General features: G+C 40.0%; 108 protein-coding genes, 1 tRNA gene and 3 pseudogenes (1 of these 112 running past the window's edge). 13 read left to right on the forward strand and 99 right to left on the reverse strand.

Annotated features, from left to right (window positions below):
* Positions 1-306: 306 nt before the first annotated feature.
* Positions 307-975 carry a thioredoxin family protein gene (locus tag ACTQXY_RS00640; RefSeq protein WP_441657850.1) on the reverse strand — a complete coding sequence of 223 codons (669 nt, stop codon included), beginning with the start codon at positions 973-975 and terminating at the stop codon, positions 307-309.
* 11 nt (positions 976-986) lie between these two features.
* The gene (ahpC, locus tag ACTQXY_RS00645; protein WP_441657947.1) at positions 987-1,553 is read right to left on the reverse strand and encodes an alkyl hydroperoxide reductase subunit C; all 567 of its coding nucleotides are present in this window, start codon (positions 1,551-1,553) and stop codon (positions 987-989) included.
* Positions 1,554-1,779: 226 nt separating this feature from the next.
* Between ahpC and ACTQXY_RS00650 the strand changes: the two genes are divergently transcribed.
* On the forward strand, positions 1,780-1,971 hold the full coding sequence (locus ACTQXY_RS00650; protein ID WP_022250407.1) for a hypothetical protein: 192 nt from the start codon (positions 1,780-1,782) through the stop codon (positions 1,969-1,971).
* A gap of 57 nt (positions 1,972-2,028) precedes the next feature.
* Here ACTQXY_RS00650 and ACTQXY_RS00655 read toward each other — a convergent pair whose 3' ends face one another.
* The 5 genes from ACTQXY_RS00655 to ACTQXY_RS00675 are packed head-to-tail and all read right to left on the reverse strand — an operon-like array spanning position 2,029 to position 7,252.
* The gene (locus ACTQXY_RS00655; protein WP_022250408.1) at positions 2,029-3,438 is read right to left on the reverse strand and encodes an oxaloacetate decarboxylase subunit alpha; all 1,410 of its coding nucleotides are present in this window, start codon (positions 3,436-3,438) and stop codon (positions 2,029-2,031) included.
* Positions 3,439-3,455: 17 nt separating this feature from the next.
* On the reverse strand, positions 3,456-4,607 hold the full coding sequence (locus ACTQXY_RS00660; protein WP_441657851.1) for a sodium ion-translocating decarboxylase subunit beta: 1,152 nt from the start codon (positions 4,605-4,607) through the stop codon (positions 3,456-3,458).
* Between the two features lie 15 nt (positions 4,608-4,622).
* Complete coding sequence (locus tag ACTQXY_RS00665) at positions 4,623-5,009, reverse strand: biotin/lipoyl-containing protein (protein ID WP_441657852.1); 387 nt, start codon at positions 5,007-5,009, stop codon at positions 4,623-4,625.
* Positions 5,010-5,036: 27 nt separating this feature from the next.
* Entirely contained in the window at positions 5,037-5,789 is a 753-nt protein-coding gene (locus ACTQXY_RS00670) for an OadG family transporter subunit (protein ID WP_441657853.1), read from the reverse strand.
* Between the two features lie 26 nt (positions 5,790-5,815).
* Entirely contained in the window at positions 5,816-7,252 is a 1,437-nt protein-coding gene (locus ACTQXY_RS00675; protein WP_441657854.1) for a carboxyl transferase domain-containing protein, read from the reverse strand.
* 227 nt (positions 7,253-7,479) lie between these two features.
* On the opposite strand from ACTQXY_RS00675, the gene ACTQXY_RS00680 reads away from it, so the two are divergent.
* Together ACTQXY_RS00680 and ACTQXY_RS00685 are read left to right on the forward strand one after the other, a co-directional pair.
* The gene (locus tag ACTQXY_RS00680) at positions 7,480-9,267 is read left to right on the forward strand and encodes an aminopeptidase P family N-terminal domain-containing protein (protein WP_441657855.1); all 1,788 of its coding nucleotides are present in this window, start codon (positions 7,480-7,482) and stop codon (positions 9,265-9,267) included.
* Between the two features lie 28 nt (positions 9,268-9,295).
* Positions 9,296-10,669 (forward strand): POT-type proton-dependent oligopeptide transporter, encoded by a 1,374-nt coding sequence (locus ACTQXY_RS00685; protein WP_441657856.1) that lies wholly within the window; start codon positions 9,296-9,298, stop codon positions 10,667-10,669.
* A 62-nt stretch (positions 10,670-10,731) separates the two neighbouring features.
* Here the strand turns inward: ACTQXY_RS00685 and ACTQXY_RS00690 are convergent, their stop codons facing one another.
* The 11 genes and pseudogenes from ACTQXY_RS00690 to ACTQXY_RS00740 all read right to left on the reverse strand — a co-directional run bounded on the left by ACTQXY_RS00690 (position 10,732) and on the right by ACTQXY_RS00740 (position 22,372).
* Positions 10,732-12,723, reverse strand: a complete 1,992-nt coding sequence (locus ACTQXY_RS00690) for a 2-isopropylmalate synthase (RefSeq protein WP_441657857.1) — start codon at positions 12,721-12,723, stop codon at positions 10,732-10,734.
* A 103-nt stretch (positions 12,724-12,826) separates the two neighbouring features.
* Complete coding sequence (locus tag ACTQXY_RS00695; RefSeq protein WP_441657858.1) at positions 12,827-14,068, reverse strand: serine hydrolase; 1,242 nt, start codon at positions 14,066-14,068, stop codon at positions 12,827-12,829.
* 10 nt (positions 14,069-14,078) lie between these two features.
* Entirely contained in the window at positions 14,079-14,648 is a 570-nt protein-coding gene (gene scpB / locus ACTQXY_RS00700; RefSeq protein WP_441657859.1) for an SMC-Scp complex subunit ScpB, read from the reverse strand.
* Positions 14,638-15,423: a segregation/condensation protein A gene (locus tag ACTQXY_RS00705; protein WP_441657860.1), complete on the reverse strand. Its 786-nt coding sequence runs from the start codon at positions 15,421-15,423 to the stop codon at positions 14,638-14,640. The genes scpB and ACTQXY_RS00705 overlap by 11 nt, the downstream gene beginning before the upstream one ends.
* A 91-nt stretch (positions 15,424-15,514) precedes the next feature.
* Entirely contained in the window at positions 15,515-16,546 is a 1,032-nt protein-coding gene (locus tag ACTQXY_RS00710) for an ATP-binding cassette domain-containing protein (RefSeq protein ID WP_441657861.1), read from the reverse strand.
* A 1-nt stretch (position 16,547) separates the two neighbouring features.
* Positions 16,548-17,219: a molybdate ABC transporter permease subunit gene (modB, locus tag ACTQXY_RS00715; protein WP_441657862.1), complete on the reverse strand. Its 672-nt coding sequence runs from the start codon at positions 17,217-17,219 to the stop codon at positions 16,548-16,550.
* A gap of 3 nt (positions 17,220-17,222) precedes the next feature.
* On the reverse strand, positions 17,223-18,020 hold the full coding sequence (gene modA, locus ACTQXY_RS00720; RefSeq protein WP_441657863.1) for a molybdate ABC transporter substrate-binding protein: 798 nt from the start codon (positions 18,018-18,020) through the stop codon (positions 17,223-17,225).
* A 17-nt stretch (positions 18,021-18,037) separates the two neighbouring features.
* Entirely contained in the window at positions 18,038-19,003 is a 966-nt protein-coding gene (gene moaA, locus ACTQXY_RS00725) for a GTP 3',8-cyclase MoaA (protein WP_441657864.1), read from the reverse strand.
* The gene (locus ACTQXY_RS00730; protein WP_441657865.1) at positions 19,000-19,872 is read right to left on the reverse strand and encodes a metallophosphoesterase; all 873 of its coding nucleotides are present in this window, start codon (positions 19,870-19,872) and stop codon (positions 19,000-19,002) included. The genes moaA and ACTQXY_RS00730 overlap by 4 nt, the downstream gene beginning before the upstream one ends.
* Before the next feature lie 107 nt (positions 19,873-19,979).
* Positions 19,980-20,774, reverse strand: a pseudogene (locus ACTQXY_RS00735) (D-alanyl-D-alanine carboxypeptidase family protein); the annotation flags it as partial.
* A gap of 20 nt (positions 20,775-20,794) precedes the next feature.
* Complete coding sequence (locus ACTQXY_RS00740) at positions 20,795-22,372, reverse strand: recombinase family protein (RefSeq protein WP_441657866.1); 1,578 nt, start codon at positions 22,370-22,372, stop codon at positions 20,795-20,797.
* Positions 22,373-22,673: 301 nt separating this feature from the next.
* Between ACTQXY_RS00740 and ACTQXY_RS00745 the strand changes: the two are divergent.
* Positions 22,674-22,982 (forward strand): annotated as a pseudogene (locus tag ACTQXY_RS00745) (IS5/IS1182 family transposase); the annotation flags it as partial.
* A 153-nt stretch (positions 22,983-23,135) separates the two neighbouring features.
* Here ACTQXY_RS00745 and ACTQXY_RS00750 read toward each other — a convergent pair.
* The 15 genes and pseudogenes from ACTQXY_RS00750 to alaS form a co-directional block, all read right to left on the reverse strand.
* Positions 23,136-23,399, reverse strand: coding sequence for a Txe/YoeB family addiction module toxin (locus ACTQXY_RS00750; RefSeq protein WP_441657867.1), 264 nt, complete (start codon positions 23,397-23,399; stop codon positions 23,136-23,138).
* Positions 23,392-23,658 carry a type II toxin-antitoxin system Phd/YefM family antitoxin gene (locus tag ACTQXY_RS00755; RefSeq protein ID WP_156555407.1) on the reverse strand — a complete coding sequence of 89 codons (267 nt, stop codon included), beginning with the start codon at positions 23,656-23,658 and terminating at the stop codon, positions 23,392-23,394. Before ACTQXY_RS00755 ends, ACTQXY_RS00750 begins: the two co-directional genes overlap by 8 nt.
* Before the next feature lie 962 nt (positions 23,659-24,620).
* On the reverse strand, positions 24,621-25,064 hold the full coding sequence (locus ACTQXY_RS00760) for a HEPN domain-containing protein (RefSeq protein WP_441657868.1): 444 nt from the start codon (positions 25,062-25,064) through the stop codon (positions 24,621-24,623).
* On the reverse strand, positions 25,057-25,392 hold the full coding sequence (locus ACTQXY_RS00765) for a nucleotidyltransferase domain-containing protein (RefSeq protein WP_441657869.1): 336 nt from the start codon (positions 25,390-25,392) through the stop codon (positions 25,057-25,059). The genes ACTQXY_RS00760 and ACTQXY_RS00765 overlap by 8 nt, the downstream gene beginning before the upstream one ends.
* Positions 25,393-25,422: 30 nt before the next feature.
* On the reverse strand, positions 25,423-25,629 hold the full coding sequence (locus ACTQXY_RS00770) for a helix-turn-helix domain-containing protein (RefSeq protein WP_441657870.1): 207 nt from the start codon (positions 25,627-25,629) through the stop codon (positions 25,423-25,425).
* 753 nt (positions 25,630-26,382) lie between these two features.
* The gene (locus tag ACTQXY_RS00775; protein WP_441657871.1) at positions 26,383-26,547 is read right to left on the reverse strand and encodes a hypothetical protein; all 165 of its coding nucleotides are present in this window, start codon (positions 26,545-26,547) and stop codon (positions 26,383-26,385) included.
* 349 nt (positions 26,548-26,896) lie between these two features.
* Positions 26,897-27,322, reverse strand: a pseudogene (locus ACTQXY_RS00780) (D-alanyl-D-alanine carboxypeptidase family protein); the annotation flags it as partial.
* A gap of 120 nt (positions 27,323-27,442) precedes the next feature.
* Complete coding sequence (locus tag ACTQXY_RS00785; RefSeq protein ID WP_441657872.1) at positions 27,443-28,072, reverse strand: NAD(P)H-dependent oxidoreductase; 630 nt, start codon at positions 28,070-28,072, stop codon at positions 27,443-27,445.
* 28 nt (positions 28,073-28,100) lie between these two features.
* Positions 28,101-29,447, reverse strand: a complete 1,347-nt coding sequence (locus ACTQXY_RS00790; RefSeq protein ID WP_441657873.1) for a glycoside hydrolase family 30 beta sandwich domain-containing protein — start codon at positions 29,445-29,447, stop codon at positions 28,101-28,103.
* 34 nt (positions 29,448-29,481) lie between these two features.
* Complete coding sequence (locus ACTQXY_RS00795) at positions 29,482-30,858, reverse strand: glycoside-pentoside-hexuronide (GPH):cation symporter (protein WP_441657874.1); 1,377 nt, start codon at positions 30,856-30,858, stop codon at positions 29,482-29,484.
* A gap of 33 nt (positions 30,859-30,891) precedes the next feature.
* On the reverse strand, positions 30,892-32,055 hold the full coding sequence (locus ACTQXY_RS00800) for a cellulase family glycosylhydrolase (protein ID WP_441657875.1): 1,164 nt from the start codon (positions 32,053-32,055) through the stop codon (positions 30,892-30,894).
* Positions 32,056-32,213: 158 nt separating this feature from the next.
* Entirely contained in the window at positions 32,214-33,485 is a 1,272-nt protein-coding gene (locus ACTQXY_RS00805; protein WP_441657876.1) for a helix-turn-helix domain-containing protein, read from the reverse strand.
* Positions 33,486-33,519: 34 nt separating this feature from the next.
* A complete protein-coding gene (locus ACTQXY_RS00810) occupies positions 33,520-34,113 on the reverse strand; it encodes a putative ABC transporter permease (protein WP_441657877.1) in 594 nt (197 codons plus the stop codon).
* A gap of 188 nt (positions 34,114-34,301) precedes the next feature.
* Complete coding sequence (rpsU, locus tag ACTQXY_RS00815; RefSeq protein WP_004613829.1) at positions 34,302-34,478, reverse strand: 30S ribosomal protein S21; 177 nt, start codon at positions 34,476-34,478, stop codon at positions 34,302-34,304.
* Positions 34,479-34,636: 158 nt separating this feature from the next.
* A complete protein-coding gene (gene alaS / locus ACTQXY_RS00820) occupies positions 34,637-37,276 on the reverse strand; it encodes an alanine--tRNA ligase (protein WP_441657878.1) in 2,640 nt (879 codons plus the stop codon).
* A gap of 153 nt (positions 37,277-37,429) precedes the next feature.
* On the opposite strand from alaS, the gene ACTQXY_RS00825 reads away from it, so the two are divergent.
* Entirely contained in the window at positions 37,430-38,299 is an 870-nt protein-coding gene (locus tag ACTQXY_RS00825) for a shikimate dehydrogenase (RefSeq protein WP_441657879.1), read from the forward strand.
* 51 nt (positions 38,300-38,350) lie between these two features.
* Here ACTQXY_RS00825 and ACTQXY_RS00830 read toward each other — a convergent pair whose 3' ends face one another.
* Positions 38,351-39,127, reverse strand: a complete 777-nt coding sequence (locus ACTQXY_RS00830) for a shikimate kinase (RefSeq protein ID WP_441657880.1) — start codon at positions 39,125-39,127, stop codon at positions 38,351-38,353.
* A gap of 190 nt (positions 39,128-39,317) precedes the next feature.
* Here ACTQXY_RS00830 and aroB point away from each other — a divergent pair, with 190 nt between their 5' ends.
* From aroB to aroA, 4 genes are read left to right on the forward strand one after another with little or no spacing between them, the layout of a single operon-like run.
* Entirely contained in the window at positions 39,318-40,307 is a 990-nt protein-coding gene (aroB, locus tag ACTQXY_RS00835) for a 3-dehydroquinate synthase (RefSeq protein WP_441657881.1), read from the forward strand.
* A gap of 15 nt (positions 40,308-40,322) precedes the next feature.
* Positions 40,323-41,444 carry a chorismate synthase gene (gene aroC, locus ACTQXY_RS00840; protein WP_441657882.1) on the forward strand — a complete coding sequence of 374 codons (1,122 nt, stop codon included), beginning with the start codon at positions 40,323-40,325 and terminating at the stop codon, positions 41,442-41,444.
* Between the two features lie 19 nt (positions 41,445-41,463).
* A complete protein-coding gene (gene aroF / locus ACTQXY_RS00845; RefSeq protein WP_441657883.1) occupies positions 41,464-42,489 on the forward strand; it encodes a 3-deoxy-7-phosphoheptulonate synthase in 1,026 nt (341 codons plus the stop codon).
* A complete protein-coding gene (aroA, locus tag ACTQXY_RS00850; protein ID WP_441657884.1) occupies positions 42,479-43,762 on the forward strand; it encodes a 3-phosphoshikimate 1-carboxyvinyltransferase in 1,284 nt (427 codons plus the stop codon). The genes aroF and aroA overlap by 11 nt, the downstream gene beginning before the upstream one ends.
* 42 nt (positions 43,763-43,804) lie before the next feature.
* On the opposite strand, the gene ACTQXY_RS00855 is transcribed toward aroA, so the two are convergent.
* The 31 genes from ACTQXY_RS00855 to ACTQXY_RS01005 all read right to left on the reverse strand — a co-directional run bounded on the left by ACTQXY_RS00855 (position 43,805) and on the right by ACTQXY_RS01005 (position 76,952).
* Positions 43,805-47,230, reverse strand: a complete 3,426-nt coding sequence (locus tag ACTQXY_RS00855) for an alpha-L-arabinofuranosidase family protein (RefSeq protein WP_441657885.1) — start codon at positions 47,228-47,230, stop codon at positions 43,805-43,807.
* A gap of 181 nt (positions 47,231-47,411) precedes the next feature.
* Positions 47,412-47,540: a hypothetical protein gene (locus ACTQXY_RS00860; protein ID WP_264465970.1), complete on the reverse strand. Its 129-nt coding sequence runs from the start codon at positions 47,538-47,540 to the stop codon at positions 47,412-47,414.
* A gap of 82 nt (positions 47,541-47,622) precedes the next feature.
* Positions 47,623-49,131, reverse strand: coding sequence for a monomeric [FeFe] hydrogenase (locus ACTQXY_RS00865; RefSeq protein ID WP_441657886.1), 1,509 nt, complete (start codon positions 49,129-49,131; stop codon positions 47,623-47,625).
* A 53-nt stretch (positions 49,132-49,184) separates the two neighbouring features.
* The gene (locus ACTQXY_RS00870; RefSeq protein ID WP_441657887.1) at positions 49,185-51,578 is read right to left on the reverse strand and encodes a homocysteine S-methyltransferase family protein; all 2,394 of its coding nucleotides are present in this window, start codon (positions 51,576-51,578) and stop codon (positions 49,185-49,187) included.
* Position 51,579: 1 nt separating this feature from the next.
* The gene (locus ACTQXY_RS00875) at positions 51,580-52,224 is read right to left on the reverse strand and encodes a vitamin B12 dependent-methionine synthase activation domain-containing protein (RefSeq protein ID WP_441657888.1); all 645 of its coding nucleotides are present in this window, start codon (positions 52,222-52,224) and stop codon (positions 51,580-51,582) included.
* Positions 52,225-52,242: 18 nt separating this feature from the next.
* The gene (metF, locus tag ACTQXY_RS00880) at positions 52,243-53,109 is read right to left on the reverse strand and encodes a methylenetetrahydrofolate reductase [NAD(P)H] (protein ID WP_441657889.1); all 867 of its coding nucleotides are present in this window, start codon (positions 53,107-53,109) and stop codon (positions 52,243-52,245) included.
* A gap of 29 nt (positions 53,110-53,138) precedes the next feature.
* A complete protein-coding gene (glgA, locus tag ACTQXY_RS00885) occupies positions 53,139-54,575 on the reverse strand; it encodes a glycogen synthase GlgA (protein ID WP_441657890.1) in 1,437 nt (478 codons plus the stop codon).
* A gap of 84 nt (positions 54,576-54,659) precedes the next feature.
* Positions 54,660-55,451 carry a sporulation transcription factor Spo0A gene (spo0A, locus tag ACTQXY_RS00890; protein ID WP_441657891.1) on the reverse strand — a complete coding sequence of 264 codons (792 nt, stop codon included), beginning with the start codon at positions 55,449-55,451 and terminating at the stop codon, positions 54,660-54,662.
* A gap of 112 nt (positions 55,452-55,563) precedes the next feature.
* Positions 55,564-56,628 carry a SpoIVB peptidase gene (spoIVB, locus tag ACTQXY_RS00895; RefSeq protein ID WP_441657892.1) on the reverse strand — a complete coding sequence of 355 codons (1,065 nt, stop codon included), beginning with the start codon at positions 56,626-56,628 and terminating at the stop codon, positions 55,564-55,566.
* Between the two features lie 81 nt (positions 56,629-56,709).
* Positions 56,710-58,386, reverse strand: coding sequence for a DNA repair protein RecN (recN, locus tag ACTQXY_RS00900; protein ID WP_441657893.1), 1,677 nt, complete (start codon positions 58,384-58,386; stop codon positions 56,710-56,712).
* Positions 58,387-58,423: 37 nt separating this feature from the next.
* A complete protein-coding gene (gene argR / locus ACTQXY_RS00905) occupies positions 58,424-58,873 on the reverse strand; it encodes an arginine repressor (protein ID WP_441657894.1) in 450 nt (149 codons plus the stop codon).
* A gap of 5 nt (positions 58,874-58,878) precedes the next feature.
* Entirely contained in the window at positions 58,879-59,691 is an 813-nt protein-coding gene (locus ACTQXY_RS00910) for an NAD(+)/NADH kinase (protein WP_441657895.1), read from the reverse strand.
* A 16-nt stretch (positions 59,692-59,707) separates the two neighbouring features.
* Positions 59,708-60,517: a TlyA family rRNA (cytidine-2'-O)-methyltransferase gene (locus ACTQXY_RS00915; RefSeq protein WP_441657896.1), complete on the reverse strand. Its 810-nt coding sequence runs from the start codon at positions 60,515-60,517 to the stop codon at positions 59,708-59,710.
* A 13-nt stretch (positions 60,518-60,530) separates the two neighbouring features.
* Entirely contained in the window at positions 60,531-62,405 is a 1,875-nt protein-coding gene (gene dxs, locus ACTQXY_RS00920) for a 1-deoxy-D-xylulose-5-phosphate synthase (protein ID WP_441657897.1), read from the reverse strand.
* A gap of 13 nt (positions 62,406-62,418) precedes the next feature.
* The gene (locus ACTQXY_RS00925; protein ID WP_441657898.1) at positions 62,419-63,309 is read right to left on the reverse strand and encodes a farnesyl diphosphate synthase; all 891 of its coding nucleotides are present in this window, start codon (positions 63,307-63,309) and stop codon (positions 62,419-62,421) included.
* Positions 63,299-63,517, reverse strand: a complete 219-nt coding sequence (gene xseB, locus ACTQXY_RS00930; RefSeq protein WP_004613852.1) for an exodeoxyribonuclease VII small subunit — start codon at positions 63,515-63,517, stop codon at positions 63,299-63,301. Before xseB ends, ACTQXY_RS00925 begins: the two co-directional genes overlap by 11 nt.
* Positions 63,501-64,721 carry an exodeoxyribonuclease VII large subunit gene (gene xseA, locus ACTQXY_RS00935; RefSeq protein ID WP_441657948.1) on the reverse strand — a complete coding sequence of 407 codons (1,221 nt, stop codon included), beginning with the start codon at positions 64,719-64,721 and terminating at the stop codon, positions 63,501-63,503. The genes xseB and xseA overlap by 17 nt, the downstream gene beginning before the upstream one ends.
* A gap of 9 nt (positions 64,722-64,730) precedes the next feature.
* Positions 64,731-65,129 (reverse strand): transcription antitermination factor NusB, encoded by a 399-nt coding sequence (gene nusB / locus ACTQXY_RS00940; RefSeq protein WP_441657899.1) that lies wholly within the window; start codon positions 65,127-65,129, stop codon positions 64,731-64,733.
* Positions 65,130-65,264: 135 nt separating this feature from the next.
* Positions 65,265-65,642, reverse strand: coding sequence for an Asp23/Gls24 family envelope stress response protein (locus ACTQXY_RS00945; RefSeq protein WP_441657900.1), 378 nt, complete (start codon positions 65,640-65,642; stop codon positions 65,265-65,267).
* A 106-nt stretch (positions 65,643-65,748) separates the two neighbouring features.
* The gene (locus ACTQXY_RS00950; protein ID WP_441657901.1) at positions 65,749-67,338 is read right to left on the reverse strand and encodes a peptide chain release factor 3; all 1,590 of its coding nucleotides are present in this window, start codon (positions 67,336-67,338) and stop codon (positions 65,749-65,751) included.
* A gap of 77 nt (positions 67,339-67,415) precedes the next feature.
* Positions 67,416-68,087 carry a SpoIIIAH-like family protein gene (locus ACTQXY_RS00955; protein WP_441657902.1) on the reverse strand — a complete coding sequence of 224 codons (672 nt, stop codon included), beginning with the start codon at positions 68,085-68,087 and terminating at the stop codon, positions 67,416-67,418.
* A gap of 13 nt (positions 68,088-68,100) precedes the next feature.
* A complete protein-coding gene (locus ACTQXY_RS00960) occupies positions 68,101-68,658 on the reverse strand; it encodes a SpoIIIAG-related protein (RefSeq protein WP_441657903.1) in 558 nt (185 codons plus the stop codon).
* Positions 68,648-68,977: a stage III sporulation protein AF gene (locus ACTQXY_RS00965; protein ID WP_004613859.1), complete on the reverse strand. Its 330-nt coding sequence runs from the start codon at positions 68,975-68,977 to the stop codon at positions 68,648-68,650. Before ACTQXY_RS00965 ends, ACTQXY_RS00960 begins: the two co-directional genes overlap by 11 nt.
* A gap of 10 nt (positions 68,978-68,987) precedes the next feature.
* Positions 68,988-70,163: a stage III sporulation protein AE gene (locus tag ACTQXY_RS00970; RefSeq protein WP_441657904.1), complete on the reverse strand. Its 1,176-nt coding sequence runs from the start codon at positions 70,161-70,163 to the stop codon at positions 68,988-68,990.
* Positions 70,160-70,546, reverse strand: coding sequence for a stage III sporulation protein AD (gene spoIIIAD, locus ACTQXY_RS00975; RefSeq protein ID WP_441657905.1), 387 nt, complete (start codon positions 70,544-70,546; stop codon positions 70,160-70,162). Before spoIIIAD ends, ACTQXY_RS00970 begins: the two co-directional genes overlap by 4 nt.
* Positions 70,547-70,557: 11 nt before the next feature.
* The gene (spoIIIAC, locus tag ACTQXY_RS00980; protein WP_022250933.1) at positions 70,558-70,752 is read right to left on the reverse strand and encodes a stage III sporulation protein AC; all 195 of its coding nucleotides are present in this window, start codon (positions 70,750-70,752) and stop codon (positions 70,558-70,560) included.
* Between the two features lie 12 nt (positions 70,753-70,764).
* Complete coding sequence (locus ACTQXY_RS00985; RefSeq protein ID WP_441657906.1) at positions 70,765-71,283, reverse strand: stage III sporulation protein SpoIIIAB; 519 nt, start codon at positions 71,281-71,283, stop codon at positions 70,765-70,767.
* A gap of 20 nt (positions 71,284-71,303) precedes the next feature.
* Positions 71,304-72,233, reverse strand: a complete 930-nt coding sequence (gene spoIIIAA, locus ACTQXY_RS00990) for a stage III sporulation protein AA (RefSeq protein WP_441657907.1) — start codon at positions 72,231-72,233, stop codon at positions 71,304-71,306.
* 97 nt (positions 72,234-72,330) lie between these two features.
* Entirely contained in the window at positions 72,331-74,421 is a 2,091-nt protein-coding gene (locus ACTQXY_RS00995; RefSeq protein ID WP_441657908.1) for a polyribonucleotide nucleotidyltransferase, read from the reverse strand.
* Positions 74,422-74,622: 201 nt separating this feature from the next.
* Positions 74,623-76,059 carry a pyruvate kinase gene (pyk, locus tag ACTQXY_RS01000; protein WP_441657909.1) on the reverse strand — a complete coding sequence of 479 codons (1,437 nt, stop codon included), beginning with the start codon at positions 76,057-76,059 and terminating at the stop codon, positions 74,623-74,625.
* A gap of 26 nt (positions 76,060-76,085) precedes the next feature.
* Entirely contained in the window at positions 76,086-76,952 is an 867-nt protein-coding gene (locus ACTQXY_RS01005) for a DUF1751 domain-containing protein (RefSeq protein WP_441657910.1), read from the reverse strand.
* A gap of 256 nt (positions 76,953-77,208) precedes the next feature.
* Here ACTQXY_RS01005 and ACTQXY_RS01010 point away from each other — a divergent pair, with 256 nt between their 5' ends.
* The gene (locus ACTQXY_RS01010) at positions 77,209-81,456 is read left to right on the forward strand and encodes an acyl-CoA dehydratase activase-related protein (RefSeq protein ID WP_441657911.1); all 4,248 of its coding nucleotides are present in this window, start codon (positions 77,209-77,211) and stop codon (positions 81,454-81,456) included.
* Positions 81,457-81,524: 68 nt separating this feature from the next.
* Here ACTQXY_RS01010 and gpmI read toward each other — a convergent pair whose 3' ends face one another.
* The 10 genes from gpmI to ACTQXY_RS01060 all read right to left on the reverse strand — a co-directional run bounded on the left by gpmI (position 81,525) and on the right by ACTQXY_RS01060 (position 91,309).
* Positions 81,525-83,063, reverse strand: a complete 1,539-nt coding sequence (gpmI, locus tag ACTQXY_RS01015) for a 2,3-bisphosphoglycerate-independent phosphoglycerate mutase (RefSeq protein ID WP_441657912.1) — start codon at positions 83,061-83,063, stop codon at positions 81,525-81,527.
* 103 nt (positions 83,064-83,166) lie between these two features.
* Positions 83,167-83,796: an NUDIX domain-containing protein gene (locus tag ACTQXY_RS01020; protein ID WP_441657913.1), complete on the reverse strand. Its 630-nt coding sequence runs from the start codon at positions 83,794-83,796 to the stop codon at positions 83,167-83,169.
* Between the two features lie 109 nt (positions 83,797-83,905).
* Entirely contained in the window at positions 83,906-84,655 is a 750-nt protein-coding gene (tpiA, locus tag ACTQXY_RS01025; protein WP_441657914.1) for a triose-phosphate isomerase, read from the reverse strand.
* Positions 84,656-84,775: 120 nt separating this feature from the next.
* Entirely contained in the window at positions 84,776-85,969 is a 1,194-nt protein-coding gene (locus tag ACTQXY_RS01030) for a phosphoglycerate kinase (RefSeq protein ID WP_441657915.1), read from the reverse strand.
* Between the two features lie 145 nt (positions 85,970-86,114).
* Entirely contained in the window at positions 86,115-87,128 is a 1,014-nt protein-coding gene (gap, locus tag ACTQXY_RS01035; RefSeq protein WP_004613873.1) for a type I glyceraldehyde-3-phosphate dehydrogenase, read from the reverse strand.
* Positions 87,129-87,271: 143 nt separating this feature from the next.
* Positions 87,272-88,078, reverse strand: a complete 807-nt coding sequence (locus tag ACTQXY_RS01040; RefSeq protein ID WP_441657916.1) for a histidinol-phosphatase HisJ family protein — start codon at positions 88,076-88,078, stop codon at positions 87,272-87,274.
* Positions 88,079-88,081: 3 nt separating this feature from the next.
* On the reverse strand, positions 88,082-89,170 hold the full coding sequence (mnmA, locus tag ACTQXY_RS01045) for a tRNA 2-thiouridine(34) synthase MnmA (protein WP_412362528.1): 1,089 nt from the start codon (positions 89,168-89,170) through the stop codon (positions 88,082-88,084).
* Between the two features lie 22 nt (positions 89,171-89,192).
* Complete coding sequence (gene nifU / locus ACTQXY_RS01050; RefSeq protein ID WP_004613876.1) at positions 89,193-89,633, reverse strand: Fe-S cluster assembly scaffold protein NifU; 441 nt, start codon at positions 89,631-89,633, stop codon at positions 89,193-89,195.
* Between the two features lie 27 nt (positions 89,634-89,660).
* On the reverse strand, positions 89,661-90,842 hold the full coding sequence (nifS, locus tag ACTQXY_RS01055; protein ID WP_441657917.1) for a cysteine desulfurase NifS: 1,182 nt from the start codon (positions 90,840-90,842) through the stop codon (positions 89,661-89,663).
* Positions 90,843-90,853: 11 nt separating this feature from the next.
* On the reverse strand, positions 90,854-91,309 hold the full coding sequence (locus ACTQXY_RS01060) for an RrF2 family transcriptional regulator (protein ID WP_412362527.1): 456 nt from the start codon (positions 91,307-91,309) through the stop codon (positions 90,854-90,856).
* A gap of 136 nt (positions 91,310-91,445) precedes the next feature.
* Between ACTQXY_RS01060 and ACTQXY_RS01065 the strand changes: the two genes are divergently transcribed.
* The gene (locus ACTQXY_RS01065; protein ID WP_412362526.1) at positions 91,446-92,777 is read left to right on the forward strand and encodes a putative polysaccharide biosynthesis protein; all 1,332 of its coding nucleotides are present in this window, start codon (positions 91,446-91,448) and stop codon (positions 92,775-92,777) included.
* Between the two features lie 14 nt (positions 92,778-92,791).
* Here ACTQXY_RS01065 and ACTQXY_RS01070 read toward each other — a convergent pair whose 3' ends face one another.
* The 13 genes from ACTQXY_RS01070 to ACTQXY_RS01130 all read right to left on the reverse strand — a co-directional run bounded on the left by ACTQXY_RS01070 (position 92,792) and on the right by ACTQXY_RS01130 (position 106,417).
* The gene (locus ACTQXY_RS01070) at positions 92,792-93,334 is read right to left on the reverse strand and encodes a stage II sporulation protein M (RefSeq protein WP_441657918.1); all 543 of its coding nucleotides are present in this window, start codon (positions 93,332-93,334) and stop codon (positions 92,792-92,794) included.
* 64 nt (positions 93,335-93,398) lie between these two features.
* Entirely contained in the window at positions 93,399-93,935 is a 537-nt protein-coding gene (locus tag ACTQXY_RS01075; RefSeq protein WP_441657919.1) for an NUDIX hydrolase, read from the reverse strand.
* A gap of 73 nt (positions 93,936-94,008) precedes the next feature.
* Positions 94,009-95,562 carry a ribonuclease Y gene (gene rny / locus ACTQXY_RS01080; RefSeq protein ID WP_441657920.1) on the reverse strand — a complete coding sequence of 518 codons (1,554 nt, stop codon included), beginning with the start codon at positions 95,560-95,562 and terminating at the stop codon, positions 94,009-94,011.
* Positions 95,563-95,634: 72 nt separating this feature from the next.
* Positions 95,635-96,249: a regulatory protein RecX gene (locus ACTQXY_RS01085; protein WP_412362523.1), complete on the reverse strand. Its 615-nt coding sequence runs from the start codon at positions 96,247-96,249 to the stop codon at positions 95,635-95,637.
* A gap of 1 nt (position 96,250) precedes the next feature.
* Entirely contained in the window at positions 96,251-97,273 is a 1,023-nt protein-coding gene (gene recA / locus ACTQXY_RS01090; RefSeq protein WP_441657921.1) for a recombinase RecA, read from the reverse strand.
* 305 nt (positions 97,274-97,578) lie between these two features.
* Positions 97,579-98,058 carry a methylglyoxal synthase gene (locus ACTQXY_RS01095; RefSeq protein ID WP_004613886.1) on the reverse strand — a complete coding sequence of 160 codons (480 nt, stop codon included), beginning with the start codon at positions 98,056-98,058 and terminating at the stop codon, positions 97,579-97,581.
* 18 nt (positions 98,059-98,076) lie between these two features.
* The gene (locus tag ACTQXY_RS01100) at positions 98,077-99,645 is read right to left on the reverse strand and encodes a putative ABC exporter domain-containing protein (protein WP_441657922.1); all 1,569 of its coding nucleotides are present in this window, start codon (positions 99,643-99,645) and stop codon (positions 98,077-98,079) included.
* Positions 99,645-100,340 carry an ABC transporter ATP-binding protein gene (locus ACTQXY_RS01105; RefSeq protein WP_412362520.1) on the reverse strand — a complete coding sequence of 232 codons (696 nt, stop codon included), beginning with the start codon at positions 100,338-100,340 and terminating at the stop codon, positions 99,645-99,647. Before ACTQXY_RS01105 ends, ACTQXY_RS01100 begins: the two co-directional genes overlap by 1 nt.
* 88 nt (positions 100,341-100,428) lie before the next feature.
* A complete protein-coding gene (locus ACTQXY_RS01110) occupies positions 100,429-101,100 on the reverse strand; it encodes an acyltransferase (RefSeq protein ID WP_004613889.1) in 672 nt (223 codons plus the stop codon).
* A 6-nt stretch (positions 101,101-101,106) separates the two neighbouring features.
* Positions 101,107-103,107: a DNA topoisomerase III gene (gene topB / locus ACTQXY_RS01115; protein WP_441657923.1), complete on the reverse strand. Its 2,001-nt coding sequence runs from the start codon at positions 103,105-103,107 to the stop codon at positions 101,107-101,109.
* 96 nt (positions 103,108-103,203) lie between these two features.
* Positions 103,204-104,289, reverse strand: coding sequence for an aspartate-semialdehyde dehydrogenase (asd, locus tag ACTQXY_RS01120; RefSeq protein WP_441657924.1), 1,086 nt, complete (start codon positions 104,287-104,289; stop codon positions 103,204-103,206).
* Between the two features lie 79 nt (positions 104,290-104,368).
* Positions 104,369-105,763, reverse strand: a complete 1,395-nt coding sequence (argH, locus tag ACTQXY_RS01125; RefSeq protein ID WP_441657925.1) for an argininosuccinate lyase — start codon at positions 105,761-105,763, stop codon at positions 104,369-104,371.
* 18 nt (positions 105,764-105,781) lie between these two features.
* The gene (locus ACTQXY_RS01130; protein WP_412362563.1) at positions 105,782-106,417 is read right to left on the reverse strand and encodes an epoxyqueuosine reductase QueH; all 636 of its coding nucleotides are present in this window, start codon (positions 106,415-106,417) and stop codon (positions 105,782-105,784) included.
* Between the two features lie 118 nt (positions 106,418-106,535).
* On the opposite strand from ACTQXY_RS01130, the gene ACTQXY_RS01135 reads away from it, so the two are divergent.
* Positions 106,536-107,303 carry an ATP-binding cassette domain-containing protein gene (locus ACTQXY_RS01135; RefSeq protein ID WP_441657926.1) on the forward strand — a complete coding sequence of 256 codons (768 nt, stop codon included), beginning with the start codon at positions 106,536-106,538 and terminating at the stop codon, positions 107,301-107,303.
* Positions 107,296-108,093 (forward strand): ABC transporter permease, encoded by a 798-nt coding sequence (locus tag ACTQXY_RS01140; RefSeq protein WP_441657927.1) that lies wholly within the window; start codon positions 107,296-107,298, stop codon positions 108,091-108,093. The genes ACTQXY_RS01135 and ACTQXY_RS01140 overlap by 8 nt, the downstream gene beginning before the upstream one ends.
* A 65-nt stretch (positions 108,094-108,158) precedes the next feature.
* Here ACTQXY_RS01140 and ACTQXY_RS01145 read toward each other — a convergent pair whose 3' ends face one another.
* The 11 genes from ACTQXY_RS01145 to trmD form a co-directional block, all read right to left on the reverse strand.
* Positions 108,159-108,974, reverse strand: a complete 816-nt coding sequence (locus ACTQXY_RS01145) for a Cof-type HAD-IIB family hydrolase (RefSeq protein WP_441657928.1) — start codon at positions 108,972-108,974, stop codon at positions 108,159-108,161.
* A gap of 80 nt (positions 108,975-109,054) precedes the next feature.
* Positions 109,055-109,127: transfer RNA gene (locus ACTQXY_RS01150), tRNA-Thr, on the reverse strand.
* A gap of 72 nt (positions 109,128-109,199) precedes the next feature.
* Positions 109,200-110,114 (reverse strand): mechanosensitive ion channel domain-containing protein, encoded by a 915-nt coding sequence (locus ACTQXY_RS01155; protein WP_441657929.1) that lies wholly within the window; start codon positions 110,112-110,114, stop codon positions 109,200-109,202.
* Positions 110,115-110,123: 9 nt separating this feature from the next.
* Positions 110,124-110,975 (reverse strand): peptidoglycan editing factor PgeF, encoded by an 852-nt coding sequence (pgeF, locus tag ACTQXY_RS01160; protein WP_441657930.1) that lies wholly within the window; start codon positions 110,973-110,975, stop codon positions 110,124-110,126.
* A gap of 10 nt (positions 110,976-110,985) precedes the next feature.
* A complete protein-coding gene (locus tag ACTQXY_RS01165; protein WP_441657931.1) occupies positions 110,986-111,339 on the reverse strand; it encodes a YraN family protein in 354 nt (117 codons plus the stop codon).
* 30 nt (positions 111,340-111,369) lie between these two features.
* Positions 111,370-112,134 (reverse strand): ribonuclease HII, encoded by a 765-nt coding sequence (locus ACTQXY_RS01170; RefSeq protein WP_441657932.1) that lies wholly within the window; start codon positions 112,132-112,134, stop codon positions 111,370-111,372.
* Positions 112,127-112,672 (reverse strand): signal peptidase I, encoded by a 546-nt coding sequence (gene lepB, locus ACTQXY_RS01175; RefSeq protein WP_441657933.1) that lies wholly within the window; start codon positions 112,670-112,672, stop codon positions 112,127-112,129. The genes ACTQXY_RS01170 and lepB (ACTQXY_RS01175) overlap by 8 nt, the downstream gene beginning before the upstream one ends.
* 24 nt (positions 112,673-112,696) lie before the next feature.
* Positions 112,697-113,548, reverse strand: a complete 852-nt coding sequence (gene ylqF / locus ACTQXY_RS01180) for a ribosome biogenesis GTPase YlqF (protein WP_441657934.1) — start codon at positions 113,546-113,548, stop codon at positions 112,697-112,699.
* Positions 113,549-113,559: 11 nt separating this feature from the next.
* Positions 113,560-114,132, reverse strand: a complete 573-nt coding sequence (gene lepB, locus ACTQXY_RS01185; RefSeq protein WP_441657935.1) for a signal peptidase I — start codon at positions 114,130-114,132, stop codon at positions 113,560-113,562.
* 64 nt (positions 114,133-114,196) lie between these two features.
* Entirely contained in the window at positions 114,197-114,544 is a 348-nt protein-coding gene (rplS, locus tag ACTQXY_RS01190; protein ID WP_441657936.1) for a 50S ribosomal protein L19, read from the reverse strand.
* A gap of 96 nt (positions 114,545-114,640) precedes the next feature.
* Positions 114,641-115,343 carry the 3' portion of a tRNA (guanosine(37)-N1)-methyltransferase TrmD gene (gene trmD, locus ACTQXY_RS01195; protein ID WP_441657937.1) on the reverse strand. The gene runs 32 nt beyond the window's last position, so only the last 703 of its 735 coding nucleotides appear in the window; the start codon falls outside the window, past its right edge; it ends in the stop codon at positions 114,641-114,643.

The following is a 115,343-nucleotide window of genomic DNA, read 5'->3' on the forward strand; positions in this document are numbered from 1 at the left end:
ATCTCAGTCTTTCTGGGATGAAGGGTATATTTTATTTCTTCATAATAGTCGGTAAAGATTCTTTGTAAGATATTCATAAGTCTATTATGCAGGAAAAAGGAAGAAAAAGAAACCCCCTAACCCCTCAAGATTGAGGGGAAGGGGAGCTGAATAGGCGAAGCCTATTTTTTACCTCGCTCTTCTCTCATGGTCGTTCTTAAGTTAGTAAAATCATATCACACAAAAATTCTCATTTCAATCTCTTTTCCCACAAAACAATTAATTTTGTAGAAAACTCATAATATTTAGCTATCAGTTTTATACACTTTACATAGTTGTCAAACTTTTCACAATTTCATCAATTGTTTTCTGCCCCATCACGACAATTTCATCATTGATAACGGTCATTGGAACACGCTCAATCTTATACTTTTCAATGAGATCCGAATACAATTTTGCATCATACATGTCCGCTGTGACATAGTCGCTTTCCATCGCAATCTTTTGGCATGCAGCCACTACATGTGGGCAGTGATGGCAGGATAAGGATACAAAAATTTTGATTGCAACCGAAAAATCAATTTTCTCAATTTCTTTTTTTGTTTTTCGTTCTAGTTTCTGTCCGGCGCCTCCTGCATTACAAATTGACGCCAAAAAAGAGTTGATCTCTTTTCCTCCCGGCACTCCATGAAAACACGCTCCCGAATATACTCCCGATTCATCATAAATTCCAACAACCGGCAAATGTTCTCCATGAAGTTCTTGGAAAATAACTTCATTCTCATTCTTTCTCCAAAAATGCACCTGTACTTGTTCATTCACAGAGGCAATTGCTTTTAAAAAGGAACCAAGTTCCAGACTCTTTTCATCTTCGAAGTCTAAAACTGCATGCAAAACGACAGTTCGTCTCATCTTTTGAAACAAAGGAGCAATCTGTTGTTTTAATTCTTCTGATACCAATCTACTCTGTCCCGAAATTTTTTTCATCTGATCCATAAAGACTCCTTTTACAGCATTCCAACCAAATCCAAACTTGGCATTAAAGTTTCTTCTCCCGGTTTCCAGTTTGCAGGGCACACCTGTTCTCCGTGCTCTTCTACATATTGAGCTGCTTGAACTTTTCTGAGAAGTTCTTCTGCATTTCTTCCAATTCCAAGATCATGTACTTCATATGCTTTGATTTTTCCATCCGGATTTATAATAAAAGTTCCTCTCAGTGCCTGACCTTTTTCCTTGAGTCTGACGCCAAAAAATTTTGCAAGCTCTCCTGTCGGATCAGCCAACATCGGATATGCAATTTTTTTGATCGTGTCCGATGCGTCTGCCCATGCCTTATGCACAAAATGTGTATCCATGGATACGGAATAAATCTCACAGCCACACTCTTGAAATGCTTCATAAAAATCTTGTAAATCGCCAAGCTCCGTAGGGCATACAAATGTAAAATCTGCCGGATAAAAGAAAAATACAGACCAATGCCCCAGTATATCTTCCTTGGTAATTTCTTCAAATGCCCCGTTGTGATAAGCTTGTACTTTGAACGCTTTTACTTCTTCATTAATCAAACTTCGCATCATTTCACACACCTTTCTTTAATACTGTTACATTTATTATAGATATTTCTTATCTCCTGTTCAAGCTGTTTTCTCAATCCTTCACTTATTTTGTACAATTTTTGCGTATTGTATAGTTTTTCAATAAAATCTGTAAAAAGAAGATTTCTTATGCTTGTCATTTCAACAAGCTTTGCTATAATGAAATCAGATAACTGTTCGACCATGCGAAAGGAGGAAATATATTATGGCAGACAATTTGAGTATCACAAATTTGAACGGTGTTACAGAAGATGAGGATACAACTTGCGGCATCAACGACATGAACTGCTTGTCAGAAGATGAAGATACGACTTGCGGTATCAATGATATGAACTGTGTCGCTGAGGATGAGGATACAACCTGCGGCATCAACGACATGAACTGCTTAGGTGAATAATCCATGCAAAAAAGAGGAACTGCTTTTTATCTGCAGTTCCTCTTTTTGCCTTTTATCTTAGACCGGATAACTTCCGTTTTCTGTATCAGCAACAGTCTGATCAACGCCTGTCTGCTGCGCTTCTCTGTATTTAAAGAAGTCTGTTGCAACCTGTGGGAATAACGCATATGATAATACGTCTTCATCCTGCTGTGACCACTGTGCCATTTCTCCTTTTAATGTATCCAATTCATCCGGAATCAAATCTGCCGGACGGCATGTGATCACTTCTGTATCACCGATACATTTCTTTTGAACTTCTTTGTTAAACGGTTTTACAGTTGCTCCGTATTTTCCGCTCAAGATATCTTTCGTCTCTTTTGTAGCCATCTTGTAGCGTTCACCCATCAATACGTTAAATACAGCCTGTGTACCAACGATCTGCGAAGACGGTGTTACAAGTGGTGGCTCGCCAAGATCCTTACGAACTCTTGGCACTTCTTCAAGCACATCGTAGAATTTGTCTTCTGCCCCTTGTTCCTTTAACTGAGATGTCAGGTTCGATAACATACCACCTGGTACCTGATAAAGCAATGTCTTGATATTTACACCAAGGTTCTTTGGATTTAACAATCCGGAATCCAACGCTTCATCACGAATTGGTCTAAAGTAATCTGCAATCTCTGCCAACAGATTCTGATCAAGTCCTGTGTCATACGGTGTTCCCTTGAATGTCTCTACCATAACTTCTGTAGCCGGCTGAGATGTTCCCATTGCAAATGGCGAAATTGCTGTATCAATTACATCTACTCCCGCTTCAACTGCTTTCAAATATGTCATAGAAGCCACACCTGAAGTATAGTGTGTGTGAAGCTGAATTGGAAGATCTGTTGCATCTTTCATCGCTTCAATCAATTCTGTTGCTTTATAAGGAACCAAAAGTCCCGCCATATCTTTGATACAGATCGATGTCGCACCCATATCTTCGATTTTCTTTGCGATATCCATCCAGTAATCTAATGTATAGGCATCCCCCAATGTGTAAGAAAGTGCTACCTGTGCATCTGCCTTTTCTGCAACTGCAGCTTTTACAGCAGTCTGAAGATTACGGATATCATTCAAGCAGTCAAAAATACGGATGATATCAATTCCGTTTGCTACAGATTTTTTAACGAAGTATTCTACTACGTCATCTGCATATGGACGGTATCCCAAGATATTCTGTCCACGGAATAACATCTGTAATTTTGTATTTTTAAATCCATCACGGAACTTACGAAGTCTCTCCCATGGATCTTCTTTTAAGAAGCGAAGTGATGCATCAAATGTAGCTCCCCCCCAACATTCTACTGAGTGGTAACCTACCTGATCCATTTTATCTACGATTGGAAGCATCTGCTCTGTTGTCATTCTTGTCGCAATCAGAGACTGATGAGCATCACGTAAAATAGTTTCTGTAATTTTAATTGGTTTTTTTGTGATTTCCATTCTATTGTCCTCCATATTTATTTCACTCCAAAGATTGCCATAAATGTTCCGGCTGCTACCGCAGTACCGATTACACCGGCAACGTTAGGTCCCATCGCATGCATCAGCAAGAAGTTGGTAGGATCCGCCTCTGCACCGACTTTCTGAGAAACTCTGGCTGCCATAGGAACCGCAGACACACCTGCTGAACCAATCAGAGGGTTTACTTTTCCGCCCGACAACTTACACATCAATTTACCGAACAGTACACCTGCCGCCGTACCGAACGCGAACGCTACAAGACCTAACACAACGATTTTGATTGTATCCCAGTTCAAGAATGCTTCTGCACTTGTTGTAGCACCAACCGAAGTACCAAGTAAGATAACTACGATGTACATCAACGCATTAGACGCTGTCTCTGTCAGCTGTCTTACAACACCTGATTCTTTGAATAGGTTACCTAACATCAGCATACCAACAAGCGGAGCTGTTGTAGGAAGGATTAAAGAAACAACGATTGTGATAATAATCGGGAACAGAATCTTTTCCAGTTTGGAAACAGGTCTTAACTGCTCCATTTTGATTTTACGTTCTTTTTCTGTTGTCAATAGCTTCATGATCGGAGGCTGAATGATAGGAACGAGTGACATATAAGAGTATGCCGCCACTGCGATTGGTCCTAAAATTGCAGTCTGCTGTAATTTTCCAGCAAGGAAAATAGATGTCGGTCCATCCGCTCCACCGATGATTGAAATTGCCGCTGCTGCTTTGCCAGAGAATCCCATTGCCATTGCTCCAAGGTATGCCGCAAAGATACCAAACTGTGCTGCGGCACCGAGAAGGAAACTCTTCGGGTTGGCGATCAACGGTCCAAAGTCTGTCATCGCTCCAACACCCATAAAGATCAGAGATGGTAAAATTGCCCACTCATCTAATAAATAGAAATAATGTAATAATCCGCCGACCCCGTTTGAAGATTCTTCAATCGACATCATAATGTCCGGATAAATGTTAACTAACAGCATACCAAAGGCGATCGGAACCAATAAAAGTGGCTCAAATCCTTTTGCGATTGCCAAATATAGAAACACACATGCTACCAGAATCATGACATAATTTCCTACTGTAAGGTTAAAAAATGCCGTCTGCTCCATGAGGTTTCCTAATGTACTTGTAATGTATTCCATTTTTTGACCCCCTAGTTAGTTCAATGTAGCCATTACTGCTCCTGCTTCTACTGCATCACCTACTGCCACATCAATACTTGCAACTGTTCCATCTTCCGGAGCTACAACCGGAATTTCCATCTTCATTGCTTCCAGAATGATTACTGTATCTCCTCTGGAAACTTTTTGTCCAACGCTTGCCTCTACTTTAAATACTTTACCTGCTGCTCCTGCTTCTACTTTGATTCCGCCTGCTGCTCCCGCTGCTTTTGGTGCTGCCGCCGGTGCCTTCGGTGCAGGCGCTGCCTTTCTTGGTGCCGCCGGTGCCTTCGGTGCAGGCACTGCCTTTCTTGGTTCTGCTCCGTTTTCTTCTACTGTTACATCATATACATTGCCATTTACTGTGATTGTATAGCTTTTCATTTTTATTTTCCTCCTAAATTCTTCTACTTAATTCCAATTATTTGACGGGCGACGTCTGATAGAGCGCACTACAAAACCATCTGTCGATGTGCCTGTCTGTGCTGCAATCGCAGCTGTAATCACTGCCACTAATTCCAAATCGTCTACATATTCAGTATCTTCTTGTGCCGTCTCTGCAACTACAGGTGTCGCTGTCTGAACCGGCTGCGGACTCTTCTTTGTGAGTTTCTCCACAAATGGTGGAATATATTTGATCAACGAAATCAAAAATGCCAAGAAAATCAAGACAACAAATACGGTTCCCATACCTAATACTGTATTCAATCCTGCTTTTTCCAAAATCTCTGCTGTTGTATATTTTGCTGAAACATCCATAGACTCTAAGTTTAGGTCCTCATCAAACTTAAATTCTATCGTTGCCTCTCTGTCTTCATATTCTGCCAATGTAGAAACAGAAAGTTCTTTATCGGATGCTTCAAACTCATATTCACCATGTTTTACATAAGAGCCACACTCTTTTTCAGCTCCCTCCCACGCATCAAGCATAGACAGGAAATTATCCCCCTCAATCGGAAGTCCTGACTGCATCATCGTGTAATCCAGCTGGTAGTCTGAAAGAGATCTGAATTGCTCAAACCCTTCTTTTCCCATCTGGGAAAAACTAGTGATAAGTGTCTCTGTTATCTGTTGTGCTGCCGATTCATCATATTCGGTGTCTGCTTTCTGGGAACACCCTGCAAAACTAAGCGATGCCGCCAAAACACATACTATTAAGCTCATTCTTTTCTTCACTTTGCCTCACCTCACTAAACCGTTCCGTGTTTTTTTGCCGGGCGGTCTTCTCTCTTTGTGAACAGCATCTCAAATGCACCTATCAAATATTTTCTTGTATCTGCAGGTTCAACGATCGTGTCTACATAGCCACGTCTTGCCGCAGACATCGGACTTGACTGAATCTCTCTGTATTCTGAAGCCTTTGCATTGATTGTCTCTGCATCCGAATCCGCATACATAATTTTTGCTGCCAATGTCGAATCCATCATTCCAATCTCTGCTGTTGGCCATGCATATACCATATCAGCCCCGATAGATTTGCTGTTCATTGTCACATAAGCACTTCCATATGCTTTTCCAATAATTACATTTACTTTTGGTACTGTTGCATTTGCAAATGCATAAGTTAATTTTGCTGCTTCCCTTGCAAGTGATTTTTCAGAACATTTGCTCGCCTCAAATCCTGTCACATTTGTAAGGGTTACAACCGGGATATTGAATGCATCACAGAAGTTCACAAAATCAGCCGCTTTCTTACATCCGCGCACAGACAATGTTCCGCCAAATTCCTGCACGGCGCTACCTTCTTCATCATATATCTTTGCGCGGTTTGCAACAGCTCCGATTGTCATTCCATTCAAGCGGATAAAACCGGTCACCATATCTTTTCCGTATTCTTTCTTTGTCTCAAAGAATACATTGTCATCAGATACTAAAGTAAGAATGATAGAGGTATCCTCCACTGCATTCTCAATACCTTCACAAACACGGTTTAAATCGTCAAGACACTCATCATAAGACGCATCATCTTCATTGTTTGTTGGGAGCATGCATACTAAAGAACGAATTTGTCCAAGGATCTCATCTTCTGTTCCAACTCCATCAACTAAACCGGATTCTTCGCTCTGGAATTTTGCAGATGAAGTGTCACATTTTGAAACCTCATTTCCTGCAATTGCATTTGGAGCATTTAAGAATAATTTTCCTTTTCCTTCCATAAACGTAAAATCAGTCATCGCAGATGCAACTGCAAGTCCACCACCACATTTTCCAAAAACTGCTGTAATCTGTGGAATCACCCCCGATGCCATAGCCTGCTTCATATAAAGGCTGCCAAATCCATTCAATGCATCCGTTGCCTCTTGAAGTCTTAATCCTGCGCAGTCTACAAGACCAATAACCGGCGCTCCCATCTTCATTGCCATATCATAAATATTGGCAATCTTCTTTGCGTGCATCTCTCCGATCGCTCCTTTTAAAACAGAAGCATCCTGGCTGTATACATACACCAAATTGCCGTCAATCACTCCATAACCTGTGATGACACCATCAGCCGGAGTCTCTTTCTCCTGCATGTTAAAGTCGGTTGTTCTTGCTGTAACTGCACCACCGATTTCAACAAAGCTTCCTTCGTCAAGTAAAGTGGCAATTCTTGTACTTGCGAGGTTTTTAGATGTTGTGTTGCTCATAAATCTAGTCCTCCATTTTTATATATTTTTTTAAAGTTAAACCAATTTTCTGCCAATTATAAGTATATCTTATATTTTTAGAAATAGCAATTCTTTTTCCACAATATTTGATATTTTTTTCACACACCCTACTTTCTTAAAAAAACATTTGTACCTGTCTTTCGTTTATGCTACAATTCAACTTACGGGATAATAATTTACTAAATTACTTTAAGGAGGTATTCGGATTGAACATATCAGACAGAATAGTGAAGCTTCGTTCTTTTATGGAAGAAAAACACATCGATGCTTATGTTGTGCCATCTGCAGATAATCATCAAAGTGAATATGTCGGTGAGCATTTTAAATCCAGAGAATTTATCACTGGTTTTACAGGTTCAGCGGGAACCGCTGTAATCACAAAAGATGCTGCAGGTCTTTGGACAGACGGACGTTATTTTATTCAGGCGGAAGCGCAGCTGGCCGGGAGTGGTATAACACTCTATCGCATGGGTAACGCAGGAGTTCCAACTGTCTCAGAGTATCTTGACTCTGTACTCCCTGAAAATGGGACTTTAGGATTTGACGGACGTGTCATCGCTATGCAGGAGGGAAAAGATTTCGCAGAACAATTTTCTTATAAGAATATCCGTATTGAATACTCTTACGACCTTGTGGATGCCGTTTGGGAAGAACGGCCAAGCCTTGCAGCCGAACCTGTATTTTTGCTGGATGAAAAATTTTCCGGTGAATCCACGACTTCTAAGCTCTCCCGTTTGAGAGACTCAATGAGGGAAAATGGTACTGACGTACATGTTTTGACTACATTGGACGATATTGCATGGCTTCTTAATATCAGAGGAAACGATGTAATGTATTCTCCTCTTGTTCTGAGTTATGCTGTAGTCACGATGAATGAAGTACATTTATTTATAGATGAAAGCAGACTAGATGAACATGTAAAATCAGAACTTAAAAAGGATAATGTTGTTTTCCATCCATATAATGACATTTATACTTTTGTAAAAGACTTTGATTCTAATAACACAGTCCTGATTGACCCTGCAAGAATCAATTACGCTTTGTATAATAATATCCCGGATAGTACGAAAAAAGTTGAAAAGACTAATCCTACTATTTTATATAAAGCAATGAAGAATGATGTAGAGATTGAAAACATCAAAAAAGCACACGTAAAAGACGGCGTTGCCCATACCAAATTTATGTATTGGTTAAAGACAAGTCTTGGCAAAGAAAAGATAACTGAGATGAGCGCATCAGACAAACTAGAAAGTCTACGCGCCAAACAGGACGGTTTCTTGTGGCCTAGTTTCGAGCCAATCTGTGCATTTAAGGCAAATGCTGCAATGTGTCACTACACTTCTTCCGCAGAGACAGACTGTGAGTTGACAGCCGGAAATCTGTTCTTAACAGATACTGGCGGAAATTACTATGAAGGTTCCACAGATATCACAAGAACTGTTGCTTTAGGAGAGATCAATGATGAGTTGAAACTTCATTTCACAACAGTTTTAAGAAGTATGATGAGCCTGTCAAGAGCCAAATTTTTGTATGGCTGCTGCGGTTATAATCTTGATGTATTAGCCCGCCAGCCAATGTGGGAGTTAGGTCTTGATTACAATCACGGTACCGGACACGGCGTTGGTTATCTTCTAAATATCCACGAAGGACCTACTGGTTTCAGATGGCGCATTCGCGGACATGAAGCACATCCGTTGGAAGCCGGCATGGTGATTACAGATGAACCTGGTATTTATATCGAGGGTTCTCATGGTATTCGTACCGAAAATGAATTAGTAGTACGAAAAGGTGAAGAGACTGAGTATGGACAGTTTATGTACTTTGAACCAATCACCTATGTACCTATTGATTTGGATGCAATCAATCCAGATCTTCTGAGGGAAGATGAAAAAGCCTGGCTGAATGCATATCATAAGCAAGTTTATGATATCATTGCTCCTCATCTGACAAAAGAGGAGGAAGAATGGCTTCGCATCTACACGAGAGAAATTTAAAATAACTTTATTGGGAGGACTTTTATTTATGGGAACAGCAAAAAAAGCAAAATATCCGATTGGATTTTACATTTGTTGTATCACTTACACATTTGAACGTTTTGCGTTCTATGGTACAAAACCGCTTTTAGCATTATTCCTTGCTGCATCTGTAGCAGAAGGCGGTATTGGAGTAACTAAAGCACAGGCTGGTGAAATCGCAGTTTGGCTTACTTCACTTACATACATCACACCAATTGTCGGCGGATGGTTAAGCGACCGTTTCTTAGGTGCCAGATATGCCGTTACACTTGGATGTATCATTATGGGTCTTGGCTATTTCTGCGGATGGCAGGCACACAGCGTACCTATGGTATGGATAATGATTTTAGTCGTATCTATCGGTACTGCATTCTTCAAGGGAAACCTTGCTGCTATTATCGGACGTCTGTTTGATGATCAGGCTTTACTGGATTCAGCATTTTCTATCCAATATTCATTCGTTAACATTGGTTCTTTCTTTGGATCTATGATTTGTGCAACATTATACATGTACACATTTAAACAAGGACAAGTGTTAGGTTTCCGTCAAGTATTCTTGCTTAGCGGTATTCTTGTAATCATCGGTGGTATTTTCTTTACACTCTGCTATGGAAAATTACAGGGACAGGGTATCAAGCCATTTAAATATCTTACAGATACAAGCGGAAATGTAATCGGTGAAGTAAAGAAAGAAAAGAAAGAGAAATCAACAGCTCCACTTACATCAAAAGAGAAGAAAAACGTATGGGCTATCGTTTTGGTATCTGCCATCTCAATTATTTTCTGGCTGGCTTACTATCAGCAGGACGTTGTTCTTACATTCTACTTACAGGATTATGTAAACAGAGACCTTGGTTTCTTCGAACTTTCACCAGCTCACTTAACAACAACATGGAATGGTCTGTTATGTATCGTTCTCAGTTTGGCAGCTGCTAAATTGTGGGCAAAATTAGCAAAAAGACCTCAAGGTGACTTGTCCATGTTCAGTAAAATCACTCTTGCATTTGTATTTTTGGGACTCTCTTACATTATGCTTGTAATGACAGAGTTAACAAGAGGGGTTGGTGCTCCATCTTCTGTAAAAGGTAATGTAATGTGGATCTTCTTATTCGGAATCTTCCTTACAATCGGTGAGATTTGCTTCTCCCCACTCGGAAACTCTTTCGTAAGTAAGTATGCTCCAAAGAAATACTTATCTGTATTGATGGGGGTTTGGACTTTAGCAACATTCTTTGCAAACTTAATCAACGGTCAGTTCCAGAAAATCGTTGAAAAAATGGGTATTATGCCAGTATTCGTAACATTTGCAATCGTTGCATTCATCTGTGCGGTTGTTATGTTCTTACTGACAAAACCATTAAACAAGTTGACAGAAGAATAAAATTTCTATATAAAAAAACTGGTTTGAAGCTTATTTTCAAATCAGTTTTTTATATTCTTTATTTATTCCTTTTGATTCCGATACTGCACAGGTGTCATATCACATGTCTTTTTAAATAATCTGTTAAAATGCTCTACATTCTGATAGCCAACTGCCAATGCTACTTTTTCTACAGTCATATTTCCTGTCTTTAACAAATTCTTTGCTTTTTTCATTCTTGCTTTTTTGACGATTTCTCCAAATGTCATGCCTGATTTTTCCTTAATATATTTTGACAAATACGGCTTTGATAAAAAGAATTTTTCAGAAAGATCATCTAATGTCACATGCAAATAATTCGTCTGGATATAATTTAAAATTTCTATCATTCTCTCCTCTTTTTCATCGTTGGCATGCTGTATCTCTTCAATTTTATTTACCGCAACAGTCAACGCCTGTATAGATGCCTTGATGATATCTGCATCGATTCCGACTCCCCAGTGTACCTTTCCTTTACAGTTCACCCCTACATATGCCACTGCCTTTGATGACGATCCTTTTGTCAGAGAATGTTCTTCATAAAAAGATAACTCGTAACCGATATTAAAATATTGTTTGATTGCATTGCTGACAGCATCCAAACGTCCATTTCCAACACCTGTCATCACATATTTTTTGCCACCATAGCAAATGGTCACATCTGCTTTCATGCCATCTTTCTGTTCAAAATGACACTCATCAATTGTAAACGTATTTTGGATATGAATATAATGCTCTTCAAAAATATGATATATCCATTCCGGAGTAAGTTCTTTATGTGCCTTGTCTGACACATCTTTTACAAGATACCCAACTTCCTCCCGCATTTTCTCCGGAAGACTAATGCCAAAACTTTGTTTTAATATGTAGTTTACGCCGCCTTTTCCTGACTGACTGTTAATACGAATCACATCTGAATCGTATTCTCTTCCAACATCTTTTGGGTCAATCGGAAGATATGGAACCGTCCAATGGGCGCGATCTTTTTCTTCTCTATATGCCATTCCTTTCGCAATTGCATCTTGATGTGATCCCGAAAATGCAGTAAATACCAATTCCCCAGCATATGGCTGTCTCTCGTACACATGCATTCTTGTCAGTCTCTCGTATTTTTCACAAATCTCTCTCATATTTGAAAAATCAAGTTTGGGATCCACACCATGAGAAAACATATTCATCGCCAGTGTGATGATATCCACATTTCCTGTTCGCTCTCCATTTCCAAATAAGGTTCCCTCGATTCTGTCAGCTCCTGCAAGCACACCAAGTTCTGCATCACAGACTCCGCATCCTCTGTCGTTGTGTGGATGCAGACATAAGATCACATTTTCTCTGTACAGCAGATTTTTGCTCATATACTCTACCTGTGTTGCAAACACATGCGGCATTGCATTTTCAACAGTTGTCGGAAGATTGATGATGACTTTATTGTCCTTCGTCGGTCTCCACTCTTCCAACACTGCATTACACACTTCCAATGCATAATCAACCTCGGTCCCAGGAAAACTCTCTGGGCTGTATTGAAATGTAAAGTTTCCTTCTGTCTCATCCGCAAGTTTTTTTAACAGTTTTGCACCGTCAATTGCAATCTGCTTTACTTCTTCTTTTGATTTTTTGAACACCTGCTCTCGTTGCGCTACCGATGTCGAATTATATAAATGAATTACTGCATGCGGTGCTCCTTTGACTGCCTCAAATGTCTTCTTGATGATATGTTCACGCGCCTGTGTCAGCACTTGAATCGTCACATCATCCGGAATCATATTCTGCTCAATCAAGGTTCGCAGAAACTGATACTCTGTCTCTGAAGCTGCCGGAAACCCGACTTCAATCTCTTTGAATCCAATTGCTAAAAGCATCTGAAAAAATTCTATCTTTTCTTCCAAACTCATCGGCTCAATCAGTGCCTGATTTCCATCTCGCAAATCCACACTGCACCAAATCGGCGCTTTGTCAATATAATCTTTTTTTACCCAATCATAGCTGATTTCAGGCGGCATAAAATAACTTCTCTCATATTTTTCAAAATTCTTCATCTTTCTTACCCCTTCGTTAAAATAAATCAATTTTGTTATCTTTATTTATCCTACCATATTTATCCATCACGTAACAGTGACAAATTTAATCATTTTTATTGATTTATTTTAACATATACATAGCGAAGAGCTTTTGTAAGTACCACATAAATGTTTTTTGCGGCACTGACTTTGTAATTACAAGCGGATATTCTTTTATTTTAAAATCTTTCAGATAATATGTAACACTCCCTACAGTCTCCCCTGCCTGAACGGGTGCTTTCAATGTCTTTTTGATATCAGTCTTGATATCTACTGTTTCCCCCTCCTTCAATAAAAATGGCAGTTCCTGCGTATCTGTTTTGATTTTTGTCTCTGCCATCGCCACATCAAAAATATCATCACTTTTGGGAATCCCATTTTCAACGATGATACAAGAACTGTCCTGTTTTTGGAATACATTCTCGTATTCATATTTTTGAAGTCCATACTCCATCAATGCTTTCGTATCTTTCCATTTATAACCTTTATTGTTCGGCCACCCACACCCTAAAAGTGCCACGATAAATGTCCGTTCTCCTTGCTTTAAAGCCCCAACATAGCAATACCCTGCATCACCTGTAAAACCAGTTTTCCCAGACAGCGCTCCATCCATCATCCCTAAAAATGCATTATGATTATTACAGGAAAATTGTCTCTTTCCTTCTACATCTGTAAATGTGTGGTTCTGCGCCTGGGTTATCTCCAAAAACAGCTCTTTTTGAGGCGAAACCTTAATACAATACCGCATGATTTTGGCCAGTTCTTCCGCTGTTGTAGAATGTTTCCCATTTTCATCAGAAGCATCCAGACCGTTTGGTGTTATAAAATATGTATCCTTACATCCGATTTCTTCTGCCTTCTCATTCATCATTCGAGCAAATCCCTCTACTGTTCCTCCCACCTGTTCTGCAATTGCAACTGCTGAATCATTGTGAGACTCCAGCATCAAAGAGTATAAAAGATCACGCAAATAGAATTGTTCTCCATTTGCCATTCCCAAATGTACTCTCGGCTGTCTTGCCGCATTCTCTGACACAGTGACAATTTGATCTGGTTCTCCTTTTTCCAATGCTAAAATACAGGTCATAATCTTTGTGGTACTTGCCATTGCTTTTTGTTCATATCCATTCTTTTCAAACAAAACACGCCCACTATCCGCATCCATAAGGACTGCTGACTGGGCGTATAATTGTTTTGGCTCCTCCTCTTTTGCATATGAGGTTATCCCAAAAAGGAGTACACATGTCAATATAAATACTAATATCCGTTTCACGATGTCCCGCCTATTGATTCTTTTGTTCAATATATGCAGTGCATGAAACATCCATTCCTGTTTAGAGATTCAGACGCAACTGTACCTCATCTTCTGCCTCCGATTTGAAATCCTCCATTTTTTCCGGGTTGATACTCGGGAGTTCATCAACAGACTGCACGCTGAATCTTCTAAGAAATTCCTCCGTGGTGCCGAATAAAAGCGGTCTTCCAGGTGCATCTAGTCTTCCGACCTCCGCAACCAGATCATATTCAATCAGCTTATTAACTGCATGGTCTGATTTCACCCCGCGAATCTTTTCAATCTCAAGCTTTGTAATCGGCTGTTTATACGCAATAATCGAGAGCGTCTCCAGTGCAACATCCGTCAGAACATGACGTTTAGGCTGTTTGGCAATTCGGATCAAATACTCATACGTATCCTTTTTGGTACACATTTGAAATGCATTTTCCATTTCAATAATATGAATTCCCCTATCTTCTTTTTCATATCGATCCATCATATTGTGTATTACTTTTCGTGTTGTCTCCACATCCTGCTCTAATGTTCTTGCAATCTTATCAAGTTCAACCGATTCTCCCATTGTAAAGAGGATCGCTTCTATAATCCCTTCCATCTTTTTAATCTTCATTCTCTGTATTCCACCTTTCACCGGATTGCGAATCTTGTCGAGAAGTAATCATAATCTCTCCAAATGTATGCTCCTGTTCAATCGTGATTGCTCCGACTTTCATCATCTCCAAAACAGCAAGAAATGTAACTACAATGTGCAGTTTTGACTTCTGGTGCATCAAAAGATTACGAAAACTGAATTTGTGATGTGTTCTGATATACTCATTCAGATATTCCATCTTATCATCCACGGTCACTTCTTCTTTCTCAATTTTACCAAATGTACTTCTTACAGGATCTATCTTATCATTTTGACGTCTCATGACATCTTTAAATATCCGATTCAGTCTTGCCAAAGTAAGTCCATCCAAAAGCTCATCCAAATCAAATGGCTGTTGGTAGGTTTTGACTTCCTCCGGTATGTCCGGGCCTTTGAACATCATACGCTCACCATCAATCTGACGATCTCGAAGCTCATATGACATATATTTATACATCTTATATTGCAGAAGCTGCTCTACAAGCTCTTGTCTTGGGTCTTCCTCCTCCCCCTCTTCGTTGACTTCTTTCGGAAGAAGCATCTTGCATTTAATGTCCAACAGTGTTGCTGCCATCAGAAGAAATTCGCTCATAATATTCAAGTCCTTCTTCTGCATCTCACGGATATAATCCATATACTGATTGGTAATCTCCACAATCGGAATGTCGTAGATATCAATCTTATTTTTTTCAATCAAGTGCAAAAGCAGATCAAGCGGTCCCTCAAACACTTGCAATTTCACCGGTATTCCCATTTATCTGTCTTCCTTTTCCCTTACTCACTGCTATTTATTATACGGGATAGTACACTTTTCGACAAGTTCTTTCTCAAGGATTCCGCTATTACTACCGCAAAAATAAAAGTGCCTCTTCCCAAAAAGAAATATACGCTTCTTCCTTTTCATGATAAATCGGAACTTGGCTTTTTGGAAGTTCCATGCGCAAAGCTTTTTTCGCTCCATCCGGTCTCAGAAGATAAATCATATCAAAGGTCGACTCAATCACATGCTCCACAACACATTTTGCATCCGCATATTCTCTTTCCCTGATTACTTTTATATCATGCGCCCGGATTCCAAGTGATTTTCCAATCACTTTTTCTGAACATACAATTCTTTTTCTGATGTTCCAGTCCTTACAATATATATATTGCCCCTCTGTTACAATCTCTGTTATGTTTTTACACCCCGTCAGGATTGCTGCTGAAACCGTCTTTGGATTTTTGAAAATTTCCTTTTTTTCACCTGTCACTTCTACTTTTCCGTTATGAATCACCGCCATTTTATCACAGAGCCGATAAACCTCATCTCTGTTGTGAGAAACAAAGAGAATTGTGCTGTTATATAGTTTTGCAAGCTCCATGATCTGCTGTTCTAATTTCCATTTTAAATAGCTGTCAACTGCTGAAAACGGTTCATCCAAAAGTATCATCTCAGGATTGAGAATGAGAATTCTCGCAAGTGCCACTCGCTGTTTTTGTCCACCCGAAAGCATATACGGATATTTCTTTTCAAGCCCTTCCAGAAAGAACATCTTCACAAAACGCGCGACCTCTTCTTTTCTTCGCTTTTTCTCAATACCGATTCCGATGTTTTCTTCAACAGTCATGTTTGGAAACAATGCATAATCTTGAAATAAATAACCGATTTTTCTCTTCTGCGGCGGCAGATTAATATGTTTTTCCGAATCAAACAGCACTTTACCGTTCAACACAATCTTTCCCGTATCCGGTCTCTCAATCCCTGCGATACATCGAAGTGTCAGACTTTTCCCACAGCCGCTTTCCCCAAGAACTGCAAAAAATTCATTCTCTGCCTCAAAAGCCACATCCAAGGTAAATCCTTCTATTTTTTTCTTAATATTTACCGAAAGAGACATCTTATTTCCTCCTAATTGCATATTTCATCTGCTGTCTGTTTACAAGATTCATAAGCAAGATTGATAAAAAAGAAATCAGCATGATAACCCCAACCCATTGGTATGCCTGTGTGCGGTTTCCGTTTTGCATAGCAGAATATACCGCTATCGCCACTGTCTGTGTTTTTCCCGGAATGTTTCCGGCAAGCATGATTGTTGCGCCAAATTCTCCGAGAGCTCTTGCAAATGCCAAAATCGTTCCTCCTGCAATTCCCGGAAAGCAGTTCGGGAAAATAACTTTCCAAAAGATCGTGTAATTAGAAAGACCTAACGTTTGTCCCGCATACACTAGATTCTGATCCATCTGTTCAAATGCACTGCGTGCAGTTCGGTACATCAATGGAAAAGATACAACCACAGATGCGATCACCGTACCTGCAAATGAAAACACAATCGGCATTCCATGTTCGGAAAGCCACGCTCCCAACGGACTGCTTTTTCCAAAGAAAAGCAATAGAAAAAAGCCGACGACTGTCGGCGGCAGTATCATCGGCAATGTCAATATTGTATCCAATACCGCTTTTCCATGCTTTATTTTTATGACTTTATAGGCAGTCCAAAGTCCGGCAAAAAATGTAATGACTGTTGCCAGACACGCTGTTTTTAACGATAAAAGAAGTGGTGAGATATCCATTGATTACTCCTCATAATTCGTAAATCCATACGCTGTAAATACAGATTTTGCTTCATCCGTTTTCAAGTATTCCATAAATTGTTCTGCCGCTTTGGCATTCTCACTGGATTTGACAACTCCCGCCGGATAGATTACCGGATCACATGTCCCTTGCGGTGCTTCACAAATTACTTTCACATTCTCTTCTATCATCGCATCTGTAGCATAAACGATTCCGCAGTCTACATTGTTTGTGGCAACCCAATCCAGTACCTGTCTGACATTAGTCGCCAAATTCGCCTTCGCTGCGACCTGATCCCATAATCCCAAATTTTTATAAATTTGTTCTGTGTACTGTCCTACCGGAACATCGGCATTTCCAATTGCAACCATGGATACTTTATCTGTTGCCACGTCTTCAAAAGAGCTGATCTCTGTTTTCGCATCTTTTGGCTGAATCAAGACAACCTTATTTTCCAAAAGTTTCACAATACTGTCCTTTTTAATAAATCCACCTTCATCCAATTCATCCATCTGTTTCATCGCCGCAGAAATAAAAATATCTGCCGGAGCGCCCTCTTCAATCTGCGTTTTCAATGTACCGGAAGAATCAAAATTAAACACAAACTTTACATTTTCGTGTTCTTTTTTATATGTCTTAGAAATCTCCGTCAATGCATCTGTCATGCTAGCTGCCGCCAATATGTGCAATTCAACTTCTTGTTTCCTCTTTTCTGCTTTCTTTTCTTCTTTTATACATCCCGCCATACCAATCATAACCGCAAACGCAGTTAATAAACACACTAACTTTTTTCTTTTCATTTTGTCTATCCTTTCTTTTATCCTCCGATTCTGGACATTGCCTCTCCCTCTATGCAATCACATCCAAATCGATGTTCTCTTGGTTTTTCAAGTAAGCCCTTTTCCAATAATTGCTTCAATTCCTCTTCGCAGGCACCTTGACGCAAGGCGCTCTTTAGGTCTACCGCATTTTCTGATTGCAGGCACAACCGCAGTTTTCCATCACAAGTGAGACGTATACGGTTGCACTGATTACAGAATTTGTGACTGACTGCACTGATAAAGCCAATCTTTCCACAAAACTCAGGCAATTCATAATAGACACTCGGACCAAATCCGATTCGCTCCTCGCACCTTCTCATAGAACCATAAACATCTTCTAGCAATGCCTTTATTTCTTCTTCCAGACTTCCATTTTCTTTTCGATTCTGAATCGGCATCAGTTCAATAAATCTCACATGAATTCTATATTTCTTTGCAATTTCTGCCATACATACGGCATCTTTTTGCCAATCTTTTCCAGCTAGAACACAATTTATCTTCACGTTAATCTGCTCATAGGGAAGAACCGAAAAAATTCCCTTCCACACATCTTTTACCTCACCATTTCGTGTCAGTTTTCGAAATTTTTTCTCTTCCAATGTGTCCAGACTGATATTGATTCCATCAATACCCGTTTCTGACAACTTTTCAATATAGTTTGGAAGCAGAATACCGTTCGTAGTAAGCGTTACCGTCTCAATTCCTTTGGTCTTTTTTAATCTGCCAATAAATTCCGTCACATTCTTTCGAAGCAGAGGCTCTCCTCCAGTTATCTTTATGTGTTTGATTCCCAGTGCTACCGCTGCCTTACCCACTGTTAACAATTCCTCATAAGTCAACACTTCGCTGTGAGAAATCCACGTCACACCTTTTTCCGGCATACAATACACACAACGCAGATTGCATCGGTCTGTGACAGATATTCGAAGATAATCAATCAATCTTCCATACTGGTCTTTCATGATTTTTCTCCTCCTATCTGAAGAACAATCATCTCCGCCGGATTAAAAAGACGGAACCGAAACGTATGCGTTCCAAGTCCTTTACTTACTACAACAGCCTTTTCTCCTTCCATAGTCAATTCGCCTGAATATTTCGGAAATAACCTTGCCTGAGGCGTAATGACACCGCCAAGTTTCGGAACTCTTACAATCCCTCCATGTAAATGTCCGGACAAAATTAAATCTGCTCCCCATTTCAGATAGGTCTTTGCAAACACCGGGTTATGCGCAAGCAAAATCTCATAATGTCCTTCAAAAGCTTCACCGATACAGTTTTCTACTTCTTCCACCGGAAGTTCTATGTTTTCAAATTTTTTATAATATCGATGCGGAATTTCCAACCCATATACATCAACAGCCTGTCCATCCCAGCTTAATCTGACTCCTTCATTTTCCAAAAAGTGAATTCCTGCACGCTTTAACTGTTCTTGATATACCGCATAAGTCTCACCATATTTTTCTGTATTTTCCTTCATCCGCTGTTCGTGATTCCCATTGGCATAATATACATCACAAATAGCAGGAAGTGCAGAGACAAATTCTTTTGCTGGCTTTGGTGAAACTCCTTCTTTCCCAATCAACATATCTCCGGCAATCAGTATCAGATCCGGGTTTTCTCTCCGTATTGCCGTCAAAAGCTTCTGATTATTCTTTCCATAACATTGGTTATGCAAGTCACTTAGCACAACAACCTTCCGTTTCCTCTTCAGCTTTTGCAGTTTGGATGATTGTATATTGTAATAGGTCGTTCTAAATACATGATTCTCCCGCCAAGATTCCATAAGCACGGTCAATAACACGATTCCAAGTACAATAATCACATTTCCCATACCGCCACTCCCGCCTTCTTTTTCTTTTCCATTCCATAAAACAGTACAGATCCAAATCTGAACCTGTACTATTATTTCTCTAGCATTATATAATTTTTTAACTCATTCTACAATAGAAAATTTTGAAATATCTCTGCAAATGCATGTTTAAACTGCATTTTCCCTACACTCTTTTGTATCTGTATCGAAATCTCCCCAATTTTCTTTCCATTCAACAGATATGTAACCGTCCCGACTTTTTCTCCTTTTTTTACCGGAGCCTGTTTTTCCTGATCGATTTCGATTTTTCGCTTCATCCCTGATAAATTGGCTCCTGTTGTGTCAATATATTGAAATTCCGTCTCCACAGCGACAGGCACCTCTTTTTCAATTCCACCCCTTATTTTCAAAGGCTCTAATTCAAACGGAGTGGTATCTTTGTATTTCGTACATTTTCCAAATCCATAATTTAGAAGCGTTGTCGCATCTTTAAATCTCGCCTTCGGATCCGGCGCCGCCATGATTACTGCAATCAGTTCTAAATCATCTTTCTTTGCAGTTGCCGACAGACAAAATTTTGCCTTGCTTGTCGAGCCGGTCTTTAGCCCTGTCGCATACTGATACTGTCTGATCAGTTTATTGGTATTCGCAAGGCCAAACTCCGTTGTTCCCTTCTTGGTCGTATGTGTAATGTTTTCCATCCATATCGTAGAATAGTCGTGAATTTTCGGATATCTCGTGATCAATTCTCTCGACATCAGGGCAATATCCCGCGCTGTCGTCACATGTCCGTCTGCATCAAGTCCATTACAGTTCAAAAAATTCGTGTGTTCCATACCGAGTTCCTTTGCCCTTGCATTCATTTTTGCTACAAATTCTTCCTCACTGCCCCATATGTGCTCTGCCATTGCCACACATGCGTCATATAAGCATAGTAGACATTTTATAGATATGGATTAGAAAAACGATAGTAAATGTCAATTGCACCATCGTCATGCACTTCAATTCTGTTTATCAATTCCAAAACCATCTCTCTAGTAAGTTTTGATACATTAATATAATTTTTGAATGCTTCTGTCCATTCATCATATTGATGATTTAATTCTTCTTGCATATCTACTTTTTCAGATATACTTTCTTTTTGTCTCTTCAACTTCGAAATCTTTTTATCATAGTCTGAGATGTAACTTACATAGTCTGTTTTACTAATCAGCTCCTCCATAAAATTATCGTATGTTTTTCGTTTGTAACTTTCAATCTTTTGAATCTCTTGTTGAATCTGTTCCATCTGAAGTTCATAATTTGTCTGATAAGCTTCGACTGCTTTAAACTTTTTCAGATCATCTATATCCTTTTCTGTCAAAATTTTTTTCGCTTCTTCTCGTATGGAACATAATACCGCTTCTTCCAGTTCATCATTTTTAATACGATGACTGTCACAAAATCGTTTCCCCTGTTGCTTATATGTCTTACAAATATATCCAATAAATCCACGATCTCCTCTTCGTGCATACTGTCTCCCCATGGCATGTTTGCAATCTGCACAAAAAATAAGACCTGAAAACAATCCATTCACTTGATTGCCATTTACACTCCTAGTTTTAATCTGTTGTATCTCCTGCGCCCTTGCAAATGTATCTCGGCTGATAATTGCCTCATGGGTATTTGGTACAATGATCCATTGTTCTTTTGGAAGTTTTTTCTTTTTCTTATCTTTATAGGATAACTTATTTGCCCTGTTCTGAACCATATCCCCGACATACACCTGATTATTTAATATTGTATGTATTGTCTGATACGACCAATTCTTCGTCGTTTCCATGACTCTACAATTTTTATAATTTTCACCAAGTATTTGTTGTTTATATAAGGTAGGAATTAATACTCCATCAGCAGATAAAACAGAACCGATTTTTGCTTTACCACAACCACTTAAATACATCGAAAATATCCTTCTTATAATATTCGCTGCATATTCATCAACAATTAAATGATTGTGATTGCTTGGATCACGTTTATATCCATATGGACAAGACGACCCTAAAAACTGCCCCTTCTTCATTTTAATTTTAAATGAACTACGGATATTATCAGACAAATCTTCACAATACCACTCATTCACCAATCCATTAATCTGACGGGATTTTTTATTTGAAGCTACTGCTGTATCAACACCATCAACAACTCCGATAAAACGGATTCCCAAATTCGGAAAATCATGGTGTAAATATTTTTCAATATGTTCCATGTTCCTGGAAAATCTCGCTTGTGTCTTTGCAATTACAATATCAAAGAGTCCTAACTTGGCATCCTCAAGCATCTCTTCAAATCCAGGTCTGTCATCATATAATCCACTTTCGTCATCATCACAATAGATTTTTACGACTTCAAAATTATTCGTCAAGGCATATTCTATCAATAATAATCTTTGATTTTTTATACTTGCGCTCTCATCACCTTCTCTTAATTTATCTAAATCCTCTTTGCTCAATCTAAGGTATAATACCGCACGATTTTTCATATATACATTGCTCCTCTAGCGTTAAAATATTATACCCTTATGACATATACTAATAAAAAGTATACACCATAAGGGCAACGATTGTCATTATTATTTGCTATGTCTTTTAATTATATTTTTCATACACTCAACCAGTGCTTTATCTCCATAAATCACGTTTACTTTTACTTTTTTTGTATTTTTATTTGTCAATTTAATCCTCACTTTTTTGTTTTAATATATGCTTAAAATAGTTTGTACTATAACACAATCATTTTCATTTAAGCAGCAATGTCTACTTTCCATTTCAGCATAAAAAGATGAGAAAATTAAAAACTTCGATCTAGATCTGGTCATAATGGATGCTGGTTATAAAACACCTGCGATTGCACACCTATTATTAGAATACGAAATCAAACCTCTTTTCCCTTACAAACGTTCTATGACAAAAGAAGGTTTTTTCAAGAAATATGAATATGTCTATGATGACTATTATGACTGCTATATCTGTCCAGAGAATCAGGTTTCAAAATATAGCACAACAAACCGAGAAGGATATCGAGAATATAAGAATTATGGATTATTCTGCAGTACCTGTACACACTTGCATCAATGTACAGAAAGCAAAGAGCTTGCTGGTGAGAGATCATCCATAAAATTGAAACAGTCGTGTATAATTCCGATAACAAGCAACTTGTAAGGTGTCCAACCGAGCAAGAAGCACAAGAATTTATACACGACAACTGTTAAATTATAGTTGATAACCCAAAGGGTATCAAAGCTATTAAGTATCACTATAATGATAACGGCATGACAAGATATAAACATTTTCCTCGTCTATACTGTAAATCAATCTGTCCTTATCATTGATACGTCTGCTCCAAAAGCCAACAAGATTTCCTCTCAATGGTTCCGGCTTTCCAATACCTTCATTTCCATTTCTGCAAATATCTTCTATCAGGGAATTGATTTTCTTTAAAGTTTTTCTATCTTCTGTTTGCCAATACACATAGTCTTTCCAGCCATTATCGGTAAAAACTTTATTCATTTACGCTATCCTCCAAAAGATTATGCATAGCACATTTCCCTTTTTCTAACTGTGCTTTGGACTCCATCAACCAATCATAGTTACTTTTGTTACCCATGACATGCATATTTTCCAACATATTGTTATAGGTTTCTTCTGAAATCATCACGACATTCTTATTATCTTTTCTTGTAACGATCATTGTCTCATAATCATCTGTTACTTTATCCATATAAGACTTCATATTTTCTCTGAGGTTTGTATAGTTTACTGCTAACATAAAATTCCCTCCAATCATTAATAAGTACAATTTTCTGTACTTATTATAACGTGCAATTTTCTGTATGTCAATCTGATTTGTATTGTTATATGTAATTATATGTAATATACCGGAGATGATTCATTATTATATTTTTCACGGTCGAGTTTTTGACCATATGATTATTGATAATGTATGCATAAATATGCATGTATTGTTTTTTATTCAGTCGAACCAAAAACATAAAGAAATAAAATAGTTTACTAAATATTCATCTCCTAGACCGCCTATTCTATAAGGGTTCTCGTTTTTCACTTTTACAGATTGCGTTCGAGAAAAGGCTCGAATACCCTTTATGTTATAAGCGCTCTCACATCATTATTCGTTTTTAATTGCCACTATTTTACCAGAATTTAATCATCACTAGTATTAGTGTAATGGTTATTCGAACAAGTGTATTGCTATGCATTATAACAGCATGATTATACATAACATTACATCAGTAAACGCTCCACACATCAAGTAAAATAAGCATTTCCGCACTATTGAAGATAAAAATCTCGAACTGCTGCCGAACATAGCTTTTATCGTTCATTGCAGAGGTAACAAGATTCAGAAAATCAATTGCTTTTCCATTAGTTCCACGGTATACTATGGATGTAAATCAAACAAAGGGAGATGATACAAATCAAGATAGAACTCAAACCACAAAATTAATTAAAAATATTTTTCCATAAAATCCATAATAAATCAGAAGATATTTTATTTTCCATTATCACAAAAATACCTGAGCACTTAATCCCATCCTTCTTGATGAACTGGACAGAACGCTATACCACGAATCGTATAGAATCTTTAAAACAGCAAATCGTCCGTGACCGTTGGAAATCTGTTGAATTAAATAAAGCTATAGAACATATTTGCGACACACATCAGAATACAAAATAAGCACTAAGAATTATATTTCCAAGTGCTTATCTATATCATTCTATATTTTCTGTAAGTAGAGCAGCTTCTTTACTACTCTCATATACTTCATCAGTTTCTAAATATTTTCCGATACAATCTAATATAAATTCCGCAGTATGATACTGCTCCTCTGCCTGCGCTTTAGATGCAAGATAGAAATCATCATAATCGCTCTTTTCCCGTAATTGTTTCAATGTTCCCAAACGTCTACCAAGCTCTCTTTCAAATATACCTTTTGCCACGAATTCTTTATTGAAATAAGCAACAACATCTTTGTGTCGCTTAAAGTCAATTGTTCCTAAAGCTAATACAGCCTTAATTGCATAAAATGAAGCGTAATAAGAGCGGTTGATACTGTCCTTATAAAATTCCGCATCTAAACAGTGCTTTGCAACCTTTAAACTATCCTTTGCTTCTTCCATCCGATACTTACTCAAATCAATCTGTCTATTATCCATTCAGCAAAATCCCTTCTTTCTGTATGTTGTTATAAAATGGCAACGCCCCTAACCAATAATTAAAATGTTCTTCATTCTTTATAACAACACTGATTTCAATTCCATATTCCATCTCATAATCAAACGCTAAATCAAATATTTTTGTTTCAACCTTTTCAATCTCCGAATCCGTCAAAGTTGTTAAAATCATAATATCAACATCTGAATTATCATTATAGTCGCCCCTTGCATAAGAACCATATAAAATAACTTTTCTCAGATTCTTTCCCAAAATAGCCTTTACTCCTCGTGAAAATCCAAGCAATATGTTGTATCTATCATCCGACATATAATCACCTCGTTTTCTGTTTTTAATAGTTTATTCCTCTTCCATCGGTACTTTCTCAGGAAGTTCCTCTAGTGTGCATTTTAAGATTTTACAAAGTCGTTCTGAATTTTCTTTTCTATTTGGTATTACTTCCATAATATCGCTTGGCTGACAATTTAACCATGTACATAGTGATTCAATAGATTTTGTATCAACCGCTGTGATTCTGACTTTTTTAGCTTGTTTCCCATCTGGCAAAAGCTTATTAGGATCTCTACCAACGTCATATATTCCTGTTCCCTTTTTTATTTTTCCCTTGTTCTTTCATTAATTCAAATAGTTTTCCATAATATATCATAATGTATTCCTTCCATTATATTGTTTGTATAATTAAATATATGCTTATCATACATAATTAATTATACACTAAACTATATTATCTTTCCATTGATTTTTCCAATCACTTAATATATCAATCAGCACCAACAGAAAACCATAAAAATTTCCACTGGTGCTGAATCAACCCTACTGCTACACTATAGTGGTTCAGGTCAATTCAGAGACAGGCAAGTAAATCAGTATTTTGATAATTTATGAGGTCAACAACAAATCACATTTAGAGCAGTTCAAGTTTTGTTCAGAACTGTTCTTTTTGTCTGCTCAAAATATGATACTTCACTAATGAATTATACCATTTTTTTAATCAAAACAACGATTTTTAACTACGACATTTGTGATATATGTAGGTATATTCCTTCAGATGAAGACCAGCATCTATGAGGGGTATCATTTACATTGAAAAAATTTAGGTACTACAATCTCAGCACCCTATATTATAAATTGATTATGACAGCAGTCGATAAAACGTAAAAAAATAGGCATACCGGAGAGCTTAATCTCTGATATGCCTTTTGTTCTAGGTTAAAGATTGTCTATGATATTTAATATTTCAAATTCTACTAAAATTATATCCCCCAATTTTACACATATTTCTTTTGCATCTCCATCTTATTATTTCTTTTTAATAGTAATTTTCCGCTTTCCACTTAATACATCTTCTGACCATTCAATAGGTTTTACATCTCTTAATGCCTCTTCCGAAGAAACAATCTTTGTATTTCTACTACTGATTTTACTGAAATCTAATCTTCGATATGTTTGATTATTTGTATACATATTTTGTTCCTCCTTTGTATTGAAATCGTCCTGACTCTCCACTCTATCACCTCATACCAAAGTATATAGAACATATTTCGTTTTTTACAAAAAAATTTGTCGATTAAACATCAATTTTTTTCGACTTGAAATAAATTAGCAGGATATAATTACACATTTTTGATTTGTTAACATTTCTTTTATCTCATTTAAAGAATATCATATTCAAAACTTTCTGTCTATGTTTTTATCTTATTAAGCACTAAAATAATCCCACATATACTTCTAAGATATATGGGATTATTCAAATGTTTAATTTATATTGTATATGTTCATAAAGGTATTTTGTATTTTGTCTCCTATCTATATACGCCACACATGCGTCATTCGCCGACGCCACAGCAATGCACTTGATCATCGTATCGACCGTCTGTGTCTCCCCCGGCTCTAAAAAGACCTGAGAGCCCCCCATAGAGGCTGCATACTCCGATACAGATACACTGTCAGTCAGTTTGATTTTCCCTTCATCCAATGCATCAAAAATCAATAGCAGTGTCATTACCTTGGTGACGCTTGCGGGCGGGAGTTGTTCATCTGCCGCTTTCTCATAGATAATCTGCCCTGTGGATGCTTCCATTAAAATAGCAGACGGTGTGTCAATCTCTGGTTCAGCGGATATTGTTCCTTCTGTGGCAGACTGCGTGTTTTCATGCAGAATCAACTCGTTCTTTGGCATTGCACATACGTCTGTAACACATAAGGCAACACTTACTATCAGTGCTAGAATTTTTTTCATGGCACCTGCTCCTTTATGAAATTTCGTCTGTTATTATTGTAATAGCACTATCAGGAAAATATGCACGATAGCAGAAGAAAACCTTGTAACACTATCTGCGCTTAGATTAAACCACTGACCCTATCGGATAAAATGAGTTCTCACAGCCTTGGGTACATCCGGTTGTTTAACTCCTGCTCTTTCTCCTGCTTCTTTACACTTCAAAAAATATGCCATATTTTTCCCAAGATTTTTTAATGTCTGAATCCCTTCCTCGTCTTGGGTTACATCTTCAGGCGTGAAGCCATGTGTCATATTCCAATATGTAGAAGAAATAACAGGCATCTCACACATTTCCAAATAACGGTTCATTTGATCAAAAGTAGCTGTATTCCCTGCTCGTCTTGCGTTTACGATACAGGCAGCCGGTTTTAGCCTCATAAGTTCGGGATCATTATTCCCCGCAAAAAATGCCCGATCCATAAAGGCGCTCATAGCGCCATTCATGGAAGCATAATAGACCGGAGCACCAAATATCAATCCATCTGCCGTCCTTGCCTTTTCAATAAACTCATTGACCGTGTCATCTATTACACATTTCTTTCGTTCCATACATTTTCCGCAAAACATGCAGCCTGCAATCGGTTTTGTTCCAATATGGAAAATCTCTGCACCAATTCCTTCCTTCATTAATGTTTCTGCAACAACAGAAAGTCCTGTATAAATACACCCTTTCTTATGCGGGCTTCCATTCACTAATAATACATTCATTTTTTCATCTCCTTATTCCTTCTGAAATTTATAATAATGTAATCACACAAGCTGCTAGTGTCTTCGGCGGAATCAGCAACGCTCCAACCTTTCCATGCATCCGGATATTTATCGGAAGAAGCTGCTCACTTTTGTTCAGCAGCAATACGGCAATTTCCTCTTCTGATGTCTGATAAGCAGTCACATCTATCTGCTCGCTGTACTTTGTCACAGCAATTCTCTTAGAACCAGGCCTAATATAGTGCGAAAACTGGTAAAACTCCGTCTGTGTCTTTTGTGGCATAAGTACATTCCTTTTTGTATCATATAAAAACGGAGCGTGACAATAATTTCCTGCATGATTTGGTCCTCCATTCTCATCTAAAAGAAGGTTCCAATCATAAAACGCACACATCCCATGATTCATATCTCCAATAATTTCATGGCACAGACGACTTGTTACCTGTTCAATATTTTTCTCGTCAAAAATACTGTATTCCAGACAGCTTTCCGACATAATCATCTTCATATTCGGATACTGTGTGCGCAGCAATTCCATCGCCTCAAAATGATCGCCACTATACCAGTGAAAAGCAGCACCTGCTGTCATATTTTTTGTGTCCTCATCTACAATATCTCTGACTCTTTCAAAAATTCTTTCTTTATTGTGATCCCAGATAAAAATCTCAATTCCCTCAAAACCATACTTTTTCAGTGCAGGATACATATAGTCTTTCAAAAAGATTTTCTCCTCTTTTGCCGTGAACAGACAGGAATCCCATCTCTGTATAGCATTAGGCTCATTTTGGATCGATATTCGCTGCACATCGTATCCTCTTTCTGTAAATTCCCGAATATAGCGGCAAATATATTTCGCCCACAGTTCTTGATATTCCGGTTTTAATTTTCCTCCCATTTTTCTTGCGTTGCTCGTCTTCATAAATGCCGGAGGCGACCACGGAGACAACATAAGTTTTAAGTCTTCTCCTCTTACTTTCTTTATATCCTCCAGCATTGGGATCACATATTTTTCTGTTCTCTCAAAAGAAAAGCTAAGAAGTTCCTGATCGTTCGGATCTGACATGGCTTCGTATGTGTCCAAACAAAAATCACAGCTGTCCATATGAATACGAACTAGTCGGTAATTCATATTCTCTGGTGAAAAATACGTCGTTATCACTTGTCTTTTCTGCGCTTCGTTCATCAGTGAATATACATATGCTGCCGATTCCGTAACTGCCCCACCGAATCCCTCAAACATCTCATAAGTTATTTCCGGATACAAATTCACAACCTGACACTCTGTTCCTTCTGTGTCTTCATGCATCTGAACTGTCTGACTAAATTTATTTTCATAACCTGATCCCTGCATATGAATATTATATTTTATTTTCATTGTCACACGCCTCCTTGATTTAAATTCATTTTATTTACTTATTTTCTTTATATTTTCCAATTGCAAGATCCGCAACTGCTTTGTCATAATATTTATCTAGATCAAAAAATAACATACAAACAAATGCGATTGCTGTGCTGATCGCCGGGATCCAAATAAAAGAAATATCCAGCGAACAAATTGCCGAAGCTGACGTAGGATTTTTGTCAAATCCGCCAGCTCCGAGTACCCAGCCCAGAACCGCCGTTCCTACACCGGAACCAACTTTAGAGCAAAAGGACGAAGCAGCATTTCCCATACCAGTTGCTGAAATTCCTGTTTTCCACTCTCCAAATATAATCGCATCCTGCAAAAGTCCATACACAGCAGCCGAACTGCATCCAAATCCAAATCCTTTAATCACGCTGCACACCAGCAAAAATGGTATATTTGTATGGGCAAATGCCGTCAGAACAAATCCGAGTGTAGCAAGTCCCATTCCTGTCATAACCAAGTATCTTTTTGACATTTTTTTCATAATAAAAGGTGTCACAAACATGATTGCTATCTGAGCAGTCGATAGAAAATTTGCAATCGGTGTATAAGCAGCTTCATTTTTTACTACATACTGTGCATAATAAAACCCTGCTCCATAAAAGGTTGACATCAGGAAATACAGTGAAAACATCAGTACAATAAGAAGCACCCAGTATTTGTTCCTCATCAATGATTTTAACGCTGTAATCGGCTTTACGCTCTCTTTTCGTGACTGCTCTGTCCCAACTCGCTCCTTGCAAAAGTAAAAGGAAATCAAAGCGAGCACAACATAAGCAACCATTAGTATGATAAAAGTGATAGTCCAGCCTTTTTGAGCATACTCATCTCCATTTCCAAAATATGCACACATTTTCATTACGACTGTATTTATAGTCATTGTACCTGCCGTGGCAAAAAGCATACGGAAATTTCCAAGAAGCCCTCGCTCATACTGATTGGTTGTCATCAATCCATTCAACGCAGAATAAGGGACCGCAACGCCCGTATAAAAGACGGTTGATACCAGATTGTACGTCAGAAACATATAGGCGAACTGCATTCCACCGGTCAAAGACTCCGGTACAGTGAACATCAGAACAGTGCATACTCCGAGTGGTACACAAAGTCTTAAAATCCACGGACGTGCCTTTCCCCATTTCGAATTTGTATTGTCGATAATCACACCCATAATCAAATCTGAAATTCCATCCAAAAACTTTGATATCCCTATAATAGATGCCGCCATCACTGCATCTACCCCTACAACACTTACATAATAAACTAATAGAAAGGCATTAATGGATGAACAAATCAAATTATTTGAATAATCTCCCAATCCATATGCCAGCCGTTCCTTCAATGATAATTTAGCATTTGATTCCATACTTTTATTCATAATCCTAATCCCTCTTTTCCTGTGTGAATTTCGTTATTTTACTTCTGGCATCCAATCCATTGCGATGGCTCTTCCTAAATCCCATGGTTCCCAGCCACTCCAATTCGGAGTATTTACTGTGTCCAGCAGCAGTTTGTAATTCCAATAGAAATATCCATTTCCTCTTTTCCAAGCTTCCAGTTGTGCTTCTGCAATCTTCTGGTAAATATTGCGTTTTTGTTCTTCGCCAATCGTTTTCTTGTTTTCAGCTACTATCCCGTTTAATTCAGTCTGTCCACCCTTTGTATCAAAACCACATGCCATACTGTTAAAAAGACACCACTCGCCACAAATAACCGGAACATAATGCTTAGTCTCCTCAATTGTTTTTGCATAGTGTTCCTGGATATATTCCACATATCCTTCTATCGTCTGTTCGCAGCCAAGAAGCTCTGCCATCATCAGATACTGGTGTGTATCCACCATAATATTTTCAAATTCTTTCTGTGCCAGATATTCTCTGCATTCTTTCAACTCAAAGCCATCATGAAACACAATTGTTTTATCTGTATACTTTCGGATTCGCTTATACGCTTCTGCATAAAATTTTTTCAAAAATTCCATTGACACCGGTTCTGATCCCTCTGCCATTTTTAAATCTCTCGCCGGATATCTAGAGGACATATCCATCATATTCCATGTTCGCTCTGTCAATGGCTCATTGATTACTTCAATCCCCAAAAGTCCTTCTCTCTGCCCATACCTTTCCGCTAATCTTTCCAACAGTTTTAACACAAACTCAACTTCCTTTGGATTCTTGCTCCATTTGCACACTCCTGTGATACCGCTATTGTCCAAACCATTCTGACTTTCCGGCACTGTGTGAAGATCAATCAAAATTTTAAGCTCAAACCGCTCTGCCCAATTAAATGCCTTATCTAGTTCTTCCACACAACCGATAAACGGCGGTCTGTCACCAAAAATAAAATATGGAACAGGAATTCTAACGCTGTTCATTCCCATCTGATGGATTACCGCAAAGTCTCTCTCCGTAATATACTCTGCTCTATGCGTTTTAATCCTCTCTTCATACCTTTCTTTCGGAAGATCCTGTGCCAGATAATATTCATCTTCTGCCTCTGTGTCTCTAAACATTGCCGGGCTCATCCATTTTTCTAAAACCAGCCAGTTTCCCAAATTTACACCTTTTATCTGCATAAGTAACCACTCCTTTTATCGTCTCTTGCTTTCTGATTTTAGAATACATAAAAAGAAAGCCTTTTTCTATCAAAGAAAAAGACCTTATATCAAAATTCCGTACTTTATTCATTTTTGACATTATACACAAAAATAAGATGCAATTTTTATGCATATTTTTATTTTCTCTGTATCCCATATTTTTTTCGATACGCTCCAGGTGTCATTCCTGCAAACCTTTTGAATGTCTGCCCAAAATGGCTTTGGCTGGAAAAACTATAGCAAGCGGCAATTTCACCATATGTATCCTCGCTGTACATCAATAACTCTTTTGATGCCTCTATTTTCTTTTTCAAAATATAGTCTGAAACTGTCATGTTCTCTTCTCTTAAAAACGCTTTATACAAACCACTCTGACTAATCTTCAACTCCTTTGCCAAAAACGAGGTGCTGATCTTGTTATGAAGATTTCTGGCAATTATCAGTTTCGCTTCCTCTACTAACGGACTGTTAGAAGATGGCTTATTCGCATTTTTCACTTCATGTACCATACGTGTCAGATACATCTGTGCCTCTACTGTCACAGTATCTACTTCCGGAATGGATTTTGCTCTTTCCAGTTTTTGAATTGCGGCATCACTAAATGTCAGCGCCCGCTCCACTCCTACGCCTCCTTCAATTGCGCTCCGCACTGAAATTGCAACAGCCACAACTCCTAAGTTTTTTCTGCTTCGGAGAGGATCCTGAGCCAATGTTCCGAATTTGCCTTTATATCCATTGGCGCGACTCTCTTTTAAAAGAAACACATCTCCTGTCCGTATCGCTTCTTGCTCTCTCAATTCCTGATCATATGAATTATGAAGCTGCTCTTCTTCTCTATAAGTATAAGAAATCTTTACCGCATTATGCTCCATATCCGTAGAAGCTGAAGAAATATTGGAATACTGTACATACATCTGCTCCGCATCCAATGTCTCTCTTGACAGCATATCATAAAGCATGAGCACTCCTTCATCAAATACTTCTTTTTGTCCCTTCACCATTCTATAGACTATGCTTTTATCAACGCCATGAATGCTCTTTATCCTCTCTGACACATACGCCGGTTCCCCATCAAAGCAATAAGGTCCCATAACAATCCGGTTCCCTGTCTCCTTGTCCAGGCTCGCCGCATATAAGACAGAATCCATTTCTATATGTACATAAATTTCTGACACCTTTGCTTTCTGCAAAAGCATCTCTTCAAAAGCTTGGTCGACCACCAGGATATCTGGTTGCTCTTCCTGTTTTCCGTATTCTGCAATCCTTTCCTTGTTCACTCCATATATACGAATTGTCGTATGCAATAGCTTTGCTAATCGCCGACAAAGCCTATCTAGCGTAAGATAATTATTCACAAAACTCTCTCCCTCTCTCAAATTCTCATCATCTTCCGCAATTAATATTCTCATCAAATTTCTCACCCAATCCTGCCGTGATTTCTTTTTACGAACGCAAAATCTTCTCCACCAACGTATCTTTTATCTCCCATACACGTTCCGGGATATCCTCTTTTTTTTCAACATACAATGAATGTAGAAAATCAATTGTAAATACAATCAGCAACACACTTCCCACAATTTTTCCTGCTTGAATCGGTATTCTCGACACGACTCCCTCCACAAATCTTTGAAGAAACAGGAATAAAAAAAGTGTATAAAATCCCCATGCAATTGAACTTTCTAAACATAAAACACCTTTGTAGTTGAAAGGTTTTTCATTATAATCCCACCAAATCTCGCCAAACACCCGTTTCATAATGACTGCCGTTAAGAATTCAATCGTTGTCGCAAGAAGAGAGCCTAATATAAAAAGCACCAGCCCATTATTGCTGTAAGGTCGTAATGCAAAAAATACAGTCAGTGCGCCAACTCCATAAATCGGACAAAACGGTCCAGTTGCAAACCCTCTGTTCGTTAATTTCTTATTGCATATAGACATATAGATTGATTCCACAACCCATCCTAATATACTGTATGTCAAAAACCACAAGATTACGTGATAACTGTCAAATCCAAAAATCATTCTATTCCACCACATCGTTTTCTCACTCCTCTATAAAAATACTTGTCCCATTTTATCACAGTTCTTTCAGAATATCCACCATCTTCATAAAGTCTTAAATATTTTATGTGACAGCAGCGGACCCAATCGTCAATGGTTGAACTGCTGCTGTTTTCATAGACAAAAAGGAAGTGTCCTAAAACACTTCCTTCATTTTGCACATATTAGTTAAATTTACGTTTTCTAGCAGCTTCAGATTTTTTCTTACGTCTTACGCTTGGTTTTTCGTAATGTTCTCTTTTACGAATCTCTTGTTGAATACCAGCTTTTGCACAGTTTCTTTTGAATCTGCGTAAAGCGCTATCTAACGTCTCATTATCTTTTACGATTACATTTGACATAGTCTCACACCTAACCTCCCTCCAGTCCTATATTGTGCATCATACGACTGTTCGGGTATTTTTTTATTGCACTATATAGAATTATAGCATATTTTTTTCATTCGTCAACTACTTTTTTGAAAAAACTATAACCGTAATAGTTCCTGCATGTACAAAGTCTATTTGATCTGTTCTCCCAAAACTTCTGCTACTTTGGCAATCGCATCCGCAATTCCTGCCGGATTCTTTCCACCTGCCTGAGCCATATTCGGACGACCACCGCCGCCACCGCCTACAAGCGCTGCAATTCCTTTGATTAGATTACCTGCGTGAGCTCCTTTTGCCATTGCTTCATCTGTCGCCATCGCAATCAAGTTTACTTTTCCGCTTGCAGAAGATGCAATCACAACAACGCCTTCTCCTAATTTTTCTTTCAACTGGTCACCGAGATCACGAAGACCGTTCATATCGACGTCCTCAATAGCTGTGGCGAGCAGCTTCACTCCATTCACTTCTTTTACCTGGTTCATCACATCACCCAAAGCATCTTTTGCCGCTTTGCTCTTCAGTGATTCAATCTCACTTTGCAACGCCTTCATTTCAGCCTGCATGTGTTCAATTTTTTCTTTTAAGTTGGCAGGAGTTGATTTCGCAGCTTTTGCAGCTTCTGCGAGTTCTTTTTCCACTTCTTTGTAATAACAAAATACACCGTCTCCTGTCAATGCCTCAATACGGCGCACGCCTGCCGCAACACCTGCTTCTGAAACAATCTTAAATGTTGTAATGTTTCCTGTATTGCTTACGTGTGTACCTCCACAGAGCTCTTTGGAGAAATCTCCCATTGATACGACTCTAACATCCTCTTCATATTTTTCTCCGAACAATGCCATGGCCCCTGTTGCTTTTGCCTGTTCAATATTCATAACTTCTGTTACAACGGGAACATTTTTAGCAATCTCCGCATTTACAATGTTCTCCACTTTTTCTAATTCTTCTGGCGTCATCGCTGAGAAATGTGCAAAGTCAAAACGTAGTCTGTCCGGTGTCACAAGGGAACCTTTCTGCTCTACATGCGAACCAAGCACTGTCTTTAATGCTTTCTGCAACAAGTGTGTTGCACTGTGATTCTTACATGTGTTTGCTCTTTCTCTTTCTGCAACTTCCAATGTAACAGAATCTCCCACTTTGAACATTCCCTTTGTCACGTTACCGACATGCCCGATTTTTCCACCTAGCAATTTGATTGTATTGGTCACAGTAAATTCTGCATCCTCAGTACAGATGATACCTGTATCGCCTTCCTGACCACCCATCGTCGCATAAAACGGAGTCTCATCGACAAAAATTGTTCCATTCTGTCCCTCAGTGATTGCCTCCACAATCTCACTTTCTGTTGTGAGAACACTGATTTTTGAAGTATGTGTCAGTCTGTCATATCCGACAAATTCTGATGTCACAGATGCATCAATCTCATCGTATACAGTGGCATCCGCCCCCATATAGTTCGTCACTTCACGGGCATTACGCGCCTTTACTCGCTGCTCTTCCATAGAAGCCTTAAAGCCTTCTTCATCGATTGTATATCCTGCTTCTTCCAAAATCTCTTTTGTCAGATCAAGCGGGAATCCATATGTGTCATATAACTTGAATGCATCCGCACCCGAAAGAACTGTCTTTCCAGCCTCTTTCATCTCATCCTGCATAGATGCCAAAATGCTAAGTCCCTGATCGATTGTCTTGTTAAATTTATCTTCTTCCTGTGTCAGTACTTTAAAGATAAATTCTTTCTTTTCTTCCAACTCCGGATAACCATCTTTGGAGCCTTCGATTACTGTTGCACTTAATTTTGCAAGGAATTTCCCATCAATTCCAAGAAGACGTCCATGACGAGCCGCACGTCTGATCAGACGGCGAAGTACATATCCTCTTCCCTCATTTGTCGGCATGATTCCATCTGAAATCATGAATGTTGCAGAACGAATATGATCTGTGATCAAACGGATAGATACATCTTTATCTGCATCTGCTTTGTATTCTACACCTGCAAATTCACACACTTTGTCACGAAGAGCCTTGATTGTATCTACGTCGAAGATAGAATCTACATCCTGTACAACAGAGGCAAGCCTCTCCAATCCCATACCAGTATCAATATTCTTTTGCTCTAACTCTTCATAGTTGCCATTGCCATCATTGTCAAACTGTGTGAATACGTTGTTCCAGATTTCCATGTATCTGTCACATTCGCACCCAACTGTACAGTCCGGACTTCCGCATCCATATTTTTCTCCACGATCATAATAAATCTCTGAACATGGACCACACGGACCGGAACCGTGTTCCCAGAAGTTATCTTCTTTTCCAAATTTAAAAATTCTCTCCGGTGCAATTCCCATCTCTTTATTCCAAATATCAAACGCTTCCTGATCGTCCACATATACAGACGGATACAGTCTGTCCGGATCAAGTCCTACTACTTCTGTCAAAAATTCCCATGACCATTGAATTGCCTCTCTTTTAAAGTAGTCTCCAAAAGAAAAGTTTCCAAGCATCTCAAAAAATGTACCATGACGAGCTGTCTTTCCGACATTTTCAATATCACCTGTACGGATACATTTTTGGCATGTTGTCACTCTTTTTCTCGGTGGTATCTCCTGTCCTGTAAAATATGGTTTCAACGGTGCCATACCCGAATTGATCAATAATAAACTTTTATCGTTATTTGGAACTAACGAAAAACTTTTCATCACAAGATGTTCTTTACTCTCAAAAAAGTTCAAAAACATTTTTCTCAGTTCATTTACTCCATATTGTTGCATGATTTTCCTCCTCAGCATCTTAAATTCGCTAATAATTTATTATAAATAGATTTCTGTTTTTTGTCAATCAATGGCAGAAAAACTGTTGACACTTTCACTTTTTTGCTTTAAAGTGTAGAATTATAAAAGAAAACCAAAGAAAGGATGAATACTATGATAAATCAAATTACCGGACATACACGTCTGACCGGTCTTTTAGGAAGCCCGGTCGAGCACAGCATCTCACCAATGATGCACAATGAGGCATTTCAACAATTAGGGCTTGACTATGTATACCTCGCTTTTGATGTTGGGACTGACAAATTAAAAACGGCTGTAGAAGGGCTTCGCACCTTAAACGTACGCGGATTTAATCTGACAATGCCGGACAAAAACCTAATGTGCTCTCTCTGTGACAAACTTTCTCCTGCTGCTGAGATCATCGGTGCGGTCAACACTGTCGTAAATGACAATGGCGTTCTTACCGGATATACAACCGACGGTGTCGGTTACATGCATGCGGTGGAGGATGCCGGTCACAACATCATCGGCAAAAAGATGACACTACTCGGTGCTGGCGGCGCCGCAACTGCAATTTTAGTGCAGGCTGCACTAGATGGTGTGTCTGAAATTTCCGTATTCAATGTGCGGGACGACTTTTTCGCGCGTGCCGAAAAAACAGTTGCTGATTTAAACGAACGAACAAACTGCAAAGTAAGATTATTTGATTTTGAAAATCCTGATATTTTAAAAAGAGAAATATCTGAAAGCGCAATTTTGACAAACGGAACTTCTGTAGGTATGTCTCCTAACACTGATGCCTCCATCATCAAAGATGCTTCCGTATTCCACAAAGACCTGATTGTCTCTGATGTCATCTACAATCCGGAAGAGACAAAATTGTTAAGACTTGCAAAAGAAGCAGGATGTCCGACATTCAATGGTCTGTATATGCTTTTATACCAAGGCGCGGAGGCATTTCGCCTGTGGACTGGGAAAGAGATGCCAATTCCAATCATTAAAGAAAAATATTTTTCAAGATAGCCAATTGAAAAAAGCGATATTCGTCAATACCCCGACAAATATCGCTTTTTTTTAAGATTCCTTTAGTTTTGCGATCATCTCTTCACAGATCTGCAATACACTCTTGTTGTCCGTATGTATGATGACATCAGCCGCTGTCTCATATTTCTGTCTTCGCTGCTCCATCATATTCGCAATAAACTCCACATTTTTATTGCCATTTAAAAGCGGACGCTCGTCGCTGTCTTTCACGCGATTTAAGATTGTCTCCGGATCCGCCGTCAAAAGAACAACCTTTCCGTTCTTTTTCATCTCTTTTACATTCTGCTCACGAAGTGCAGCACCTCCACCGCAGGAAACAATCGTATTTTTCGTTGCCTGCATCTCAATCAAAAGATTTGTCTCTAAATTGCGGAAATACTCTTCCCCATAAGTTGCAAAAATATCCGGAATACTCATATCCTCCCGCTCTGCAATCAATTGATCCATCTCAACCACATGCATGGCAAATACATCTTTTAAATACTGTGATACCGTACTTTTTCCGGCACCCATAAACCCAATCAGGATAATGTTGTAGGAAAATAATTTTTGTGCTTGAATCCGCTTGCTGTTCCTTACAATACAGTGGAACACATCTTCAATCTCTTTTTCATATCGATTATCCTGTAATTTTTCTTTGAGCTGGCGATTTTGTTTCTTTTCCTGCTGTGGTTGTAAAATCGGAATCCCATACTCCTCTTTATACGCCATAATTTTTTCTATAATAGAGTTACGCTCTACCAAAGCATCAATAATTCTGTCATCGCATTCTGCTAACCGTTCTCTGTATAATTCTAAATCATTCATATTCTTTCCCCCTTTAAAGCACAAAAGTTTTCTCAAATGGTATTTTATGCTTTTTTCTGTATAAATGCAAGAAGAAATATGAATATTCTAAAAATTTCTTGTTTACATCACGTACAAATGGGTGTAATATATATACATCATGAATTTAAAGTGATAAAGTATTTAAGATTAATATAAGGAGACAGCTACCATGAAAATTCACGTAACATGCAGTAAAGATTATGATATCTATCTTCAAAAAGGGCTTTTGGAGCAGATTCATAATTATATCGACTGTCAGCGAAAAATATTTATCATATCTGATGACAATGTACCCGAATGTTATCAACAGACGGTATCGAAACAATTCCCAAATTCCTATCTTCACATTGTAACACATGGAGAAGGTGCAAAAAGTTTTGCAGTAATGGAAGATTGTTTAACACAAATGCTGCAGCGAAACTTTTCCCGTAAAGATCTGGTTATCGCCCTCGGCGGCGGTGTCATCGGAGATCTTGCCGGCTTCGTGGCAGCCAGCTATATGAGAGGAATTGATTTTATAAACATACCGACTACAACATTATCTCAGATAGACTCCAGCATCGGTGGAAAGGTTGCGATCAATTTAGATGGCATCAAAAACTGTGTCGGTGCATTCTATCAGCCAAAGATGGTTCTCATTGATCCCCTTGTATTGAATACTTTGCCAAAAAGACATTTTTATAATGGTCTTGTGGAGGCAATCAAGGCAGGATTGATTCAGGATAAGGAACTGTTTGAACTATTTGAGCAGGACGAACTTGATATTGAACAGATCATTTACCGTTCACTGCTTGTCAAAAAGTATGTTGTAGAGCAGGATGAGACAGAACAGGGGTTGCGGAAGATTTTAAACTTTGGTCACACGATTGGTCATGCATATGAAAGCTATTATCACCTTCGCGACTATTACCACGGAGAATGTGTGGCACTTGGTATGATGGCAATTCTCAAGAACCCTGAGATTAAAGAAAGACTCTCGAAAATACTGGAACGCTTTCAGATCAACACGACCTGTGATGCCAAGAAAGACAACGTTTTTACTTATCTTGGCAAAGACAAAAAAGCAGACCATGACCGGATTACGATTGTAAAAGTAGAACAAATCGGTCATGCAGAATTGGAAGATATTCCAATTACAGATTTAAGAACTTATTTATAAAAGGATTTGATTACTATGAAAAATACATTTGGAAATAACATTACTGTTACGATTTTCGGGGAATCCCACGGTCCTGCCATCGGGGCAGTTATTGACGGGATGCCTCCCGGAATCAAAATTGATTCCAGCTTTATCAAAAAACAGCTGGACAAGCGGAAACCAAAGGGAAAGATTTCTACAGCGCGTGTCGAGAGTGACCGGGTTCAAATTATAAGCGGCGTCTTTGAAGACTATTCCTGCGGAACACCGATCTGTCTTCTGATTCAAAATCAGAACCAGCACTCCAAAGATTACAGCAAAACAAAAGCGCTCGCCCGCCCATCTCATGCAGACTACAGTGGAGATTGCAAATACCTTGGATTTCAGGATTACCGCGGAGGAGGACATTTCTCCGGAAGGCTGACGACACCGCTTGTCGCGGTCGGCGCCATCTGCCTTGATATGCTTGCAAGCAAGGGTATTTATGTTGCCTCCCATTTAAAAAGCATCAAGGATATCGAAGATGTTTCTTTTTCCTCCGATGAAGAACTGCTGAAACAACAGATGGACAAAGTCAATGACGAATATTTTGCAACGATTGATGATACCGTCAAGGAACCGATGAACCGAGTGATTGAAGATGCCTTTCACAGTCTGGACTCTGTCGGCGGCACGATTGAGACGGCAATTATCAATATGCCTGCCGGCGTGGGTGAGCCGTATTTTGACTCTGTTGAGAGTATTCTCTCCCACGCGCTCTATTCTGTAGGTGCCGTAAAGGGAGTTCAATTTGGAACCGGATTCCCAATCAGCCGGATGTACGGCTCAGAGGCGAATGACAGCTTCCGCATGAAAGATGAGAAAGTCATCACTTCAACTAACCACAATGGCGGTATCAACGGCGGTATTACGAACGGAATGCCGATTATCATCACAACGGCAATCAAACCAACGCCTTCTATTTATCAAAAGCAGGATACCATCAATTTCCGTGAACGTTCCGATGAGGAGATCTGTATCGAGGGAAGACATGATCCCTGTATCGCTCACCGTGCGCGTGTAGTCATCGACAGCGTGGTAGCAATTGGACTAGTCGATCTTCTTCTGACCAGATACGGACAACTCTATTTCCAGAGCGAGCCAAAAGAAAATTTTTAATAGAAAGTAGGGAAAGACAATGATTATTACACTGAAAAAAAATACACCAAATCAAGAAGTAGACCACTTAATTCAGCAATTTGAATCACAAGACCTGAAAGTAAGCCTGATTACCGGAGAAAATTACAATGTATTTGGTTTGGTCGGCGACACTGCACAATTAGATGAAAGGAGAATCCTTGCAAATGAATGGGTAGAAAATGTACAGAGAATCGCTGCTCCATATAAGATGGCAAACAGAATGTTTCACCATGAAGATTCTATTATTGATGTGGGCGGCATCAAAGTCGGCGGACAGGAACCGATTGTTATTATCGGTGGACCATGCTCTGTGGAAGGCAGAGAAATGATGGAAGAAATTGGGGTCGATGTCAAAAACGCCGGTGGCTCCATGCTCCGCGGCGGCGCTTACAAACCAAGAACATCTCCTTATGCTTTTCAGGGAATGGGATATGACGGAATCATGTGCATGGTAAATGCCCGCAGCAAAACCGGACTTCCGATTGTCTCTGAGCTTATGAGCGCAGACAAAATTGAAGAATTTGAAGAACATGTAGATCTGGTTCAGATCGGCGCACGCAATATGCAAAACTTTGATCTGTTAAAAGCAGTTGGTAAAATGACAAAACCAATCTTGTTAAAACGTGGTTTGAGTGCAACAATCGAAGAATGGATCATGTCAGCAGAATACATTATGGCAAGCGGAAACCCAAATGTCATCTTCTGCGAACGTGGTATCCGTACTTTTGAAAAATATACAAGAAATACTCTGGATTTGAGTGTGATTCCTATTCTGAAAGAAAAAACTCACCTTCCTGTGATCATCGATCCATCCCACGCAACTGGAGACTGGAAACTTGTAGAATCTATGTCTCTTGCCGCAATCGCAGCAGGTGCCGACGGTCTTATCATTGAAGTACACAATAATCCGGAATGTGCATGGAGCGACGGCATGCAGTCTCTAAAACCAGAGAAATTCAAGAATGTAATTGAGAAAGCCAAACTGGTTGCCCAGTCTGTAGGAAGAAGTGTCTATGAGGGCTAGAATCACCCCTGCAAAGATAGACTCAGGAAATATCACTATTCCGCCGAGCAAGTCTTTGGCGCACCGTGCAATTATCTGTGCCTGCCTTGCTCCTGGCAGAAGTGTAATCTCCAACATTGATTATAGCGTAGATATTCGGGCAACCATAGAGGGCATGCGCCATCTTGGTGCCAGTATCAAAGAAGACAAAGATACGCTTTTCATCGACGGCATTCAGACATTCCAATATGATGGAGACATTGTAAATTGCCATGAATCCGGCTCTACACTCCGTTTCTTTCTTCCGCTTTTCTCCCTAACAGGAAGAAAAGCAACTTTTTCAGGAAGTAAACGTCTCATCGAGCGTCCACAAAACGTCTATGAGAGATTATTCCAAGAACAGGGGATTAATTTTGTCCGAGAATATCCCAATATTACAATTGACGGGAAATTGAAACCGGGAGAACTGACTTTAAAAGGAAATGTTTCTTCACAATTTATAACAGGACTTTTATTTGCCCTCCCACTTTTGGAAACAGACTCAAAAATTCATATTGAGCCGCCATTTGAATCCCGCTCTTATGTCGAGCTTACTATTCAAATGTTGAAGCGTTTCCAAATTCTTGTGGAATATGAAGATGCATACACATTAATCGTCAGGGGAAACCAACAATACCAACCGACAGATGTACTTGTGGAAGGAGACTACTCTCAGCTTGTATTTTGGGCATCACTCGGCACCTTAAATCAAACTGTAGAGACGCATGGGTTAGATTTACAATCACTTCAGGGAGACAGGAAAACAATTGATATTTTTCAAAGCATGAATGCACATGTGAAATTTTTAAATGATGGATATCAATTTTTTCCAAGTAGATTAGACGGAACCGTCATTGATCTCAACGACTGCCCTGATCTTGGTCCGATGCTTTTTGCACTTGCAACACAGGCAAATGGAAAAACGACTTTCCAAAATGCCGGAAGACTTCGTATCAAAGAATCTGATCGAATCGAAGCAATGGAAACAGAACTCAAAAAACTTGGCTGTTCCATCTCTTCCACCTTTGACACAGTCACAATAATCGGTCCTGTCAAACTGCAAGGAAATGTAACACTTCACGGACACAACGATCACCGGATTGTAATGGCTCTTTCCATACTGGCTACACTTGCTGATGCCCCAGTAACAATTGATGATGCACAGGCAATCAACAAAAGTTATCCTGGATTTTTTAAAGATTTAGCTTCCTGTGGAATCTTTATAGAATTTAGCAATAGGGTAGAGGGCGAATAAGTCTTTAAAAAACGGAGAAGATTTTCATCTTCTCCGCCTTTTTTATAAGTTCCTTCTTCTCTTCTTATCTGCGATGAAAATAGTACCGCCTGATACAACCACTAACATAATCATCAACAAAATCATTGTTCCATCTCCTGTTGTAACACTATTGTTAGGTTTGTTATCAGGAGTTGTTTCCACGCTGGCTTTCTTTTTCAAATTATCAATTGCCTTTTGGATTGCTTCTGCCATTTTATCTACTTCTGCCTGCTTTGTAATATCCAAATCACGTACAACTGCTTCTTTTGCTTCTTCTAATTTTGCCACAGATTCTTTCGTGTAAAGGCTCAAATCTTTTGGAATATTTCCAAGTGCTGCATCTACTTTACTATAATCTGCTTTTTTCAGCTGAAGGCCTTCGATCGCACTCCGGATTGCTTCTGCCATCTTATCTACTTCTGCCTGTTTTGTGATATCTAAATCACGTACAACTGCTTCTTTTGCTTCTTCTAATTTTGCCACAGATTCTTTCGTGTAAAGGCTTAAGTCTTTTGGAATATTAGCAAGTGCTGCATCTACTTTGCTATAATCTGCTTTTTCTACTACCTGCTCTTCAGCTAAAATCTTCACAATCGCAAAAGAATGTTTCTTCAATTTGATAATCTGTCCTTCTGGCATCTTTGTTTTCTCTGTCTGAACAGATACCCTATCTGGTGCCTCTAATGTATTTTCGTCTGTGATTTTATCAGACTCCAATCTCTGAATCTCAATATCTCGTCCGCTTACATCCACACCTTTTACATCTAACATTACATTTTGATCTTTTTCACGATCCACATTCACAAGTGCAACATACATATTTCCATTTTTATCTACACTTGCAAGTGATGATAATGTTTTGACACCATTACTCATTGTCGGGGCTTTCTCGAATGTTGTTTCCACAACATTTTCTCCAAATCCTGCATTCAACATTTGGAATACATGTGCGGATGGTGTTGAGAAAAATGCAAAGTTTCCTTCTCCAGTTGTTGTGTCTGCCCCATTTTGTTTTACAACCTGTATCACAGCCTGCTGTGTAGGTCCTAAAGAATCCGCTCCTGAACTATACCAATCAGACAAGCAATGTTTTTGAATATAAGGACTTCCAAGTTTTACATATTCCATAATTACTTTTGCAATGTAAATAGCATGTGTCTGAGAACGCACCTGAGATTCTGTATTTCTAAAAATACCGTACTCACTGATAACCGGAACTTTTCCAGCAGGTAATCTGTCCACATAATTTTTTACATTTTGGATTCCGACATTCTCTGCCTTTTTCATTGCATCATCATAAAATGCCTCTGCATTTGTTCCACCACTCACAGAGCCAGAATATGGATGGATGGTCATACCATCGTACCACTCATTTGCACCAAGCTCATTCATTCTATTAATAAATCCATGTGATTCAAAACTTGTGTACACATTTGATTTGTAGTTTGTCTTCTCAATCTCATTGATTTTCTCTGTCGTCTTCTTAATTGCTTTCGACACATCAATAAAACCTTCTCTGTCTACTGTATATGTCGCATAAATATTTTTTCCTGCTGGAGGAATCATACCTTTTTCTCCATCTCCAAAGGTAATTCTTCCTGTGCTATAATCCACTACACAGTGTTTGTCTGTTGCTTTTGAGTTTTCAAAATTAGATACTACTGTCCATTCGTCTAAATTTCCATCTGTACCCACATATACTTTCACTCCATCATTGACCGCTTTATATTCTGGGTCTTCTACGATTTTTCCATCAACCAATTTTCCTGGGTTCTGGTTTGCATAACGTAAATAACGAACTAAATTTGGTTTTCCATCACTCTGAGAAGCTTTTTTATTCCAATTTTCTTCATCGACTGCATATTTCTGTACAAACTTTGCCTGTCCACCTTCTGTATATGCCTTCTCTGCTCCTGCATTACCGTTTACATATGTTGTCCAATATCCTTGAGATGCAGTTCCGTCAGAATCTCCCCATGCTTGCTGCATTTCGTTCCCAATTTCAAAATATCTTACATTGTAAGGCTCTTCATGACCGTTTTTTGCACGAACTTCTGCCCAATCGATTCCGCCATTTGGATTTGTTCCAACTTTTGCATTCAAGAATTCCACTAAATCTGCTGCATCCTGCGCATTTCCGCGTCCAAGGCTATATACATACACGATTTCTGAACCTACCTGATCTGCAAAATCTGCGATTTCTTTGATTCCGAAATTAGGTTCAATACCACCTTGTCCTTCATTATTATAGAAACCATGAATTTGTTTTTTTCTGTCTTTTTTATCTCCCAAAGTAGTCTTCCAGTTGAACAAGTTGGAAATTGTTCCTCCCGGATAACGGATAGAGCCAAAGCCTGCCTGCTCATACAGCTTTGTGAACTCATCTTTCATCTTCATCTCTTTCGAATCAAATGTACCATATCCATTGAATGCATAGCGGTGATTGATTCCGAAAATAGAATCCGGCTCGATTGTTTGTACAGTTTTCGCTGTATCAATTGATAATTTTACTGGAAACTCTGCTTCATACTCTGCCATTGCTTTTTCAAGCTCTGCATAAGCCGCTTTCATGTCAGCTAAAGTTGTAGCATCCTCTGATTTTTTCAAAGCATTCTGTAATTGTTTTGCTTTTTCATTGTCTTCCGGAAGCTTCTGATTCTCCGCAAGCTCTTTTCCTTCTTGAATCAGTTTCTTCAATTCCTGATTGTATAACTCAGTAGCTTTATCTTCGTAGATTGCTTTCGCCTCATCCGCTGTCAATGCCTTTTCATACACATAAAACTCATCTACATCACCGCGCATTGGATGCGGATCTTTGTTTCCATCTGTCTTATGCGCACCAAGACGAAGAGCTAATTTCTGATCAACTTTATTGGTACCCAAGCTCTGTGTACTATCTAATTCTCCATTGATATAGTAGGTTACTTCATTCTTATCTTGATTAAACACTACTGTAACATGCTGCCAATCACCTTTTTGTACTGATTTTTTACTCAATACATTCTGAGTATTAATAAATGTATTGTATTTTCCATCCGCCTGCAATGTAAGCAACGAACGACCATTGCCTTCGTGTTGAAGTAATACCGCTGACTTATCGATCCCGTCTCCTGTGATTGTTGTATCGTAACGATACCACATAGAAAAAGAAGTAGAACCTTCCCCCGTATTGATATAGTTCTCCAATCTCAGATACTTATCTGTTCCGCTTCCAAATCGTAAAACCTTTCCAAATACTGGATCTTCACTATCAACAATGCTAATGCCATTTAATGTAGCTGTTGTCTTATCTCCCTGATCACTTTGTAAAGAATCAAAACTCCAATGATCTTTCATGCTGGTTTCCCAATTTGACCCTTCTACAGCCTGCACCGAACCGATAACAGATGTCAGCATCATAGCAGACATGACAGAACACAATGTCATTTTTAACGTTTTCTTTTTCATTTTCCCCATCCTTTTTGTTTATTTGTACAATATATGTATTGATACTTTATCATCTTTTTGTTGCTTTTGCAACATTAACTGATTTAATTATTTCAATCTTTTTACTTTTCGCTCCTCCAGCAACTACCATCTCATTTAAACTAAAAATGGAGCAAGATTCTTTCATCTCACTCCACTACATCTAGGCATTTGCCTCTTTATCGTCTTTTCTTTTTCGCAGATAACGCCCAAGCTTAATTCCTGCAAATGCAAACGCGCCTACAATTATCATCTTAATGACCGTCTGTATCAATGCTGCTAAAAATCCCATATGCACACCTCCACGCACACTTTTGCTTTATCTAATTTCTTGCATTATATAATATCATACAATCCAACTACCGTAAAGGCGATTATTTTAATTCAATTTCTTCTAATTCTTTTGGCGGCAGCATCTTTGAGGAATGTGCCACAAAATCTTTCAATTCTTTCTGTGCTTTTTGAATCGGAATATTCGTTCCGGCTCCGGCAATACAACCTCCCGGACATCCCATTCCCTCAATCAGACATCCATTTTTCTTTCCGATCTTCGCAAGTGTCAGCATCTTCTTACATTCTGCAAGACCTTCCGCATGCTCAATCTTCACTTCCACATCTGGATAATATTCATTGACACATTTTTCGATGGCATTCGCAACACCGCCTGCCGCAGCATATCCACGCCCTGCACCGGTTGCGTCATGGAAAGATGACTCAGCCTCATATTCTGTCAGATCAATCTCTCTGGCATCAAACATGGCCTGTAATTCTTCAAACGTAATGACAAAATCCACATCACTTCTCACAGTTCTTCTGGATGCTTCTAGTTTTTTCGATGCACATGGTCCGATAAATACCACTTTTGCATTCGGGTGTTCTAATTTGATTGTTCTTGCTGTTGCAACCATCGGTGTCAATTCCTGTGATACCTGATCTGCAAGATCCGGAAAATATTTTTTAGCAAGCATTGACCATGCCGGGCAACAAGAGGTCAGTAAAAACGGAAGTTCTCCTGTAACTACTTTTTCTACATAATGATGTGCCTCCGCAATCGCGCCGATATCCGCCCCCAACGCCACCTCATACACTTCCGCGAATCCAAGTTCCTGCAATGCAGCCTTGATATTTCTCGGTGTGATATTCGGTCCGAACTGTCCTACAAATGCAGGTGCGATCTCAGCTATAATCTCCCCGCCTTCTTTCAACGCTCTTCCAAGCTGAAAAATCTGAGATTTGTCCGAAATTGCTCCAAATGGACAGCTTACCATACACATTCCGCAAGATACACATTTGTCATTGTCAATATGAGCTCTTCCTATCTTATCCGAATCAATCGCATTCACTCCGCATGCTTTCGCACATGGACGCTCTTTTTTTGAAATCGCATCATATGGACAGACAGATTTGCATTTTCCACACTTAATACATTTTTCCTGATCAATGTAGGAACGCCCCTTTTTCATGGAAATAGCTCCCACCGGACAGACTTCGCGGCAAGGATGTGCCACACAGCCTTTACACATGTCACTCACTTCATATCCCTTTTCCTCACATGCCGCACAGGCAGATGGGATGACCTGCATAAGCGGTGGCTCATAATATTTTTCCGAAATATTACTTTCTTCAATCCCAGCTGTCAGATGTACCGGCTTATCCTCCGGGCGAAGTGACATTCCCATCGCAAGGCGCATACGCTCCCTTACAATTGCACGCGAACGGTAAATACTCTCTCTGTATTTCTCCGTATCCTCATTAATCAGTTCATACGGAACAGCCTCAATATCGTCGATCAGCGTCTCCGGAGTCGATTCAAATGCTAGCTTTGCTACCTTTGTGAACACTTGTCTTCTGATTCTTCTAATTGGTGTCTCCAATCCTCTCATGGCTTTTTTCTCCTTCATCTCTGTAAAATGCATTCTCTATTTATCATAGAAATCTATCTATGATTTGTCAATATTTTTTGTGCGTAATAGACGGATTGCATTGCATCTTTTCCATAGAAATCCGCTCCGATCATATCCGCATATTCTTGATTCAAAACAGCTCCGCCGACCATGACTTTACAATCTGGCGCTTTTTCTCTAAGCTGTCTGATTGTCTCTTCCATGCTTACAACAGTAGTCGTCATCAGAGCACTTAACCCTACAAGCCTCACCTCTTTTTCAAGCACAGTCTCAACAATACGTTCTGGTGCAACATCTTTTCCCAGATCAATTACTTCAAAACTATAATTTTCTAAAAGCACTTTCACGATATTCTTCCCGATATCGTGAATATCACCTTTCACAGTTGCAAGAACGACTTTTTCTTTCTCTTTTTCCTCTCCACCGTTCTTCTCAAGCTCCTCTTTTAAGACTGCAAAAGAACTTTTTGCCGCATCTGCACTCATCAGGAGCTGAGGAAGAAATACAGTTCCTTTTTCAAACCCTTTTCCGACCGTGTCAAGCGCCGGAATCAGATAGGTATTAATGATCTCAAGCGGCGCCTCTGTTTTTACAAGTGCAACCGTTGTCTGGTATGCATCTTCTTTCAATCCTTTTTCAATAGCTGTTTTCAGATCAATTTGCTGCCCTGCTGGCACTGCTGTCTTTACCGGTTCCTGATTGCCGTAATGTGCAATATAATTCTCGCAGTTTGTGTCATAATTCATCAGTGCACAGTATGAATGATATGAGCGCATCATATCCTCTGAAGACGGATTGATAATACCCGCCGTCAATCCATTTTGCATTGCCATAGTATAGAAATTCGCATTGATGGCCGGACGACTTGGAAGTCCAAAAGAGATATTAGACACACCGAGAGCAGTCCGGACTCCATATGTATCCCGTACCATTTTCAGTGCTTCCAATGTTGTCTTTGCTCCGTTTGGCTCTGAGCTGATTGTCATGGTGAGCACATCAATGACAATATCCTTTTTGTCAATACCATATTTTTTTGCTTCCTCGATAATCTTGCCTGCAACTTCTAGACGCCCTTTTGCCGTCTTTGGAATCCCATTTTCATCCAACGTAAGCCCAATGACAACTCCACCATACTTTTGAATCAATGGGAAAACTGCATTCATAGATTCCTGTTTCCCGCTGACTGAATTTACCATTGGTTTTCCATTGTAAATACGCATCGCCTGCTCCATTGCCTCTGTGTCTACTGTGTCAATCTGAAGAGGAAGACTTGTCACACTTTGAAGTTCTCTGACCACCTCTTTCATCATTACAACCTCATCGATATCTGGAAGCCCCACATTTACATCTAAAATATGTGCTCCCTTATCCTGCTGTGTGATTCCTTCTTTTAAAATATAATCCAGGTTATGTTCCTTTAAAGCCTGCTTAAACTTACTCTTTCCTGTCGGATTGATACGCTCTCCGATAATGACAGGCATATCTCCAAGTTCTACTGCTTTTCCATAGGAGGAGACAATCGTGTGATTCTTGAAAGTTGGCTTTGTCATCTCTAAGTCTTTACAAGCTGCAATCATCGCACGGATATGCTTTGGAGTTGTACCACAGCATCCGCCGATCACACATGCACCTGCTTTTACAATCTCCTGAAGCTGTTTGGCAAAAACATCCGGTGTAACATCATAGTAGGTCTGTCCGTCTCTTTGCTTTGGAAGTCCCGCATTCGGCTTTACAATGATTGGCAGTGAAGTATATTGTGCAATCTGCTGCAAAATAGGGAGCATCTGTTTGGGTCCCATTCCACAGTTGATCCCAAGTGCATCCACTCTGAGACCTTCCAAAAGCGCCACTACAGACGGCACATCTCCTCCTGTCAGAAGTTTTCCTTTGTCATCAAATATCATCGTTGCAAATACAGGAAGATTTGTGTTTTCTTTTGCTGCAAGGACTGCTGCTTTCACCTCGTAAGTATCACTCATTGTCTCGATGTGAATCAAATCTGCCCCTGCTTTCTCCCCATACTGCATAACTTCTTTGAACGCTTCATAGGCATCTTCAAAAGACAGGTCTCCCAAAGGTTTTAACAATTTTCCAGTCGGTCCGATATCCAAAGCAACATAATAGTCTCGCTCATCTCTGATCCCCGCCTTTGCTCCAAATCTGACATTTTCAACTGCCGCATCAATGATAGCCTTTAAGGAACAATTTTCGTCATGAAACTTCAATGCGTTCGCTCCAAATGTGTTCGTAAGCACAATATCACTTCCAGCCTCAAAATATGACTGATGAATTTTTCGTATCGTTTCTTTTCGCTCTATATTCCAGGTCTCAGGGAGTTCGCCAGGCTGAAGTCCTTCTGCCTGCAACAGCGTCCCCATCCCTCCGTCAAAAAATAAGAGCTCTTTTCCTAATCTTTCCAGTAACATATTAACTCCTTCTGTATATACAATCTAATTTCTGACATTCTTCGCAGCCTTTGATATGGCATGGCTCCTGTGTGCTGCTGACCCCAATCACAGCCGTCACAGACTTTGTCGGGGTAAGCATATAACTCTCTGTCATCGTAAGTCCTATCGTCTTTGCAGCATCCAGCATCCGTAAGATATCATCCTGATGTAAAATGGAGTAATCTCCATACCCCGGACTGAATCTTGGGCGAAGATATAACTGCTCCTTGCGCAGACTTTCGGCAATTTCATTTTGTGCCTTATCACAATATTCCTCCAGCATCGCAGCTGCACACGCCTGCAGAACAACTGCCTTCGCCATATCCGTCAGACTGTATCGTTTCATAAGCACATCCACACTGGTCCCTAGTGTCGCTCCAAATACGACTGCCTGAGAACAGCCCTTCAAGTTCTTATATAGATTTTTACTTTTAATTTTCATTTTTCCTATGCTAAGCTCATTCGTATCCGGAAAAGTAGTTTCAAAAATGCGATAGGTGAATTTTGCATTTACGATGCGTTCCAATTCTTTGAAAGAATCTTCCACCAGCTGTAATGTTCGTTCATCTATCGCATGTCTTCCATATCCAAGATACCGAACGGCTTCTCTCGTTCGTATATCCATAATACCCTCTAATTTCGTTTATTTGATAATCTCTGATAAGTTTGTCATGATTGCAGCTGCAATTTCCGGCTTATTCATAGAATAAATATGAATATTCTGAATACCATTTGCAATCAGATCGATAATCTGATCTGTCGCGTAGGCAATTCCCGCCTGCTGCATCGCTTTTGGATCATCTCCGAACCGGTCTACTATGGCACGAAATCTTTCAGGAAGGATTGTTCCCGAAAGTTCACAGATACGAGCAATCTGCTTTCCATTCGTGACAGGCATAATTCCTGGAAGAACAGGAACTGTGATTCCTTTCTCTCGAATCCGGTACAGGAAATTGTATAAAATCGAATTGTCAAAAAACATCTGTGTCGTTAGAAAATCTACACCGACATCCACTTTTTCTTTCAAGTGCGCAATATCTTCTGATTTATGCTCGCTTTCTACATGCCCTTCGGGATAACATGCTGCCCCAATACAAAAATCTCCCTGTGATTTGATATCTGCAATCAGCTCACTTGCATATTTATAGTGGTTGGGAATCGGAAAAGCTCCATCCTTTGGGATATCTCCGCGAAGTGCCAGTATATTTTCGATCCCCTGTTCCTTTAACTGCTCAATGACTTGTCTTACTTCTTCTTTTGTGGAAGAAGCGCAAGTCAGATGCGCAAGACTTGCCACTCCAAGATCATTCTGGATATGAGATGCAATCTTAACTGTATTCTTGCTTGTCCCGCCGCCAGCTCCATAAGTGACACTGATAAAGGAAGGCTTTAAAGCTACAATTTCTTCTGTTGCTTCCAATACTTTTCCGTATCCGGCATCTGTTTTTGGGGGAAATACTTCAAACGAAATATTCACTCTGTTTTCTGATAATCTGTCTTTAATTTTCATGTCCAATCTCCTCCGGTCTCTTCTTTTGTCTATAAAGTGTTGTATAAATCCTCATATTGCTTTGCAGAATTTTTCCATGAGAAATCTTTCTGCATCGCCCGCTCTGCAATCTTATTCCAATCGCGTTTTTTATCATAATAAATCTGCTCGGCATACCGCACAGTATGCATCATCTCATGCGCATTATAATTGCAGAAACTAAATCCTGTTCCCGTCTTTTCATATTCATTATAAGCCTCAACCGTATCCTTTAATCCTCCGGTCTCTCTCACGATCGGAACTGTTCCATATCGAAGGCTCATCAGCTGACTAAGTCCACAAGGCTCAAATAAGGACGGCATTAAAAATGCATCACAGGCAGCGTAAATCATATGAGACATTGGTTCGGAATAATAAATCTGAGCCGATACCTTTCCCGGATATTTCCATGCAAAATGCCGGAACATGTTCTCATATCTCTCTTCACCGGTTCCAAGTACAACAATCTGAATCTCATCCTGACACAATTCATCTAACACATATGCGATCAGGTCAAATCCTTTCTGGTCAGTCAGTCTGGAGACAATACCTATCATCATCTTCTTTGCATCCACTTCCAAACCAAGCTGCTCTTGAAGTGCAAGTTTGTTTTTCACCTTTTCTTTTCTAAAATTCTCTACCGTATAATTTCTTGCAATATGGACATCTGTGCCAGGATTATATTCTTCATAGTCAATACCATTGACAATTCCAGACAGACTGTTACTTCTTGCATTCATAAGTCCGTCCAACTTTTCTCCGTAAAATGGTGTCTTAATTTCTTCGGCATAAGAGCTGCTCACTGTCGTCACGCAGTCTGCGTATACAATACCTCCCTTCAAGAGATTCGCATCTTTATACGCCTCCATCTTGTCCGGTACAAAATAATAATCCGGAAGCCCTGTAATCTCTTTTACTTTATCGGTTCCCCACACGCCTTGGAATTTTAGATTATGTATCGTCATAACAGTCTTAATCCCCCGATAAAATTCTCCACCATAACGGAAATTGTCAAGATATACCGGAATCAATCCAGTCTGCCAGTCATGACAGTGAATGATATCTGGTCTGAAATCTATCAACGGTAAGATACTGAGCACTGCCTTTGAGAAGAACGCAAATTTTTCAATGTCCCAAAGTATATCACCGTAAGGCTTGAACCCCGCAAAATATTCCTCATTATCTACAAAATAGAATGTCACTCCGTCCAATTCAAGCTCCAGAACACCTACATAACGGCTCTGCCAATAAAAATCCATGTAAAAATGTGTCTTGTACTGTAACTGATCCTTCCATTCCTCTTTCATACACATATATTTCGGCAGTATCACCCTGACATCATACTGTCCTTTGTCAAAATTTTTTGGCAAAGATCCGACAACATCGGCTAACCCACCGGTTTTAATAAACGGCACTGATTCTGAAGCGGCAAATAATATTTTTTTCATGACCTTTCCTCCACTCATTTTTATAGCACTTTCTTTCTATTATACCGAGTGCAAGCCAAAGGGTCAATAAAAACCCCTGTATATTTATGCGTGCTTTTTTTCCAAGCGGATTGTATCGGATATCAAAGCGATAAATTCTGAGTTTGTCGGCTTTCCTTTTCCATTGCTTACCGTGTATCCAAATAGTTCATCTAAAATATCTAATTTTCCTCTACTCCAAGCCACTTCGATTGCATGACGGATTGCACGTTCCACCCTGCTTGACGTTGTACGATATTTCTTTGCCACTGTCGGATACAGTATCTTAGTAATTGCATTTAACACATCCATATCCTCAACCGCCATCATAATTGCGTCACGCAAATAGTGGTACCCTTTGATATGTGCTGGTATGCCAATTTCATGAATCATATTGGTCACTCTGTTTTCTAGACTTTCTTCACCAATGTCTCGCCTGATTTCCGGAACACCTCCCATACTTTTTTTCGTATATTTCATTTCTCTGTGTGTATCTTTAATTCTGTTTAATACCATTTCATTGTTAAACGGTTTCATAATGTAGTAGTTTGCTCCTCTTTTGAAAGCATCTTCTGTAATTCGTTCCTGTCCAACTGCTGTGATGATAATAAAATCAGGAGTCTTTTTCAAAGTTCTATCTTCCTGTACAAGCTCCATGACACTTAAACCGTCCATCTTTGGCATAATCAAATCTAATAATACGACATCTGGCTCCTTATTTTTTATAATCTGATACATATCCTCCCCATTATCTGCCTTGCCTACAAGTGTCAATTCCTCGTCATTACTTACAATTTCCTCCAAAATGTCCAAAATTCGCTCATTATCATCAGCAATTGCCACATTTAACCGTCCCACTTTGTTGCCCTCCTACACTTTCAATCTCTGTTTCCAGCCACAAATCCTATTATATCTTCGGTCATTTTCAGGCGCAAGCGAATGTCGTCGTAATATTTCGACATTTTCTTTTTTATTCTATATTTTTCAACATATTTTCTATGAATATTCCGTATCCTTTTGTCGCATCTTGGACAAACACGTGAGTTACTGCGCCGACAATTTTTCCATTTTGTATAATGGGACTTCCACTCATCCCTTGCACGATTCCTCCTGTCAGCTCCAATAATTCTGGATCGGTCACTTCCAGAACTATCCCTTTATTTATTTCTTTGCAAAATAAATCTATTTTTGTAATTTTTACCTCATAATCTTTCACTGCTCCATCGACCGCACAACGAATCATCGCTTCTCCTGTCTGAATTTCCTCTTTTTTGCCAATTTCCATTGGAGTTTGTTCAGAAAAAAGAGAACCAATTTTATCTACCGTCCCGTAAATTCCTGACTCTGTATTTTTTGAAATTTTCCCTAATACATTATATCGATTATAAACAATGATCCCTTCCATACCTCCGGGATTTCCACTTTTTCCCTTTTGAATATCTTTTATACTTGTCTCATATAGTGTTCCATTTGTAATATCAAGCAATTCATTCGTATCCACATCATGAATTCCATGCCCCAACGCTCCAAATTCACTGTTTCCCGTCAAAAATGTAATTGTACCAAGCCCCTGTGCATTATCCCTTATCCAAATACCAAGTTTATATTCTTTTTCTGTCACTTTTACAGGTCGTATCTTTACTTCAATCACTTCTTTGGACCTTCGAACTTTCAATATTACCTCTTCTTTTGTAAGATGCTTCACTATTTCCAATAATTCCTTTTTATTTGAAACGGGTTGCTCATTAACACCAACAATATAATCTCCCTCTTTCACCAAATGCTTGGCAGGCTCATATTGCAGACCATCCGCTCCTTCAATCGTCTCTGTTCCAAGAACCATCACTCCATCTGTCTCCATATAAATTCCGATTGGCATTCCTCCTGGTATCAGTAAATCATTGGACACTGTCTGAGAGCTGACCTCTTCTTTTAAATACAATCGGTTTACACTCTGTATACTAAGTCCGCCTCCCACAAATATTCCAAATAGTAATACTATGACTAAAAATCTTCTATACCAGCGCTTTTTCATATCACATGTCCTCCTACTAAAAAACAGATGCTAAAATGCATCTGTTTTAGTATGTGATATTTTTTGTTTTTCACTCTGGTATTATTTTGTACGTTCTGCCAATTCTTTCATCTCCGCCGCACTTTGCATAACAGTATCGGTGATCTTTGCACCTCCAAGAATTCTGGCAAGCTCTTCAATTTCCTGCTCTTTACTTAATCGGAAAATTTTACTTTTTGTGACACCATCTTCCACCTGCTTTTCAATCGCATAATGCGCATCCGCCATTGCAGCAATCTGCGCAAGATGTGTAATGCAGATCACCTGATGATTTCGTCCGATAAAAGACATCTTTTCAGAAACCTTCTGAGCGGTTCTTCCGCTGATTCCCACATCAATCTCATCAAAGATCAATGTCTCTATCTGGTCTTTCTCAGCCATCACACTTTTAATTGCGAGCATGATTCTTGACAGCTCTCCTCCCGAGGCAACATCTCCGAGCGCTCTCACCGGTTCTCCCGGATTCATGGAAATCATAAATTCAACTTCATCTGTCCCCTGAATTGTATAAGTCTCCAACTCCCGGAACACAATTTCAAACTGTGTATCTAAAAAATTGAGATCGCGAAGTCCTTTTTGAATTGCTTCTGCAAGCTTTGCGGATTGTTCTTTTCGCAGTAAAGACAACTGCCCGGAATAGCATTTTACTGCTGCTTCGGCATCTTCCATTTTTTTGTGCAACTTCGCCAGATAATCATCGTAATCCTGCAGTTTTAATAGCCTTTCCTCTTTTTTATCACAGTATTCTAAAATCTCTTCGATTGAATTTCCATATTTTGTCTTCAAACGATTGATCTCATTCAATCGTGTCTCCACTTCAAAAAAAGTCTCTTTCGAAAAATCAAAAGACATCTTGTAATCTGACAATTCTCGGTTGAAATCATTCAAAAGACTGTCTATCTCTGCAAGCTGCTGAAACATCTCCTGTGCCTGCTCATCGCAGCCTGCCGCCTCCTGCATACAGCGAAGCGCCCTGCTGATCGCCTCGCTTGCCGTCTCTGAGTTCGTTCCACCGGTATACTCATATGCCTCTTCCAAATTTCCCACGATTTTCTTTCCATTCGTCATACGGCGATATGTTTCCTCCAGCGTCTCATCCTCCTGTCTTAAAAGCTTCGCCTGTCTGATCTCCTGAATTTCAAACTCTAAGAACCCGATCTCCTTATTGCGTTCCTTTTCATCTGTCAACGCCTCTTCAAGCTCTTCTTTCTGCTCTTTGTAAATCAAATAAGCCTTCGCAAGCTTTTCTTTCACCTGCTTAATGTTCTCTTTTGCAAATGCATCTAAAATTGTCAGATGATTTTTTTTATAGAGCAAGGACTGGTGCTCATGCTGTCCATGAATATCGATTAAAATCGACGCTGCGTCTTTTAAAAGCGCAATTGGAACCGTCTCGCCATTGATCTTACTGATGCTCCTCTTACTCATAAGTTTTCTGCTAAGAACAACAACCCCATCTTCCGGGAAAACATCTTTTCTTTTCAGCGCCTCAGCCTGTGTCTTATTTTCCACAAAAAATGTTAGTTCCACATATCCATATTCTGCACCCTTTCGTATGATATCAGCGGAATATTTTCCTCCCAATGCAAGATTGACAGAACCAAGAATAATTGATTTTCCGGCACCTGTCTCCCCTGTCAAAATATTCAGCCCCTTTGTAAATTCCACTTCAATCTCATCAATCAATGCAAGATTTTTCACATACAAATTATGTAACATATTCTTTCTCCCAGACTCTCTTTTGACACATCTTGTCTTACATTACAATTTTTCTGATTTTGTCCATCACGTTCACCGTATCATCTGTCGTCCGTATTGCACACATAATCGTGTCATCTCCTGCAATACACCCAACTACTTCATTCCAATTCATCGCGTCAATTGCCGCCGCCACTGCCATTGCCATGCCGGAAACAGTTTTTATCACCAATATATTCTGTGCCATGTCCATGGACACATATCCATCCTTTAAAACCCTCATATATTTCTCGCTCATCGCCGTTTCAGGTGTCTTCAAAATCGTATATTTCTGTCTTCCGCCCTCAATTGGAACCTTTGTCAGTTTCAGGTCTCGGATATCTCTGGAAACTGTTGCCTGTGTCACCTGAAATCCCTCCTGATTCAAGCGCTCTGCCAGCTCCTCCTGTGTCTCGATATTATGCTTATTGATGAGCTCAACTACTTTTGCATGTCTTTTTCCTTTCATTTTTTTCAGCTTCCTTTCATCTTTTTCCTCAATGTCTCTAAAAAGCTTATTTTGCTCAGCTTAAAAAGTTTTGTGGTATCGTCCGCCCTTCTTATGACAATCTGATCCCCTGTATATATTTCAATCGTCTGTTCTCCATCAAACGAAACTGCTGCAATCTCTGTCCGGTTATCTCTTCCTTTTCCAATTTCCACAACAATCTCATCCTCAGCCGACAACACGATGCTTCTTGTATTTAAAGCGTGAGAACAGATTGGTGTCACAACGATCATAGATGCGGTAGGTTCTACAATCGGACCACCGGCAGACAAATTATATCCGGTCGAACCGGTTGGGGTAGAAATAATCACTCCATCCGCCTGATATGAATTCAAAAGTTCTCCATTCACGTAAATATTAAAATGAATGATCCGAAGAGCTCCTGCTCTTCCCACAACAATATCATTGAGCGCTACATCTTCCTGACCTCTATTCAGAACTCCTTTGAGCATCATTCTTGCCTCAATCTCCGGAGTCTCTTCAAAAAGCTGCTCCAGTGCCTGCTCAATATTTTGCACTTCCACTTCTGTCAGATACCCAAGCGTTCCCAAATTAATGCCAAGAAGCGGTGCTTTGCAGGCACGTAATTCTCTTGCAGCACGAATCAAGGTCCCATCTCCGCCAAGTACCAGAACACACTCGGTATCTTTTGGTACACACTTGCCATCTGACGCTACAATACACTGTCCGCCGTGCTGTTCGATATATCGCTGAATCCGATGTGTTGTTGCAAGCTCCCTGTCTTTGCTTCGGTTTGTAATGATATAAAACTTCTCCATCTTCTATCCTCTATTTTTATTTTGCCAATGCGGAAAAGGCATTCTCCACAATCTGCTTCCAGGCAATCTTCACATGTTCGATTGTATCTGTCTGTTCTGTTTTCTGCAAATACACAAGATATTCGATATTTCCTTCCGGACCTTTGATTGGAGAAAAGTCAAGATTTAACACTGAAAATCCGATAGACAGTGCATAGGACAGCACCATCTCAATCACTTCATAGTGCGTACTTTTTTCACGTACTACCCCCTTCTTTCCTACCTTTTCTCTTCCAGCCTCAAACTGCGGCTTGATCAGTGCCACGATCTGACCCTCCTCTTTCAGATAATTACGAATCGGAAGCAATACCTTTGTAAGTGAAATAAAGGATACATCAATCGAAGAAAAATCAATTTCTTCTCCCAGATCTTCCGGTGTCACATAACGGATATTCGTCTTCTCCATGCAGATAACCCGCTCATCCTGTCTTAATTTCCACGCAAGTTGTCCTTTTCCGACATCAATGGCGAACACTTTTCTTGCCCCGTTTTGCAGCATACAGTCTGTAAAACCTCCGGTCGAGGCGCCCACATCTGTGCAGACTTTTCCTTCCAGACAGACGTCAAAATTTGCAACCGCCTTTTCAAGCTTCAAACCTCCGCGACTTACATATGGAAGTGCATGACCTTTAATCTCAATCTGAACTTCATTCGAAAATGTTGTCCCTGCCTTATCCTCTCTTTGCCCTTCCACAAACACATTACCGGACATAATGATCGCCTTCGCCTTTTCTCTGGACTCTGCTAAATTTCTTTTTACCAGTAATACATCTAATCGTTCTTTCATATATTCTCCTAAATCATATGTTTTTCAATACATCATATGCTGTGACAATCTTCTCCACAATCGAATCCGCATCCAGATGCACTTCTTTTCTCAACAATTCTACATTACCATGTTCCACATACTCATCCTGAATACCATTTTGCAATACGCAGACACCCAAGCCCTCCCTTGCAGCATAATTGGCAATCTTCTCGCCATATCCACCATCTAAAAGGCCTTCCTCAATCGACACAAAAAGTCTGTGTGCTCTGCTCATCTGTTTCAAAATATCCTGATCAAACGGTTTGACAAAACGTACATTGATCAGACTGCAATGATATCCCTTTTCTCTTAGCTGCACACACACTGCCTCCGCTGTCTCCATCATATGACCAACAGCGAAAACGGCGATGTCCTGTTCCTCATAAATAACCTCACTTTTTCCATAGACAATCGGCGCCCGGAATTCTTGCAGTCCGTCATACGCCATTCCTCTTGGATATCTGAGGGCGATCGGTCCTTGAAATTCGATTGCAAATCGGATCATATCCGCAAATTCCCATTTATTTTTTGGGGACATCACCGTCATATTTGGGATCCCACTTAAATATGCAAGATCAAAAAGTCCTTGGTGTGTCTCCCCGTCATTTCCGACAAGTCCTGCCCGATCTATCGCAAAGACGACCGGCAAATTTTGCAGACAGACATCATGTATCATTTGATCATACCCCCTCTGTAAAAAGGAGGAATATACAGCAAATACAGGTTTTAACCCTGCTGCCGCAAGTCCTGCTGCAAAAGTAACCGCATGTTCTTCTGCAATTCCGACATCAAAAAATCTGTCCGGATATTTCTTTGCAAACGGTGTCAGGCCTGTCCCGTCTTTCATCGCAGCAGTGATTGCAACAAGTTTTGGCTCTTCCTTTCCCATCCTGTACATCACCTTTGCAAAAATATCGGTATATGTGTCTTTGCCTCCTGAAGTTTTCTGCTGTCCAGTGGCAATATCAAACGGACCTGTCCCATGAAATTTGGAAGGCATCTTCTCCGCCGGAAGATAGCCTTTTCCTTTTTCCGTCAAGACATGGACAAGTACCGCATGGTCAATCTTCTTTGCTTCCTGAAAAATCTTATATAATTTTTTGATATCATGACCGTCGACAGGTCCTAGATAAGTGACTCCCATATCTTCAAACAACATTCCCGGCACAAGCAATTGCTTGATACTGTTTTTTGTCTTTCGAATATGTGACACGATCTGATCTCCAACACACGGTACTTTCTGTAATGTCTTTTCTACATTTTTCTTCAAATCTGTATAGGCATGTGCTGTGCGGATTCCATCCAGATAATTCGACATTCCTCCAACATTTTCAGAAATCGACATCCGATTATCGTTTAATACAATAATAAAATTGCTCTTCAGATGAGAGGCGTTATTCAACGCTTCATAAGCCATACCTCCGGTCAGAGAACCGTCTCCGATCACTGAGATGACCTGATAATCTTCTTTCAGTATCTCTCTTGCCTCCACATATCCCAGTCCTGCCGAGATTGAAGTAGAACTGTGTCCCGTATCAAATGCATCACATGCACTCTCTTTTCGTTTCGGGAAACCGCTCATCCCCCCGTACTTGCGCAGATCATCAAATCCTGCTTTTCTTCCTGTTAGAATCTTATGTGTATATGCCTGATGTCCCACATCCCATATAATTTTATCTTTCGGAAGTGAAAATGCCAAATGCATCGCCATCGTCAGCTCCACTACACCTAGATTGGAAGCCAAATGTCCTCCCGTTTTACTGATCTTTTCAACCAAAAACTGACGAATCTCTTCTGCCAGCGTATCCAATTCACTTTCCTTTAGTTTTTTAATATCATCCTCTTTTTGAATTCGCTCCAATACCATAAGAGCACCCCTTTTATTTTTCTCTGTAAATTAATTCTTTTAAAAGCATCTCCAAAAATTGATTTTCCCCTGAAATGCTGTGTAATAAATGAATCGCTTCCATGGAAAGTCTCTCCACAGCCTCTTTTGCGTTTTCAATTCCAAGCAACGTCACATATGTCGTCTTTTCATTCTTTTCATCACTGTGAATTGGCTTTCCAAGCACTTCCACCGTGCTTGTCACATCCAAAATATCATCCTGTATCTGAAAAGCGATTCCCACATATTTTGCAATCTGTTCTATCTTTTGCACTTCTGTCTTCGAAGCGCCGGCAAGCACTGCCCCGATCATCATAGAGCTCTCGATCAGAGCACTTGTCTTCAGCTCATAAATAAAATCCAACACTTCTTTGGAAACAGTTTGTCCTGCACTCTTCACGTCTACTACCTGTCCCCCGATCATACCGTAAATTCCGGCTTTCTCAGAAAGGACTCGCATCGCCTGACCAATCTCTATACTCTTTTGCGGACACATCGTAAACGCCTTTACAGCCGTCTCAAAGGCAAAATTAAGAAGCGCATCTCCCGCCAGAATCCCCATTGCCTCCCCGTACACAACATGTGTAGTCTTTCTCCCTCTGCGGTAATCATCATTGTCCATCGCGGGAAGATCATCATGTACAAGTGAATACGTGTGGATCATCTCAATCGCTGCCATAAACGGCTCAATGAGTTCCTCATCACCGCCAAACAATACATACGTCTCTCTCATCAGCATCGGTCTGAGACGTTTTCCACCGGCTAGAAGACTATACTCCATCGCCTCCATGATCTCTTTTTGGAGACCTTCTTTGACCGGCAGATATTTTTTTAAAATCTGTTCTATCGCTGTTATTTTCCCGATTCTTTCTTCCTTAAAATTCATGCTCTTCACCATCTTTATCCAATATCATTACTTTTTTCTCAATCGTCTCAATCTTATCATTACATATCTTCAGCAATTCCATTCCTTCATGATACAATTGAAAAGAATCCTCAAGCGAAACAGCTTCTCCCTCCAATTTTTTTACTACTTCATCTAACTGTTCAAATACGTCCTCCAGAGTCTGATCTTTTTTATTTTCTGCTTCCACAATGTTCCTCCTTATGCGTATCTTCTACTCTTGCTTTGATCACACCATCTGTCACATACACATTCAATGTCTCTCCATTTGCCGTATCTGCGATTGTCTTCACCACTTTGCCATTTTCCGTTGAGATATAAGCAAATCCCTGATTCAGCTTTGCCAATGGCGAAAGTCCTTTTATACGCTCGATATAAAAAGCAAATCTGCGTTTTTCATCGTCAATCTTTCTTTCCATCGTCTGTCTGAACCGTTCTTCCAATTCCACGGTTCTTTGCTGTTTGTCCCGCAGTTTATTCCTAGGATGCAGATACTTTAATTGCAGTGCATACTGCCCGATTTTCATTTTTTCCCATTCCGCTTTCTGACGTATTGCTTTGCGTATCTTTATTCGATATTCTTCAACTTCGTTTAAAAATGTCTCGTATTCGAACACCGCAAGTTCAGCCGCCGCAGAAGGCGTAGGAGCCCGCAGATCCGCCACATAATCTGCAATAGTTGTGTCCGTCTCGTGCCCCACCGCTGAAATAACCGGAATTCGACATTCAAAAATAGCTCTCGCAACAATTTCTTCATTAAATGCCCAAAGATCTTCTATAGAACCGCCACCACGCCCTACAATGATCAAATCTACTCCTTTTTTTTCAAGTGCCGCAATTCCTTCCGCAATACTTGCAGACGCGCCTTCGCCCTGAACCAATGCCGGATATAAGAGTAACTGCACATAGGGATTTCTTCTGCCTGCAACATTGATAATATCCCGAATTGCCGCACCTGTAGGCGCCGTCACAATACCGATTGTTCTTGCAAACTTCGGAATTGGCTGCTTGTATTCCTCAGCAAACATTCCCATCTCGCCCAATTCCTGTTTCAATGCCTCGAATTTCTCATAAAGCGCTCCGGCTCCGTCGAGAATAATCTCTTTTGCATACAATTGATACTTTCCATCTCTCTCATATGTGGTTACATTGCCAAGCACGATCACCTGCTGTCCTTCCTGCATCCGAAAAGGCAAACCACCTCTCTGTCCCGCAAACATAATACACGCAATCATCCCGGACTCATCCTTCAGTGAAAAATAAATATGCCCGGATGTGTGATATTTACAATTTGACACTTCTCCTTTCACATAGATCCGGTTCAGCATAAAATCTTGCGTAAACATATTTTTAATATAAGCATTGACTTGTCCGACAGAATACACATTGCGCATCATATCACCTTATTCCGCCAGTTTCGCCAACACACCATTGACAAAAGCCGGTCCCTCATCACTGCTATATTTCTTTGCAAGTTCTACCGCCTCATTGATTGCCACACCAATCGGAACTTCTTCATCCCATTTCATCTCATAAACTGCAAGTCTTAAAATTGTCAAATCGACCCGATTCATACGAGATGTTTTCCAGCCTGTCGTATACTCATTCAAAAATTTGTCAATCTCTTCCTTTTTCTCGACAATTGCTCTGTATTTATTTAAAATATAAGTCTTATCTTGTTCATCAACTCCACCAATCAATTCAAAATAGAGGTCCTCTTGTTCTTTCATCTCTTCTTCTCTATTAAATTCTATACGGAATAACATTCTAAAAATGTGTTCCCTAAGTTCTGATCTATTCATTTTTCTACCTCTTTATTCTTTGGATTTTCTATTCTTTTGCATTTTTGTTTATTATACTACATGTGATTCCCTCTTGGCAACTAAAAAGAGTGGAGCTAAAACTCCACTCTGTTTCCCCTCCTAGTCTTTGCAGGACTAACTTTCCATGTCTACTCCGGCCACACGGATATTCACATCTGCGACTGTCAAGCCTGTCATATTCTCAATCGAAGCTTTTACTTTCTCCTGTACCTTCGCCGAAACATCCATGATGCTGTAGCCATACTTCAAATTCAGTGCCAGAATAACTGTTACTACTCCTTCCAACACATCCACTTTCACACCTTTGGATAAGGATTTCATCCCAAGCTTACTAATCAACTCTCTTGTTGCATTCCCTGCCATTGAAGCAACACCTTCCACTTCCATAGCTGCAAGTCCTGCAATAATCGCCACAACCTCATCTGCGATCTGTACTTCTCCAAGATTATCGTCTGTTTTTATTGTATAGCTATTTCTTTCGTCTTTTCCCATGATTCAAAACCTCCTAGTCTGGATTATCCTCTCTTTCCAAGAGATGGAATTATCTCTTGTTATTATAACAAATTTATATCCGTTTGCAAATAGGGAAATTTCTAAACTATTTTCCAAACTCAGATAACTCCAATCCCTCGTTACGCTCCAGTGTCATACGTATACTCCAGCTGTTCACAAATAATAAAAGTGGTCTGTCTTTTAAGTCCTTAATCTTCTTCATATCAGAAGTACCCACAATTTTATCCAAGTCAATTTCTTTATTCTCGATCCAACGGATATGTTCATATGGTAGCGTATCCATTCGAATCTCCACATTATATTCATTTTCCAAACGATATTTTAACACATCGAACTGCAGAACACCTACCACACCTACTATAATTTCCTCCATACCAGTATTATATTCCTGAAAAATCTGAATTGCACCTTCCTGTGCAATCTGATTGATTCCTTTGATGAACTGCTTACGTTTCATCGTATCCACCTGGCGTACTCTGGCAAAGTGCTCCGGTGCAAAAGTCGGAATTCCCTCATATGCAAATTTCTCAGGAGAATTGGTAAGCGTATCTCCAATTGAAAAAATTCCCGGATCGAACACACCGATGATATCCCCACCGTATGCTTTTTCGATCATCTTTCTTTCACTTGCCATCATCTGCTGTGGCTGAGAAAGTCTCACTTTTTTCCCGCCCTGAATATGAAATACATCCATTCCAGCTTCGAATTCTCCGGAACAGATTCTCATAAACGCGATTCTGTCACGGTGAGCCTTATTCATATTCGCCTGAATCTTAAATACAAATGCGGAAAATTCCTTTTCTGTCATAGGATCAATAACTCCTTTATCCGAGATTCTCGGGAGGGGAGAGCTTGTCATCTGAAGAAAATGCTGAAGAAATGTCTCCACACCAAAGTTTGTAAGAGCCGAGCCAAAAAATACTGGCGACAATTCTCCTTTGCTCACAAGTTCCATATCAAATTCCGCACTCGCACCGTCTAACAGTTCCACTTCATCCGTAAGCTGAGCCAGCTGTTCTTCACTGATCATTTTCTCCACTGACGGATCGTCCAATGCAATCTTTTTTACTTCCCCGATAGAAGTTCCTTTTCGTGTATCGGAAAATAACTCTATCTCTCGGTGTTCCCTGTCATATACGCCTCTAAATTCCTTTCCGGAGCCAATCGGCCAATTGACTGGACATGTCGCAATTCCAAGTTCCTTTTCAATCTCGTCTAACAGATCAAACGTATCTCTTGCCTCACGGTCCATTTTATTGATAAACGTAAAAATCGGAATATGACGCATCACACATACCTTGAATAATTTTCTCGTCTGTGCCTCCACACCTTTCGATGCATCAATAACCATGACGGCAGAATCTGCCGCCATCAATGTACGATACGTATCTTCCGAGAAATCCTGATGTCCCGGCGTATCCAAAATATTGATGCAATATCCACCGTAGTTGAATTGGAGCACTGAGGAAGTGACCGAGATACCTCTTTCTTTCTCAATCTCCATCCAGTCCGACACCGCATGCTTGGCAGTCGCTTTTCCTTTCACCGAACCTGCCTGATTGATTGCACCACCATATAATAAAAACTTTTCCGTCAACGTTGTCTTTCCTGCATCGGGATGCGATATGATCGCAAACGTTCTTCTTTTCTTTATCTCATCTGTAATTCCTGACATAATAATCTCCTGTTTTTTGTTATTCTATACATACTTATTTAGTCTATCACAAGTAATATCTCTCTGCAAACAAAAATCTATTCATTCTCAGAATTTTTCTCTGCCCCTTTTTGCGCACTGTCTTTACTGTATATCGGTGTGATGACAATATTTTCCGGAGCAATTTCTGCTTTTCTTGTGATAATATCCTCAATCTGAGCACGGTTCGCATCTGTCAGTTCCGCACTGTTTACTACCACATCAGCAGTCTCTGCTGTCAGACTTACTACTGTATCTGAAAACCCTTTCGATGCAAGCATCGTCTCGACCGCCGCCTCTTTTTCGGCGAGTTCCGTCATCGCAATCATCTGGTTGATCGCATCTTGTTTCTGTTCATCTGACAAATTTGCATTATCTATAATCTCAAGCAAAGTTTCTTTATTTTTTGCACGCACCTGCTCTCTTGTCACCTTCGCTTCCGCAACAACTCCTGTCACATCTCCATTGGTAAGCACTGCTTCTCCCGGTGTTCCTTCTACCGTTCCGTCTGCCACTTCCTGATCCTGACTTTCAATATCACCGGCAGTTTCTTGTGCTCCATCTTCCGAAGTAATGTCAAGCAGCTCCTGATTTGCAAGTTCACCATTTGTCGCCTCTGCTTTTCCTGACTCGCCAAAAATGCGGCCGGAATAATTCAGGTATCCGGCAACCGCAATCATAATCGCGAGTGTTGTGATAATAATCTGGTTTTTCTTGAATAGACGTTTCAAAATGTAACTCCTCCTAATTTGTTTGATTTCGTTTCATTACTTTAATTTTATGTGTGTCTACATCAAATAATGCTTGGATTGCTTCTGTAATATTTTTTATGACAACTGCATTTCCACCCCCTTCTGCAATGACAACAACCCCCTCCACTTTTGGATTGACTTCTTTTGTGACATATGGTGTCTGCTCACCTCCGGATGCGCTGTCGTACACCGTCGTCTCACTGTCCTGCGCTTCCTTTGTCTCACGTTTTCCTCCCTGTTTGTCGCTTTCTGTGACAGTCTGACTGTTTTTTGCCTGATCCTTCTCAATAATTTTTTCCGATGAAGACTGAAACGTCACCATCACCTTTACGTTTCCCACCCCCTCTACTTCCCGCAACACCTCTTCTAGTTTTCTCTCCACTGCTTCCTCGTACTCATCCTCGTAACTATTTTCTGTTCCCGCCTCGACAGGCACATCTTTTGTCTTTGTTTTTTTTACCGGCATTGCAATGACAATCAGAAGAATCCCAACCAAAAGCATGAGCATCAATTGATTTTTTTTTAGTTTCCATTCAAACTTAGTTTTCAATCTGAATCTCCTCCACTTCGATTTCATCTGTCTCTTCTTTTCCTACATCTTCAAGTGACATTCCCTCCAGATATTTGGTTGCCTCTTCGATTTCTCTGATCTTTTGCTGATATGAGGCATTATGATACAATTCCGAAAATGTCGTTTGCATTCCGATTGCTTTCATAATTGGTTCTGAAAGCATCACAATCAGAATCAATCCGGTAAAAAAACGAATATACTTTTTATAGCTGTGATTCGGAATAATTTGGATGATAGCTGTAATCAGAATCAGATAAAATGCAATATTCTGTAGCCATTGATAAAAAAACGCAATCAATTTTTCCCTCCTAACCTGCCATAGTGGTCGCCGTCACTACTGCGATCGTCAATAAAAAAAGTACCCCGGTCGTAAATATAATGCGAAGCAGCATCTGAGATCCATCTGCAATACTGCTGATACAGCCTACTATTCTCTTATCCGAAACAGGCTGTATCATTGCGGCAATCAATTTATACAGCAGAGTCACTACTGCCATCTGAATAATCGGAACCAGACAGATTCCAATACAGACCAGTGCTCCCGCAACTCCGATCCCATTCTTAATCAATATCGCTGTCCCTAACATCACCTCCGTCACCCCTCCAATCGCATCTCCAACAACCGGTATCGCCTCCGCACTTCTTCCCACCACACTTCTTTTCAGTGAGTCAATTGCTGGACTCAAAAGTCCCTGTATAATATTTACCCCTGTCACGCCCGCAAGCAGTGTCTTTAGCGTCCATGCAATCACCGTCTCGCAAAGCTCTGCAAATTTGGAAAGATAATCTTCCTCCGACAAATTATTCATAACTTTTACCACAATATAGACTTGTACAAATGGAATCAAAAAATTTAAAATCACAAGTTCAACCAGATAAATCAAGAGCAGTACCAGATTGTAAAACAAGATGGAAGTGCTACTTCCTGCTGCAAAAGCAACTGCCAGAAAGTAGACAGGTCCAAGGACTTTCATAAACCCGATCAGACGCTCTAGATTCTCACTTGCCGACACGATCAAAATACGAAACGAATTAAGCCCAATCGTGATTAAAAGCAGATATAAAACATAAAAGCTGATTTCCGATATCTGTTTATTTTGAAATACATTGGAAAAATTGGTAAATACTGCTGCCACAATTACAATAAGGAGAATATGAACCATTCCGGCTTTGCTGCTCTTCCATTCGTAAAAAAATTGATCTGATATCATTTCACCAATCACTTGCAGCGAGGGTTCTGTCTCTCCATTTAACATCCCTTTTATCAGATCCTGAAAGTCTGTTTTCTTCTCCGGAAAAATATCATCCAGCAAATCTTCAATCTCTGAGAATTCAAATTCTTCCCAAAGTGTTTCCTCCGCTTCCTTCTGAAGTTCAGCTTGCTCGTCCTTGTTTCGGATTTCTGTCGCATGGACCGTTCTCGGAAAGAAAAAGCAACCCAAAATGACTATAAAAATACAGAGTCTTATTCCTTTCCCTCTCATGACAAAAATTCCTGTATCGTCTGAAGTAAGGCGAGTAAAACCGGAAGACTCATGACCAGAATGGTCAGTTTTCCAAAAATCTCAATCTGAGAAGCAATCGTCTGATATCCGGTATCCCGACAGATTCCCGAAGCAAATTCTGCGATATAAGTGACACCCAGCATTTTGATCAAGGTGCCAACATATGAGGTATCCATGTTAATATGTCCGCTGATCTGCCTTATCGTATCAATAATTTCTTCCAATTGTCCAACAATGCTTAAAAAGATAAAAACACTAATTGCCACACTTATATAAATTCCATATTCTGTTTTTCCATTTTTGAACTGGACTGCAAGAAGTGCCCCCATCACTCCAAGAACCCCTGCTTGTACAATACTCATTGAAAACACCCCTATAACGAAAACAGTCTCTTGATTGATTCAAATAGTTCATAAATATAAGGAACAATCCAAAACAACACGAGTAAAAGTCCGGCAAAGCTTGTCAGAAATGCCTGTTCTTCTCTTCCACTATGTTTTAATACCTGACTCAGCACCGAGACTAATATTCCCACAGCAGCAATTTTAAAAATTAAATTTACACTCATCTTCGCCTCCACTTATATCAGAATAATTACAAGGAAAATTCCCCCCATCACTCCAAGACAGTTACATAGTCGCTTTTTCATAACTAGTTCCTCTCTCGCTTTTTCAATTACAAATGAAAGCTGTTCCAAATACAAATCAATTGTTCCTAGCTGCATCTGCTCATCTAAATATCCCATTTGCATTCCGATTGCTTTCAATTCCTCCTTATCTTTGCTTTTCAATTGTGACTTTATCAGACATTGGTCAATAGACTCTGTCCACAACTGAAAGAAGGTAGCTCCTGCTTTTTCCTCTATCTGTCTCGCCAAATAGAGCAGCCATTCACCCTGCGCGCCTTCCATTCGCCTTCCAATGTGAGAAAACGCTTCTGAAAAAGGAGCTTTCGTATATTGGATTTCTCTTTTCAGCATCCAAAAGAGCTGCTTTAGCTGTTCTAGTTCTCTCAAATACTTTTGTAGTTCAATTCCTTTTGTCACTCCGATGCCTCCGCTTGCAAAAATAATCAGAATTGCTCCCATGATTCTTTGCATTCTTCCACCACCTTCCGTACTCACTTTTCCTGATAGAGCAAGCTTCCATTCTCACCATAGACTGCCTCGATACCTCCAATCTGATATCGATTGCTCAAAATCACATAACGCTCAAACCGTCTTTCTTGAACCAGCTTTTCAAAAATTGGTTTTCTTTGTATTTCCTCCATTGAATATCCATGTGCCGTCGCCAACATCTTGCACCCACAGTGCATTGCATATTCAATTGCATGCACATCCTCCTGAGCACCAATTTCGTCTACCGCGATGACTTGTGGAGCCATCGAGCGAATCAACATGATCATCCCTTCCGCTTTTGGGCAGCGATCTAAAATATCGGTCCTCACTCCCATCTCGTTCTGCGGATTTCCAAGATAGCAGCCCCCCAGTTCCGAACGTTCATCGACAACCCCCACTGTACAGCCTTTCACCCACATATTTCCGTCCGACACCTGCCTGATAATATCGCGAAGAAGTGTCGTCTTTCCACATCTTGGCGGTGATATCAACAACGTATGATACATCTGTTTGTTGTATGTAATATACGGAAATATTTTGTCCGCACAGTTTTTCACTTCATGCGATATTCGTAAATTAATTGAAGATATATATTTCAAATTCTTTATCTTCCCCTCTTCCATAATTACCTGTCCTGCCATTCCCACCCTGTGTCCTCCTTCAATTGTAATAAATCCCTGTTTTAATTCATGCTCATAGGCATAGAGCGAATAGTTACTGATGTACTCTAATGTCTCCTTTATCTCCTCTTTTGTGACTATCACATCTTTCCACATTCTTTCTTTTCCCCGATATATGATGATCAACGGTTTCCCAATACGGAGTTTGATTTCCTGAATATGATCAAACAATATTCGTTCTTCTTCCAAACATTGTACAATCGGCTTTGCAAGAACCTGTACAACCTGTCGTTTTCTTCTTTCATCTTGCATCTTTGTCCACCTCTTTACAAATTATATGAAAAGAGATAAAAATTAGTACAAAAAAAGAAAAGTATTTCCGACTTCGAAAATACTTTTCTTTTTCTTTTTATTCTTCTACAACATCTTTCATGCTAAAGCTGATTCTTCCCATCTTATCTTTTCCAAGACAAACTACTTTTACTTTGTCTCCCAGCGTAAGAACATCTTCCACATGTTTGATTCTTTCTTTTGAAATCTTAGAAATGTGAACCATTCCTTCTTTTCCCGGTGCAAACTCGATAAACGCGCCAAACTCTTTGATGCTCACAACCTTTCCTTCAAATACCTGCCCAGCCTCAAAATCTGTCACGATCGTGGCAATCATCTTCATCGCCTCATCCATCTTCTGTGCATCAACACCACATACAGATACCGAACCTTCATCTGTGATATCAATCTTCACATCTGTTTGCTCAATGATTGCATTGATTGTCTTACCACGCTGTCCGACAACATCACCAATCTTTGCAGGATCAATCTGCATCTGGCGAATCTTCGGCGCATACGGTCCAACTTCCGCTCTTGGCTGTTCAATCGTCTTTGCCATTACCTCATCTAAGATATAAGTTCTTGCCTGTTTTGTGCGAGCAATCGCTTCTTCAATGATCGGTCTTGTCAAACCATGAATCTTGATATCCATCTGAATTGCTGTGATACCTTTGTGCGTACCTGCAACCTTAAAGTCCATATCTCCAAAGAAATCTTCTAATCCCTGAATATCTGTAAGCACAAGATAATCATCGTCTGTATCACCTGTTACAAGACCTGCTGAGATCCCTGCAACAGCTGATTTGATCGGTACACCTGCCGCCATCAGTGACATACTAGATGCACAGATACTTGCCTGTGAAGTAGAACCATTTGACTCAAATGTCTCAGAAACAGTACGAATTGCGTATGGAAATTCTTCTTCTGTCGGAAGTACCGGCACAAGTGCTCTTTCCGCAAGCGCTCCATGTCCAATCTCACGGCGTCCCGGTCCTCTTGATGGTTTTGTCTCTCCAACTGAGTATGACGGGAAGTTATAGTGATGCATATATCTTTTTGAAGTCTCTGCCTCATCTAGTCCATCAATTCTCTGAGCCTCTGACAAAGGAGCTAGTGTTGTGATTGTACAGATCTGTGTCTGTCCACGTGTAAACATAGCAGAACCATGTACTCTCGGAATGATGTCTGTCTCAGCAGCAAGCGGTCTGATCTGATCGATTGCTCTTCCGTCCGGACGTTTGTGATCTTTTAAGATCATCTTACGAACTGTTTTCTTCTGGTACTGATACAATGCTTCTCCCAAAATTTCAAGCCATTCTTCATTTTCTGCAAATGCTTCTTCCAATTTTTCTCTGATTACACGCAAGTTTTCTTCTCTCACCTGCTTTTCGTCTGTAAATACGGCTGCCTCCATCTCTTCTGGAGTTACAATCTCTTTCATAGCCGCAAACAGTTCTTCCGGGACAGCACAGCTTGTGTAAGCATGTTTTTCTTTCCCACATTCAGCAACGATTGTATCAATAAATTTGATTACTTCCTGATTCAATTCATGTGCTGCAAAAATAGCTTCGATCATCTTTGCTTCTGGAACTTCATTTGCTCCTGCCTCGATCATGATTACTTTGTCTCTTGTGGAGGCAACTGTAAGCTGCATATCAGATACTGCTCTCTGAGCTGCATTCGGATTAAATACGAACTCTCCGTCAATCATACCAACCTGTGTAGTAGAAGTCGGTCCGTCAAACGGAATATCCGAAATTGCTGTTGCGATTGCAGATCCTAACATCGCTGTCAGTTCTGGGCTGCAATCCGGATCAACAGACAATACCAAGTTGTTCAATGTCACGTCATTTCTGTAGTCTTTCGGGAACAACGGTCTCATCGGTCTGTCGATGACACGTGAAGTAAGGATTGCATTCTCAGACGCTTTTCCTTCTCTTTTGTTAAATCCTCCCGGAATCTTTCCTACCGCATATAATTTTTCCTCATATTCAACACTGAGTGGGAAAAAGTCAATTCCTTCTCTCGGTTTTTCTGAAGCTGTCGCCGTTGATAATACAACTGTCTCCCCATAGTGCATCAGTGCTGCACCATTTGCCTGAGCAGCAACTCTTCCCACATCTACACGAAGTGTTCTGCCAGCTAATTCCATCTCAAATTTTTTAAACATATTCTTCTCCTTTTTTTACACATTGGACGGGTTTTTCCGAAACTACTGAAAAATATACTTTTTTGTTTGAACAAATATCCTTTTCAGTGGTCTCGGCTATTCTACCCTGTCCGTAATCTGTAATATTGTATCATATAGACAGGGCAAATGTCAATCAGGGACAAGCGTTCTTAAAAACTCCTGTCCCTGTAATATGAGTACCTATTCTACAACTGCAATACGCATCATGTTGCTTATTCCTTCTTTTGCTACTCCTTCGCTTCTTGCCGGAATTCCTGCTGTCAATACAACAATGTCTCCTGGTTCTACAATTTGTTTTGCACTCACAAGATTGATAGCCTCTTCACAAATATCTTCTGTCGTCTCCAACTGAATTGATTTGATTGGATATACACCTCTGTAAAGCTGCATTTTACGAAGCGTCAGCGCACTTGGGCTCACTCCGATAATCGGTGCTTTCGGTCTGAATTTTGATACCACTCTGGCTGTTGCACCGGATACCGTCGGTGTGACGATACATTTTGCATTCAGGCTTGCCGCTGTTGCAACAGATGAGTAGCCAATTGCACTGGAAATTCCTTTTTTGCGATGTGCCTGTGCTTTTCCAAGAAGTGTCTCATAATCCAAATGCTCTTCTGTATTCTCGATAATATGAACCATCATCTGCAGTGCTTCTAAAGGATATTTTCCCTGTGCAGTCTCACCTGAGAGCATCACCGCATCTGTTCCATCATATACCGCATTGGCAACATCTGTCACCTCAGCTCTTGTCGGTCTTGGATTTCTCATCATAGAATCCAACATCTGTGTTGCTGTAATAACCGGCTTGTAGTTACTGTTACATTTTTGAATCAGCATCTTCTGCAAATATGGAACTTCTTCTGCCGGAATCTCAACTCCCAAGTCTCCACGTGCAACCATGATTCCGTCTGCACAGCGGATGATCTCATCAATATTTTTGATTCCTTCTGCATTCTCAATCTTGGCAATAACCGGAAGATGTGGTGCTCCACACTCTTTTAACAGTGCTTTGATCTCAAGCACTCCTTCTGCCGAACGCACAAATGATGCCGCAATAAAGTCAACCCCTTGTTCCACACCAAAAATAATATCCTGACGGTCTTTTTCTGTCAGTGCAGGAAGTCTCACCGGTACATTCGGCACATTCACACCTTTTTTCTGTCCCAGTTCGCCACCGTTAATTACACGGCAAATAATATCCGTATCTGTAATATTCTTTACTTCCAGCTCAATCAAGCCGTCATCAATCAAAATTTTCTTTCCAATTTCAACATCTTCTACAAGACCTTCATATGTGATGGAAACTCGATTTGCATCGCCTTCCACTTCTTTTGTAGTTAATGTGAATTTTTGTCCCTCTACAAGTGTCACTTTTTTATCATCTTTTATCACACCTGTACGAATCTCCGGTCCTTTTGTGTCCAAAAGAATCGCAATTGGTTTTCCAGCTTCTTCACGAATTGCTTTGAGCATATCCATTCTGCTTTTCTGTTCTTCATGATCTCCATGTGAGAAATTGAAACGGGCAATGTCCATTCCATTTTCGACTAATTTTTTCATTAATTCCCTGTCGTTTGTGTTTGGTCCCATGGTACAAATAATTTTTGTCTTCTTCATCTCGTTCTCTCCTGCCTTTTTTATTTCTATTTCACATGTTCATGCGTAAACAAATGGTCCTGACAATATTCGTAGTTCCCATTGCATTTTGAACAATAGCGAAATTCCAAATTTTCGTCATCAAGTTCCGTGCGTCCGCAGACTGCACATTTATGTTTTGCACCACCTTCATAGCGCTGCTCTCTTCTTGCTTCATGCACTGCTTTTTTATAAGCCTTTTTCCTACGAACCTCCTTCGGCGAATACCGTTTCATATTTCTTGTCGAAACATAGAAAATCAGGAAATTCAAAATGGATACCACTGCAGCCAATGCATTTGCCTTATAGACAATTCCAAATACGCTTCCTCCATATGCCGGCAAAAATGCCTGTAGAATCGCATATCCAAAATAGGCCGCATCCAGCCACGCCAGATATTTCACCTTAATCGGAATCACCATAAACAATAAGAACTGTTCGTTCGGATACAACGCTGCAAACGCAAAAAACAGTGACAAGTTCAAGTAAAACGTCCCAAGTGGGAATGATATTCCTGTTATCACATATACGAGAATCGCTGCCAGTATGTGAAACAGCACACCCGTCAAAAAATATAGATTAAACCGAAAAGCTCCCCATGCATATTCAAGCTGACGTCCGATCATATAGTATAAATACAGTGCAAACACCATAAATAATGCACTCGAACTTGGTGGCTGCATCAAAAATGTAACCAGCCTCCAGATCTGCCCGTGAAACACCGCTTCTATGTTCAGTGACAAATACTGATAATAGAATTCCGGAGCAACCAAACTCAATGCAAAGCCAACGGTATACAACGCAATCACATAAAACATCAGATTCTGAATTGCATATCGTCCAAACTTCCGTTCTAACTTGCTAATCCAATTCATAAAAATATAGCTCCTTTATTATTATTTTTACTTTCTCAACAACTAGTAGTAATTGTATCCTTACTAATTCAGTTTGTCAATCGGGCTATTTATATTTACATAATTTTAACAATTTCTCAACCCTAAAAGCTTAAAATATTCCACATATTTTCAAATTGTGTTTTTCGACATCTTATCGTATAATGTAGGTTGTCAAAAAACGAAATCCATTTTAATAAGAAACTATCTGTTTCTTATCCATAAAAAGGAGATAGATATGAGTAACAATAATTTATATACTTTAGGAATTGATATCGGTTCCACTACTGTAAAAATTGCGATTTTGAACGAGCAAAACGAGGTGCTCTTCTCTGACTATGAGCGTCATTTTGCAAATATTCAAGAGACTCTTTCCGATTTGCTCGGACGTGCAATTTACAAACTGGGAGCCATCCACGTATCGCCGGTCATCACCGGTTCCGGTGGACTGACACTTGCAAAACACTTAGAGACACCATTTGTTCAGGAAGTCATTGCAGTATCTACTGCACTTCAAGACTATGCTCCACAGACAGACGTCGCAATCGAACTTGGTGGAGAAGATGCAAAGATTATCTATTTCGAAGGGGGCAATGTGGAACAGCGCATGAATGGGATCTGTGCCGGTGGAACCGGTTCTTTCATTGACCAGATGGCTTCTCTGTTACAGACAGACGCAACCGGTCTGAATGAATATGCAAAGAACTACAAAGCTCTCTATTCTATTGCTGCACGTTGTGGCGTATTTGCCAAATCTGATATTCAGCCATTGATCAACGAAGGGGCTACCAAAGAAGATTTGTCCGCCTCTATTTTTCAGGCTGTTGTGAATCAGACGATCAGTGGACTCGCCTGCGGGAAGCCAATCCGCGGGCATGTCGCTTTTTTAGGGGGACCTCTTCACTTCCTTTCTGAATTGCGGGAGGCGTTTATCCGAACATTGAAATTAGATGATGAGCATATTATTGCTCCGACACATTCTCATCTGTTTGCTGCAATTGGTTCTGCACTGAACTCCAAGCGAGATCTGAGTGTTTCTCTTCAGGAGTTGCAGGAGCGCCTTGCCGGACATATCCATATGGACTTTGAGGTTGAACGACTCACCCCACTATTTTCGAGCAGAGCAGACTATGATGAGTTTCAAAGCAGACACGCAAAACATCAAGTACCTGTTGCTGATCTCGCCTCTTATAAAGGAAAAGCATTCCTTGGAATTGATGCCGGTTCCACTACTACCAAGGCTGCTTTAGTCGGAGAAGACGGAACTTTACTTTATTCCTTCTATCACAGCAATGATGGGGATCCTCTTGGTACGACAATCACAGCAATCAAAGATATTTACCGTCAGCTTCCGGAAGGAGTCACGATTGCGCACTCCTGCTCTACCGGATATGGCGAAGCACTGATCAAGTCCGCTTTGCTTCTTGATGAAGGCGAAGTGGAAACGGTATCTCATTATTATGCCGCCTCTTTCTTTGAGCCGGATGTAGACTGTATCCTCGACATTGGCGGTCAGGATATGAAATGCATCAAAATTAAGAATCAGACCGTCGACAGCGTTCAACTAAACGAAGCCTGCTCTTCCGGCTGCGGTTCTTTCATTGAGACATTTGCAAAATCATTGAATTACAGCGTGGAAGACTTCGCTCATGAAGCATTGTTCGCCAACCATCCAATCGATCTTGGCACACGCTGCACCGTATTTATGAACTCAAAAGTAAAACAGGCGCAAAAAGAAGGGGCTTCCGTCCCTGATATTTCTGCCGGACTTGCCTACTCTGTTATCAAAAACGCACTGTTTAAAGTTATCAAAGTATCCGATGCTTCTGAACTTGGAAAGCGGATCGTTGTGCAGGGGGGTACATTCTATAATGATGCTGTTCTTCGAAGTTTCGAGACAATCGCCGACTGCCAGGCGGTGCGACCGGATATTGCCGGAATCATGGGGGCATTTGGCGCAGCTCTCATTGCGCGCGAACGTTTCAGTGAATGCAAAGGAACTACGATGCTTTCCATTGAAGAGATTGAGCATCTAGAGTACAATACCAGCATGGCAAAATGTAAAGGCTGTACGAACAACTGTCGTCTGACGATCAATAAATTCAGCGGCGGACGCAAATTCATTACCGGTAACCGCTGTGAACGCGGTCTCGGAAAAGAAAAATCTGACAACGGTATGCCGAACTTGTTTGCATATAAAATGCAACGTTATTTCAATTATCAGCCGCTTGAGGAATCCGAGGCAGTCCGGGGAACTGTTGGCATTCCACGTGTGCTGAATATGTATGAGAACTATCCGTTCTGGTTTACATTTTTCAACACTTTGAAATTCCGCGTAGTACTTTCTCCGGCTTCCAATCGAAAAATTTACGAACTTGGCATTGAATCAATCCCAAGTGAATCCGAATGTTATCCGGCAAAACTTGCTCACGGACATGTAGAATGGCTCATTCAGCAGGGGATTCCTTTTATCTTCTATCCTTGTATTCCTTATGAACGACAGGAATTTGAAGATGCCAACAACCATTATAACTGTCCGATTGTTACTTCTTATGCCGAAAACATAAAAAACAACATGGATGAGATCACAAACGGAAAGGTTAATTTCAAGAATCCATTTATGTCGTTTAAAAGCGAAGACACCTTATCAACCCGCCTGATTGAAGAGCTTTCTGGAGAATTTTCAATTCCGGCTGATGAGATCCGGCAGGCAGTTCACCTCGCTTGGACAGAGCTCGCCAAATGTCGCGAAGACATTCGCAAAAAAGGAGAAGAAACCATTGCATATTTGGATAAGACCGGTCAACGTGGTATCGTCCTGGCAGGGCGCCCATACCACATCGATCCTGAAGTACACCATGGAATTCCGGAACTGATCAATTCTTATGGAATCGCTGTACTGACAGAAGACTCTGTCTCTCACTTACATAAAGTAGAACGTCCGCTTATCGTAATGGATCAATGGATGTACCACTCACGATTGTACGCAGCCGCTAACTATGTAAAGACAAAAGATAATTTAGATCTGATTCAATTAAATTCTTTTGGTTGTGGTTTGGATGCAGTAACAACCGACGCAGTAGCAGATATTTTGACAAAATCCGGCAAAATCTACACTTCACTGAAAATCGACGAGGTGAATAACTTAGGTGCTGCCAGAATCCGTATCCGTTCTCTTCTTTCTGCCATCCGTGTCAGAGAAGAAAAACATACTTCACGCGAGGTTAAGCCATCCTCTATTGTGAAGGTTCCATTTACGAAAGAGATGCGAAAAAACTACACAATACTTTGCCCGCAGATGTCTCCGATTCACTTCGAGCTTGTAGAACCCGCATTCCGCTCTTGCGGCTACAATATTGAAGTGCTTGCAAATGATAATAAATCCGCGGTAAATGTGGGATTAAAATATGTAAACAACGATGCCTGCTACCCCTCCTTGATGGTAGTCGGTCAGATTATGGAGGCCATTCTTTCCGGAAAATATGACACAGATAAGATTGCCGTGATCATTTCCCAGACAGGCGGAGGATGTCGTGCTTCCAACTACATCGGATTTATCCGACGTGCATTGGAAAAGGCTGGTTATGCACATATTCCGGTCATCTCCATCAATTTAAGTGGGTTGGAAGAAAACCCTGGATTTAAGATTACACTCCCACTCGCTTTAAAAGGAATGTATGCTGTCGTATTTGGGGATATTTTCATGAGAGCACTCTATCGTGTCCGCCCATACGAAGCGGTGCCTGGCTCTGCAAATGCTCTCCATGAAAAATGGAAGAAAAAATGCATTGCATTCGTACAGAAAAAACATCCCGGCAGACGTGAATTCAGCAAAATGTGCAAGGAGATTATTGAGGACTTTGACAATCTCCCGATGTTGGATATCCAAAAGCCGCGTGTTGGAATCGTTGGTGAGATTCTTGTAAAATTCCTTCCTGCGGCAAATAATTATCTTGTAGAACTGCTGGAACAAGAAGGTGCCGAAGCGGTCGTTCCTGATCTGCTGGATTTCTTCTTATACTGTTTCTACAACAGTAACTTTAAAGCAGAAAAACTAGGTATGAAAAAATCAACTGCCCGCAAAGCAAATCTTGGAATCAAAGCACTGGAATGGCTCCGTGCCCCTGCCACAAAAGCATTTGCGAAAAGTAAGCACTTTGATTCGCCAGCGAAGATTACAGACCTTGCAGATATGGCAAAAGATATTGTTTCTCTCGGAAATCAAACCGGAGAAGGCTGGTTCTTAACCGGAGAGATGTTAGAACTCATTCATAGCGGCACAACAAACATTGTCTGCACGCAGCCCTTTGCCTGCCTTCCAAACCACGTTGTCGGAAAAGGTGTGATTAAAGAACTGAGACGACGCTATCCGCTCGCAAACGTCGTTGCCATCGACTATGATCCGGGTGCCAGCGAAGTAAACCAGTTGAATCGTATCAAATTGATGCTGTCAACTGCAAATAAAAACTTAAGCAAAAACAATTAAATCGTTTTTCAAAAAAAGACCTTGCCAAAGCTTCATGCTCCATGCAAGGTCTTTTATGTTCTCTATAATTATTTCACAAGAAGTGATGTTCCTGTCATTTCTTTTGGCTGTTCCATTCCCATTAATTCAATCAATGTCGGAGCAATATCTGCCAAACATCCGCCTTCTCTTAATTTGTATACAGGATCTGCATTTACTAAGATAAACGGAACCGGATTTGTTGTATGAGCTGTAAATGGCTCTCCTGTCTCATAGTCCACCAATTGCTCTGCATTTCCGTGGTCTGCACAGATAAACATCTGTCCGTCTACTTCTTTGATTGCTTCAACAGCTCTTCCCACACATGTATCCACTGCTTCAATTGCCTTAATTGCTGCATTTTCTACACCAGTGTGTCCTACCATATCCGGATTTGCAAAGTTGATAATGATCACATCATACTTCTCAGATTTGATTGCATCTACTAACTTGTCGCACACTTCAAATGCGCTCATCTCAGGTTGTAAGTCATACGTAGCAACCTTTGGAGATTTCACCAAGATACGGTCTTCTCCCTTATTTGGCTCTTCGACACCGCCGTTGAAGAAGAATGTAACATGTGCATATTTTTCTGTCTCAGCGATTCTTGCCTGTGTCATATCGTTTACTGCAAGGAACTCACCAAACGTATTTGTAATCTCCGTCTTATGGAAAGCAACTAATTTATTCTCAATTGTCACATCATACTCTGTAAAGCATACAAATGTTGTCTTAACTCTTTCTCCTCTGTCAAATCCTTCAAAGTTGTCATCACAGAATGTTCTTGTGATTTCTCTTGCTCTGTCCGGTCTGAAGTTGAAGAAGATAATAGAATCGTTCTCTTTAATTGTCGCAACAGGCGCTCCATCTTTTACAATCACTGTCGGTAACACAAATTCATCTGTTTTCTCTGCATCATAAGACGCCTGAACTGCGCATGGTCCACACTCTGCAGTCTCACCTTCACCTTTTACCATTGCATTGTATGCCAATTCTACACGATCCCATCTGTTATCTCTGTCCATCGCATAGTAACGTCCCATTACAGATGCAATCTCACCTACTCCGATTTCTTTCATCTTATCCGCTAATTCCTGTACATAGTCTTTTCCAGATGCCGGCGGTGTATCACGTCCATCTAGGAAACAGTGTACATATACTTTTGAAAGCCCTTGTTTTTTTGCAAGTTCTAACAATCCATAGATGTGAGAGTTGTGGCTGTGTACTCCACCGTCTGAAACTAGTCCGAACATATGGAGCGCTGAATCGTGCTCTTTTGCGTTTTTGCATGCTTCTAACAATGCCTCGTTTTCAAAGAAATCTCCATCCTGAATTGCCTTTGTAATTTTTGTCAAATCCTGATATACGATGCGACCTGCTCCCATATTCAAATGACCAACTTCTGAGTTTCCCATCTGACCTTCCGGAAGTCCCACTGCCATACCGCTGGCATTTCCTTTTACAAACGGATACTCTGCCATCAATTTATCCATTACAGGTGTCTTACCTTCAAATACCGCATTTGCCTCATGCTTATCATTCAGACCATATCCATCAAGAATCATTAAAACTGTTGGTTTCTTACTCATCTTTTCATTCTCCTTTATGTTAAACTTTTATCTTTTATCCTACCTGAATTATTTTACATGATTTTCCTTGTCGTTGCAAGTTTTTACCCATGAATTTCTCAGCTCAGATGCGTTCCTGTAAAAAATCAAATACATGTCCTTCTGGTGTATTTAAAAAATGCATGAGCATATATGCACACATAATTGCCACATTCTCTTCCTTTAAGATTCTTCGCACCTCCGCTTTATCTGCAAGCACAATCTCAATCTCCTCATTCTCCTCCTGCCCTTCTTTGGAAGGAACTCCGCTCGCATATCCATACACAGTCCCACAAGATTCATCTGTCATGCCGATCGTCGTAAAATACGGCTTTGTATACATATCCGCCGCATCAATCGGTTGAAAATCAAGTCCGGTCTCCTCTTTTAGTTCCCGCATGCCAGCCATCTTAAAGTCTTCCCCTTCATCCACAAGTCCCGCCGGAAACTCATAGATATAATCATCCAAAGGACATCTATACTGACGAATTAAGACCAGTTTTTCTTTTTTCTCTTTTTCATCTCGATAGACACTATATATAATCACTCCATCTGTCTTGTTTTCTCTTGTCTTAATCTTCAACTCTTCTATCGTCTTTGCTCTGGATGCCACAAAATAGGTACTGTGCTTCCCTGTATCACTTTTCATATCTAGCTCGTACATGTTCAAAAACTTGTTTTGTGTTGTCTGCTTAATACTTTCTACTCTTCGCATTCTAAACACACTCTCCTCTAAAAATTTGTACCACTCTGTTTCAGGAAACAACAAAGAGTCACCGACCATTCCAGCCAATGACTCCCTGTTAGTTACTAAATTTCAAATACTATTTGTAATTTACGATTTTTCCAAAATCTGGTTTTAACGATGCTCCACCAACAAGTCCACCGTCAATATCTGCCTGAGCAAATAACTCTGGAGCGCTTGCAGCTGAAACAGAACCACCGTACTGAATACGGATAGCTTCTGCTGTAGCTTCATCATAGATTTCTCCGATGCATTTACGGATTGCTGCACAAACTTCCTGTGCCTGCTCTGTTGTAGCTACTTTTCCTGTTCCAATAGCCCAAATTGGTTCGTAAGCGATTACCGCTGTCTTAGCCTGATCTGCTGTCACATCCAAGAAAGCAATTTTAATCTGCTGACGAATGAAATCAATTGTAACACCCTGTTCTCTCTGTGTTAATGTCTCTCCACAGCAAACGATTGGTGTAATGCCATGTTCGAAAGCTTTTTTTACTTTTTTATTTACAGTTTCATCTGTCTCTGCAAAGTATTCACGTCTCTCAGAATGTCCGATGATAACATATTTCACCCCAGCATCTGTAAGCATATTTGGCGCGATCTCTCCTGTATATGCTCCACTTTCTTCGAAGTACATATTTTCAGCACCGATTTCGATGTTGCTTCCTTTTGCCGCCTCGATTGCTGGAATAATGCTGATTGCCGGTACACAAAATACTACGTCCGCATCTTCTGTAGCTACTAAAGGTTTTAATTCGTTGATCAACGCAACTGTCTCACTTGGAGTTTTGTTCATTTTCCAGTTTCCTGCAATAATTTTTCTTCTTGCCATTTTTATCGTCTCCCAATTACTATTTCATTTATTATTTGTAACTGTTCAATGCGGCGCCGTCGTACAAAAAAGTACGTCAAGCCGCATCTAACGCAGTCATTTTGTCATATATGCATGCTATTACTTATCGTTAGCAGCTGCTACCCCAGGTAACTCCTTACCTTCTAAGAATTCAAGAGAAGCTCCGCCACCTGTAGAGATGTGTGTCATCTTATCACCGTATCCTAATTGGTTAACTGCCGCTGCAGAATCTCCACCACCGATGATTGTCACTGCATCTGTCTCAGCTAATGCTTTTGCTACTGCCTCTGTACCTTTTGCAAAGTTTGGCATCTCGAAGCATCCCATTGGTCCATTCCATACAACTGTTTTTGCTGTTTTTACAGTTTCAGCATACAATTTTGCTGTCTCTGGTCCGATATCAAGACCTTCCCATCCATCCGGGATTTCTCCTCTGCTCACAACCTGAATATTTGCATCATTAGAGAAATCATCTGCAACAACATGGTCTACTGGAAGTAATAATTTTACACCTTTTTCTTCTGCTTTTTTCAACATGTTTAAAGCAAAATCACAGTAATCTTCTTCTAATAAAGAGATACCTACTTTTCCGCCCATAGCTTTGCTGAATGTGTAAGACATTCCACCGCCGATGATTAATGTGTCTACTTTGTCAAGTAAGTTTTCGATTACAGAAATCTTGCTTGATACTTTCGCTCCACCCAAAATTGCAACGAATGGTCTTTCCGGATTATTTACTGCATTTCCTAAGAAATCAATTTCTTTTTGCATCAGGTAACCAACAACCGCTGTATCTACATATTTTGTAACACCTACATTTGAGCAGTGTGCTCTGTGAGCTGTACCAAATGCATCATTTACAAATACATCACATAAAGAAGCTAACTCTTTGCTGAATTGTTCTCCATTTTTTGTTTCTTCTGCTCTGTAACGAGTATTTTCAAGAAGGATAACATCTCCGTCATTCATTGCTGCTACTGCAGCCTTCGCATTCTCACCAACAACAGTTGCATCTGCTGCAAATTTTACTTCTTGTCCCAATAACTCAGACAATCTCACTGCAACTGGCGCCAATGATAATTCTGGTTTTGGCTCTCCCTTTGGTTTTCCAAGATGTGAACAAAGAATAACCTTTCCACCGTCTGCAATTAATTTTTTAATTGTAGGAAGAGCAGCTACAAGACGGTTCTCATCTGTGATTTTCCCATCAATCAATGGCACATTAAAGTCACATCTTACAAGAACTCTTTTCCCTTTTACATTGATATCATCTACTGATTTTTTGTTAAGCATAGTATTGCCTCCTTAAAAATATGATTTTATCATTGAAATAACTATACATATATGTACCATTATTTCTAAAAAAAGAGCCCGGTCCCCAATAAGACCGGACCCCTTTTTGGATCTTAAATAATTCTGAATCAAATGCAATGTAACATTATGCTAATTCAGAGAAGTATTTGATTGTTCTTACCATCTGGCTTGTGTAAGAATTTTCATTGTCATACCAAGAAACAACCTGTACTTCTGTTGTACCATTGTCTAATGGAAGAGCCATTGTCTGTGTAGCATCGAATAAAGAACCATATCTCATACCAACGATATCGCTTGAAACGATTTCATCCTCGTTGTATCCGTAAGATTCGTTAGCTGCTGCTTTCATAGCTGCGTTGATTTCATCAACTGTTACGTTTCCTTCAACAACTGCTGTTAAGATTGTTGTAGATCCTGTTGGTGTTGGAACACGCTGAGCAGATCCGATTAATTTTCCATTTAATTCCGGAATAACTAAACCAATTGCTTTTGCTGCACCTGTGCTGTTAGGTACGATATTAACAGCTGCTGCACGAGATCTTCTTAAATCACCTTTTCTCTGTGGTCCATCAAGTGTCATCTGATCACCTGTGTAAGCATGAATTGTGCACATGATACCAGATTTGATTGTAGCTAATTTGTTCAATGCGTCAGCCATTGGTGCTAAGCAGTTTGTTGTACAAGAAGCTGCTGAAATTACTGTATCTTCTGGTTTTAATGTGTCATGGTTTACATTGTAAACGATTGTTGGAAGGTCATTTCCTGCTGGAGCTGAGATAACAACTTTTCTTGCACCTGCTTTGATATGAGCTTCTGCTTTTGCTTTTGATGTATAGAATCCTGTACATTCTAATACAACGTCAACACCGATTTCTCCCCATGGAAGTTCTTCAGCGTTTGCTTTTGCATAAATTTTGATTTCTTTTCCATCTACTGTGATAGAATCTTCACCTGCTGTTACTTTATCAGCTAAAGCGTATTTTCCCTGAGATGAATCGTATTTTAATAAGTGAGCTAACATTTTTGGAGATGTTAAGTCGTTGATTGCAACTACTTCATATCCTTCTGCTCCGAACATTTGTCTGAATGCAAGACGTCCAATACGTCCAAATCCATTAATCGCTACTTTTACTGCCATGATTAATTCCTCCTAAAGTTTAATTAATTATTAATTACTGTTTCACAGCGTCTATAGTGATATTCTTTACTATGTTAAAGAATCATCAACCTATTTAAGATTGTACTAAAGATAGTACAAAAATTCAAGTCTATTTTTGAATTTTATGGAAGTTGCTTAAAAACTGGCTTTCTTTCTTTAAATTCTGTATAATATTTGAAGCCACATTCTCTCAGGATCGGAGCCACCTTTTCAAAATCATATGCAATATGTTCAGGCTTATGTCCATCTGCCCCGATTGTGATGATTTCTCCTCCAAGCTCGCAGTATCTTTTTAAAATCTCAGGATGCGGATGGCAAAATCCCAATCCATATTTAAACCCTGCTGTATTGAGCTCAATTCCTTTTCCATGTGCAATCAAATATTTTAAAATTTCGTCAATTTCATCCGAAAATTTTGTATAAGAATAATATTTTTCTTTTTCTTTTCCATATCGGACAATATAGTCAATGTGCCCCAATACATCAAAATCTTTAATTGCCCGAATGTCCGTCAGTGTCTCCAAAAACGCCTGCCGGTAAGCTTCTGAATCTGTCTTATCTTCAAAAAACTCTCCGTAATACGGATCCATCTGATTCACAACGTGTACAGATCCGATCACAAAGTCAAACGGATACGACGAGACATACTCTTTATATGCATTTCCCAAATGCGGTTGAAGTCCAATTTCCACACCAATTCGAATATCAATCTTGTCCCGATACATTTCCCGTAGTTTTTTCATTTTCCGAAAATAGGTAGCAGTATCAAATAAGAAGGGAGTTTCTTCTCCCGGAAAGTCAAAATCCTGATGATCCGTAAAACAGATTGTCTTAAGTCCCATTCTTATTGCCTCTTCAACCATTTTTTCCGGCATCGTCTCCGAATCAAACGAAAACGATGTGTGCATATGAAAATCTGCTTTTATCATATTCTATTCTCCTATAATCGTACCCCCGCCAAGAACATAATCCCCATCGTAAAAAACAACAGCCTGCCCCGGTGTCACAGCTCTTTGCTGCTCTTCAAATGTACAACGTACCTCGTCCTCTTCAGTACATTCCACTTCGCACCAAGCACCTTTGTGATTATAGCGTATTTTGGCAAATACACGGATTTTCTCTCCCTCTTTCAAATCTTCAATGGACATAAAATTCAATTGATTTGCCCGCAATGTATACGTAAGTGATTCCTCATTGCTGCCAATCACAACTTCATTCGTCTCCGGGCGGATCTCCAAGACAAAAACAGGATGTCCAAGCGACAGACCAAGTCCCTTCCTCTGTCCAACTGTATAATGGGTAATTCCTTTATGTCTTCCGACAACAGTTCCATCCGACAACACAAAATTTCCTTCTGGAATCTTTTTCTCAATTGTCTCCTCGATAAATTCCGCATAATTTCCGTCGGGCACAAAACAAATATCCTGACTGTCTGGTTTATTCGCCACTCGAAGCCCAATTTTTTCTGCAATTTCCCGCACTTCCTCTTTCGCATAAGCACCGACCGGCATCAGCGTTCTCTTCAACTGCTCCTGTGTCAGATTATAAAGTGCATATGTCTGATCTTTTGCGAGTGTGGCTGAACGTCTCAGGCTATATCTTCCATTGGGAAGTTTTTCAATTCTGGCGTAATGACCTGTTGCAATATAATCTGCTCCGATATCCATACTTCTTTTCAGGAGCGACTCCCACTTCACATAGCGGTTACATGCAATACATGGATTTGGTGTCCTTCCATTCAAATATTCATCAACAAAATAGTCAATTACATTTTCTTTGAACTCTTTCTTAAAATTCATAACATAATAAGGAATCCCCAAATCACTTGCAACTCTTCTGGCATCATCTACCGCTGTCAAACCGCAGCATCCTCCATTTTCTTCCTGTATGACTCTGTCTTCATCCTGCCAAATCTGCATCGTCACGCCGATCACATCATATCCTTGTTCTTTTAAAAGATACGCCGCAACTGATGAGTCTACACCGCCCGACATTCCGACAACTACTTTCTTTTTTTCCATCTGGCTCCCTCTGTTCTATCTCTTAGTATTCTTCTTCCTCTTCTTCATCTTCATGAATATCTGATTTTGGTTTTTCCAAACCTTCAATTTTAATTCCGTGTTTTTCTGCGTAATCCCAAAGCGCAGCATGGATTGCTTCCTCTGCAAGCAGTGAACAATGTACTTTTACCGGTGGAAGTCCGTCCAGCGCTTCCATAACCGCCTTGTTTGTGACTTGAAGTGCATCGTAGATGCTTTTTCCTTTTACAAGTTCTGTCGCCATACTGCTTGTAGCAACCGCTGCTCCACAACCAAATGTTTTGAATTTCACATCTTGAATAATCTGGTTGTCATCGATGTCAAGATAGATTCTCATAATATCTCCACATTTTGCGTTCCCTACTGTACCAACACCACTGGCGTTTTCAATTTCTCCTACGTTTCTTGGATTTTGAAAATGATCCATTACTTTTTCTGTATACATATCTAATTCTCCTTTTATTCATTTTTATTATTTCTGTTTTTTTACAAAATCTTCATACAGTGGCGACATGCTGCGAAGCTGTGCCACAATCTCTTTCAGACAATCTACCACATAGTCAATCTCTTCTTTTGTTGTCTCTTCGCTCAATGTCAGTCTTAACGATCCATGCGCGATTTCATGTGGCAAACCGATTGCCAAAAGAACATGCGACGGATCCAAAGACCCTGATGTACAGGCTGATCCACTGGAACCGCAAATTCCTTTCATGTCGAGCATAATCAAAAGCGATTCCCCTTCAATAAACTGAAAACTGAAATTTGCATTGTTCGGAAGGCGGTCAGTTCTATGTCCATTCAGTCTGCAGTACGGAATCTCCGCAAGCACACGTTCAATCAAATGATCTCTCAATTCAATCTCTTTTGCCGTACGCTCTTTCATTGTGCGAACTGCTCTTTCAACCGCTGTTCCAAGTCCGATAATTCCAGGTACATTCTCTGTTCCTGCACGACGTTTTCTCTCCTGCGCTCCTCCGTGTACAAAAGAACGAATCTTTACTCCTTTTCGGATATACAAAAATCCAATCCCTTTTGGACCGTTTAACTTATGCCCGCTTGCACTCAGCATATCAATGTGACATTCGTCTACATTGATCGGCACTTGCCCAAATGCCTGAACAGCATCTGTGTGGAATAAAATCCCATGTTCATGTGCAATTGCACCGATCTCTTTGATTGGCTGAATCGTTCCAATCTCATTATTAGCATACATCACAGAAATCAAAATAGTCGTAGGTCTGATTGCCGCTTTCAGTTCTTCCAGTTTTACCACGCCATTCTCATCCACATCCAAATATGTCACTTCATATCCATTTTTCTCCAGATAATCGCCTGTGTGAAGAATTGCATGATGTTCAATCTTCGTTGTTATAATATGATTCCCTTTATTTTTGTAAGCCTCTGCTGTTGCTTTCAGCGCCCAGTTATCTGCTTCGGAACCGCCTGCAGTAAAATAAATGTCATTTGCACTTGCACCTAGTGCGTCTGCAATAATCTCGCGTTGTCTTGTAATCGCATCTTTATTTTTTGCCGCAAAACTATAAACGCTGGATGGATTCCCATAATTTTCTGTAAAATACGGAAGCATCGCCTCTACTACCTCCGGCGCTGTTTTTGTTGTCGCCGCATTATCTAAATAAATAAGTCTGTGCATGTTCTTTCCTCCTAATTATTACATTTTTTTTGCACTGTCAAATCTTGTTGAACTTGCTTGCTTTCCTCTACAAGCTGTTTCAAATCAATCTCATCAACGGTTCGATTAATGCTTTCATTGATCTTCTTCCACACATATTTTGTGACACAGCCCCCCGCAGCCTCACATAATTCCTCTTCGTGAAAAGCTGCACACTCTACCGGCTCTAAATTTCCTTCCAACGCTCTTAACACATCCCCGACCGAAATCTCACTGACATCTTTTGCAAGTACATAGCCGCCACCGGCTCCCCGGATACTTTTAATCAATCCGGCTTTTTTTAGCAATGCCATCAGCTGTTCCAAATATCGTTCGGATATGTCCTGCCTCGCCGAAATACTGCTGATTGAAACAGGCTCTATCTCACTATATTGAGCAATATCAATCAAAGCACGAAGACCGTAACGCCCTTTTGTTGATATTTTCAAATCTTCACCTTCTTTGGTTTATTTAATCCCTAGTGATTCACTAGGATTTATTTCCTTTGTAGAATATCACTCTCTTTGGGTTCTGTCAAGGACATTCTAGGAATATGTTATAAAGACAAAAAATTCAGGAGAACACATGTCTGAAAAACACACTATTTTGAAAGGTACATTTATTCTCACTGTCACTGGCTTTCTAAGCCGTTTTATTGGTTTTTTTTACCGTATGTTCTTAAGCCATACTTTCGGCGAAGAAAGCGTGGGACTCTACCAACTGATTTTCCCAATCTACGCACTTTGTTTTTCACTCACCACAGCCGGAATTGAAGTCGCCATTTCCAGATGTGTCGCCAGTAAGATCGCTCTTGCCAAACAAAAAGAAGCAAGACAACTTCTGTATGTCGGGCTACTCCTGTCCATCGCACTCTCCACGGTCACCGCAGCTATATTACAGGTAAATGCCTCTGCTTTTTCCATCTATATTCTTGGTGATATACGCTGTGAACCGTTACTCATTGCAATCTCCTATTCACTTCCTTTTGCATCTGTCCACAGCTGCATCTGCGGATACTATCTCGGGCGAAAACAGACAAAAATCCCGGCTCTTGCACAGCTGATCGAACAAATCGTGCGAGTCTCCAGTGTATATATCATATATATGATCGCACTAAAAAAAGAGCAGCCAATCACAATACTGTTTGCAGTAATCGGTCTTGTCATTGGAGAAATCGTTTCTTCACTTTTTTGCATACAATGTTTTACATACAGAAAAGTATTTACCCGCATTCACTTTGTCTTAAAAAACAATTTTTCTCACTTAAAAGAGCTTTTAAAACTTTCTGCACCGCTCACTGCCAACCGTATTCTTCTGAATCTTTTACAGAGCATCGAGGCAATTTCCATTCCCATACGCTTACAACAGTATGGATACACTTCCTCTGATGCACTCAGCGCATATGGAGTTCTCACCGGAATGGCTTTGCCGTGCATTCTGTTTCCATCTGCAGTTACAAACTCTGTCTCTACGATGCTCCTTCCTACAGTTACAGAAATTCAAACTTCAAACAAATGGGAACAGCTAAAGAAGCTAATTCAAAAAGTTATACTTTATTGTTTTTCTCTTGGTTTTTTTTGCTGTATACTCTTTCTTTTATTCGGGAATTGGATTGGAACTATCTTATTCCACAGTCAGCTTGCCGGAGACTTTTTACTGACCCTTTCCTGGATTTGTCCGTTTCTATATATGAATTCTACACTAATTAGTATCATAAATGGACTTGGAAATACAACAACCTCCTTTCTGATAAATACCTTAGGACTCTTCATACGCATTATCGGAGTGATTGTTTTCATTCCACAGATTGGAATGAACGGATATCTTTGGGGACTTCTTGCAAGTCAACTTTCTGTCAGCGTTCTAAGCATTCTGTATTTAAGCTGTCATTTAAAAAAACGAGAGTTTGCAACCTAACGCAAACTCTCGTTTCACAATAATCCAATAACTAATTTCATCAATATCGGATTCGTATATACTTCTAAAATTATCCCAACCGCCATAGAAATTCCTGCTACTGCCGTCTTTTTTATGTTCCATCTTCCGTTCGGATATGTGTAAAGATACCATAGCAGAATCACATACGCAAACCCATAAAAAAGAATCTGTGGCAACATTCCCACAATACACAATAGAATTCCTTTCATTCCAAGAGAAATTACAGAAGAAACTGCTACAACACCACCCGAAAAGCCTGTCCAGCCAATGCACAGTCCAACAACTGTTTTCTTCCATTTCATACATCCTAAAATACATATCATACAAAAAGGGACAAGTCTTGCTCGCAGGATATACCATAAATATTCTTCTGCCACAATATCGGTTTTAGCGTATTGCTTTAAGAAACCGTCATCAAAAATTCCGCCCGACATAATATACCTGTCAGAAATCAAATTCGCATACAAAATGCCAATCAAAAACCCCCCCAGCAGAAACATTGCAAAAAATTGATTTTTACTCCTGTATGACCTCACATATCTACCTCCCGTCTTTCACACTCCAACCTAGGATATTTCATTATATGCAAGGTCCATCCGATTATGCTTTCATTTTTACTGCATATGACATCAGCGAAGCAATCGTCTTAGAATCTTCAATCTCTCCAGAAAAAATTTTCTCTTTTAACTCCTCCATTGTGTAAGCCTCTACGTCAATTGACTCATCTTCATCCAAATTCTGCTTGGATAGTATCAAATTTTTCGCGACATATACTTCCACTCTCTCATTACAAAATGCCACCGCTGTTCTCAATGTAATCAGCCACTCTAAATTTTCTGAACGAAATCCTGTCTCTTCCTCCAATTCCCTTGCTGCACACTCTTTGCCTGGTTCCTCCTGTGTATCCAACGCCCCTGCCGGAATCTCCAATGTATATCTGTCCAACGCGTTCCGATACTGTCTTACCATCAAAATCTTTCCTTCTTTTGTAACAGGAATCACAGCAGCCGCACCTTTATGTTGCAGGTAGTCCCATTTTGCAATATGTCCGTTTACCTCAACATGATCACAATACATATCCAGTATCGTTCCTCTATATTTCAATTCTCGCTTAATTCTTTTTACTTCTTCACCCACCAAGTATCCCTCCAATATATAGAAATTCCCATATATCAACTTGATATATGGGAATCGTTTTTATTTATTGTGACTATTTTGCATAGTCTGTAACACGTGATTCACGAATCACATTCACTTTAACCTGTCCAGGATATTCCAATTCAAACTCAATTTGTTTTGAAATATTTCTAGCCATCAGTACCATGTCTGCATCAGACACTTGTTCTGGAACTACCATGACACGAATCTCTCTACCTGCTTGAATAGCAAAAGATTTATCGACACCTTTAAATTGGTTAGCGATATCCTCTAATTGTTTTAATCTGTTTGTATATGTTTCTAATGTCTCTCTTCTTGCACCAGGTCTTGCCGCAGAAATTGTATCTGCTGCCTGCACAATGCATGCAATTAATGACTCTGGCTCTACATCACCATGATGCGATTCTACCGCATTGATTACAATCGGTGACTCTTTGTATTTTCTACAAAGATCCACACCAATCTGAATATGGGAACCTTCAACGTCATGATCGATTGATTTCCCAATATCATGTAAAAGACCAGCTCTTTTGGCAACTCTGACATCCAGTCCAATCTCACTTGCTAAAAGTCCAGATAACTGTGCCACTTCCATGGAATGCTTCAACGCATTCTGCCCATAACTGGTTCTGAACTTCATCCTTCCTAACAGACGAATCAGTTCTGGATGAATACCATGTACTCCAACTTCTAAAGCTGCTGCCTCTCCCTCTTCACGAATCATCAATTCCACATCTTTTTGTGCTTTTTCTACCATTTCTTCGATTCTTGCAGGATGAATTCTTCCATCTACAATCAATCTCTCGAGCGCAATTCTCGCAACTTCTCTTCTGATTGGATCAAAACCTGATAAAACGACAGCCTCCGGAGTATCATCTATAATCAATTCTACTCCTGTCATCGTCTCGAGTGTACGAATATTCCGTCCCTCTCTACCAATAATTCTCCCTTTCATCTCATCACTTGGAAGTTGTACAACCGAAATTGTAGTCTCCGCAACATGATCTGCCGCACACTTTTGAATGGCTGTCACGACATATTCTCTTGCCTTTTTGGCAGCTTCTTCTTTTGCCTGCGTCTCCAATTCTTTAATCATCTTCGCAGTATCATGTTTGACATCTTCTTCAACAGTTTTTAACAAATAATCCTTTGCTTGTTCGGAGGTTAATCCTGAGATTCTTTCCAGTTCCTGTACTCTTTGCCGATTAAGCTCTTCTACTTTCGCTTCACGCTGCTTAATTTGCTCTTCTCTCGCCGTAAAGTTTGCTTCACGCTGCTCAATTGCTTCTGATCTTTTGTCTAAAGCTTCTTCCTTGGATAACACTCTTTTTTCATAGCGTTGTAATTCAGATCGTCTTTCCTTTGTCTCTTTTTCGAGTTCATTCTTTGTCTTGATAGACTCTTCTTTTACTTCCAAGAGAGCTTCTTTTTTCGTTGTCTCAGCAGTTTTCAATGCATCATCAATAATTTCCCTCGCTCGAGTCTCTGCACTTCCGATCTTCGAATCTGCATCTTTTGTCAAGCTTGAAACCGTCAGGAAACGAGTAATGACCGCTGCAACAATGAATGCAACTACAGCAATAATTATACTAATTATTGTTGGCACAGGAGCACCTCCTTATTTAATTTTCATTGTACAAATACAACACTTAAATTTTATACTCTTTTCACAATTATGTCAAGTATTCCATTCAGAAACTTGTATTACTTGACGGATGTCCTCGTAACGGAAACCTTTTCTTAACAGATACCCGCAAATCTTCGCTTTTTCTGCTTCTGTCGCCTGCTCTGCACAAAATCTTTTCTTCTCAAGAAGTTTTTGAATTGCTCCCCGTTCCTCTTCCATCTCATAACACTCTTCCATCACTTTGTCAATCGTCTCTTTCGCGACCCCTTTTTGGCAAAGTGATGCATAAATTTCTTTCCTACTCTTTCTGCTCTGTCTGCTGAGCACAAGTCGTCTTGCATAATCTTCATCTTCCACATATCCAAAGGATTTTACATATGCTATCGCCTGTTCGATAATATCATCCTGATACAGTCCCTGCCTTAATTTCGTGCGAAGCTGTGATTCTGTGCGATCCATATCTGCCAACAGATGCATCGCCCGCAGTTTGGCACGTTTTAACACAGTCTCACTGAGAATCTGACTGACCAGCCTCTCATCCACTTCTGTGTCCTGCGTGATATGATATCGGGACAGTTCTCCTTTGTATAACACAAAGGCAAACTGTCCGTCTATGAATACTTTATATTTTGTCTTTGTCACTGGCTCAATCTTCGTGACATACATTCTATTCTTCCTCTTCCTTCTCTACAGAACCGTCCAAATGATAATGTGCTCTGATCTTCTCTTCCAATTCTTCCATAACTTCTGGATGCTGCCCAAGGTATATCTTCGCATTCTCTCTTCCCTGTCCGATCTTATCTCCATTATAGGCATACCATGCCCCGCTCTTATTCACAAGGTCAAGTTTTGTTGCAAGTTCCAGAATATCTCCTTCTTGAGAAATTCCCTTTCCAAACATGATATCAAATTCCGCTTCTTTGAACGGTGGTGCAATCTTGTTCTTCACAATTTTGATGCGTGTACGATTCCCCACCATCTCACCATTCTGTTTTAATGTCTCAATCCTTCTGACATCCATACGCACGGAGGCATAGAATTTTAAAGCTCGTCCACCAGTTGTTGTCTCTGGATTTCCAAACATTACACCGACTTTTTCACGAAGCTGGTTGATAAAAATGACAACACAATTTGACTTACTAATAACAGGTGTCAGCTTTCTGAGCGCCTGCGACATCAGACGAGCCTGCAGACCGACATGACTGTCGCCCATGTCACCTTCTATCTCTTGCTTTGGAACAAGCGCTGCAACCGAGTCAATTACAATAATTTCCATCGCACCAGAACGAACCATCGTCTCAGCAATCTCAAGCGCCTGATCCCCACTGTCTGGCTGTGAAATATATAGTTCATCAATATTTACACCAATGTTTTTTGCATAAACAGGATCAAGTGCATGCTCTGCATCAATAAACCCTGCAATTCCGCCTCTTTTTTGCACCTCGGCAATCATATGTAACGTAACCGTCGTCTTACCACTTGACTCTGGACCATATACCTCGATCACTCTTCCTTTCGGTACACCCCCGAGACCAAGTGCAATATCAAGACTCAAAGAACCTGTCGGAACTGTCTCCACAGAGACATTCGCCCTGGCCTCACCAAGCTTCATCACCGTACCTTTTCCAAAATCTTTCTCCAACTTTAAAATCGCCGCATCCAGCGCTTTTTGTTTATCTTCATTTGCCATATTATGTATCTCCTTTTCTATATAGCGAACTTACGTTCGCTTTCCTAATTAATATACTATTATACTTACTTTAAAATGTCAATACTTTTATTCTCACCTCCTGCTTGCAAATTTTCATGTGGGTAATTTTAGCGAATCTGCCAACGAATACATATAATGAGCGAACGCTCTATTGAATGAACACTATCAGAATATCACAATTCTCACTTTTACACAAGAAAAGAATCCATTTTCAGGATTCTTTTCTTGTGCTTATTTCCGATTTCTAACAAACGTTTTCGATGATAAAAATCTTCTCATCATAACTATTCTTTCATCTTTTCTACACGTTCCTGAATCGTCTTATTAAAATTTTCAACTTTTCTGCAATATGGCTCACTCATATATTTAGAGTGTAACATGAAATCTGCAGTTGCCAGATTGTTTGCAATCGGAATATCATACACAACAGCAATCCTAAGTAGCGCTTTCACATCCGGGTCATGTGGCTGCGCTTCCAATGGATCCCATAAAAAGATCATAAAGTCAATCTGTCCTTCCACAATCTTTGCTCCAATCTGCTGATCTCCTCCAAGCGGTCCGCTGTTATAACCTTTTACAGGCAACCCTGTTTTCTCTGCAATCAGTCGGGATGTCGTTCCTGTTCCACATAAAAAGTGACTTTTTAAAATTTCCTTGTTCTGATCACACCATTCTACCAGCTCTTTCTTCTTTCCGTCATGAGCAACCAGTGCAATATGCTTTGCTTTTCCAATTTCAAATGTAACATAATTATCTTGTAACACAATGATCCCTTCTTTCTTTTAATCATATTGTTCCATGATGGCGAACCTTGACACTGTCAACAGTCCAATCACCACTGCCATTATCATACCATAAATTAAAATTACGAAAAAGGCAAAATTGAAATTCTGTAAGACAACTGCAACCACAGCAAGGAGCACTCCGATTCCTATAATTCCCCCTTGGACTCCCAATCGAACTAACTGCTTTACTGTTTCTCCCAAAGAGTTTCTCAAAAACGAATCGATCAGTACCTTTGTATATAGCTTAATTGCCTGAAGGAACACATAGATCAACCAGCAACTGACCATGTGAAGCGGATGCACCTTCCATGCAATTCCAAGCGGAAGCACCAAAATTGCTCCATCAATTGCCGCTTTCACATGTTCCATCACAGTCGCATACCACATTTTCTTTGCAGGAGAATCTGGAAGGAGAAACAGATACGGATTTTTCAATTCTTTATCCCATTTTCCAAGATATCCTCCTGTCAAAATAGCAAGATAAGCCACAATTCCCAAAAGAACTGCGCTTTTTGATCCAAATTCCGAAACATCAATCACTTTTAAGAACAAAATATCCGCACCAATGCAAAACAAAGTCATATATGAAAAGATAAACCATTTTTCTTTCTTATATTCCAATAACTGTCTGTAAAAAATAGCCTTTGCTCCGGATGCTTTATATTCGACTGAGGCTCTTTTGAATTTCTTCTTTTTGCCGATGGACATAACCATCTCGCCATTATTTTTTCGCGCTTTCATCTCTGCATAATCATCCGCAAATTTTGCCGCATCTTCATAATATCCACCATTGCATTTCATTTTGACTGCCACTACAGCCATAACAATTACAGTCAAAAGATACAAACCACTGCATACAAGATTAAGCGTTGTAGGTCCAAGCAAAATCAGTCGAAAAACTGCAATATTCCATCCAATGATTGGCAACATCTGCAATCCCGGAAAATCAATCAGATTGATGATACTTTCCAGCGAAAATCCTTTTGTGCGAAAATACCAAATTCCAAACAGCGTAATACCTGCAAGCAAAACGTAAATCGTGCGCGCAAGCATAACAGTCGTCTTTTGCGAAAATCGTTCATTGGCATATAAAACAATAATAATACTGCCTTCCAGTACCGACTCAACCCCTGCAAGAACTATAAACAGTGACACGATTTTCCAAAGCGGAAGATGAAATCCAAGAATTGCAGCAAGCACAAATGCCATACTCACAATCAAAGTCATCAAAAAATTATACCCCGCGCCATAGAGCAAGATTATTTTTGGGCGAATCGGCGCTGTAAAAATAAAATGTGCATGGCTTGGATAGAAAATAACACCTTTTCGTTTTGCATAAGTCGCAAAGTTAATAAAAAAATTGTAAAGTCCCCATACCGTCAATGCGGCCAGCAGCCAATATGGTGTTTGAAAATTTGCTTTTACTAAAGCCGTAACTGCAACTGTGATTAAAAAAATAAAATAGGCTGCCAAAACAATGCTAAGTATCAGGTTCACCGGCTTTTTCTTTAACTGCTTTAATTTGTTGATCCATTTTCTTTTTGACATATACAATAATGCTTTCATTATTTTTCACCACCTGTCAATTCAAAGAACAGAGCATCGAGTTCTTTATCCCCAACTTCTTCTTTGCTGTAAGAACCAATAATATGTCCTTTCTCCATCACAAACATCACATCCCAAATATTCTCTACCATCTCCAGCATATGAGTACTGATCAATATCGTAACTCCGTTTTCTTTTAATTCTAAAATCACTTCTTTTAATTCTTTGATCGCTTTCGGGTCAAGTCCCACCATCGGCTCATCTAAAAGAATCACCTGCGGCTTGATACACAGCGCACAGCAAATACTAACTTTCTGCATCATTCCTTTTGAAAGCTCATTCCCTAATTTGTCCTGTTTATCCTCCAGCTCAAATCGTGTCAGAATTGCTTCCACCTCTTGGTCTGTTATGTTACTGTCATATGCTTTTCTTACATACTCAATATGCTCTCTTACAGTCAATGCATCGAACATTGCCGGCAATTCCGGAACATAGGCAAAAATCTTTTTCGCCTCCATGCTATGTGCTTCCATTTTCTGAATTCCGATTCCACCTTCATACCTGAGCAAACCTGCAATACTCTTAATAATCGTAGATTTTCCTGCTCCGTTTGGTCCCAGCAAAATTCCTATCTTTCCCGTTGGCACCGTGAAACTCACATGATCCACCGCCAGATAATCACCATATTTTTTACTCAGTCCTTGTATATCAAGCATCTTCATTCCTCCTCATCAAAAATAGCCTTGTATATCTGTACTATAGATTTAATACAATGATACACAAGACTATTCCGACTGTCAATATCTATTTTTCGTATTTCTCAATTACTTCTCCACGTTTTTTATAAATGCTGCCTGCAGGTACAAATTCTCTGACCATAGACAATGGATAAATATTTGTATGACTTCCCACAACTGTTCCCGGATTCAATACACTTCCACATCCCACTTCGACTTCATCACCAAGCATGGCACCAAATTTCTTAAGTCCAGTCTCAATCGCTCCTTTTGGTGTCTTTACCGTCACCAATGTCTTATCGGATTTCACATTGGAAGTAATCGAGCCAGCCCCCATATGAGACTTATATCCAAGCACAGAGTCCCCTACATAATTATAATGTGGAACCTGAACTTTATTAAACAGGATTACATTCTTAAGCTCTGTAGAATTTCCTACCACAGCCCCTTCCCCAACAATTGCATTACCGCGGATAAACGCACAATGTCTCACTTCTGCGTCTTTTCCAATAATTGCCGGTCCATTGATGTAAGCTGTCGGCGCTACTGTCGCCGACTTTGCAATCCATACATTCTCACCGACTTTTTCGTACTCCTCTTCCGATAACGTCTCTCCAAGTTCTAAAATAAAAGAACTGATTTTCGGAAGAACCTCCCACGGATAGGTCACTCCTTCAAAAATATCTCTCGCAATTGTCTCCTTTAAATTATAAAGTGATTTTACTGTTAATTGTTCCATTTCAATTTACCCCTTCTTTGTCTGTTTTTCTTTTTTATAAAATATTGCCGCCTTATCGTAACAGCCTCTCAGCTGATACTGGTTACCCAACCGCAAAACACCTTGCGTACGACTGTTAATAAAATGTTCCAGTTTCATCATATACTCATCCGATGTAATCTCGCCGTCCGCCACATAGGTGAGTCCTTTTTCCCAGCTTGCAGTAAGTTCCGGGTTCAAAAGTGAGCGGATTGAATGTTCCACTACATCAAAAACCATTTCTCCAAGCAACGTCGGTGTAATGATCTGTGTTTTTTTATTTAACATCAAATATTTAATATGAATTAGTTTTTTCAGGATCTCTGCTCTGGTTGCACTCGTTCCGATACCACTTCCTTTAATCTGGGCGCGCAAATCCTCATCTTCAATGAGCTGCCCCGCATTCTCCATCGCAAGAATAATCGACCCGGAATTGTATCTCTTCGGTGGCGAAGTCTCTCCTTCTTTGATTGTCAATTCCTTTACCGGTAACACCGTTCCTTTTTTCACTGTCTGAAGCAGTTCAAAAAAGTTCATGTCCATGTCACTTTCCGAATCCTGTTTACCCGCATTTCCGGTTCCGACCACTTTCAGATATCCTTCTTCTGCCAAAACCTTGAAATTGGAGAAAAAGCTTTCCTCTTTGATCTTGGTTGTAATACTGACTTTCTGATAAACAGCCGGAGGATAGAAAATACTCAAAAACCTTCTGACAATCGTGTCATATACCTGCCTTGCAGTATGTGATACACTATTCAATGCCTGCAGTCCCTGACCGGTCGGTATGATTGCATAGTGGTCTGTAATCTGCTTGTCATTGACATACCTTGTTTTTTCTAAGCCTTTATGACTTCCAAACGCAACAATATCCTTCAAATAAGGAGATGCCATATCATATTTGGACAAACCATTCAGATTCTTGTGGATCTCTTTTGCCACTGCTGTCGAAAGCACTCTGGCATCCGTTCTCGGATAGGTCACCAGTTTCTTTTCATACAGTTCCTGAACGATCCGAAGTGTCTCATCCGGACTGATCTTAAATCGTTTGGAACATTCATTCTGAAGCTCTGCCAGGTTATAAAGGAGTGGCGGATTCTTTTTTTCTTTCTTTTTTTCAATTGCAGTGACTGTGCAAGTAAGCGGTTCTCCATCACTTAAATAGGCGATCAATTCTTCTGCCTTCACCTTCTCTTTAAAGCCATTTTCCTTATAGAGATCCAATGACTCAAAATATTTAGAACCTTTCACCGCCTTCCATTCACCATCAAAATTCTTTTCTTCCAGTGAAATGCTGCTGAGCACTCTGTAAAACGGCGTCTTTACAAATTCCCGAATTTCCCGCTCTCTTCTTACTACCATACCGAGCACGCATGTCATAACACGCCCGACAGAAAGGACTGTGTATTTGTGACCAAGATAATTTGAGATACTATTGCCGTATTTCAGCGTTAGGAGTCTAGAAAAATTAATTCCCATCAGGTAATCTTCTTTTGCCCGCAGATACGCTGATGCAGATAAGTTATCATATTCCTCCAGATCTTTCGCTTCACGGATTCCACGAAGAATCTCTTCTTCTGTCTGGGAATCAATCCACACACGTTTTCTTTTCTTTCCTTTCACCTCTGCCATCTGTTCCACCAGGCGGTAAATATATTCCCCCTCACGCCCGGAGTCAGTGCACACATAAATCGTATCCACATCCTGTCGGTTCAACACGCCACTCACAATTTGGAACTGCTTTTTTACGTTCGGAATCACCTCGTATTTGAACTCTTTTGGCATAAACGGCAACGTCTCAAGACTCCATCTTTTATATTTCTCATCATACACCTCCGGATAACTCATTGTCACAAGATGTCCAACACACCATGTGACAATCGCCTCATCAGATTCCAGATATCCGTCTTTTTTTCTCGTATTCAATTTTAATGCTTTTGCGAATTCCTGTGCCACGCTTGGCTTCTCCGCTATGTATACTGATTTTCCCATCCTGGTTTCCTTTCTCTGCCGCCAATGCCTCTCCCGTGGATAAAAAGAGAAACAAGGCAGGAAAGAACTTTCTTCCCCGCCAAATGTTATTTTTATTTATTTTGCTTTGATATATCCTTTTGCAGTCAGTGTCTCTGCACAGAGAATTGCACCACCTGCAGCGCCACGTACTGTATTATGAGAAAGTCCGACAAATTTAAAATCGTATACACTGTCTTCTCTCAGACGTCCTACCGAAATTCCCATACCATTTTCAAAATTGACATCCAATTGTACCTGTGGACGATTATCTTCCTCCAAGTATTGAATAAACTGCTTCGGCGCGCTTGGAAGCTCCAATTCCTGCGGCAGTCCCTTAAAGTTCACAAGCTTTTCAATCAGCTGCTCTTTCGTTGGCTTCTTTGCAAATCTCACAAATACAGCTGCTGTATGTCCGTCCAAAACCGGTACGCGGATACACTGAGTTGTAATTACCGGTCCCTCCGCTTTTACAATCTCTCCATCAACTACTTTTCCCCAGATACGAAGTGGTTCTTGTTCACTTTTTTCTTCTTCACCACCGATAAACGGAATAATATTTTCTACCATCTCTGGCCAGTCTTTGAATGTCTTTCCTGCCCCTGAGATTGCCTGATATGTAGTTGCCACTACTTCTGTCGGCTCAAATTCTTTCCATGCTGTCAGAACCGGAGCATAGCTTTGAATCGAACAGTTTGGTTTTACCGCCACAAATCCTCTTTCTGTTCCAAGACGTTTTTTCTGAGCTTCTATTACTTCAAAATGTTCTGGATTAATCTCTGGAACTACCATCGGCACATCCTTTGTCCAACGGTGCGCACTATTGTTTGAAACAACCGGTGTCTCTGTCTTTGCATATGCATCTTCAATCGCTTTGATCTCTTCTTTTGTCATATCCACCGCACTGAACACAAAGTCAACATCTGCAGCCACTTTCTCTACTTCATTTACATTGGCAACAACTAATTTTTTCACTGCCTCTGGCATTGGTGTCTTCATTTTCCAACGATCCCCAATCGCTTCCTCGTAAGTCTTTCCTGCTGATCTCGGGCTCGCTGCCACTGTCACGACTTCATACCACGGATGATTTTCCAACAGAGAAATAAAACGTTGTCCAACCATACCTGTTGCTCCTAAAATTCCAACTCTTAATTTCTGTTCCATAATTATCTCCTCATTTCCAAAAGTCTTTCTCACGCAAACAAATGTGTTTACTCGAAATATACTATCGCATTTTAATTGATTATGCAAGTGTTTTTTCGCATTCCTGCAAATATTTTGCATAGATGGCAATTACCTTTTCCATCGCTTCTTTTCCAGGCGCGCCAATCGTCATACGTTTATTGACGCATGTCTCCATGCTGATTGCCTCATAGATGTCCGCCTCAAAAACCGGTGAAATCGCCTTAAATTCTTCTAGTGTCATATCATCCAACGCGATATCCTTTTCCAGGCAGTACAGTACAAGCCGCCCTACAATTCCGTGTGCATCGCGGAATGCAACACCATGATTTACCAGATAGTCCGCTGCATCTGTCGCATTGGTAAACCCATTCTTTGCACTGTTTTCCATATTCTCTTTGCGGAATTTCATCGTTCGAAGCATCCCTGTAAACAATGCAAGGCATCCTTTTGCTGTGTCAATCGCATCAAATGCCAACTCTTTATCTTCCTGCATATCTTTATTATAAGCAAGCGGAATTCCTTTCATCGTTGTCAAAATCGACATTAATGCCCCATAGACACGTCCTGTCTTTCCTCGAACTAATTCTGCGATATCCGGATTCTTTTTCTGTGGCATAATGCTGCTTCCCGTACTGTAGGCATCATCAATATCCACAAACTGGTATTCGTTCGAATTCCAAATAATCACCTCTTCCGAAAAACGGCTCAAATGCATCATGATTGTGGACAATGCTGACATTAACTCAATTACATAATCTCTGTCCGCAACAGAATCCATGCTGTTCAATGTAGGTCCGGCAAATCCCAAAAGTTCGGCAGTATACTCTCTGTCAAGAGGGTATGTCGTTCCAGCGAGTGCTCCCGAACCAAGCGGACAATAGTTCATCCTTTGGTAGATATCGTATAGTCTGGAACGATCACGTCGGAACATCTCAAAATACGCCCCCATATGATGCGCAAGCGTAATCGGCTGTGCTTTTTGAAGATGTGTAAATCCCGGCATAAATGTCTCGGTGTTTTCTTCCATGATATGAAGAAGAACTTCCAGTAATTCTTTTAAAAGTCCATCCAACACCTGAATCTCATCTCTTGTGTACAGTTTCATATCCAGTGCAACCTGATCATTCCTGCTTCTTCCTGTATGCAGTTTCTTGCCCGGTTCTCCAATGCGATCAATAAGTGTCGCCTCCACAAAGCTGTGAATATCTTCATATTTGTCCGAAATTTCAAGTACGCCTTGTTCCACATCACTTAAAATTCCTTCGATTCCTGCAATGATCTGATCCCGCTCATCTTCAGTCAAAATCCCTTGTTTTGCGAGCATCTTCACATGCGCAATGCTTCCTCTCATATCCTGTGCATAGAATTTCTGATCAAACGAAATCGATGCATTGAAATTGTAAACCAGCTGATCCGTCTCCTTTGTAAAACGACCGCCCCATAACTGTGCCATATTGTCCCCTTCTTTCGTTTATTTTTTCTTGATTCCAGTGCTTTCTTGTTTCCTGTCTCTGACAGAAAACTCGCATCCACAGTAATCTTGTCTGTAAAGTCCAAATTCATTGGAAAGCTCAATGGAACGTTTGTATCCATTCTTCTTTTTAAAATCTGACTGTAAATACTTCACGCCATATTTTTCACCTATTTTTACGCCAATCGTATTCAACTTTTCAGCATTTTTCATTGGACTGATTGTAAGCGTTGTCGTAAAGTAATCAAACTCCGCTTCCTTTGCCATTTTCGCTGTCTCTTCCAATCGGAGCGCATAGCACTTAAAACACCGCTCTCCGCCTTCTTTCAAGTGTTCCAATCCTTTTGCAAGCTCATAAAACTTCTCCCTGTCATAATTGCCCGCAACAAAAGAGATTGGATACTTTACTTTCATCTTTCCAATCAGCATCTGCTGTTCTAAAATCCTCTTTGTATATTCACTTTCCGGAAAAATATTAGGATTATAATAAAAAACAGTAATGTCAAAATAATTGCTCAAATACTCTAAAGCATAACTGCTGCATGGTGCACAGCAACTGTGCAGCAAAAGTCTCGGCACTTTTTCTTCTTTTTCAAGCTTTACAATCAGCTTTTCCAGTTCTTTTTGATAATTCATCTTTTTCACCATTTCCACGTAACCTCACAGGCTTGATTATACTATTTTCTCTTGCTTCTAGCAAGCACCCTTTTTCCCTTTTGACATAAAATAGATATATATGAAACGGAGGCGCATTATGGAACATGTTCTTGAACTGAAAAACATCAGTCATTCTTATCATAATACAGAAGGAGAAACACCTGCACTAAAAGAACTTTCTTTCTTCCTGAAAAAGGGGGAATTCATAAGCATTGTCGGTCCTTCAGGCTGTGGAAAATCCACGTTGCTGTCACTCATTGCAGGATTGCTCATTCCAGAAAGCGGAACAATACTAATCAATGGAAAACAATTGAAAGAAAGCACTACAAATATTGGATACATGTTACAAAGAGATCATCTGTTTGAATGGCGAACGATTTATAACAATGTCATTCTAGGTTTGGAAATCCAGCATATGCTCACCGCCCGCACGCGCAGAAAAGCACATCAGTTACTAGAACAATATGGTCTGGAATCTTTCGCGAATGCAAGACCATCTGAACTGTCCGGAGGCATGAGACAGCGCGCTGCTTTAATCCGTACTCTCGTGTTGGAACCGGATCTTCTTCTATTAGATGAACCCTTCTCAGCTCTTGATTATCAGACCCGGCTCACTGTAGGAGATGACATTGGACAGATTATCAAAAAAGAACAAAAAACAGCCATCCTCGTCACACATGATCTTTCCGAGGCAATCAGCCTGGGGGACCGGGTAATCGTTCTCTCCGAAAGACCTGCCACCGTACAACAGACAATCCCTTTGTCCTTCTCTCTCGAAGAAGACACGCCGCTCCACAGACGAAATGCACCGGAATTCAAAACCTATTTTAATCTCATTTGGAAGGAGTTGAACCGCAATGAGTGAGACTTCTGTCTCCCAACAAAATTTTCTGCAAAAAAAGAAACAACATAAACGTATTGTTCACAGTTCCCGTTTTCTCATTCTCATCTTTTTTTTGGGAATTTGGGAATTCACTGCCTCAAAAGGAATTATTGATTCTTTTATTTTCAGCAGTCCTTCAAAAGTGGCAGCCTGTTTTTGGTCTATGGTCTGTGATAAAAGTATTTTTCTGCACATTACAGTCACACTTTACGAGACACTCGTCAGCTTTTTTCTCGTCATTTTGTGCAGTCTTCTTGTGACAATCCTTTTATGGTTCAGTCCAAAACTCTCTGAGATATTGGAACCGTTTCTTGTCGTTTTAAACAGTCTGCCGAAATCTGCGCTTGCACCTCTTTTAATTGTGTGGCTCGGTGCTACTCGCACTACAATCATTGTCGCCGGTATGTCTGTCGCAATTTTCGGGAGCATCCTGAACCTATACACAACATTTATCAATGCTGACAAAGAAAAAATCAAACTGATCTACACGCTCCATGGGAACAAATTCCATGCACTGATGAAAGTAGTACTGCCAAGCTCCATTCCCGCTATCATCAGCAACATGAAAGTCAATATCGGCCTATGTCTTGTGGGTGTCATTATCGGAGAATTTCTGGCGGCAAGAAATGGTCTCGGATATCTGATTATCTACTCTAGTCAGGTCTTTAAGCTAGACTGGCTACTCATGTCAATTGTACTGTTGTGTATTATGGCAATGGGTCTGTATGCTTTGATTAATCTGTTGGAAAAATGGTATTTAAAAAAGTTCTAACTATCAAAATAGAGTTCAAGAAGTATTTCTCCAACTTCTCGAACTCTGTTTTTTCATCTTATTTTTTAAATAATGCCATAATGTCTTAATGCCTTTTCGATCCCATCATCTTCCAAATCTGCAGTCCGGTGTGCACAATATGGAAAAAGCTCTTTCATGCTGTTCCCCATCGCAACACTGTTTGGTACAAACTGAAGCATCGGAAGGTCGTTCGTACTGTCTCCAAACGCATAGCAATCTTCCAGCAAAATTCCATAATAATCCATCAGCATCTGAATCCCAGACGCTTTCGAAATCCCCTTTGGAACAATCTCATACATTCCAGCGCCTCTGTCTATACAGTCAAATTCCTCCGAAATATAATTGTAGAACGCCTTATAGTCACTCACCGTATTCACCCATACTACAAATTTATCAAATAAAATTTCTCCGTCTTCCAGAGACTTTGGAATATCAAATGCTTTCGTACCGAATCTGGCTCTTAAATCATGAAGAATTTTATGGTCTGGAAGCTCCTCATCAAAGAACACACAATTTTCCTCCTCAAACACCGCTGTGATATTGCATGTTCTTAACATCTCAATAATTTCCCTACAGTATTCTTTTGTAAGTGTATTTTTAAAAATCGTCTTTTCTCCAACATAAATTGCCGTTCCGCATCCACAGACATATCCATCAAAACCTATATTTTCTAAAAAATCATCAATATTAAATCTCGTTCGTCCCGTATTGATAAACGCCAAATGTCCATTTTCTCTTGCCTTGCGAATTGCATTCACCGCACTTTGCGGAAGGTAGTGTGTTCCCTCTGCCACAAGTGTTCCGTCGATATCAAAAAAAGCATTTTTCGACTCATATTGTTCTCCTCCTTCTCCGTTCATGTAAATATTTAAATAAAAAAGTACCGCACCCCCTTGGAAATACTGATTTTCCTTGAAGTTACGGTACTTCTAATCTAGTCAGCTGAAAATCGGACTTGAACCGACGACCCCTTCATTACGAGTGAAGTGCTCTACCAACTGAGCTATTTCAGCAAGTGATTAAAACAAATCACAAGCTTTATTATATCGCATTTTCAAAAATATGCAATACTTTTTTTCAAAAACTTACTGTTTAGCCTCTTCTTTCGGCAAATGCACAGTCATCTGCTGATAAGGTATCTCAATACCATTTTCGTCCATTGTCAGCTTAATCCTTTCTAACAGTCTCCATCGCGTCGGCCAATACTCCTCCGTCTTCACCCATGATCTTGTTCCAATCACTACAGAACTTGCCCCAAGACTATCTACAAACACTAACACTTCTTCCTCTTTTAATACCGCTTCCTCTTCCATTAGAAGCTGCTCAATCAACTGTTTTGCCTTTCTAAGATCTGCTTCGTAAGATATGTCTATCAAAAGATCCATTCGCCGCTCATTCTTTGCAGTCACATTGGTAAGGCTGTTATTTGCCAATGCACCATTCGGGATTACAATAGTCTTGTTGTCAACAGTGGAAAGCTTGGTATAAAAAATTTGGATTTCTTTTACAGTACCTTCACACTTATTCGTGTCTTCAATAATATAATCTCCCACTACAAATGGTTTCAAAACCAAAATTAAAACACCACCTGCAAAGTTCGACAGTGCGCCTTGCAAAGCAAGACCAATTGCCACACCTCCAGATGCCAGCAATGCCGCTACCGATGTCGTGTCGATTCCAAAATTGCTTCCAATTGAAAAAATCAAAATAATATACAATACAAACTTTAACATCGAATCGACAAACTGCTCGACTCCTTTATCTACTGTTGATTTTTGTAAAGATCGTCTGACAAGCTTCCGAAGCAGCTTGATAATTTTTGTTCCAATAAAAAATACAATCAGTGCAAGAAGCACACGAATTCCAAAACCAATCAGTTCTGGAATATTATCATTCACATATTGTGCAAACTTTCCGACTTCTTGTACTGCCTCCGATGTAGCTTCCGTCACTTCTTTTTTAACCGCCCCATCTCCTACTGTATCTGCCAGTAATATCATATATACCTCCTATTTCAATGCCAAAAACGCTGCTAAATTTCCCCTCTTTCCATTGGATGCCCGATGTGAAAACAGCAGTTCATGATTGCAACATGTGCACAAATTTGTCACAGCCAAATGTGTTTTCAAAATCCCGGCTTCCTTCAATATCAGCTCGTTTGCTTTCCAAAGATTCAGTTGATATTTGCCATTTGTTTTCCTATAAAACAGTTTTTCCCAGTACTGTTGGTGAAAATTTTGTCGAAACGCATCAATGACATCCTCGCTTACTTCATAACACGTCTGACAGATAGACGGTCCGATTGCCGCCAAGATATCTTCTGGATGACATCCATATTCGCTTTGCATCACTTCCACTGTCTTTTTCCCTATTTTCCCGACAGTTCCCCTCCAGCCGGAATGGCTTAGACCAATCACTTTTTTCACCGGATCCAAGAAAAACAGAGGGACACAATCCGCATAGAATGTCGTCAGACAAAGTCCCGGTTCATCTGTCACAAGACCATCCACATCCGAATAGTCAAGCGGTGTAGCCAAGCCTTTCCCCTTGTCTTTTGACGTGACAACGCGAATATTTGTCGTGTGTGTCTGCATGGAAAACACAAAACTATCATCCTCTACACCGATTGCCTTTGCCATCCTCCGATAGTTTTCCCGGACAGCCGCCTCATCATCCCCTCTTGAAAAGCTTAAATTCATCGTACTGCAGACACCTTCACTGACGCCCCCAAGTCTTGTCGAAAATCCATGAAGAACCAATCCGGTGTCTGCCAGAAGTGGGTATTCCAAATACGGAACACCATTTTCTACTTTTTCCGTAAAAATTTTTTCATCGTTTTTATATAAAAACCCTATACTCATATTCTATCTTTCACTCCACAAAATCAAATGCATTCTTTAAAAGCTGTACTTCTGTTCCCAAAATACCTACCACATCAAAACGGCATGGCATCTCATGCCACTGATTTTTATAAGCATAATACTGTGCACATTTTGAAATTCTTCGCTGCTTCGCCAGCGATACCGCTTCCATCGGGTACCCTGCTTTCGCCGTCTTTCTGTATTTCACTTCACAAAAGACAAGATACTCCCGATCTTTCGCAATAATATCAATTTCCCCTGCATTGCATTTGAAATTATATTCTATAATCTGATATCCGTGTGCTTCCAGATATTTTCCTGCAAGCCTCTCATAGTTCGTTCCTATTTTTCGTCTATTTTCCACTATATATCTCTTCTATTACAACTTAACGCTTCAGTCACAAACAAAATTCTTAATAAAGCTCATTCTATGAATCGGTGTAGCTCCAAGCGTTTTCAACGCCGTGATATGTTCCGCAGAACCATATCCTTTGTTACTGGCAAATCCATATCCAGACAACCCATCATCATACTGGACCATAAGACGGTCTCTTGTAACCTTTGCAATGATACTTGCCGCCGCAATAGAAACACTTCTCGCATCACCCTTGACGATTGGCACCTGACGAATCGTCACTTCCGGAATCGTCACAGCATCATTCAATAACAGATCAGGCTCTGTTTCTAATTGTTGAATTGCTATACGCATTGCCTCATAAGTCGCCTGCAGTATATTGATCTCGTCAATTCGTGCCGGACTCACAATGCCAATTCCTGTCGCAATCGCTTTTTCCATAATCTCATCATACAACTCTTCTCGTCTCTTTTCAGAAAGTTTTTTCGAGTCATTCAGATAAAGAATCTCGCAATCTTTCGGCAAAATCACCGCACCAGCAACTACTGGTCCTGCAAGCGGTCCTCTCCCCACTTCATCAATGCCGCATATATATGAAAAATCTGCGTATTTTCTTTCGTAAATACGCATATTCTCAATTCGTTCTCGCTCCTTGCAAAGTTTTTGTTCCTGTTTTTTATATTTTTGAATCAGATTAACTACTCCTGTGCGCTCGTCCTTCTCATATTTTGCGTATAGTTCGTTCAGCATCACTTTATCTGCCGCTTCAAATTCTGCTTTGATTTCGCTAATTTTTTTATTCATGAGGTATCACCCCAATACTATCTAATGGCCATATCCGAACCCATGCCCTTCCAATCAACTCATCTCTGTGAAGAATTCCAACACTTGGATCACGGCTGTCTGAACTGTGATTTCTGTTATCGCCAAGCACAAAATATTCATCCTCACCAAGTTCAATCGGCTCTGCCGCAATCCCGGCATCTTCCATCACTTCCAGCCCATAGTTTTCATCCAGCTTCTCTCCGTTAATATAAACATATCCATCCTTCACCTGAACTGTTTCTCCCGGAAGCCCTATGATTCTCTTGATATAATATGTATTTTCTTTATGTCTATACGGGAATACAATAATTTCAAATCGCTTCGGTTCTCGGAAATGATAAGACAGCTTATCCACTATCAAGTTATCTCCATCATGCAAAGTCGCCTCCATAGAATGTCCGCTCACGCGCGTACGCTGTCCCACAAATGTGATAATCAACCAGGTCAACCCTATAATTATCGCAATATATACAATCCATCCTAATAATTCTTTTACTATTCCCTTTGGTTTTTCCATCTAATACTCCTCTTTTCTGACTATCTATTTGTAATCTTCCGGAAATTCTAGTGTAATCTTCCCCAGTCTTCCGTTTCTGAAATCATCAATCAAAAGCATTGCTGCTTTATTGGTATCCAGTTCACTTCCCCTTAACAGGCAATGTCTGTTCTTTGCAATGTCAGCCAGACATGTATAAGGGTCTTCATTCTCTGCAATATCATATTTTTCTGCCAAAACACCTACGTAGTGCTTTTTCATAAACTGAATCAGTTCTGCTGCCAACTCCTCGGTATTTAAAATCTCATCTTTAATCGAGCCGATAAATGCAAGTCGCAGTCCTACCATCTGATCTTCAAATTTCGGCCACAAAATTCCAGGTGTATCCAATAATTCTACATTCTTATTCAAACGGATCCACTGTTTTCCTTTTGTAACTCCCGGTTTATTTCCAGTCTTTGCACATGCCTTCCCCGCCAACGAGTTGATAAATGTAGACTTTCCTACGTTCGGAATTCCAACAACCATGGCGCGCACCGGACGGTTCAAGATACCTCGTTTTCGGTCTCTTTCCGTCTTTTCTTTACAAGCTTCCTGAATCACTCCCTGAATGGATTTGATTCCACCGCCTTTTTTAGAATTTACTTTTACAACTGCAAATCCTTTTTTCTTAAAGTATTCTGCCCATGCGTCATTCTGTTTATCTTCTGCCAGATCTGATTTATTCAGCAAAATTAATCTTGCCTTATTTTTTCCCAATTCATCAATATCTGGATTCCTGCTGCTGATCGGCACTCTTGCATCCACAAGTTCAATCACAAGATCAATCAGCTTTATATTTTCCTGCATCATACGCTTTGCTTTAGTCATATGCCCCGGATACCACTGAAAATGCATATCTTCCTCCTCTATTTCACAAAACCAAAGTGATCCTTTGGCGCTATTACAAACCACACTTTTCCTTCAATCTCTGTTCTTTTCACATTGCCAATATCCGCCATACGGCTGTCTTCACTATTCTGTCTGTCATCTCCCAAAACAAAAAATTCATCACCGCCCAATGTAATTGGCTCTTCTACAATGCCCGGATCGTCGATTTTCGTCGTCTTATAGTCTTCCTCAATCTTTTCTCCGTTAATCAGAATCTCTCCGTCCTTAATCTCTACCGTCTCCCCCGGAAGTCCAATGATTCGCTTGATATAATAATGTGAATTTTCATTCCCATTCGGTTTAAACGCAATAATATCCCCTCGTTTCGGACTGCTTGCATTATATACAATCCGATTGATGAGTGTGATATCTCCATTTTCTAATACCGGTTTCATAGAATCTCCGATCGTACTCACTCTCTGTCCAAAATACCACACAAATACAAAGGCAATCAGACATACGACGGCAATCTGAAACGTCCATATTCCCACTACACGAAGCAAGTCAAAATTCACTCTCTTCTTTTCTTTTCCAAATTTTAAACGACCCATCTATTCTCCCTAATAACACAAAAGGGACAATATACAGTATGTACTTGTCCCTTCCTCACATTTACTATTTTACTAATTCTTTTACTTTAGCTCTCTTACCAACACGTCCTCTTAAGTAGTTCAGTTTTGCTCTTCTTACTTTACCTTTACGAATAACTTCTACTTTTTCTACGTTTGGTGAGTGTAATGGCCAAGTCTTTTCAACACCAACTCCGTTAGAATTCTTTCTAACTGTAAATGTTGCTCTTGTGCTTCCACCTTGTTTCTTAAGCACTGTACCTTCGAAAACCTGAATTCTTTCACGGTTTCCCTCTTTGATCTTACCGTAAACTTTTACAGTATCACCTACGTTAAATTCTGGCACTTCAGCTTTTAATTGCTCAGCTTCAATTTTTTTAATAATATCGTTCATCTTGTGTGACCTCCTTATAATTTGGACGTTCTTAATACATATTCTGTATCAGAGGACCATCTCTTTCTTCTCACAACGCTCTTTATTTTACCATACTTAGTTTTCCTTGACAAGTGTTTTTACTAATTCTTTTTCTTTTTGTGTCAAATCTGCTTTTTCTAACAAATCAGGTCTTCTTTTCGCTGTACGAATCACAGATTGTTCTCTTCTCCACCTTTCAATATTTGCATGATGCCCGGAAAGCAGAATCTCCGGCACTTTCTTTCCATGCCATTCTTCCGGTCTTGTATACTGTGGATATTCCAACAGATTATCCTGAAAACTTTCAAATTCCGCAGATGTATCATTATGGAGCACCCCAGGAATCAATCGCGATACCGCATCGATCATTACCATCGCCGGAAGTTCCCCTCCTGTCAGCACATAGTCCCCAATTGATACATAGTCTGTTACTATTTCTTCCAAAACGCGTTCGTCAATCCCCTCATAATGTCCACACAAAAAGATAAGCTCTTCTTCTTGTGCGAATTCCTCCGCCATACTCTGCGAAAATGTCTGTCCCTGTGGTGAAAGATAAATCACTCTCGGCTTACTCTTTGCCTTTTCTGCCACCGACCGATAAGCGCCGTAGACAGGCCCTGCCTGCATGAGCATTCCTGCTCCTCCGCCGTATGTGTAATCGTCCACACGATTATGTTTGTTTTCTGCAAAATCTCGGATATTCACTGCTTCAATCGTCAAAAGCTCATTTGCCATTGCTCTCCCGATAATACTCGTGCTCAATCCGTTCATCACCATA

Source organism: Faecalimonas sp. LCP19S3_D12 (assembly GCF_052121495.1).
Lineage (GTDB): Bacteria > Bacillota > Clostridia > Lachnospirales > Lachnospiraceae > Faecalimonas.

Excerpts from the sequence above, each read along its gene's own strand:
- ACTQXY_RS00640 (WP_441657850.1), bottom strand. The coding sequence starts at position 975 with ATGGATCAGATGAAAAAAATTTCGGGACAGAGTAGATTGGTATCAGAA.
- ahpC (WP_441657947.1), bottom strand. The coding sequence starts at position 1,553 with ATGCGAAGTTTGATTAATGAAGAAGTAAAAGCGTTCAAAGTACAAGCT.
- ACTQXY_RS00650 (WP_022250407.1), top strand. The coding sequence starts at position 1,780 with ATGGCAGACAATTTGAGTATCACAAATTTGAACGGTGTTACAGAAGAT.
- ACTQXY_RS00655 (WP_022250408.1), bottom strand. The coding sequence starts at position 3,438 with ATGGAAATCACAAAAAAACCAATTAAAATTACAGAAACTATTTTACGT.
- ACTQXY_RS00660 (WP_441657851.1), bottom strand. The coding sequence starts at position 4,607 with ATGGAATACATTACAAGTACATTAGGAAACCTCATGGAGCAGACGGCA.
- ACTQXY_RS00665 (WP_441657852.1), bottom strand. The coding sequence starts at position 5,009 with ATGAAAAGCTATACAATCACAGTAAATGGCAATGTATATGATGTAACA.
- ACTQXY_RS00670 (WP_441657853.1), bottom strand. The coding sequence starts at position 5,789 with ATGAGCTTAATAGTATGTGTTTTGGCGGCATCGCTTAGTTTTGCAGGG.
- ACTQXY_RS00675 (WP_441657854.1), bottom strand. The coding sequence starts at position 7,252 with ATGAGCAACACAACATCTAAAAACCTCGCAAGTACAAGAATTGCCACT.
- ACTQXY_RS00685 (WP_441657856.1), top strand. The coding sequence starts at position 9,296 with ATGGGAACAGCAAAAAAAGCAAAATATCCGATTGGATTTTACATTTGT.
- ACTQXY_RS00690 (WP_441657857.1), bottom strand. The coding sequence starts at position 12,723 with ATGAAGAATTTTGAAAAATATGAGAGAAGTTATTTTATGCCGCCTGAA.
- ACTQXY_RS00695 (WP_441657858.1), bottom strand. The coding sequence starts at position 14,068 with ATGTTTCATGCACTGCATATATTGAACAAAAGAATCAATAGGCGGGAC.
- scpB (WP_441657859.1), bottom strand. The coding sequence starts at position 14,648 with ATGAAGATTAAAAAGATGGAAGGGATTATAGAAGCGATCCTCTTTACA.
- ACTQXY_RS00705 (WP_441657860.1), bottom strand. The coding sequence starts at position 15,423 with ATGGGAATACCGGTGAAATTGCAAGTGTTTGAGGGACCGCTTGATCTG.
- ACTQXY_RS00710 (WP_441657861.1), bottom strand. The coding sequence starts at position 16,546 with ATGTCTCTTTCGGTAAATATTAAGAAAAAAATAGAAGGATTTACCTTG.
- modB (WP_441657862.1), bottom strand. The coding sequence starts at position 17,219 with ATGGATATCTCACCACTTCTTTTATCGTTAAAAACAGCGTGTCTGGCA.
- modA (WP_441657863.1), bottom strand. The coding sequence starts at position 18,020 with ATGAAAAGAAAAAAGTTAGTGTGTTTATTAACTGCGTTTGCGGTTATG.
- moaA (WP_441657864.1), bottom strand. The coding sequence starts at position 19,003 with ATGAAAGACCAGTATGGAAGATTGATTGATTATCTTCGAATATCTGTC.
- ACTQXY_RS00730 (WP_441657865.1), bottom strand. The coding sequence starts at position 19,872 with ATGGGAAATGTGATTATTGTACTTGGAATCGTGTTATTGACCGTGCTT.
- ACTQXY_RS00740 (WP_441657866.1), bottom strand. The coding sequence starts at position 22,372 with ATGAAAAATCGTGCGGTATTATACCTTAGATTGAGCAAAGAGGATTTA.
- ACTQXY_RS00750 (WP_441657867.1), bottom strand. The coding sequence starts at position 23,399 with ATGAATAAAGTTTTTACCGATAATGGCTGGAAAGACTATGTGTATTGG.
- ACTQXY_RS00755 (WP_156555407.1), bottom strand. The coding sequence starts at position 23,658 with ATGTTAGCAGTAAACTATACAAACCTCAGAGAAAATATGAAGTCTTAT.
- ACTQXY_RS00760 (WP_441657868.1), bottom strand. The coding sequence starts at position 25,064 with ATGGATAATAGACAGATTGATTTGAGTAAGTATCGGATGGAAGAAGCA.
- ACTQXY_RS00765 (WP_441657869.1), bottom strand. The coding sequence starts at position 25,392 with ATGTCGGATGATAGATACAACATATTGCTTGGATTTTCACGAGGAGTA.
- ACTQXY_RS00775 (WP_441657871.1), bottom strand. The coding sequence starts at position 26,547 with ATGTATACAAATAATCAAACATATCGAAGATTAGATTTCAGTAAAATC.
- ACTQXY_RS00785 (WP_441657872.1), bottom strand. The coding sequence starts at position 28,072 with ATGAATGTATTATTAGTGAATGGAAGCCCGCATAAGAAAGGGTGTATT.
- ACTQXY_RS00790 (WP_441657873.1), bottom strand. The coding sequence starts at position 29,447 with ATGAAAATAAAATATAATATTCATATGCAGGGATCAGGTTATGAAAAT.
- ACTQXY_RS00795 (WP_441657874.1), bottom strand. The coding sequence starts at position 30,858 with ATGAATAAAAGTATGGAATCAAATGCTAAATTATCATTGAAGGAACGG.
- ACTQXY_RS00800 (WP_441657875.1), bottom strand. The coding sequence starts at position 32,055 with ATGCAGATAAAAGGTGTAAATTTGGGAAACTGGCTGGTTTTAGAAAAA.
- ACTQXY_RS00805 (WP_441657876.1), bottom strand. The coding sequence starts at position 33,485 with ATGAGAATATTAATTGCGGAAGATGATGAGAATTTGAGAGAGGGAGAG.
- ACTQXY_RS00810 (WP_441657877.1), bottom strand. The coding sequence starts at position 34,113 with ATGTGGTGGAATAGAATGATTTTTGGATTTGACAGTTATCACGTAATC.
- rpsU (WP_004613829.1), bottom strand. The coding sequence starts at position 34,478 with ATGTCAAATGTAATCGTAAAAGATAATGAGACGTTAGATAGCGCTTTA.
- alaS (WP_441657878.1), bottom strand. The coding sequence starts at position 37,276 with ATGCAACAATATGGAGTAAATGAACTGAGAAAAATGTTTTTGAACTTT.
- ACTQXY_RS00825 (WP_441657879.1), top strand. The coding sequence starts at position 37,430 with ATGATAAATCAAATTACCGGACATACACGTCTGACCGGTCTTTTAGGA.
- ACTQXY_RS00830 (WP_441657880.1), bottom strand. The coding sequence starts at position 39,127 with ATGAATGATTTAGAATTATACAGAGAACGGTTAGCAGAATGCGATGAC.
- aroB (WP_441657881.1), top strand. The coding sequence starts at position 39,318 with ATGAAAATTCACGTAACATGCAGTAAAGATTATGATATCTATCTTCAA.
- aroC (WP_441657882.1), top strand. The coding sequence starts at position 40,323 with ATGAAAAATACATTTGGAAATAACATTACTGTTACGATTTTCGGGGAA.
- aroF (WP_441657883.1), top strand. The coding sequence starts at position 41,464 with ATGATTATTACACTGAAAAAAAATACACCAAATCAAGAAGTAGACCAC.
- aroA (WP_441657884.1), top strand. The coding sequence starts at position 42,479 with ATGAGGGCTAGAATCACCCCTGCAAAGATAGACTCAGGAAATATCACT.
- ACTQXY_RS00855 (WP_441657885.1), bottom strand. The coding sequence starts at position 47,230 with ATGAAAAAGAAAACGTTAAAAATGACATTGTGTTCTGTCATGTCTGCT.
- ACTQXY_RS00860 (WP_264465970.1), bottom strand. The coding sequence starts at position 47,540 with ATGGGATTTTTAGCAGCATTGATACAGACGGTCATTAAGATGATAATT.
- ACTQXY_RS00865 (WP_441657886.1), bottom strand. The coding sequence starts at position 49,131 with ATGAGAGGATTGGAGACACCAATTAGAAGAATCAGAAGACAAGTGTTC.
- ACTQXY_RS00870 (WP_441657887.1), bottom strand. The coding sequence starts at position 51,578 with ATGTTACTGGAAAGATTAGGAAAAGAGCTCTTATTTTTTGACGGAGGG.
- ACTQXY_RS00875 (WP_441657888.1), bottom strand. The coding sequence starts at position 52,224 with ATGGATATACGAACGAGAGAAGCCGTTCGGTATCTTGGATATGGAAGA.
- metF (WP_441657889.1), bottom strand. The coding sequence starts at position 53,109 with ATGAAAATTAAAGACAGATTATCAGAAAACAGAGTGAATATTTCGTTT.
- glgA (WP_441657890.1), bottom strand. The coding sequence starts at position 54,575 with ATGAAAAAAATATTATTTGCCGCTTCAGAATCAGTGCCGTTTATTAAA.
- spoIVB (WP_441657892.1), bottom strand. The coding sequence starts at position 56,628 with ATGAAAAAGCGCTGGTATAGAAGATTTTTAGTCATAGTATTACTATTT.
- recN (WP_441657893.1), bottom strand. The coding sequence starts at position 58,386 with ATGTTACATAATTTGTATGTGAAAAATCTTGCATTGATTGATGAGATT.
- argR (WP_441657894.1), bottom strand. The coding sequence starts at position 58,873 with ATGAAAGGAAAAAGACATGCAAAAGTAGTTGAGCTCATCAATAAGCAT.
- ACTQXY_RS00910 (WP_441657895.1), bottom strand. The coding sequence starts at position 59,691 with ATGGAGAAGTTTTATATCATTACAAACCGAAGCAAAGACAGGGAGCTT.
- ACTQXY_RS00915 (WP_441657896.1), bottom strand. The coding sequence starts at position 60,517 with ATGAAAGAACGATTAGATGTATTACTGGTAAAAAGAAATTTAGCAGAG.
- dxs (WP_441657897.1), bottom strand. The coding sequence starts at position 62,405 with ATGGTATTGGAGCGAATTCAAAAAGAGGATGATATTAAAAAACTAAAG.
- ACTQXY_RS00925 (WP_441657898.1), bottom strand. The coding sequence starts at position 63,309 with ATGAATTTTAAGGAAGAAAGAATCGGGAAAATAACAGCGATAGAACAG.
- xseA (WP_441657948.1), bottom strand. The coding sequence starts at position 64,721 with ATGCGCAATGTGTATTCTGTCGGACAAGTCAATGCTTATATTAAAAAT.
- nusB (WP_441657899.1), bottom strand. The coding sequence starts at position 65,129 with ATGAATAGATCAGAACTTAGGGAACACATTTTTAGAATGTTATTCCGT.
- ACTQXY_RS00945 (WP_441657900.1), bottom strand. The coding sequence starts at position 65,642 with ATGGGAAAAGACGAAAGAAATAGCTATACAATAAAAACAGACGATAAT.
- ACTQXY_RS00950 (WP_441657901.1), bottom strand. The coding sequence starts at position 67,338 with ATGTCAGGAATTACAGATGAGATAAAGAAAAGAAGAACGTTTGCGATC.
- ACTQXY_RS00970 (WP_441657904.1), bottom strand. The coding sequence starts at position 70,163 with ATGAGAGGGAAAGGAATAAGACTCTGTATTTTTATAGTCATTTTGGGT.
- spoIIIAD (WP_441657905.1), bottom strand. The coding sequence starts at position 70,546 with ATGAGTATTGTACAAGCAGGGGTTCTTGGAGTGATGGGGGCACTTCTT.
- spoIIIAC (WP_022250933.1), bottom strand. The coding sequence starts at position 70,752 with ATGAGTGTAAATTTAATTTTTAAAATTGCTGCTGTGGGAATATTAGTC.
- ACTQXY_RS00985 (WP_441657906.1), bottom strand. The coding sequence starts at position 71,283 with ATGCAAAGAATCATGGGAGCAATTCTGATTATTTTTGCAAGCGGAGGC.
- spoIIIAA (WP_441657907.1), bottom strand. The coding sequence starts at position 72,233 with ATGCAAGATGAAAGAAGAAAACGACAGGTTGTACAGGTTCTTGCAAAG.
- ACTQXY_RS00995 (WP_441657908.1), bottom strand. The coding sequence starts at position 74,421 with ATGTTTAAAAAATTTGAGATGGAATTAGCTGGCAGAACACTTCGTGTA.
- pyk (WP_441657909.1), bottom strand. The coding sequence starts at position 76,059 with ATGAAGAAGACAAAAATTATTTGTACCATGGGACCAAACACAAACGAC.
- ACTQXY_RS01005 (WP_441657910.1), bottom strand. The coding sequence starts at position 76,952 with ATGAATTGGATTAGCAAGTTAGAACGGAAGTTTGGACGATATGCAATT.
- ACTQXY_RS01010 (WP_441657911.1), top strand. The coding sequence starts at position 77,209 with ATGAGTAACAATAATTTATATACTTTAGGAATTGATATCGGTTCCACT.
- gpmI (WP_441657912.1), bottom strand. The coding sequence starts at position 83,063 with ATGAGTAAGAAACCAACAGTTTTAATGATTCTTGATGGATATGGTCTG.
- ACTQXY_RS01020 (WP_441657913.1), bottom strand. The coding sequence starts at position 83,796 with ATGCGAAGAGTAGAAAGTATTAAGCAGACAACACAAAACAAGTTTTTG.
- tpiA (WP_441657914.1), bottom strand. The coding sequence starts at position 84,655 with ATGGCAAGAAGAAAAATTATTGCAGGAAACTGGAAAATGAACAAAACT.
- ACTQXY_RS01030 (WP_441657915.1), bottom strand. The coding sequence starts at position 85,969 with ATGCTTAACAAAAAATCAGTAGATGATATCAATGTAAAAGGGAAAAGA.
- gap (WP_004613873.1), bottom strand. The coding sequence starts at position 87,128 with ATGGCAGTAAAAGTAGCGATTAATGGATTTGGACGTATTGGACGTCTT.
- ACTQXY_RS01040 (WP_441657916.1), bottom strand. The coding sequence starts at position 88,078 with ATGATAAAAGCAGATTTTCATATGCACACATCGTTTTCGTTTGATTCG.
- mnmA (WP_412362528.1), bottom strand. The coding sequence starts at position 89,170 with ATGGAAAAAAAGAAAGTAGTTGTCGGAATGTCGGGCGGTGTAGACTCA.
- nifU (WP_004613876.1), bottom strand. The coding sequence starts at position 89,633 with ATGTATACAGAAAAAGTAATGGATCATTTTCAAAATCCAAGAAACGTA.
- nifS (WP_441657917.1), bottom strand. The coding sequence starts at position 90,842 with ATGCACAGACTTATTTATTTAGATAATGCGGCGACAACAAAAACAGCG.
- ACTQXY_RS01065 (WP_412362526.1), top strand. The coding sequence starts at position 91,446 with ATGTCTGAAAAACACACTATTTTGAAAGGTACATTTATTCTCACTGTC.
- ACTQXY_RS01085 (WP_412362523.1), bottom strand. The coding sequence starts at position 96,249 with ATGTATGTCACGAAGATTGAGCCAGTGACAAAGACAAAATATAAAGTA.
- recA (WP_441657921.1), bottom strand. The coding sequence starts at position 97,273 with ATGGCAAATGAAGATAAACAAAAAGCGCTGGATGCGGCGATTTTAAAG.
- ACTQXY_RS01100 (WP_441657922.1), bottom strand. The coding sequence starts at position 99,645 with ATGAAAGCATTATTGTATATGTCAAAAAGAAAATGGATCAACAAATTA.
- ACTQXY_RS01105 (WP_412362520.1), bottom strand. The coding sequence starts at position 100,340 with ATGCTTGATATACAAGGACTGAGTAAAAAATATGGTGATTATCTGGCG.
- ACTQXY_RS01110 (WP_004613889.1), bottom strand. The coding sequence starts at position 101,100 with ATGGAACAATTAACAGTAAAATCACTTTATAATTTAAAGGAGACAATT.
- topB (WP_441657923.1), bottom strand. The coding sequence starts at position 103,107 with ATGGGAAAATCAGTATACATAGCGGAGAAGCCAAGCGTGGCACAGGAA.
- asd (WP_441657924.1), bottom strand. The coding sequence starts at position 104,289 with ATGGAACAGAAATTAAGAGTTGGAATTTTAGGAGCAACAGGTATGGTT.
- argH (WP_441657925.1), bottom strand. The coding sequence starts at position 105,763 with ATGGCACAGTTATGGGGCGGTCGTTTTACAAAGGAGACGGATCAGCTG.
- ACTQXY_RS01130 (WP_412362563.1), bottom strand. The coding sequence starts at position 106,417 with ATGAATTATCAAAAAGAACTGGAAAAGCTGATTGTAAAGCTTGAAAAA.
- ACTQXY_RS01135 (WP_441657926.1), top strand. The coding sequence starts at position 106,536 with ATGGAACATGTTCTTGAACTGAAAAACATCAGTCATTCTTATCATAAT.
- ACTQXY_RS01140 (WP_441657927.1), top strand. The coding sequence starts at position 107,296 with ATGAGTGAGACTTCTGTCTCCCAACAAAATTTTCTGCAAAAAAAGAAA.
- ACTQXY_RS01145 (WP_441657928.1), bottom strand. The coding sequence starts at position 108,974 with ATGAACGGAGAAGGAGGAGAACAATATGAGTCGAAAAATGCTTTTTTT.
- ACTQXY_RS01155 (WP_441657929.1), bottom strand. The coding sequence starts at position 110,114 with ATGATATTACTGGCAGATACAGTAGGAGATGGGGCGGTTAAAAAAGAA.
- pgeF (WP_441657930.1), bottom strand. The coding sequence starts at position 110,975 with ATGAGTATAGGGTTTTTATATAAAAACGATGAAAAAATTTTTACGGAA.
- ACTQXY_RS01170 (WP_441657932.1), bottom strand. The coding sequence starts at position 112,134 with ATGAATAAAAAAATTAGCGAAATCAAAGCAGAATTTGAAGCGGCAGAT.
- lepB (WP_441657933.1), bottom strand. The coding sequence starts at position 112,672 with ATGGAAAAACCAAAGGGAATAGTAAAAGAATTATTAGGATGGATTGTA.
- ylqF (WP_441657934.1), bottom strand. The coding sequence starts at position 113,548 with ATGCATTTTCAGTGGTATCCGGGGCATATGACTAAAGCAAAGCGTATG.
- lepB (WP_441657935.1), bottom strand. The coding sequence starts at position 114,132 with ATGGGTCGTTTAAAATTTGGAAAAGAAAAGAAGAGAGTGAATTTTGAC.
- rplS (WP_441657936.1), bottom strand. The coding sequence starts at position 114,544 with ATGAACGATATTATTAAAAAAATTGAAGCTGAGCAATTAAAAGCTGAA.